Raw genomic sequence first — 115,343 nt, forward strand, 5'->3', positions numbered from 1 at the left:
AATTTCTATAGTGATAGGGTATCATTTGCTTAAAAATAATTATAGACGCCATTTTCTGAAGCGCTTACATAATACCTTATTTCTTAAAAATTATCAGATTACAGCTATCTCCTGTTATAGTTATAAAATAAGGTGTTTTATTAATTTTTTTTATTATTTTTATTTTGAAATCAAAATAAATTCTAAAGATATCAAGATTATAAGCAACGAGATTAGCATCTGAAAAATAAGCTTTTACTTTTCTATCATTAGCATAATAAGCATAAGGAATTCTTGATAAGCCAGCACCATAACCTTTATTACTAATCATATCTACAAAATTAGATAAAATAAGTATATCTCCAACATCTATATTTTCGGAGTCTAAAACTAGAGTTAAGTCACCAATTTTGTTTTTACTTATAATACTAATATCATTAATATCCACAAATTTTTTGAGTGATAAGTCATATATTTTCATAATAATTATATCTACATACCTATGTATGTTCCTCCAAAGACTTATTTATATATAATATATTTAATAAATATAATTTATGAATGAATTATAAAATCGCATTGAAAACTGTAAGTATATGTAATTATTGTAGCTTTTAGAGGAGGTAGACAAGATTAAGAGTTAAGTTTTAATTTTGTAACCCAAATAAAAAAATTAAATGATGTAAAAAATAGATAAAGTACTTATAAGGTAATTAAAGAGGAAAACAGAAGTTTGAATATAAAGAAAATTGTAGATAAGGTAAATTTTTCTAGGAAGTGAGAATAATATAAATCAAGGAATATTAGACGAGAGATTTAAAAATTAAATAATATATAAACGAATTCTTAAGATAGCTTGATTCAAGCTGAGAGAGGAGGCATAAAAGTGACAGTATTTATAAATGAAAAGGAATTAAGTGATAAATTAATTAAATATAGACGTGAATTACATGAAAATCCTGAATTATCTATGGAGGAGTATGGAACTACTAAACGTATTCGTCGGTGGCTAAAGGATGAAGATATAGAAATATTAGATTTGCCTTTAGCAACAGGAGTTGTTGCAGAAATAAAGGGGGATTATCCAGGCCCAATTATTGCTTTAAGAAGTGATATTGATGCACTGCCAATTTTAGAAACAACAGGTTTACAATTTTCATCTAAAAATTTGGGTGTAATGCATGCTTGTGGGCATGATTTCCATACCGCATCAATTTTAGGAGCAGCTATTATTATAAAAAATCGTAAAGCAGAATTACATGGAACTGTCAGAATTATATTTCAGCCGGCAGAAGAAAATGCAAAAGGTGCTAATATAATTATTAAATCAGGAGCACTTGATAATGTGGAAGCTATATTTGGAATGCATAACAAACCAGATCTTCCAGTAGGTACAATAGGAATAAGATCAGGTCCACTTATGGCAAGTGTAGATAGATTTGAGATAGATGTGATTGGAGTAGGTGGACACGCTGGAATACCTGAAAAAACTATTGACCCTATCATAGTAGCAAGTCAAATCGTTTCTGGATTACAAACAGTAGTAAACCGTAACTTAAGTCCGTTTAGTAATGTTGTTATCAGTATAACTCGTTTTCAAGCAGGTAATACTTGGAACGTAATACCGGAAAGAGCAGAGCTTGAAGGTACAGTAAGGACATTTCAAGATGATATTCGCCAAATTATTCCAAAATTAATGAAACGAAATGTAGAAGGAATAGCATCAGCCTTTGGAGCAAAGATAGATTTTAGATGGTATTCTTATTTACCTATTGTTAATAATTCAGAGAAGTTTATAAAAGTAGCTACTGAAGCAGCAACAGAATTAGGATATAATGCTGTATTAGCAAATCAAAGCACTGGAGGTGAGGATTTTGCATTATATCAAAATAAAGTTCCAGGATTTTTTGTTTGGATGGGAGTTGGAGGAGAGAAAGATTGGCATCATCCTTCTTATAATTTAAATGAGGATTCATTAATTATTGCTGCTAATTACTTTTCTAACTTAGCAATTAAGGTACTATTAGGCTATTTGTATTAAGTTATATTTAAAAAAGGCTTTTGAATTATATAATTTAAAAGTCTTTTTTATCTGCGTCAAAATATTAAAAGATATCTAAGGTGTTAAAAAAACGTTAAGAAAATTATGTCTAAATATAATGAAATAATAATACTAAAATATAATATTAAACCTAAAATTTATACGTTTAGAGTTATTATAGAGAAGAATTAAATCATTTTATGTATTAAATTAGGGGGAGTAGTATGGAATATATTTTAGGATTGATAATATTAATTATGATATTTCTAGGTTACAGGGTTATGAAAAAAATTGATGATTTCTTGGAATTACCAACTACTTTTCCAAAAGAAAAGAAATATGTGGATTATGGAGGAGTTATACTTGTTTATGGAAAATCAGATTTTGCAGATGGGATTTTAAATATTCTTGAAGAAAATGGTGAGCCATATGTGCACATTAATGATGTAGGCATAATAAATTTTGAAGAATCTTATATATGTTTTTTAGCAGTAGATAGTGATGATTATAAAAATCTCATAATGAGCAGAAATATAGAAATAGGGTCTAATATTAGTAATCAAGTGCTCTTATGTAATGATTTACTTTATCAAAATATATTTTATAGAAATAATGTACCATTTGTTTATGTTAACGATGGTCCAGAAAAAATGATTATGCTTGCTAAGCAAAGAATTAAGGTGACAAAAAATGATTAAAAAATGGATTAACAATTTAAGTTATACACGTATTATTGCATTCAGCTTTCTTTTAGTTATAGTAGTAGGAAGTATTTTTTTATGTTTTCCTTTTTCATCACGAAATAGAGAATGGACTCCATTTATAGATGCATTATTTACTGCAACAAGTGCAACAGGGGTTACTGGTCTTATTGTATATGATACATTTACTTATTGGTCTATATTTGGACAAATAGTTATACTACTTATGATACAAATTGGTGGTATTGGATTAATGACTATAATTAGTATGTTTGCTATTTTTGCTAAAAAGAAAATTGGACTTCATGAAAGAATGATATTAATGCAATCATCAGGAAATATGCGCATTAGTGGTATTGTAAAGCTAGTAAAATGCATTATTATGGGAACAGTTATCTTTGAAGGAGCTGGAGCAGTTATACTTGCAAGTAAGTTTATTCCTAAAATGGGGTTTTGGGAAGGACTTTACAATGGTATATTTCATTCTATATCTGCTTTTTGTAATGCGGGATTTGATCTTATGGGAAAATACGAAGAATTTTCTTCTTTTACAGGTTATGAAACAGACATGATTGTAAGCATTACAATAGTGATGTTAATTATAATAGGTGGAATTGGTTTTTTAGTATGGGATGATATACTAAAAAATAAACATTATTTTAGAGAGTATTCACTCCATTCTAAAATAGTAATTGTAACAACAGTAGTATTAATTACCCTAGGAACTGTAGGATATTATTTGTTTGAAGCAAGTACTAATTTAAGAGAATTAACAATACCTCAGAAGATTATTTCTTCATTATTTATGTCAGTTACAACAAGAACAGCTGGATTTAATTCAATGGATCTTACTACATTATCAGAATCAGGAAGTATTTTAACTATGATACTAATGTTTATTGGTGGAAGCCCTGGATCAACTGCTGGTGGTATAAAAACAACAACATTAGCAATAGTAATAATTGCAGCATTTTCAATGTCAAAAGGGAGAAATGATGTAACTGTATTCAAGAAGCAAGTTGAAGAAAGCCTTATAAAACAAGCTGCTGTCATAACATATGTTTATTTAGCAGGAGTATTAACTGCAACAATGATTATATGCTTTGTAGAAAAAATAAGTGCTTCTACTGTAATGTTTGAAGTAATATCTGCAGCAGCAACAGTAGGACTTTCAAAAGGAATAACACCGTCTCTCGGAGTTTTTTCAAAAATAATATTAATAGTGCTTATGTATGGTGGAAGAATAGGTGGGTTATCATTGTTATTAGTATTTGGAGAAAAAAAGAAGGAAGCTCCATTAAAAAGGCCGCTTGAAAAGGTAATGATAGGTTAATTATATATTTACATATAGATAATGAAATGGAGGATAAAATGAAATCAATACTTGTAATTGGAATGGGAATTTTAGGAAAACATCTTGCAAGTAAAATGCAGGAACTTGGAAATGATGTAATGATTGTTGATAAAAGTGATGAAGTAATTCAAGAATTATCACCAATATTTAAGGACTCCTTTGTTGGAGATTGTACAAAGGAAGGTGTATTGCGATCCTTAGGAGTTAATAATTTTGATTACTGCTTTGTAGCAATTGGTGAAGATTTTTATGCTTCTTTAGAAATTACATCAATATTAAAAGAACTTGGAGCAAAATTTGTTGTATCAAAAGCTAAGAGAGAGCGTCAAACTGAGTTTTTAAAAAAGGTAGGAGCTGATGAGGTTTTTTATCCTGAAAAGGAAATTGCAGAAAAACTTGCAGTAAGATATAATGCTACAAATATCTTTGACTATATAGAACTTACTTCTGAATACTGCATATTAGAAATACCAATAGCACCTAATTGGCTTGGAAAAACTATCGAAAATATTAATGTAAGAGCTACATATAAGGTTAACATTATTGCAATAAAGAATAAAAGTTCATTAAATCCAGCACCAGGTGGAAAATATGTGTTTAAAGAAGATGACCATATAGTAGTAATGGGGCTTTCTACTGATGTATTTAGACTTTCTTCGAAAACAGAATAAAGTAATAAAAGGTTGCTGCACAAATTAAAATATTCTAGATGATGAATAGAAGTATAATTGTGCAACAACCTTTTTATTTTTTATCTATGAATCTATAGCCTATTCCAATTTCAGTAAGTATAAAGCGCGGATGGGAAGTATCATTTTCAATTTTACGGCGTAAACTTGCCATGCAAACACGTATGCTCTTGGAATCACCACTTTCTGAATATCCCCATACTTCCTTCATAATCTGCCTGTGAGTAACAACCTTTCCACAATTAGAAACTAGTAAAAAAAGCAATTTGTATTCAAGTGGTGTAAGGTGAATTTCCTTTTGACCAAGAAATATTCGTCTTCTTTCGGTATCAACTGTAAGATCATCAAAATGGTAAATACTTTCTGGTTGAATAAAATTCTCTCTAACAATGAAACGTTCCATTACACGAACTCTAGCAAGAAGTTCACCCATAGAAAAAGGTTTTGTAACGTAATCATTAGCGCCAGCATCAAGGGCTGAAATTTTATCATTATCAAATTCTCTAGCAGAAACAACAAGTATAGGTATTTGGGAAACATTTCGTATTTCTTTAATAATCTCATTACCATCCATATCTGGAAGACCAAGGTCAAGCATTATGATATCTGGTGATTGTGTACAAAACGCAAGAATACCATCCTTTCCTGTAGGAGCAGATATTACTTGGTAACCTTTTGCCTTCAAAGCCATAGACATAAAATTAGTAATTTTGGAATCATCTTCTATAATTAAAATAGATTTAGTTTCAATCATATTATAATAAAACTCCTTTCGAAAACTTAAAAATTATTTCTATTCTTTTTCATAAGGTAAAGTAATCTTAAAAGTAGAACCACCATATTCATTATTTGATGCTAAGATAGAACCTTGGTGAGCTATTACGATTGCTTTACATATTGAAAGTCCAAGTCCCACTCCTCTTCCTTTATCAGCAACATGGGTTGGCATGGTTATAAAACCATTGAAAATATCATTAAGTATAGCAGGATCAATACCATAACCGTTATCTGATACTTGAAATACCATAAGTGAATTTTCAGGATAAGCACTAAGCATAATTTGTGAATTATCTCCAGAATGCTTAAAAGCATTATCAATTAGATTTATAATTACTTGCACAAAAAGTTTACCATCAACATTAACAAGAAAAATATCATCAGGTATAGAAATGGAAAGTCTCGTTAAGTCATAAAAGGATGGAAGACGAGAAACAGCCTGATTAATAAGATCATCAACGGATTCATAATTAGTGTTAATGGTAAATTTCCCATCAGTCATTCGTGTCATATCTAATATATTTTGAACAGTCATAATAAGCCATGAAGATTCTTCATTTATATCTGATGCAAGTTTTTGAATTTCTATATTAGTTAGTGAATTAATATGCTCCATAATAACGTTACTTGCTCCCATTATTCCTGTTAAGGGGGTGCGTATATCGTGAGAAATACTTCTTAAAAGAGTGCTTTTTAGATGCTCACTTTCCATATCAAGTTTAATTTTTTGGCGCTCAAGATAAATATACTCACGATCAAGAATAAGAGCCATTTGATAAACTATTGTATTTATTATTTTACTAGTATCTTCTGTAAAAGGCTCACAAGATCGAAATATAATAGTTCCAATCTGATTTGAAACTCCTTTTATAGGCATTTCATAATCAAAGGAATTGTTAAAATCAGATAGACTATTTGGTGTGTGAAAAAAGTCTTTACAACCTTCAAATTTATTGGAATCAAGTTTAATAACACAAGAAAGCCCAGTTTTTTCATAGATGCATTTTAGTGCATTATTAACAATATTTTCAGTACCTGCAAGATTTAAAAAACTTTCTGTGATTTCATACATAAACTGTGCAGTACGTTCATTCTGCTTTGCTATTTTAGTCTGGTGTTGAAATTTTGATGACATAATGCCGCATATAAGTGCAGCTATTAGAAAAAATATAATTAAAAGAATATCTTGTTTATTACTTATTGCAAGAGAATATAATGGCTCTGTGAAAAAAAAATTAAACAAATAAACACTAATTATTGCACTAAGGAATCCATAGATATATCCTCTTGTAGCAACAGTAGAAATAAGAACTCCTATTAAGAAAATCATAAGAAGATTCTCTTTATGTACTCCCCAATAGTTTAAAAGTAAAGAAGAAGAAGTTGCTATAGTACATATAATAAATACAATCATTATACAAAATATATGGTAATGAAGGTTTTTTATTTGTATAGCTCTATACATATGTCTGCCTCCTTTTCTAATAAAGAAAATTATAACATAAGAATTTTCATTTTTGATAAGAGAAGAATAACTTTAGCACAAATTTAACACCACTTATGATAAATTAAAAATTGTAACAACTTTTTATACATTAAAATATACACTATTATAACTCCTAAACAATATACTCGTAAATGATATGAAATAAAAATTAAAAATAAAGTATATTAAAAATTTAAAAAATATGTTGTATTTAAACGAAAAAAATGATATATTTTATAAAAATACTTTTAATTTAGTTCTGAGAGACTAAGAAGGGGGATAATCATATGAAAAAAGTATCAGAAAATGAAGTTTTAATGGTTGATGTCAACGAAAAAGTTCCAATGGGGAAGGCGATTCCATTAAGCATACAACATCTATTTGCAATGTTTGGAGCATCTATTTTAGTTCCTATCTTATTTAACATTGATCCAACAACTGTATTATTCTTTAATGGAATAGGCACATTGCTTTATGCCTTTATAACAAAAAGAGGGATACCAGCTTATTTAGGATCAAGTTTTGCTTTTCTAGCACCAACGTTTTTATTATTTAGTGAAGGTTATAATTTTCAAACTGTACAAAGTGGCTTTGTAGTTTCAGGTCTTGTTTTTTCAATAGTAGCAATTATTGTAGGTTATACAGGGACAGGTTGGATTAACAAATTATTTCCACCGGCAGCAATGGGGGCGATAGTTACTATAATAGGACTAGAGCTTGCTAGTACTGCAGCTGATATGGCAGGATTTCCAGTTGGAGGATCAAATTCACCAGAACTTAATACAACTTGGGTTATAGTTTCAATGATTACACTTATAACAGTTATATTAAGTAATGTATTATTAAGAGGATTTTTAAAAGTAATACCTATTTTAATAGGAGTTATTGTTGGTTATATAACAGCTTGCTTTATGGGGCTAGTAGATTTTAATGCTATAAATAATGCAACATTCTTTACAATACCACAAATAAAAATAGCTAAATTCGACATGACAGCTATACTAACTATACTTCCAGCTACATTTGTAGTAATAGCAGAACATATAGGACACTTAAAGGTTACTAGCAGCATAGTAGGTAAAGATTTATCAGAAAATCCAGGACTTCATAGATCATTATTAGGCGATGGATTATCAACTGTAATCTCAGGCATGTTTGGTTCAGTGCCAACTACCACTTATGGCGAAAATATAGGAGTTATGGCCTTAACAAAAGTATATAGTGTATATGTAATATGTGGTGCAGGAATAATTTCAATAATATTGGGATTTTCAGGTAAGCTTTCAGCTATAATAAGTACTATTCCAACTCCAGTAGTAGGTGGTGTAAGTTTATTATTATTTGGAACTATAGCAACATCCGGACTTAGAACCTTTATAGAAGAAAAAATAGATTTTTCAAAATCAAGAAATTTAATTCTTACATCAATCATATTTATGGTAGGATTAAGTGGTATAAAATTAACTATAGGAGTTGTAGAGTTAAAAGGAATGGGACTAGCGACTGTAGTAGGAATTGCTTTAAATTTAGCATTTATAATATTTGATAAATTAGGAATTATGAACGAAGAAGCATAATTAATAGTTATTTATAATAGTAAAAAGTTTATTCTAAAAATGAATATATAAAATTATATAAACTTTTATTATAGAAAAGCATGTTAATTTTTATTAATTAACATGCTTTTTAACGTTTTAGTTAGATTTGTTAGTGAATAGATGTAATTAGCCAAATTATGTAGTAAAATAAAACTAGTATTGGTAAAAATTTATTAAGAAATAGAAGGCGATAATATGAAAATTAAAGGTATTTTATTTACAATACTGTCAGCAATAATATTTGGTTTTACACCTGCTCTAGCAAACATAACATATAAATTAGGGAATAATTCTTTATCTATGACCTTTTTTAGAAATTTACTTGCTATTCCGATTTTATTTTTTATATTAAAACACAAAAAAATTTCTTTAAGAACTGAAAAGAAAGAAGTAAAGAATATATTTATTCTTAGTTTAATAGGCGTTGCTTTAACTACAGCCTTATTATATAGTTCTTACTCATATATTGGAGTAGGAGCAGCTACAACATTGCATTTTATGTATCCAATTTTTGTAGCAGTAACATGCAAATTATTTTTTAAAGAAAGTTTAGGTAAAAGTAAGGTTTTAGCTTTGATAATTTCATTACTTGGTGTATTACTTTTTATGGATATGAAAAATGGTAGTAATATATTAGGAGCATTAATGGCTTTAATATCAGGAATAACTTATGCTTTTTATATAGTATATCTTGAAAAGCAAGAGTTAGTAAAAATAAATCCCTATAAATTATCTTTTTATATAGTTTCTTTTACTTCCGTTGAAATGATAATAGGTAATATTTTGGGTAGATATATAAGATTTAATCTTTCTTTAAAAGTTTATGTTCTAATGATAATTATCTCATTATTAACATCAGTAGTAGCTATTATACTATTTCAGTTAGGTGTATCAATTATAGGGGCTACGTCTGCTGCAATATTCTCCTTATTTGAACCAATAACTAGTATAATTAGTGGATTATTATTATTTAATGAAACTCTAAGCATAAAAAAGGTTTTAGGATGTATAGTTATTTTTATAGCAGTTAGTTATTTGGCATTAGAATCAAAATTAAAAGATCAGAACAATAATGAAATAAATAGCGAATATTTAGACGTATAAAATATATCTTGTGTATTATATTTTTTCTTTAAAAAAGAGAGAAGGATATCATATGAGATAATAATGTATAAATTTATATTAAAACACTTAAAAGTGGAATATTAAGATCTATTAAATTTAATAGATGAGTGTACGAATAAAGAGAAAATAATTGAATATTAAACTATATAGATTTAATTTTTATAAAACTTATTGTTGACAATAAATAGAAATGATAATAAAATAACAATATAAAATTGAATAAATCTTCAGGGCAGGGTGAAATTCCCTACCGGCGGTAAAGCCCGCGAGCTATTTTAGCATGATTCGGTGAAACTCCGAGGCCGACAGTAAAGTCTGGATGGAAGAAGATAATGTATTTAAGTGATTTTTATTTATAATTACTTTTGTTTGTTATACTGTTATATTAGCTCTGAAATATTTTTATATTTCAGAGTTTTTTAATAATATTTTTTATGCAAAATAAAAAGTTTTTATTTATATTGATTATTTATGTTATTGTGTTTTAATGCTCTGGGGATAGATTTACTCAGAGCATTTTTGCTTTATAAATAAAGAGAAGGAGTTAAAAGATGGATGAAAAGTACATGCAATTAGCTATTGAATTAGCTAAGAAAGGAAAAGGTAAGGTTAACCCTAATCCATTAGTTGGAGCTGTTATTGTAAAAAATGGGAAAATAATAGGGCAAGGATATCATAGAAATTATGGTGGAAATCATGCTGAAATAGAAGCCATAAATAATTCAAGTGAAAGTGTTGAGGACTCAACTATATATGTAACATTAGAGCCTTGCTTTCATTATGGTAAAACGCCTCCTTGTGTAGATAAATTAATTTCTTCCAAAGTTTCTAGAGTTGTAATAGGAAGTTTAGATCCGAATCCATTAGTTTCTGGGCAAAGTATTAGAAAATTAAAACACGCTAAAATTGAAGTTAAGATTGGAGTACTAGAAAAAAAATGTTTAAAGCTAAATGAAGTTTTTATTAAATATATAAAAACTAAAAAACCTTATGTTGTTTTAAAATCTGCTATTTCTTTAGATGGAAAGATAGCAACTAGAACTGGAGAATCTAAATGGATAACTGGAGAATTATCAAGATTAAAAGTGCACGGACTAAGAAATGAGTTAAGTGGAATTATGGTTGGAATAAATACAGTACTTATGGATGATCCAACTTTAACTTGTAATATTAAAGGTCGAAGAAATCCTATAAGAATTATAGTTGATAGTAATCTTAAAATTCCAATAGATTCTAAAATATTAAAAACCTCAAGCAATTATAAAACAATAATAGCAACTACAGAAAAATCAGATATAAATAAAAGGAATATAATAATAAATCTTGGAGCTAAGGTGTTAATAACAAAATCATTAAATAATAAAGTAGATCTAAATGATTTAATGTTAAAACTAGGAGAAATTGAAATAGATAGCATTCTTTTAGAAGGCGGGGGAGAATTGAATTACTCTGCACTAAAAGCTGGAATAGTCGATAAAGTGATGATATTTGTTGCTCCTAAAATAATAGGTGGAATAGATTCTAAAACTTGTATTGAGGGAGAGGGAATAGACTTATTGAGTAAAGCTTATAAAGTTACTGATTTAAAAGCTAAACTTCTAGATGAAGATATATTACTAACTGGATATATAGGGGGGTGATAATTTGTTTACAGGGATAGTTGAAGAAATAGGTGTTATAAGAGAAATTAAAAAAGGACTTAAATATTGCCAAATAAAAGTACAGGCTAATAAGGCATTAGAAAATACAAATATAGGCGATAGCATTTCTGTAAATGGTGTTTGTTTAACAGTAACAAGTATAATGTCTACTGAGTTTACAGCTGATATTGTTTTAGAATCTTTAAAAAGAAGTAATTTAGGAAGTCTTAAAATAGGATCTAAAGTAAATTTAGAAAGAGCACTAAGTGCAAATGGTAGATTTGGAGGTCATATTGTAAGTGGGCATATTGATTGTATAGGAGAAATAACATCTATAGCTAAAGATGAAGTGGCTACACTCATAGCTGTTAAACCTTTATCTTCTGTTATTAAATATATAGTTGAAAAAGGTTCGGTCGCTATTGATGGAATAAGCCTAACAGTGGCATATGTAGACAATGAAAAGTTTTTACTTTCCATAATACCCCATACAATTAGTGAAACTACTTTAATGGAGAAAAAAGTTGGAAACTTTGTAAACATCGAATGTGACATTGTAGGTAAATATATAGAAAGCTTTATAAGCTTTAATGATAAAGAGATAAAAAAAGAATTTAAAATAAATGAAAATTTCTTGAAAGATAATGGATTCATGTAGGAGGATAATTTCAATGTATAAATTTAATTCAATAAAAGAAGCAATTAATGATATTAAAGAAGGTAAAATAATTATTGTAATTGATGATGAAGGAAGAGAAAATGAAGGCGATTTTTTAATGGCAGCAGAAAAGGTTACTGGTGAATCTATAAATTTTATGGCTACATATGGAAAAGGGTTAATATGTATGCCAATAAAAAGAGATATTGCGGATGAATTAAATATAGAAGGCATGGTTAGCGTAAATACAGATAATCATGAAACAGCCTTTACAGTTTCTGTAGATCATATAGATACTACTACTGGAATTTCTGCTCATGAAAGAGCATTAACAATAAAAAAGTTATTAGATGAAAATAGTATTGCTAATGATTTTAGAAGACCAGGACATATGTTTCCATTAATAGCTAAAGACAATGGTGTTTTAGAAAGACGTGGACATACTGAAGCGGCTGTCGATTTAGCAAGACTAGCTGGGTTAAAAGAGGCTGGTGTAATTTGTGAAATAATAAAAGATGATGGAACTATGGCTAGAACAAATGATTTAATTAAATTTGCAAAGGAACATAATTTGAAGCTTATAACAATTGACGATTTAGTTAAATATAGACAAAAAGAAGAACTACTAATTAAAACTGAAGCAGAAATTAAAATGCCAACTAAATATGGTAATTTTAAAATGTATGGATTTACTGAAAAAGTCTCTGGTAAAGAGCATGTGGCTTTAGTACTTGGAGATATTGAAAATGTTAACTCCATACTAGTTAGAGTACATTCCGAATGTTTAACCGGTGATATATTTGGATCAAAAAGATGTGATTGTGGTGAACAATTAGATTTCGCGTTAAAAAGTATAAAAGAAGAAGGTATTGGAATTTTATTATATATGAAACAAGAAGGAAGAGGTATTGGCTTAATAAATAAGCTTAAAGCATATAAGCTTCAAGAAGAAGGATATGATACTGTAGAGGCTAATTTAAAACTTGGGTTTCACCCAGATTTAAGAAGCTATGATATTGCAGCTTCTATATTAAAGTCTTTGAAAGTAAATAATATAAAGCTTATTACTAATAACCCTAAAAAAGTTGAAGGATTAGAAAGTTATGGAATAAAGGTATCAGAAATAGTTCCAGTAATAATAAGACCAAATGCTGAGAATAATTTTTACTTAAAAACTAAAAAAGAAAAAATGAATCATATTTTATAATAATAACTTTGGAGGTATAAAAAATGAAAGTATTTGAAGGAAACTTAGTTGGAAAAGATTTGAGTATTGGAATAGTAGCAGGAAGATTTAATGATTTTATTGTTTCTAAGTTAGTAGATGGAGCATTAGATGGATTAAAAAGACATGGTGTTAATGAAAATGATATTGAACTGTCTTTAGTGCCAGGTGCATTTGAAATCCCTTTAATAGCAAAGAAGATGGCAAATAGTAAAAAATATGATGCGATTATTTGTCTAGGAGCAGTTATAAAAGGATCAACACCGCACTTTGACTATGTATGTGCTGAAGTATCAAAAGGAGTTGCATCAGTTTCATTAGATAGTGAAATACCTGTTATATTTGGAGTTTTAACTACTGATTCTATTGAGCAAGCTATTGAAAGAGCAGGAACGAAAGCAGGAAATAAGGGGTATGATGCCGCTATGTCCGCAATTGAAATGGCAAATTTATTAAGATCAATATGAATTTAACCTATTGAAAGCTATCCTAAATAACATTAAAATTATAGTAAGTTTAGTTTGTTTTAAGGAGGACGTTTTGGATAAAAAATTAATAGAAAAGATAATTGGTAAAAAGAGTTATGTTAATTTAAACGATGAAATATATTCTTTAAGAGAAATAACAGGTATTATGAGACAAAACATTCAGAATAACATAACTTTTACAGATGATTTTATTACTAAAATTAATGTTAAAGCTTTAAAATCTAAAATAATAATAGATGAGATAGTTAATGGTATTGAAAATGATTCTTTTATTCCAGGATATGCTAATAGTAAAAGTTATTTATTGAATTACCTAAGAAATTTCAAGAGTAGTCTAGAAGGAATTATTAAGTTTACTAATCCTTTTAATTATGATGAATTACTCAAATATACAAATAGTCTTATAGACTTAATATTGCTATTTTGATAATATAAAAATACTTATAATTGAAAATATTATACCTTCTTTTCTTATTAGGCTATCTTATAAGAAAAGAAGGTATTTATTTAAATGATATCTTCAAGGTCTATTATTTCCTGATTTCCAGTATCCATATTTTTGATATTTATAGTCTTATTTATTTCTTCATCTTCACCTAGAAGAATAACATTTGGAATCCCCATTTTGTTAGCATAATTCAATTTTTTCTTTAATTTATCATCTTCAAAATATATTTCTACAGACTTTTTTAGTTGAGACAGTCTTGTATATACTTGGCTACAGTATTTCAACGTATCTCCAATTGGAATAATTAAATACTCAACCTTAGATGGAAGTTTATAATTTTCAATAAATCCTATCTCTTTTAAAACAAAAAATAATCTTGTTAAACCAATTGAAATACCAACTCCGGGCAATATATTAGTAGTGTAATTTTCTGATAAGTTATCATATCTGCCACCAGAGCAAATGGATCCATATTGTTCATTATTAGTTAGCAAAGTTTCAAATACTGTTCCTGTATAATAATCTAAGCCTCTTATGATTTTTAAATTTATTATATACTCACTATCATCTACTCCAAGTATTTCTAAAGTAGTAATAACTTCTTTAAGCTCATTCAAACCCATGATAAATTTTTCATCTTGTATACTTAATGAATTTAATTCTTCTAAAACTTTGTTCTTAGAGCCATTTATACTTATAACTTTGTTTATCATATTTGCTTGTTCTTCATTTACTAATTTATTTAGCTCCTCCTCAAAGGATAATTTCCCAATCTTATCATATTTATCTATTAATATCATAACATCAGTAGGATTTTCTATATTTAATGACTTTAATAAAGCAGATAATATTTTTCTATTACTTATTTGAAATTTATAATTTTTTAATCCTATCGATTGAAAGGCTTTTGATGCTAAATTAATAACTAATGCATCATTTTTTACGCTTAATTTATCTTTGCCTATAATATCAACATCACATTGATAAAATTCTCTATATCGACCCCTTTGATTTCGTTCTCCTCTATAAACCTTACCTATTTGATATCTTTTAAATGGAAATGTTAACTCATTAAAATATTGAGATGTATATCTAGCAAAAGGAACTGTTAAGTCAAATCTTAATGCTAAGTTATTAGATCCTTTTTGGAATGCATAAACTTGCTTTTCTGTCTCTCCAGCACTTTTAGCAAGTAAAACTTCAGCTTTTTCTATAATTGGAGTATCTATAGGTAAACATCCATTCTCTTCATATACTTTTGTAATTTTTTCTACCATATCATTGAATTTTCTTTGTTCTATAGGTAATAATTCCATAAATCCTGGTAAGATACTTGGTTTAATTTTATAGTTGTCCATTTTTAATTTCTCCTTTTATATTTTAAAAATAAGAATTCAAGATTATTATTAGTACATATTTAATCCTAAATCAAAAAGCCATGCAGGCAAATATCCCACATGACTTACAAAAATATGATTGCATTAGCATATCATAGCCTAGAGATACAAGCCCACTTAAAATAGACCTGCACTCTTTTTACAAGAACAAGTCTCTCTAGCAATGATGATGTATTAATTTATATAAATTCTTCAATGCCTTCATATTATTTCCTCCTAAATTTATTATACTAATTATAAACTATTTTGAATTTCCCTTCAACAAAATTTATTAATTAATAAAAGCTTGAAGGTATTAATAATGAGTATTAAAATTAATTTGTTATAAAAAATATAAATTACATATGATGTGAGGGTTAAAATGAAAATACGAAAGCCAGATTATTTTGATAAATTTGAATGTATAGCTGATAAATGTGAAGATACTTGTTGTGCAGGATGGGGAATAGTTATAGATGAGGAAAGTTATAAAAATTATTTATCTGTACAAGGTAAGTTTGGAGAAGAATTAAGAAGTAAAATAGTTAATGAAGATAATGAAAATATATTTGTTTTAAAAGGTGATAGATGTTCCTTTTTAAATGAAGACAATTTATGTGATATATATAGTAACCTAGGGGGGGATAGTCTTTGCTATACATGTAGACAATACCCTCGCTATTTAGAAGAATTCGGTAATCTTCGTGAAATGGGAATATCTTTGTCTTGCCCTGAAGCTGCAAGAATAATATTAAGATCATCAAAAAGAGTAATATTTGAATTAAGTGAAAATGATGAAGAAGTTAATAATTATAATGATATAAATCCAACTCTGTATATAAGTCTTATGCAATGCAGAAAAGTAGTGTTTGATATACTGCAAAATAGAAGTTTAGATTTAAATATTAGATGTTCTTTAGCCCTTATTTTTGCAAATGAAATTCAAGAAAAAATAGATTTAAATGATATAAAATCTATTAAAAATATAAAAGATAAGTATTTAGCTGAAGAATTTATTGAAAAAATTATTAAAAATCTTCAGAATTATAAAGGAAAAGAATATAAAAAATATAATAATATGAAAGAAATACTTAATGTATTTAAAGATTTAAAACATATAAAGCCTAATGATATTTTGGGAATAGAAGATGCACTAAGATATTTTTGGCAAAGTGATACTGATAAAGAGATTTACCTAAGTTTTCATGAAAAGTTTGATGAACATTACAAGGAGAAAAACTACCACTTTGAACAAATTTTAGTTTATTATATTTTTAGATATTTTATGAAATCTGTTTTTGATTATGATGTTTTAGCTAAAATAAAATTTGCAGTAATAAGTTATATTATGATAAAAGAATTAGCAGTAGTAAGATTTTTAGAAAATAGAGAATTTAAAGAAGAAGATATGGTAGATATAGCACATACTTATTCAAAGGACATAGAGCATTTAGAAGAAAATATAGAAAATTTGGAAATGGTATTTGAAACCAATAAGGTGTTTAATATCGAAAACTTACTAACTGTAATGTTAAACTTATAAAAAAACAGAAAAGTAAATTTGCAATTAATTATACTATTTTTAATAAATTTTATTCTTATACTAAATATATTGGTTGTAGTAGGTAAATTGTGGTATATTTATAGATAAATATATAAATAACTATTAAGTTACTTTTAGTTTTACATTTTACATTACTCTTGAGAGAATATAATAATAAAAAGGTATTATGGGGGATAAAATGATTAATAAGATGAATAAAGCTATTGATTTGTTTAAATCTAAAGCTATGATTAAATTTAAACAACGAGTATTCAATGGAGAAAAATATAATATAAAGTACGTATTAAATATTGCTTCTGGTTCAGATGATCTAATAATTATTTTTACAGCATGCACTAAAATAGGGCAGCCTGCAAGATACAACTATGTAAGAACTTTAGATAATTATAAATGCAATAAGCTTTTTATTTTAGATGATTTTGGATTTGATAATAGAGGTGCATATTATTTAGGTAAAAATAAAGATTTTGCTATTCAAAATGATGTTAATTTGTTAATAAATCAAGTAATCCAGAAATTAAATATAAAGAGAAGTATATTTATAGGCTCTAGTAAGGGGGGATATGCAGCAATGTATTTTGGTATAGGTATAAAAGATAGTATTATTATAAGTGGAGCTCCTCAGTATATGCTAGGTGATTATTTAAATTTACCAGGACACCAAAATATATTAAATTATATAATGGGAGATTCAGAAGAATCTTCAGTTGAATATTTGAATAGAGTTATGAAAATAAAAATAGATGAAAATAGAAATAATAATAACTCAGTATATCTTCATTATTCTATAAATGAAGAAACTTATGATAGTGACATAAAACATTTAGTTTATCAGTTAGATAACTTAGGAATTAATACAATTAAAGATATTAAGGAATATATGAATCATTCAGAGTTAACAAAATTCTTTCCGGCATTTATAAGAGAAACTTTGGATAAGCAATTATAATGAATATAGTAGAAAAAAGAAGTGTACTATACTGGTAATAAGAAAAATCCTTTATAATTTAAGTATTTATATAATTGCTAATTTATATTAATTGAATTAAGGAGAACTGTTATGGATTTAAAAGAAAAAATAATAGAAGTAAAGAGTTATTTAAGTCAGTATGAAAAATTAAATCAAGCACTTAGCTTAATCTATTGGGATATGAGAACTAATATGCCAAGTAAAGCAGGAGAATCAAGGTCAGAGGTTTTAGAGTATTTGTCTGGTGAAAGCTTTAAAATGATTACCAGCCCTAAGATTGGAGAATTTATAAAAGACTTATCACAGAATAAAAGTGAAATGAATCTTCAAGAAAGAAGAATGTTAGAGGAGCTTGAAAGAAATTATAATGAAACCAAAAAAATACCAAAGGATAGATATGTAGCCTTTGTTGGTGTTTGTAGCAATTCAGAATTAGCTTGGGAAAGAGCTAAAAAAGAAAATGATTTTGAAATATTTAAACCTCATTTAGAAAAAGTAGTTGAATTTCAAAAGGAATTTATTAATTATTGGGGATATAAAATAGATAAGTATGATACACTTTTAGATAAATATGAATTAGGACTTACCACTAACAAATTAGATAAGATATTTTCAGAGCTAAAAGATGGAATAATCGAAATTTTAAATAATTTAAAATCAAGCAAGAAAACTATAAAACGTGACTTTTTATTTGGAAATTTTGACACAAAAAAGCAGAAGGATTTATCTTTATTAATTTTGGAAAAAATAGGATTTGATTTGAGTGCTGGGAGATTAGATGAAAGCATCCATCCATTTACAACAAACTTTGGTAATAAGGATGTAAGATTAACTACTAATTATCATGAAGATGAGTTTACTTCAGCTTTGTTTAGTACTATTCATGAAGGTGGACATGGTATTTATGAACAAAATATAAGTGATAATTTAGAAAATACAGGTCTTCAAACAGGATCTTCTATGGCAATACATGAATCTCAGTCAAGATTTTATGAAAATATATTAGGCAGAAGTAAAGAGTTTTGTTCATATTTGCTACCTATAGCTAAAAAATATTTTGAAGATTTCAAAGCTGTTACTTTAGACGAATTCTATGAAGCGATGAACTATGTTGAGACTTCATTAATTAGGACAGAAGCAGATGAATTAACTTATGGACTTCATATTATAATAAGATATGAAATTGAAAAAGAATTAATTAATGGAAAAATAACAGTAGATGATCTTAAAGGTTTATGGAATAAAAAGTATAAAGAATATTTAGGTGTTGAGCCTAAGAATGATAGTGAAGGAGTACTTCAAGATACTCACTGGTCAGATGGATCCTTTGGATATTTTCCAAGTTATGCTTTGGGTAATTTATATGGAGCGCAAATTTTCCATAAACTTTTAGAGGAGAAACCAGAAGTAATGGATGAAGTGAAAAATGGAAATTTAACTGAAATAACTAACTGGTTGAAAGAAAAAGTACATGTACATGGTGCAGTATATACTCCAAATGAACTTATAGAGAATATAACAGGGGAAGATCTTAATCCAAAATATTTTATAGATTATTTGAAAAACAAATATTATAAAATATATAATATAAAATAGGATTTCATATTATAATAAATAAACTGATGGCTAAAGATAATAATACATCATTAGCCATTAGTTTATTTATACTATACAGTTTCTAGATATGTATTATTATTTTTTTCAATATCATAAACAAATAGTTTCCATTATCTCATTCTTGCATTTTAAAGTAACTTACCTAAAAATTTAAGAATTATTATTTAATTTATCTTGCTTTTTGAATACTTTCAATTAGGTTTCTATCAATAAATTTTAAAACCTCACCATTACTTACTTAAAAAAGTAAGTAAATATTATCTGAATTATTAAATTTTCTTAGCATTAATTCCTAGCTTCCATGAATGAAAATAACGTAAAATGTAATTGGATTATTATATTATCTCATAACTAGATATATAAGTTAAATAAAGTTTAAATTTATTTTCTGGGAAATAATGTAAAATCATTAGTTTATTTTCTTATATATAATTATACATAAATAAAAGAAAATTAAAATTAATATTCATGTAGGTTTTTATATGTTTTCAGTTTATAAAAAATACTTAGGTCTTAAATGTAGCAATTCTATTGAATGATTTATGAAAAGATTCTATTATACAGATAAAGGAGGGGATATTTTATGAAAGAAAAAAGTTTAAAAGCTCATGAAAATTGGAAAGGAAAAATAGAAGTTATAAGTAGATGTCCTGTAAATAACAATGAAGATTTGACAATAGCATACACTCCCGGGGTATCATATCCTTGTTTAGAAATTGAAAAGGATAAAGATGCTTCATATAAATATACAAGGAGATCTAATTTAGTTGGAGTAATTACTGATGGAAGCGCTGTATTAGGACTTGGAAATATTGGGCCACTAGCAGCAATGCCAGTTATGGAAGGAAAATGTGTATTATTTAAAGAATTTGCAGGTGTTGATGCATTTCCTATTTGTATAAGTGATAATGATGTTGATGTTTTGGTAAATACAATAAAACTTATAGAAGGAAGTTTTGGAGCGATAAATTTAGAGGATATAAGTGCACCTCGTTGTTTTGAAATTGAAGAAAGATTAAATGAAATTTGTGATATACCTGTTTTTCATGATGACCAGCATGGTACTGCCATTGCTGTATTAGCTGCACTTCTAAATGCTATGAAGGTAGTAAGAAAAGATTATAATATGAAGATTATAGTAAATGGAGCAGGAGCTGCAGGGATAGCTATAGCTAATTTAATATACGATGCAGGCTTTAAGAATATTGTAATTTGTGATAGATATGGTATAATCACAAGTAATAATGCAAGTAATAAATATCAAATGGAATGCGCTGTAAAATTTAACAGAAATAAGGATGGATCTCTTGAAGATGCATTAGTAGAAGCGGATGTATTTATAGGAGTTAGTGCTGGAAATATTTTAACAAAGGAAATAGTAATGTCAATGAATGCTGATTCTATAATATTTGCACTAGCAAATCCAATTCCAGAAATAATGCCTGAGGTAGCTAAGGAAGCAAATGTAAAGGTTATTGCTACAGGAAGAAGTGATTATCCTAATCAAATAAATAATCTGTTGGTATTTCCAGGAATAATAAAGGGAGCTTTAAAGGCACGTATTAATAAAATAACTACAAAGATGCAATTAGAAGTTGCTAAAGGAATTGCTAATTGTATAAAAGAAAATGAATTAAATAGTGAAAATATAATTCCAAGTGTATTTGATAAAAGAATCGTTGATTTAGTTTGTGATGTAATTTGTAGTTTTAAAGAATAGGAGTTATTATGGAGAATTTAGCTAAATTATTTAATAAATTAACTAATAGTGAACAAAAGGTATTTACATATATTTATGCTAATCAACAAAAAGTAATAAAAATGAAAATAAATGATTTAGCTAAAGAAACATTTACTTCGAAAACTGTAATTATTAATTTAGCACAAAAGCTAGGGTTTGAAGGCTTTTCAGATTTAAAATATTATTTAAAATCAAATAATAATGGTGAAGATGACATAAAGGTTTTAGAAGATTTGCAATATGGATTAAAACAAAATATTGAAAAAACTTTTGTGGTAATAGAAGCTGATTTGTATAAAAAGGTTTCTAGAGAAGTTATGGAAGCTAAAACTGTTTATGTTTTTGCAAGAGGTACAAGCAAAGCAGCCGGATATTATTTAAATCATCTTTTATTAACCTTAGGAATTAAGTGTATATTTGTTAAAGATTACAACCTATTAACTCTAGTTGGAAATACATTAGAAAGTGATGAATTAGTTATTTTAATTTCATTATCTGGAAATACAGAAAAGATACTGGAGGTAGCTAATATATCTAAAGTTAAAGGTTGCAAAACAATAGGGATTACTTCCTTTGGGAATAATGAATTATCTAAGATAAGTGATTATACTCTTCATTGTGTATCTAGTGATACAGAAACAAAATTTAATGATAGCATATCTAGAATTGGTATGTTTATAGTAATTGAAATGTTAGTAAATTCTATTAAAGAGTTTACTAATAGATAGCTCGCAAAATTGCGAGCTATTTTTTTAGAGAATTATAAGATTTGCTATTTAGATAATTTTTAAGACCTAGGTCATTTCTTATGACCTTAGACTTCACAAAAGAAAAGAGTATCACTTAGACTTATTGAAAGATTTGTTTATACCGATTACAATGAAAATGAAAAGAGCGCTCTTTAAAGAAAAGGTATTCATAAATATATAATTTAATAAATGGAGGAAGGCGAAATGTCAAAAGAATTTAGTCAAAAAATTCAACAGTTTGGTAGAACCTTATTACTACCAATTGCAGTTATGGCTCCAGTAGGAATGATATTAGGTATAACAGGAGCTCTTGTTCAGTCTTATATGATAGCAAGATTCCCATTCCTAGGTAATGAAGTTCTAAATACAATTTTAGTTAATATCAGAACTATAGCAGGTGCTGTCTTTGACAATATTCCACTAATGTTTGCAATGGGTGTTGCTTATGGAATGTCAAAAAAAGATAAGGGAATTTCAGTATTTGCATCAGTTATAGGATATATAATCTTAATAATATCTATGAATGTATGGTTAACTGTAACTGGAAAGTTAGCAGCTCCTGAAGTAATGAGTCAATTTGGACAAATAAAGGTATTAGGAATACAAACCATGAATGTAAACGCTTTGGGAGGTATAGTAACAGGTTTAATTGCAGCTTGGGCAACAGATAAATTTTATAAACTTGAATTACCAATTGCTTTTGCATTTTTCTCTGGTAAAAAATCAGTTCCAATAATAACAATGGGAATTATGACTGTAATCGGACTAACAATACCATTCATATGGGAGGCTTTAGTTGCTTTACTTACTAAATTGTCAGTAGTTTTTTTAAGCCCAGTAGGACCATTCTTTACAGCAGCAGGTGAAAGGCTATTTATTCCTTTTGGATTACATCATCTTTGGAATGCTCTATTTAGATTTACTGAAGCTGGTGGTTCATATGTTATAAATGGAGAAACTTTTGTAGGGGTTGTTCCAACCTTAAATGAAGTTTTATTTAATCAAGGACCAACTAGTGAATATTGGAGTATGATGCCATCATTAACAAGATTTATGGCTCAACAACAAATGTTATGTACTTTATTTGCTTTCCCTGCTATAGGACTTGCAATGTACAAAACAGCATATAAAGAAAATAAAAAGTTAGTTAAATCTTTAATGATTACTTGTATATTAACAGCACTTTTAGGTAATGTTACAGAACCACTAGAATTTTCATTTGTATTTATTGCACCATTATTATATGTAGCTTATGCATGTATAATAGGCGTTGGAGCAGTAGTATTATCATTAGCTAATGTAGCAATTGGATATATAAGAGGTACAATTTTCGATTTTGCAATATTTGGATTACTTTATGAAAATACTCATTGGATTAGCTTTATATTGATAGGATTAATTTTAGCAGTTGTAGTTTATTTTGTATTCAAATGGGCAATATTAAAATTTGATTTAAAAACCCCAGGAAGAGAAGATTCTCCATCAGCAGACAATACTCTTATAAAAGAAAAGAGATATGATGAAATAGCTAAGATAGTTATAAAAGCCTTAGGTGGAAAATCAAATATAAAAAATGTAGATAATTGCATAACTCGTTTGAGAATAGATTTAGGTGAAGTTAATATAGTAGATCAAAAACTTTTAGAGACATCAGGATGTACAGGAATATTCTTCCCAGCATCTAAACATATTCATATTGTTTATGGACCTTTAGTAGAGTTTGTTAGAAATGCAGTAGATGACGAATTAAACAATATGTAGTTATAAATTTACTAAAACATTAATATAAATTATAAATACAGCGGAGGGATAGATAATGAGAAGTAGTAATATAATCACAATAACTGGAGCAGGAAGTGCTAGAACTCCAGCCTTGGTAGGAAGCTTAGTAAAATTAAAGGATAGATTTCCATTAAAGAAAATCATCTTTTATGATATAGATAATGAAAGAACGTCTAAAATGGAAGACTATATTAGATTAGTATTAAAAGCTTATTGCAGTGAAACAGAAGTTATTTTCACAACTGATCCAGATGTAGCATATGAAAAAACAGATTTTGTATTTTGTCAAATGCGTGTTGGGAAAAACGAAATGAGAAGTTTTGATGAAAAAATTCCATTAAAATATGGACTAGTAGGACAAGAAACTTGTGGACCAGGAGGATTTGCTTATGGAATGAGATCTCTTGGCGCAATGGTAGAAATGGTTAACCAAGTTCGTAAACATTCAAAGGATACATGGATACTAAATTATACAAATCCTGCTGCAATAGTTGCATTAGGGCTTGATAAAGTATTTCCAGATGATAAAAGAATTTTAAATTTGTGTGATCAACCATATTCTCTTATGAGATCTTATTCAAAAATATTAGGAGTTGAGCAAAAAAATTTAAGAGCTACTTATTTTGGACTAAATCATTTTGGATGGTTTACAGAGCTTAAAGATACAGAGGGAAAAGACTATTTTGATGAATTAAGAACATATTTAAGGGATTATGATTTTAAGCCTTATAATGCAGAGCAGCGTTCTAAATCTTGGCTTGATACGTACTTAAGAGTAAATAAATATATGAACTTCTTTGATGAATATATTCCAACAACATATCTTCAATATTATTTCTTTGCAGAAGAAATAGTAGCTGAAAGTGATCCTAATTACACAAGAGCAGATGAAGCAAAGGATTCAAGAGAAAAAGAAGTTTGGGATATATGCTCTAAGGCCACTAATACTGATTCAATTGAAGATATAGAAATAATTACAAATAGTGTATTTGGAGACTTGATGGTTGAACTTGCTGAATCAATAGCTTATGATCTTCATAATGAGTTTATTCTTATGAGTAGAAATAATGATATTATAACTAACTTTAGTAAAGATGCTATTGTTGAAGTTTCAGGAACTGTTGGAAAAGATGGAGCTAATCCTTATAAATATGGAGAAATTAAACCATTTTATAAAGGTTTAATGGAAGCGCAACATGCGTATGAACTTCTTACAGTTGAAGCTTTCTTAGAAAAAAATTATACTAAAGCATTACAAGCATTAACTTTAAATAGAACTATTGTAAATCCAGAAAAGGCAAAAGCTGTATTAGATGATTTAATGGAAAAAAATAAAGATTACTGGTATTTAACTTAAAAATAATTAAAGTCCTCTAAAATTTTAGAGGACTTTAATTATTTTATTTTATTAATTGATTAAAAATCATAATTCTATGTCAATACTGATAATAAGTAAAGATGTAGGAGGGGTTAAGTATGAAGTCTAATAAAAAATTATTAACTATAATATTTATAGTAATAATATTTTTATTAAGTGCTAAAATAAGTGCTTATGCAAATACATCAAATAATTTTGAATCTATGGGATTAAATAGTGAAAATTTTATTGAGTATATAAATAATTTAAGTATTGATAAAGAAGATATTGAAAATATAATTGATAAGGGAAAAGATTTAGCAGAAGATGTTAAAGATAAAACTAGTATAAAAGAGTTTTCTTTGGCTGAAATTCTGGGGATATACAAAGATGCAACTTATATAGCAAATAACTTAAATTTAAATATAGATTTTAGTTTTAAAGACGGCAATTTTATTCTTAAAGAAAAAGAAAATAATGATACAATTTTTGAGGGTAATATAAATGAATTAGGAAAATACTTCGATTTTTATAAAAATAATTTAGATTTACTGGCTAAAGAAGTTTTGGGTAGTATTGATAATAAAGAGATTATAGAAAATATTGAAGAAGTTGCTGAAGATGAACTTGGAATTTTAAAAGAAACTTCAAATAATAATGAAATAATAAGTAATAAAATTATAGATAATAAAGATACTTTAAATGATACAAAAAATGAATCAGAAAATAATAGTTTAACTGCATCTAAAGAAAAGATTGTTTTAGAAAATAATAAAAGAAAATCAGAAATAATATTTTCTATATTTATTTTATCAGGAGCATTTTTCACAATTGCAATTTCCTATATTAAATTAAAAAAATAACTTAAAACTATATAAGGGGGCAAAGTTTTGCCTTCTTTTTTAATTTTCAAATAAACACACATAAAATTCAATTAACAATTAACAATTATTTATATGGATTATTAATTAAAACATATATATAATAAAATAAAGAATTTACTTATTTATAATATAGTAAACTAGAGGTGGTTAAATGGATAACTATAATTTTATAAATGATTTATTTGAAAAAATAAATGAAGAAAATAATAAGATAATTCCAGCTAATATAATGTTAATTGGTAAAACAGGAGTAGGAAAGAGTACTCTAATAAATAATATATTTAGAGAAAATTTAGCTAAAACAGGAGTAGGACGACCAGTTACTGAACATCTTAAAAAGATAACTAAAGAAGGAGTCCCTTTAAATTTATATGATAGCAGAGGCTTAGAATTAGATAAACAGATTCAAGATAAAGTAAGAAATGATATTGATAATGAAATAGATAGAATACATAGAAATAAGGATATTAACTCCGAAGATTTAATACATGTTGTTTGGTATTGTATTAATTCGGCCTCAAATAGAATAGAAAGTTTTGAAATTGAATGGATAAAAAACTTATCACAAAAGGTACCCGTTATTATTGTATTAACTCAAAGTTTTACTGATAGTTCTACAGAACTTGAAAAGTATATAGATAATATGAACTTAAATATTAGAGGAATTCAAAGAATTCTTGCAGAGCCAATAAAATTTGGAAACATAGAAATACCAAGATTTGGACTTAGTGAACTAGTAGAAAAAACTTATCAAATTTTACCACAAGGAATAAGAAGGGCTTTTAACAATGCCCAGAAGGTAGATTTAAAAAGAAAAGTAGATGCTGCTACCAAATGGGCTTTAGGGTATATTGGAACCTCCTTTGGGGTTGGTTTCTCGCCTATTCCTTTTTCAGATTCAGCAATTCTTATACCCGCTCAAGTAGGAATGCTTGCACATATTACAACTATTTTTGGTATTAAAGTAGATAAAGATTTATTAATAGCAATAGCTTCAGGTGTAGGAGGTATTGCAGGAGCAACTGTAGCAGGAAAAACAATAGTTAGTAATCTTTTGAAATTCATACCAGTTGCAGGTACTATTATTGGAGGTGCAATAAGTGGTACAACAGCTAGTGCATTAACAACGGCCTTAGCTTTTTCTTATATTGAGGTAATGAAGAGAGTAGCTTCTAATCAATATGAAGGTAAAACAACTGAAGGTGAAGAAATATCACAAATGATGTATGAAGAATTAAAAAAGCATTTTAATAAAAATTAATTAAAATGCTTTTTGACCTAAATAATATATTAATGCAAGAGCAATAGACATAAATAATAATACTGTAAGTTTTTTTAAATTTAATTCATGACTTACAATCATTAAGAATATTTCAAATATACAGACTAAGATAATTCCTATTAAGGATAATTCTAATGCTAAAATAAAAAATATGAAATAATAACCTATAAATTTAAAAAAAGAAGCAAAGACTAGTACAAAAATACTAATTAAAACAAGTATAACTAGTGGAGATAATTTATACTTTAGTGACTTTTTATTTTTAAAAGTCCAAAACTCATAGATTAAAAATAATATTAATAAAATAAATCTTAAAGTATTAGATAAGTTATACAATACTAGTTCCTCCAATAGATTTATAGAAATTTTACTATGAATATTATTATAGTTTATACAATAAAAAGCTTTTTAATATTCATATTAGCCCAAAATATTAAAAATAAGGCTATAGCTGTAAATATTATAGCATATCCATAATTTTGTATATTATTATTTAATAAGTTTTTAATAATAATTTTAATGATTGAAAATCCTAAAGAATTTTCAAAAATTATTTCTAATTCAATAGGGCTAAAACTAAATTTTTTTAAATATGAGATAATAATCTCTTTAAACTGGTTAACTTCTAATAATAAGTTTCTATTTATCTTATTAAGAAATTCATCATATAAAAATGGTATATACAATATATTTACAAGGTAAATATAAGTTATTTTTTTAGTTAAAATTAAGGTGATAATGTTCAAAATTAATAAAATATAAATTTTTTTCATAAAAATTCTCCATAAAGTTAGATATATTTTATTGGTAAATAATACATATTATATCATATCAATATTTAACTAGGTAGTATGAAATTTAATAAAATATAAATTTCAATTAATAAAAAATTGTATACAATTTTTAACTGTAAAGAGAAAAAAGGGGTGTACTCACCCCTGATAAATCTTATTTATTAGTTATTTTAAAGTAATTTCCTTCAATAATAAAGTCTGCTATTTTAAATGTATCTTTTAAATGCTTTTCTTCATTTGCATCTTTTGGAGTTCCAATAATATCTCCATTATTTAGTATTGTTGTATTTCTATTTGTATTAACTAATACTCTTCCCATAGATGTATTATCAAATTCATCTCTCTTAACACCTAAAAGATAAGATATTGTTGGTAAGAAATCCACTTGTCCCCCAGCATTAGATATAGTAGAAGCTTTTAAATCTTTATTATAAATTATATATGGTATTTTCTTGTGATTTTCTTGCCACCAATCTTCATTTAATGGTGCATCTTTAATTTCTTCTTCGTAAAATTTATGAACGCCACAATGATCACCATAAATCATTAATACAGTATTATCTAATTGACCATTTTTGTCTAGTTCTTCTATAAACAATCTTATTGCTTCATCTGTATATCTTACACTTTGAAAGTAAGCACCTAACATATTTTCATCTAATTCTTTAGGAATATCTAGTAATTTCTTTTCTTCAGGTATTTCAAAAGGTCCATGGCTTGTTAATGTTACTACAAAAGCATAAAAAGGATCTTGCTCTAATTTTAGTTTATCAGCTACTTGCTTTAAGTAAGATTCATCAGATAATCCAAGACCAATAATTTCATCTACATTAAATTTATTTATATCCCATAATTTATCAACTCCAAAGGATTTATGGGGTTCTGCCCAGTTCCAGCTTCCAGGTAGTTCCGCATGAGTTGAAATTGTAGTATATCCCTTATTCTTTAATATATTTTGCATACTATTATATGAAGTCCAAGGATATGCTGGAAATGTGCTAGTTTCTCTTATAGGAAAAATAGAAGTATTCACCATTAAATCTGCATCTGAACTAGTTCCTGAGTTATTTTGTTCATAAATATTATCAAAGTATAGACTATTTGAAAGTAATTTATTTAATGTAGGGGTTATTTCTTGTCCATAAATATTTTTATTTATTACAAAGTTTTCTAATGATTCAACTTGTATTGCAACCAAATTTTTGCCTTTAAGTATTCCAAAGTATTCGTTGTCTGAAATATCTTCTTTATTATTACTAATCCATTCTTTTACATCATTAATATCGGAATCTGATAGTTTTTCATTTCTTCCAGTAAAATAAACTAAATCAAATCCATGATAACCTAAAGGACTCATATCGCTAAATGTTTGGAAAGGTGCCCATGACAGTCTAAATAATGATTTTCCCTGAACGGTACCTTTTATATCTATTTTATAATGTGATATAAAAATAAAAGCTCCACTTAATAAAAATACTGTAACTGCCTTTATAATTCTTAAAGATAATTTAGAATTGTCTTTATAATTTATTAATTTACCAAATTTAAATAGTATAAAGAATATTATAAAATCTACAAAAAATAATAAATCTACGATTTTAAAGTTCAATAAACTCTTATTTGTTGGATTAAAAATTTCAGTATGAAGTAAATGTCGTATTGATAAAAATGTTCCATTATTTCTGTAATACCATATATCAGCAACAAATAAAATGGTAATAATTAAATCAATTATTAAAGCTGCTTTAATTTTTCCTTTATACTTAAATAAGTATAAAATACTTAATATTAAGGTAATTATAAGTAAATGTGCATAAAGAGCCGGAACTCCAAAATACATAGTTGAAAGACTTATTCTAGATGAATTAGTGCTTCTAAGCATTGATAATAATAGCATTGATTTTAATTGTATTATTACAACCATAAGTAAGAATAACCAATTATTTAATACTCTCTTTTTAAAAAATTCTTTCATATGCTAACCTCCGAAATATATAGTTCTCATTCAATTAATTTTATCTTAAATAAATAATTATGGCTATATAAATAAATGTTTGTAAAAGAAAAATAATATTTATATTTAATTTATGGAAATTTAGTATTTATATTATTAGATGAATAACTTTAAATATAAGTGGAATTTTAATATTATTAGTAAAAAATTATAATTTCCATTTAAACATTATAATACACTAAAAATCAGATACTACATTTAATAAAACTTTAGTGGAATTTGTAGAAAAATATGCTAGAATATACAATGGGCTTTATAAACAATATATTAATATATTTTATTTAGGAGGAGTTATTATGTCAGGAAAAAATAAACTTTCTCATGAAGCTTATGGTGGAGTAAACGGGGAAAAATATACACCTTACGTTTCTGTTAAAGATGCCTTACCAGAATTAACTATTATGTCTATATTAGTTGGATGTATATTTGCAGCTATATTTGCAGCAGCAAATGTATATTTAGCTTTAAAAGTAGGGATGACTATTGCAGCTATTATACCTACTTCAATTCTAGGAACGGCATTATTATATGCTTTAGGTAGAAAAAGCATTTTAGAATCAAACATGGTTGCAGGAATAGCAGGTATTGGGGAATCTTTAGCTGGTGGAATAGTTTTTACACTACCGGCTGTAGTAATATGGAATGAAAAACTTTCACTTTTGCAAATAGTTACTATTACAATATTAGGAGGAATATTAGGTGTTTTATTTGTTATTCCTCTAAGAAAATATTTAATGGTTGAAGAACACGGAAAATTATCATTCCCAGAAAGTATGGCCGCATCTGAGGTACTTGTAAATTCAAGTGCAGGTGGTAGTGGACTTAAAAGCGTTATGACAGGTTTAACTGGTGGTGGAATATTTAAGTTTTTATCAGGTGGTTTGTTATTATGGTCAGAAAGTCCTACTTGGATGATAAATTTATCTCAAAATGGCAAATCAATATTTCAAAGTATGTTTGGGGTTGATGCATTAGCGTCACTTTTAGGAGTTGGATTTATAGTTGGAATAGAAGCTGCGCTATATATGTTTGCAGGTGGAGCTATAGCATATTATGGGCTTATACCATTAATAAAATTTTTCGGAGAAGGAGCAGCTACTGCTGTTTTCCCAGCAACTATTCCAATAGCTGAAATGACTGCAAGCGCTATTAGAGGTGAATATATAAGATATATAGGAGCAGGGGCTGTTGCAGCGGGAGGATTTATAAGCCTTGGGAAATCAATTCCTGTAATAATTAGATCAATGAAGGCTGCTTTTTCAGGAATGAAATCAGCGGGTGAAGAAGTAAAGAGAACTGATAAGGATTTACCAATGACTTGGGTTATTGGAGGAGCTGTTTTAGTATTTTTATTAACTTGGTTACTACCAATTACTAAGATACATCCAGTTGGAGCCTTACTATCAGTATTATTTTCATTTTTATTTGCTGTAGTATCTGCTAGAATATGTGGACTTATAGGAGCATCCAATAATCCTGTATCTGGTATGACAATAGCTACCTTATTATTTATAACATCAATATTAAAAGCGGTAGGTGTAGTTGGTAATAAAGGAATGATAATGGCTTTACTTGCTGGTGCTATAGCTTGTGTTGCAACTGCTGTAGCTGGAGGAACTTCTCAAGCCCTAAAAACTACATTTATTTTGGGTGGAACTCCTAAAAATATTGAAATTGGACTAATACTTGGATTAATAGCTTCAGCAGTTGCTGGTGGAGCTGCTATGTTATTATTAATCAATATCTACGGGATAGGTGGAGAAACTGGTCTGGCTGCACCACAAGCAACTCTTATGTCAATGGTAGTTAAAGGTGTTATGGATGCTCAATTACCTTGGACATTAGTATTAGTAGGAGCTGCTTTAGGTATTGCCATTGAGTTATTAGGTTTACCTGTATTACCTGTTGCATTAGGAATATATTTACCAATAAACTTAAGTGTTGGTATTTTAGCTGGTGGTATAGTTAGAGTTGTAATAGATAAGAAATTTAAACATAATGATAATCTAAGAAAAGATAAAGTTGAAAAAGGTATATTAATTTCATCAGGGTTAGTTGCTGGAGATGCACTAGTTGGTATTTTAGTCGCTGGATTAACAGCAGGTGGTGTTGCAGAAGCTGTTGGTATAGGACCTAGATTATTACCTACTATAGCTGAAAGTAAAGAATTTGCTTTAGTTATGTTCTTAATATTAACTTATTTGTTATATAGATATATTCTAAGTGGCAAAAAAAAATGAAGCTAATTGAATGATGGTGAATTAACATGACTAAAAATAACAAACAAGAAAATTTTCTTCTATATATACCTGAAAAAAAGCATTCTACATTTGAAGAAAAGAGCAATAAGATTTATTTGGTTTTTCATCATGATAAATTAATAGAAAAACTTCTTCAAAAACTATTTAAAAAACCTGCTATTACAGATATAGAGCTAGATGAACTAGGTAGCGAAGTTTGGAGATTAATTGATGGTAAAAGAAATGTTCTTCAAATAATTGAAGAAATGAAGGAAAAGTTTGGAGAAAAGTGTGAACCGATTAATGAAAGATTAATCTTATTTATTAGATACTTAAATAGAAGAAATTGGATAAGATTTAAAGAAAATATTTAGTAAAAAGAGCTAGAAGAAAATTCTAGCTCTTTTTAAATTATTAATAATAACAATATAATAAAAAATAAATATACTATAGTATCAGTAATTAAATAGGAGTTTTATTATGGAAAATCCCTAAATTAACACCTTTAATGATATTTATATTTTGTTCCGCTATAAACGATAATTTAAACTATATTGATTATTTATATACTAGATATGGAAAAAAGTTAGATAACATAAATAACAACAAAAAGTTAATTAAAATAAATAAAAATATAAAAGAAGTTTTAAAAGATTTATTTAAATAAAATTTTAAAAGGTCTTAAGGATTATCTTACCTTAAGACCTTTTTTATAATTAGGTGCCTAATATACAAAATAAAATTTATCTAAAATAGCAATTTTGTTATATTTTTTGATGTTATAATACAAGAAATAGAGAAGGTTTTATTTTATAATGAACTTGTAGATATAAAAATACTATAGAAAAATATAACTATTAAGAATAGAGGGGATTTAATGTTTGGTAAATTATTAGGATATGAAGTAAATAATAAAGAAATCAAAATACAATATGAAAAAATTGAAGCTACTATAACAGTTATTAATGATGAAGTTATTAATTTTTTTGTTCCACTTCATAGAAAAGAAAGAAATTCAAAGGCAGTTGAAAATTTAAATTTAAGAAATTCTAATTTTTCAGTAGAAAAAAATGAAAACACTTTAAACATAGCAACAGAAAAGCTTAAGATTGTTATTAATGATGATTTTAAAATTGATATTTATGATAAAAATGAAAAGGTTTTATGTAGAGACTATAGAAGTATTAGACATCCTTTTAAAAGAAGAGGAAATGGTACTGAACTTGCAGCAGAAGAAGGACATGTTTTAAATGGTCATCAAAATTTTAAAGTTTATGTAGCAAAAACAATGGAAGATAATATGTATTTTTATGGACTAGGAGAAAGAACAGGTTCTTTAAATAAAAAAGGATATCATTATAGAAACTGGAATACAGATGATCCAAGTCCTCATGGTGAAACATTTGAACAATTATATAAATCAATACCATTTTTAATATCAATAAAAGATGAAGAGGCATTTGGAATATTTTTTGATAATCATTTTGAAAGTCATTTTGATATGGGAAAAGAAAATTCAGAATATTATTATTTTAGTGCTGTTGGAGGCAATTTAGATTATTACTTCATATATGGTCCAGAAGTAAAAGATGTAGTAAATGAATATACAAATCTTACTGGAAAAACACCTCTTCCTCAATTATGGACACTAGGATATCAACAATGCAGATGGTCTTATGCTCCAAAAGAAAGAGTTATGGAAATAGCAAAATCATTTAGAGAAAGAGGAATTCCTTGTGATACATTATATTTAGATATAGATTATATGGATGATTTTAGAGTGTTTACTTGGGATAATAAAAAGTTTGAAAATCCAAGGGAATTTACTGATGAACTTAAGAATATGGGATTTAAGCTTGTTACAATTATAGATCCTGGTGTTAAAATAGATAAAGAATATAGTATATACGCTGAAGGAATTAAAAATGACTACTTTGCAAAGGATAAAGATGGAATAGTATATAAAAATAGAGTTTGGCCAGGCGATTCAGTTTATCCAGATTTTATGAATCCTAAGGTAAGACAGTGGTGGGCAGAAAATCAAAAAATTATGATTGATTCAGGTGTCTCAGGAATATGGAATGATATGAATGAACCAGCAAGCTTTAATGGACCTTTGCCAGATGATGTTATGTTTAATGATAATGGGTTAGAGGTTACTCACAAAGAAATTCATAATATATATGGACATATGATGAGTAAAGCTACTTATGAAGGAATAAAAGAATATACTAATAAGAGACCTTTTGTAATTACAAGAGCATGTTATGCAGGTACTCAAAAATACTCAACTGTTTGGACTGGAGATAATCAAAGTACATGGGAACACTTAAGAATGTCAATTCCAATGCTTATGACTTTAGGTTTAAGTGGAGTTAGTTTTTGTGGAACAGATGTTGGAGGTTTTGGACACGATTGTACTGGTGAATTATTAAGCAGATGGGTACAAGTTGGAGCATTTACACCACTATTTAGAAATCACTCTGCAATGGGAACTAGGGATCAGGAACCTTGGACATTTGATAAGGAAACAGAAGAAATAAACAAAAAATATATTAAGTTACGTTATAAATTAATTCCATATTTATATGATTTAATGAAAGAGTGTGAAAATACTGGAGCACCAATTATCAGACCTCTTTTATTTAACTATCAAAATGACAAAAACACCTATGAAATAAATGATGAATTCCTTTGTGGAGATAGTATTTTAGTTTCACCTGTAGTTGAACAAGGTATGAAACAAAAGCTTGTATACTTACCAAAGGGAACTAAATGGATAGATTTTTGGACTGGTGAAAATCATAATGGAGGTCAATATATTATAAAAGAAGCTCCTTTAGATACTTGTCCTATATTTGTAAAAGAAGCATCAATTATTCCAATGAGCATAGAGCAAAATTACATTGGTGAAAAATCTAATGATGAATTGATTTTAAATATATATTTAAGTGAAAATGATAGTGAATTTAAATATGTACATTATAATGATGATGGAGAAAGCTTCAATTACAGAAATGGAATATATAATGAATATGAAATAACAATATCTAATAAAGAAAATATTGATATAAAATTCATAATAAATAAAAATGATTATATTAATAAATATTCTAAAGTTAAATTTATAATAAATAACTTAAAAACAAATAAAAATATAACCTTAAATGGTAAAAAAGTTAACTTAGAAAATAATGCTATAGAAATAAATCTTTAATATATAAATGCTAGTAGAACTAAAGATATCTACTAGCATTTATTATGATTTAAATAATTAATTATTTAATAAATTTTACTACCTCTTCAAAAGTTCTTCTTGTTTTAGGTGCAGGATTTTCATTTCTATATCCTAAAGCTAACATACATGATATATTAAAGTGATTTGTATCTAAAATATTTCTATCACTTAATAGCGTAGTAACAGCCTCTGCATTGTATCCACCTATAACACAAGAGTCGACTTTAAGTAATGCTGAGGTAGTTAACATTGTACCAAGTGCAATATATGTTTGTTCTCTTGAATAATGGTTTATTTCCTTTTCATTATTCTTAAATCTATTATCATTTACATCCTTTATCATCTTTAATAATAATTCGGAAACTTCTTTTGGTAAATGTTTATCTTCATTAAATAATTCATTTAAATATTCAGAATCTGCTTTTAAATCATTTGCATTTCTGTTTAGTAATATTACTAAATGGCTACAAGTTGGTATTTGTTTCTTTCCTCCAGGTGCAAAATTTGCTAGTTCATTTTTAAGTTCATCATTACTTATTACTAGGAACTCCCAAGGTTCTATTCCTATTGAGCTTGGAGATAATCTACCGCTTTCTAAAATTAATTTTAAATCTTCATCATTTATTTTTTTGTTTGAATCAAAAGATTTACAGGCATACCTATAATTTAAGGCCCTTAAAATTTCATCATTCTTCATATTAAAAACTCCCTTCGAAATTAAAACTATTCTATAGATATTATAATACAATAATTATAATATTTATCAAATCTAATATATGAAATTAATAAAAAACTTAAACATATTATTAGACTATATTTAATTGCTAAATGTTATTTATTAATTAAATTAAATATCTTATAAGTTTTTAACATAAAAATATAAATTATATTTTCATAAGTTATTGACATTAAAAATAAAAAGATATATTATATATTTAAATAGATTGAATACAATTCAATTTTAAACAATATATTTTAAGTGGAGGAATTAAGATGAATTTTTATGATTTTAATGCAAAAGATATTAATGGAAAAGAAATAAATATGAGTGATTATAAAGGAAAAGTTGTTTTAGTAGTTAATACTGCAAGTAAATGTGGATTTACACCTCAATATGCTGATTTAGAAATATTGCATAAGGAATATAAGGCTAGTGGTTTAGAAATATTAGGTTTTCCATGTAATCAATTCTTAGAACAAGAACCTGGTAGCAATACTGATGTTAAAACTTTTTGCGAATTAAATTATGGTGTAACATTTAAGTTGTTTGAAAAAATAAATGTAAAGGGAATTTCTGCACATCCTATATTTAAATTCTTATGCAGCCAAAAACCTTTTGAAGGATTTGATTTAAGTAAGCCAAATGGTAAATTACTAAATAGCATATTAAGTGAACAGTTTCCTGAGTCATTATTAGATGATTCTATAAAATGGAACTTTACAAAATTCTTAGTTGATAAAGAAGGTAATGTTGTTGGAAGATTTGAGTCAACTGTAGAACCTCTTGAAATGATAGATGATATAAAGAAATTACTATAATTAATTATTAGGAGGCTTTGTTATGAATTTTTATGATTATTCTGCAAAAAATATAGATGGAAAAGAAATAGGTATGGATGCTTTTAAAGATAAGGTAGTTATTGTTGTAAATACAGCAAGTAAATGTGGACTAACCCCTCAATTAAAAGAGTTAGAGGAACTTTATAAAGAATATAAGGATTCAGGTCTAGAAATTTTAGGATTTCCTTGTAACCAATTTTTAAGTCAAGATCCAGGAGAAAATAATGAAATAAAAAATTTCTGCCAACTTAACTATGGGGTAACCTTTAATATGTTTGAAAAAATAGATGTCAATGGAAATAAGGCTCATCCTATATATAAATACTTAAAGGAACAAGAAAAAGGAATTCTAACTAATGAAGTAAAATGGAATTTCACAAAATTTTTAATTGATAGAGATGGACATGTGGTAAAAAGATATTCTCCAACAACAACTCCTTTAAAACTTAAGGCTGATATTGAAAATCTTTTGAGTAAATAGACTACATCTATATATTAAAGGTTGACATAAAATACTCAACAAGGTAAGATAATTTTAAATATTAACTTTTATGTAGGTGAATTATATGACAAATTACAATCATCTAAAATTAGATAATCAAATATGTTTTTCTTTATATGCAGCATCAAGAGAAATAATAAAATTATATAAGCCATTACTAGATGAATTTAATCTTACGTACACACAATATATAGCAATGCTGGTATTGTGGGAAGAAAAAAAATCTACTGTAAAACATCTTGGTAATAGGCTACACTTAGACTCTGGAACCCTAACTCCGCTATTAAAAAAACTTGAAGGAATGGATCTTATAAAAAGATACAGAGACGAAAAAGATGATAGGGTAGTAATAGCTGAATTAACGGAAAAGGGTGAGGAACTTCAAAAAAAAGCTCAAGATGTTCCAAGCAAAATGATGTGTAATATGAATATTTCAATGGAAAAAGCTATTGAATTAAAAAGAAATTTAGATGAGTTATTAAAAACTTTGAAATAATGTAAAAAGAGTGTTTTATTAAACACTCTTTTTACATTTCTATATTAATAGTATAGTACTAATTAGAAATTTTACTTTACAAAATATTATATACAAATAATTATCAATTGAAAAATATAGTGTTGTAAAATATAAAAAAAACTATATAATAATCTTTAAATGGCATAATAGTCATTTATTAAAAAGTGGAGTGATTTTATATGGAAGAAAGATTACAAAAATATATGGCAAGATGTGGAATTGCATCTAGAAGAAAATGTGAACAAATAATATTAGAAGGTAAAGTTAAAGTAAATGATAAAATTGTAAATGAGTTAGGTGTTAAAATAAATCCTGAAAATGACGAAGTATTTTATAATGGAAAGAGGATTCTTCCGGAAGAAAATAAATTATATATAATGTTAAATAAACCAGAGGGTTACATAACTTCTGTAAAGGATGAGAAGGGCAGAAAAACCATATTAGATATAATAAAGGTTAATGAAAGAATATATCCCATTGGAAGACTTGATTATGATAGTTCAGGGTTACTTTTGTTAACTAATGATGGAGATATATATAATAAAATAATACATCCAAGAGTTGAAGTTGATAAAAAATATATAGCCTTATGTAAGGGAATATTTTCATCAGAGGAAATAAGAAAATTTGAAAGTGGAATAGATATTGGAGGATATATTACTTCTGACGCTAAGATAAAAGTTATAAGTAAAGAAAAAGATATTAAAACAAATAATAGTAATTCTTTAGTTGAAATTACCATACATGAAGGTAAAAATAGACAAATAAGGAGAATGTGTTCTGCTTTAGGTCATGATGTAATTACATTAAAAAGAATTGCTATAGGCAATATAAAACTTGGATACTTAAAAAGAGGCGAGTGGAGAAGTCTGACTGAAGAAGAGCTCAAGTATATAAATTCATTATAGAATAGAAGTTTAAGTCGAGGTGTAATTGTGTATAAGTATGTAGGAAATATAAGTGACTTATCTCATCATATAATAGAAAGTTTTATTACTAATAAAAGAATTGCTATAGATGCAACTCTAGGTAATGGTCATGATACTGACTTTTTATCTAATATATTTCAATATGTTTATTCTTTTGATATTCAAAAACAGGCATGTGATAAATATATTGAAAAAAATATTACTAATGTAGAAGTAATAAATGATTCTCACCATTTATTTCATAAATATATTCATGAAAATGTAGATTGTATAATTTATAATTTAGGGTTTCTACCTGGGGGCGATAAAAATATAACTACCATGCATGAAACCTCTTTAGAAAGTATAAAGAAGGGACTTTCTATTTTGAATAGTAGTGGGTTTATGATTATATGCATATATAGAGGTCATTATGAAGGCAAAATTGAAGAATCTTGCATTTTGGAGTATTTAAAAACTTTGCCTAAGAATAAGTTTGGAGTTATGATTCAATCGTATTTAAACCGAGAAAATATCTCGCCTATCATGGTTATTATTGAGAAAAAATGAAATTGACAACTTCATATATTTAGTCAAGTTTTTATAATGAAAATATAATAAAATGAAATGATTATTGATGAATCATTCAAAAAGTGTTAATATATAATTACTAAGTTGTTAAATTCAAGGAAAAGAAGGGATAAGGATGGATATTAACCTTAATGATAACTCAAAGGATTTAATGAGATTAATACAGGCTAGATTTTCAAGATTAAGTAAAGGTCAAAAATTGATTGCTGAATATATTTTAAAAAACTATGATAAAGCTGCTTTTATGACTGCAGCTAAATTAGGTATTTCTGTTGGAGTTTCAGAATCAACAGTTGTTAGATTTGCTAATGAATTAGGATTCTCTGGATATCCTAAGCTTCAAAAAGCTTTACAAGAATTAATAAAAAATAAACTTACAACAGTTCAACGTTTAGAATTATCTAATGATTACATAAGTGAGGGATATGCCCTTAAAGGTGTTCTTAAAGCAGATATAGAAAATATAAGATCAACCTTGGAGAAAATAAATTATAACACATTTGAAGATGTTATTAATAAAATATTTGAAGCTAAGAGGATATATATTATAGGCCTTAGAAGTTCAACTGCTTTAGCTGAATTTTTAGGATTTTATTTGAATATTATTTTACAAAACGTAAAGACTGTTGGATATGGAATATCTGATATTTTTGAACAAATGATAAATGTAGGAGAGGGAGATCTTGTAATAGGAATAGGATTTCCAAGATATGCTTCAAGAACAATTGATGCATTAGCTTTTGCTCAAGATAGGGGAGCTGAGGTAGTAGCAATTACTGATAGTTTATTATCTCCTTTAGCATCTAAAGCAGATTATTCATTGATAGCTCAAAGTAATATGGCATCTTTTGTGGATTCTCTTGTTGCACCTTTATCTGTTATTAATGCACTAATAATTGCTGTAGGTATGAGAGAAAAACAAAGTATAACAGATACATTTAACAACCTTGAGTCAATCTGGAAAGATTATAATGTATATTCTTATAATAATAGGAATGTAGGCGAAGATTAATAAATACAAAAAAGTGCTAAGTTATATTAATTAATATAACTTAGCACTTTTTATGTTTTTGTTATGTTGAATTAAAAGTTTTAAAATGATATATTTATTAGGATAATATATGCACAACAGGAGGATTACAATGAAAAAAGTAATAGTTATAGGAGCTGGTCCAGCAGGAATGATGGCAGCTATAACAGCATCTAAAAGTAATAATAATGTCATACTCTTAGAAGGAAATGAAAAATTAGGTAAAAAATTATTCATAACAGGAAAAGGCAGATGTAATGTTACAAATGCTAAGGACATATCCGAGTTTTTTGAATATATACCTGGAAATCCTCATTTTTTATATAGTGCATTATATACATATACTAATGAAGATGTAATAAATTTTTTTGAATCTCAAGGTATAAAATTAAAAACTGAACGTGGGGGGCGTATATTTCCATTATCAGATAAATCTTCTGATATAATTAAAGGATTATCAAGTGAATTAATAAAGAATAATGTTGATATAAAGCTAAACAGCAGGGTGACAAATATAAAATTTTTGAACAATAAAATTCAAGCTGTAGAAATAAATAATAATCATTTTATAAATGGTGATTACTTTATTATAGCTACAGGAGGGGTTTCCTACCCATTGACAGGTTCAAGAGGAGATGGTTTAAAATTTTCTGAAAAATTAGGTCATAATATAGTAGATTTAAAACCATCGTTAGTTCCTATAGAACTTAAAAATGAATGGATACGAGATTTAGCAGGATTAACATTAAAAAATATAGAAATATCTTTATTTAATAAAGCATCTAAAAAACCATTATATAAAGAACAAGGAGAGTTGTTATTTACTAGTTACGGTATATCGGGTCCTCTTGCTCTTAAGGCATCCAGATATATATTAAAGGATGATAATTATACTATATCATTGAATTTAAAGCCTGCTTTATCAATAGAAGATCTTGATTCAAGAATTCAAAAGGATTTTAAAAAATTTATTAATAAAGATTTTAGAAATTCGTTAGATGAATTACTTCCTAAAAAGCTTATACCAGTTATAATTAAACTTTCTAATATATCTGAAAATAAGAAGGTAAATGAAATAACAAAGGAAGAAAGAAAGACTTTAGTAAATTTAATAAGTGGGATTATTCTTAAAATAAAAGGTCTTAGACCTATAGAAGAAGCAATAGTAACTTCAGGAGGGGTAAATACATTAGAAATAGATCCCTCAACTATGAAGTCTAAATTAGTTAACAATTTATCTTTTGCTGGAGAAATTATAGATGTAGATGCTTTTACAGGTGGATACAATGTTCAAATTGCATTATCTACAGGATTTTTAGCTGGAAGTAACATATAAAATTACTTGTTAAACTCAAATAATAATAATATAATTTATATGAAATTGTTTTTCTAGAATGAAAGGTGGAATATTATTTTGAGAATATCAGTTGCTATAGATGGACCAGCTGGAGCTGGTAAAAGTACTATTGCTAAGTTAGTTGCCAAAGAATTTGATTTAATGTATATAAATACAGGAGCAATGTACAGGGCTGTCGCTTTAGTTGCAAGGGATAATAATATAGACGATACAAATATTGAAGGTTTATGTAGTTTAATAGACACTCTTGATATGAGATTTGAAAATGACGATTTAATATTAAATGATGTGAATATTCAAGAACAAATTACTATGCCAGAAATAAGTGCTATTGTATCTAAATATGCATCAATCCAAGAAGTAAGAACTAAACTTGTCAAATTACAAAGAGATATGTCAAGTAAATTTGATGTTATAATGGATGGGCGTGATATAGGTACAGTTGTGTTAAAAGATTCTAAATTCAAGTTTTTTTTAACAGCAACTCCAGAAGCTAGAGCTGAAAGAAGATATAAAGAATTAAATAACAGGGGATTAGATGTTAATTACTCAACGATATTAGAAGATATAATAAAAAGAGATTATACAGATAGTAATAGACAAATAGATCCATTAAGAAAAGCAGATGATGCCATTGAAATAGATACAACAGGCTTATCCATTTCAGAGGTAACAGAAAAAATATGCTTAAATATAAAAAGTAATATTTAATTATTGTATTAAAAATATAATATGTAATTTAAACTTAGGAGAGTTAATATGAATAAAGTTTTATTAGCTGAAAATGCAGGTTTTTGCTTTGGTGTTCAAAGAGCTGTAGAAGAAGCACTTAAAATAAAAAAACAATATAATAAAAAAATCTATACTTTAGGTCCATTAATACATAATAATGATGTTGTAAAGTATTTAGAAAAAAATGATATATATGCAATTAATCTTGATGAAATCAATCAATTAGAAAAAGATGATGTTATAGTAATAAGGTCTCATGGAGTTTCAAAAGAAGTATTAAATACTTTAGAAGAAAAAGGCCTTACAGTAGTAAATGCAACATGTCCGTATGTGACTAATATTCATAAGAAGGTTAATAAATATTCAGATTTAGGATATAATATTGTTATATTAGGGGATGACAAGCATCCAGAAGTTATAGGAATAAATGGATGGTGTAATAATAGTGCTATAATAACAACAGATGGTAATTTTGAAGAAAAGTTACCTAATAAAATATGTGTTGTATCTCAAACTACTGAAAAAGAAGAAACTTGGAAAAATACTTTAAGCAATTTATCTTCAAATTCAAAAGAACTTTTAGCATTTAATACTATTTGTTCTGCAACAGAAGTAAGACAAAAAAGTGCTAATGAATTATCAAAGACTGTCGATACTATGATTGTAGTTGGAGGAAAAAATAGTTCTAATACAACTAAGCTTTACCAAATTGCTAAATCAAATTGTCAGAATACAATTCATATAGAAAATGCTAAAGAAATTACTAAAGAATTTATAGAAGAAAATAAAGAAAAAGTTGTTGGGGTTACTGCTGGAGCATCTACTCCTGACTGGATAATAAAAGAAGTAATTGATATTATGGAGGGAAAGATTAATATGGAAGATCAATTAAAGCTGATGGAAGAAATGGATAGAAGATTTAGAATTGGAGATGAAATCAAAGGTGAAGTTTTATCTATTGGAAGAGAAGAAGTCGTTATATCTTTAGTTGGATATAAATCAGATGGAGTTATTCCGTTTAAGGAATTAACTACAGAAGAAAACTTAGCTTCATATCTTGATTCAATAAAAATAGGTGATGAAATAACAGCTAAAGTTATAAAGTTAAAAAATGAAGATGGAAACGTAGTTCTTTCAAGATTAGAATATGAAAAGAAAAAGACACTACAAGAACTTCAAGAGTTATTTGATAATAAAGAAACTTTTTCTGTTAAAATAAAAGAATCTAAGGAAAAAGGACTGGTAGCTAATTACAAAGGTATCAGAGTATTTATACCTGCTTCACAAGTAGATATAAGATTTGCAAATGATAGAAGTAATTTAGTAGGAAAAGAACTAGAAGTTAGATTAATAGATTTTTCAATTGAAGGAAATTTAAGAATAATTGCGTCTAGAAGAGTAATATTAGAAGAAGAGAAAAAGGTAATAGAAGATGCAGCTTGGGAAAATATAAGTGTTGGTGATGTAGTTAAGGCAGAAATAAAGAGATTTACTAACTTTGGTGCTTTTGCTGATGTAAATGGTGTTGATGGATTAATACATTTATCTCAAATTTCATGGAATCATGTAAAGTCAGCTGAAAGTGCATTAAAGAAAGGGCAAATAGTTGATGTTAAGGTAATTGAAGCTGATAGAGAAAATAATAGACTTTCTCTTAGTATGAAAGCATTAACTCCAGAACCATGGAGTAACATTGAAGAAAAATACCCAGAAGGTTCTGCTGTCTTAGGTAAGGTTGTAAGAATAAGCGATTTTGGTGCTTTTGTTGAACTAGAACCAGGCGTAGATGGATTAGTTCATATTTCTAAAATAGTTCACCAAAGAATAAATAATCCAGGTGAAGTTTTAAAAATTGGTGATGAAGTAAAAGCAATAATTCTTTCAGTAGATTCTGAAAATAAAAAAATTGCTCTTAGCATAAAAGATGCTGAATAAGTAATATATATATTAGGGCACACATATAAATTATATGTGTGTCCTTTTAATACGTATATCTCTTAATAAGGATATTTTACTAAAAAAAATATTAACTTTTCTCTTATGGTATTGTAGCAAAGTGTGTTATTAATTATGCTATTATATCTTGACCTAAATATTATTAAGGAAGTATACTAATTTATATAGAGAATAAAGGGGTTTATAAATAATGTTAGAAAAATTGACATTAAATAACATGGAGTCATTTAAAGAATTATATTCTAAAAGCTTAAAGAAGCTAAACTATGATAAGGATTTTTTTAAATGCTATGATAATCAAAACTTTTTAATTAAGTTTTTGTATAGAAAATTTATGAGAATAATAAAATTAGATAATACTTCTATAGGCTATATATGGTATGAAACACCAATGGATAACTTTATTAAGGTTTGGGCTTTATATATAGACAGTAAATATATAAACTTAATTAAAGAAAATATACTATCTTCTTTTAATAGTAATATTTTATCTTATGAAGCTGTTGATACTGTAGAGAATAATATTATTTTAGATAAGTTAGGTTTTAAAAAGCAAAGATATACTTTACTTATGAAAATGAATATAGAAAATTATAATAATAATGAAAGAATTTATGATATATATAATAAAATTATAAATAATTATTATTTTAAGAATCATTTTAATTCATCCACAGTATTTTCTACAAGAAAATTAATAATAGGTAAGGACGAAGAATTAAGATGTAATATTCAAAATGATATTTTTGGTGAATGGAATAGACGACCTCTTACTATAGATGATATATATAGTGACATGACTCAAGATTATTTTCTAAAAGATTTGTGTATATTTGGAATGATTAATAACTTGTATATTGGGTATGGTCAAATAATATTTAATAGAGATATGTACACAATAGTTAACTTCGGAATAATAGAGGATTTCCGAGGCATTGGACTAGGAAAATTACTCTTGAATGATATAATACTTTATGCTAAAAAATCGGGAATAAAAGAATTAGCCATTAGAGTTGATAGTAACAATACTGCTGCAATCAATTTATATAAATGGATTGGATTTAAAGAAAGTTATAAGATTGTTGTATGGGAAAGACCATAAAAAATGTATATATGTTTTCTTACTTTATAGATTAGATTTAATGGAAGTCATTCATAGAATATCCTTTTGAAAACTTAAGGAATGAAATTTAGATATGGGACTGCTTAAATGCAGTCCTTTTAAATACAAAAATAAATTAAAGGAATTTAGCAATTTTTGCTTTAAGTATTTTAAATTTGTTAGATATTTATTATAATGTTAATGGGGAAAATATATTTTTAAAATAGCAAGGAGAATACTTATGAAGGAAGAAGTTAGAGATTTGAAATATTATATAGAAACTTGGGGATGTCAGATGAACGAGGAAGACTCAGAAAAATTATCTGGTATGCTAAAAAGGGTTGGATATACTAAAACAGAAGTTTTGGAAGAAGCAGGAATAATTATATATAATACTTGTTGTGTAAGAGAAAATGCTGAAAATAAAGTTTTTGGTAACTTAGGTGAGTTAAAACATTTAAAAAAGAAAAATCCTGATTTAATAATTGCAGTATGTGGATGTATGATGCAACAAGAAGGTATGGCAGATAAAATTTTAAAGAAATTTCCACATGTTAACATAATATTTGGAACGCATAACGCGTATAAATTTCCAGAATACTTAAATATAGTTAGAACAGAAGGAGTTCAGGTTAAAGAAATATTTAATAAGGAAACAGATATTGTAGAAGGAGTACCGATAGATAGACAAAGTGATGTAAAAGCTTTTGTTACTATAATGTATGGATGTAATAATTTCTGTACATACTGTGTAGTTCCATATGTAAGAGGCAGAGAAAGAAGTAGAAAATCAGATGATATTATAAATGAAATAAAGGATTTAGTAGGAAAAGGCTATAAGGAAATAACGCTTTTAGGGCAAAATGTTAACTCTTATGGAAAAGAATTAGAGGAAAATATAGATTTTGCTAAGCTTCTAAGAAAAATAAATGAAGTTGATGGTATAGAAAGAGTAAGATTTATGACATCTCATCCAAAAGATTTAAATAAGGATGTTATTTTAGCAATAAAGGAATGTGATAAGTTATGTGAACAAATTCATCTTCCTGTTCAAAGTGGATCTGATAAAATACTTAAGAAGATGAACAGACATTATACTAAAAAATACTATTTAGAGTTAGTAGATATGATAAAGAAGGAAATTCCAGATGTATCATTAACAACAGATATTATAGTTGGTTTCCCAGGAGAAACTGAAGAAGATTTCTTAGAAACCTTAGATTTAGTGGAAAGAGTTGGATATGATTCTGCATTTACTTTCATATATTCAAGAAGAAACAATACGCCTGCTGATATGATGTTGAATCAAGTTCCTGATGCTGATAAACACCATAGATTTGATAGACTTATTAAAGCTGTAAATGATGGTGTTATAAGAAGTAATAAGGTATATGAAGGAAAAGTTGTAGAAGTATTAGTAGAAGGTCCGAGTAAGAATGATGAAACTAAATTAACTGGAAGAACAAGAAATGGAAAATTAGTTAATTTTGTTGGAGAGAATATAAAAGCTGGAGACTTAGTAAATGTTAAGATAGTAAGAGCTCAACCGTTTTCTCTTATTGGTGAAGTATAATAATTATATTTAGGTGCTATCATATGGTAGCTCCTTTTTTACTCTATAGGAAATTATATCCTAAAATCTTTAGATAAGTCATTTATGGGATATAAGTTGTTAAAGCTATTCCTATAGAGTAAAAAAATAGAATAAAGTGAACGGACGAGATTTTCTTCAGGCAAACTTTGGAAATGCACATGAACAAAAAAATCGACGGTTCGGTAAGCTCGCTTTGACGACTTTTTTATCTATATTGAAATAAATTAAATTTAATTTTCATATAATACCAAGAATAATCTTTTAGGAAGTGTATTTATATGAGGGTAAAAAAATCTTTTTTTAATTTAATATTTTGGATAGGACTAGCTATAATATTTAATATATACATATATCTCTCATTTGGACTAAAACCAGCTGTTGAATTTTTAGGTGGATATATAATTGAAATGTCTCTTAGCTTAGATAATTTATTTTTGTTCCTAATGGTATTTTCGACTTTTAAAATACCATTAGAGTTTCAACAACGAGTTTTAAAATATGGAATATTAGGAGCAATGGTATTAAGACTTATATTTATAATATTAGGTATAGAAATTATAAATAAATTCCATTTTATAATATATATATTTGGAATTATATTAATATTTAGTGGTGCTAAAATGATGTTTCATAGCGATAATAATATTGATTTTAGTAAAAATCCGATTATTAGAGTTTTCCAAAAGGTTATACCTATTCATGATAAATTAGAAGGGCATAAATTCTTTGTAAAAATAAATAAACGGCTTTATGCTACACCATTGTTTATAATTTTAATAATAATAGAAAGTTCAGACGTATTGTTTGCTTTAGATTCTATTCCTGCAATTTTTTCTATAACTCAAAATCCGCTTATAGTATATACTTCAAATATATTTGCTATTATTTGTTTAAGGAGTATGTATTATATACTTAATAGATTAAATGGAATGTTCAAATTTATGAAATATGGAGTAGCATTAATACTAATGTTTACAGGTTTAAAGCTCCTAATTTTATATTTTAATATTGAAATTTCTGTATCAATTTCAATATTATTAATACTAGTTATTTTACTGTTTAGTATTTTGTTTTCTCTTATTTTTTCAAATGATGAAGGAAACAAAAATTTAAGAATCAGATAATAATAAAAATAATTTACTTTTTATATAAAAAACCTATTGAAGTTTTGTTACTTTGTTATTATAATAATAAAAAATAGAATATTTAAAAGATAATGATAAGGAAGAGTATTTTAACTAAGCATTAAAGAGAGCTATATTTAGGTGGAAAATTAGTATGATATGTTAAATGAAGCAGCCTTTGAATCTCGTATTGAAAAATAAGAATGTAAATTCTTAATTAGATATTGACGTTTTCTCATGTTATAGAGAATTGAATATTGTATATATTCAAGCTGAGTGAGTAAATTAAATTTTACTTATTAGGGTGGTACCGCGAAACAGTGTCCTTCGTCCCTTTGTGTGGATGAAGGACTTATTTTTTTATATGGAGGTATTTAAAATGGATGAGATCTTAGAAGTATTAGAAAAAAACAGTAGGTACAGTGATGAAGAAATTGCATTAATGACAGGAAAAACAATAGAGGAAGTAAGAGAAGCCATAAGGGACTATGAAGAAAAAAGCATAATAGCAGGATATACGGCTCTTATCAATTGGGAAAATACAGGTAAGGAAACAGTTACAGCCTTAATAGAAGTTAAGATAACCCCTCAAAGAGGTGCTGGATTTGATAAAGTTGCAGAAAGAATATATAAATTTAAGCAAGTTAAAGCATGTTATTTAATGTCTTCAGGTGGATTTGATTTAACTGTAATTGTAGAAGGGAAAACAATGAAAGAGGTAGCTTTATTTGTGTCTGAAAAGCTTGCAGTTCAAGAATATGTAACAGGTACTGCTACACACTTTGTACTAAAGAAATATAAAGATCATGGAACTATATTTAAGGAAAGAAAAACTGAAGATAGGGAGGCTATTTTTATATGATTTTAGAAGATATGATATTAGACAATGTTAGGAATATGCCGCCATCAGGTATAAGAAAATATTTTGATTTAATCAATGAAATGGATGATGTTATATCCTTAGGTGTTGGAGAACCTGATTTTGTTACTCCATGGAATGTTATAGAAGCAGGTATTTATTCATTAGAAAAAGGACAAACTCATTACTCCTCTAATGCTGGTTTTATTGAATTAAGAGAAGAAATATCAAAATATTTAAATAGAAGGTTTAACCTAAACTATGATTCATCTAGCGAAATATTAGTAACTGTTGGTGGAAGTGAAGGAATAGATTTAGCATTAAGAGCCCTTGTAGGACCTGGAGATGAGGTTATAATTCCAGAGCCTAGTTTTGTTGCATATAAAGGATGTGCAACATTTTGTGGCGCTACACCTAAAATAATTAATTTAAGAGCTGAGGATGAGTTTAAATTAACAGCTAAACTTTTAGAAGAAGCTATAACCCCTAAAACAAAAGTTGTAATAATTCCATTTCCTAATAATCCAACTGGAGCTATTATGACAAAAGACGAGTTAAAAGATATAGTTGATGTGTTAAAAGATAGAGAAATAATAATTTTATCTGATGAAATTTATGCTGAATTATCTTATGATAAAGATCACTTTTCAATTGCTAGTTTTAGTGAAGTAAGAGATAAAACATTAGTTATAAATGGATTTTCTAAGGCTTATGCAATGACTGGTTGGAGATTAGGCTATGTTTGTGGAAATAAAATATTAATAGAGGCCTTAAAAAAGATACATCAGTATGCAATAATGTGTTCACCAACAACTGCTCAATATGCAGCTATAGAAGCGCTGAAAAATGGTGATGATAGTGTTAAAGAAATGTCTAGAGAATATAATAGAAGAAGACGTATCCTTGTTGAAGGGTTTAGAGAAATGGGATTAGATTGTTTTGAGCCAATGGGGGCATTATATGTCTTTCCTTGCATAAAATCAACAAGAATGAGTTCAGATGAATTTTGTGAGAAATTATTAATGGAAGAGAAGGTTCTAGCGGTTCCAGGTAATGCTTTTGGCGAATGTGGAGAAGGATATATAAGAGCATGTTACGCTTCTTCTACCGAAGATTTGATTGAAGCAGTAAAGAGAATAAAAAGATTTGTTAATAAACTTTCTTAGTTTATTTTACGATTATAATAGATATTCTAAACAAATAATATAAAATATATAGAAATAATGAAGTTTATTAAAAAAAATTTTAAAAAAATAGTTGCAAAATAAATAAAATAATAATATAATGGTAAAAAATAACTTGAACAACGGCGTTCAATAGAAAGCTTTCTATTGTTCGCCTTTTTTTATAAAAAATTTAAGGGGGAGTACTTTATGCCAAAATATTCAAGAGAAGATATTAAAAAATTAGTAGAAGAAAATGGGGTTAAATTTATTAGATTACAATTTACTGATATTTTTGGAGCATTAAAAAATGTTGCAATAACAGATAGACAATTAGAAAAAGCTTTAGATAATCAAATAATGTTTGACGGTTCATCTATATCTGGCTTTGTTAGAATAGAAGAATCAGATATGTATTTAAGACCAAACTTAGATAGCTTTGTAATTTTTCCATGGAGACCGCAACAAGGTAAAGTTGCACGTTTAATATGTGATGTATATAGACCTGATGGAACACCATTTGAAGGAGATCCAAGAAATGTTTTAAAAAATGTTTTGAAAGAAGCAGAGGCTTTAGGATATTCAATGAATGTTGGACCTGAATGTGAGTTTTTCTTATTAGATACGGATGAGTATGGAAATCCTAAACTAAAAACTCAAGATGATGCAGGATACTTTGATTTAAGTCCTTTAGATGCTGGAGAAAATGTTAGAAGAGATATTAGCTTAGTTTTAGAAGATATGGGCTTTGAAATAGAAGCTTCACATCATGAAGTTGCAGCTGGACAAAATGAAATAGATTTTAAGTATGAAAATGCTTTAACAACTGCCGACAATATAATGACATTTAAGTTGGTTGTTAAATCAATAGCTCAAAGACATGGGTTACATGCTACATTTATGCCTAAGCCTTTCTTTGGTATAAATGGTTCAGGAATGCATATAAATATGTCATTAAACAAAGATGGGAAAAATGCTTTTGTGGATGAAAATAATGAATTAGGATTAAGTAAAACAGCTTATAGTTTCATAGCTGGTTTAATTAAGAATATTAAGGGGATATCAGCAATAACTAATCCACTAGTTAATTCATATAAGAGACTAGTTCCAGGATATGAAGCTCCAGTTTATATAGCTTGGTCTGCAAAAAACAGAAGTCCTTTAATAAGGGTTCCTGCTTCAAGAGGAAATGGTACTAGAATTGAACTTAGATGTCCAGATCCAAGTGCAAATCCTTACTTAGTTCTAGCATGTCTTTTAGCCGCTGGACTTGATGGTATTAAGAATAACTTAGTTCCACCTGCAAGAATAGAAAAAAATATATTTAAAATGACAGCAGAAGAAAGGGAATTAGAAAGTATTGATAACTTACCAGGCAGCTTAGAAGAAGCTATTAAATATATGGAAGAGAGTGAATTAGTAAAGAAAACACTAGGTGAGCATACTTTCAACAATTATATAAAAGCAAAAAAAGTTGAATGGGATGATTATAGAAGTAAAGTTCATATGTGGGAGCTAGATAACTATTTAAAACAATATTAATTTTTACTTGTAAGGGAGCAATGTAAATGGCAATAGATGTTATAGTTGCACTAAATAATGAAGACATAGGACAAAAAATCAAAGCTGTTTTAATGGGAAGTGGCTATAATGTTTTAACTGTATGCACTTATGGAAATGAACTTATACGTGCTATAAGACAACTATCACCTTCTATAGTTATTAGTGGTTACAAATTTAAGGATATGAATTTAATAGATATATATAATAATATTGGAGAAATGTGTAGTTTTCTTGCAGTAGTAAATGAGCCATATAAGTCTTTTGTTCAAGAAGAAACAGATATATTTTGTATATCTAGTCCCATAAATAATTCTATATTAATAAATTCATTAGATATGATTTATCAAAGTGAGCGAAAAGTAAGAAAACTAAAAGAAAAGGTAGATGTACTAGAAACAAAAATTAAAGAAAGAAAAGTCATTGAAAAAGCAAAAGGTTTACTTATGCAACAAAAAGGATTAACTGAAAATGAAGCATTTCGATATATCCAAAAATGTAGCATGGATCTAGGCTTAAAAATGGTCGATTTTTCAAACAAAATTTTATCAGATAAATAACTAAGTTTTATACTAATCTATTTAATTAAATTAATAGGATTAGTATAAAACTCTATTTGTCTATAAGAAAATATTGAAAGGAGGATAAAAATGCATAAAGATATAGGACTATATAGAAGTTCATTTGAACATGATGCATGCGGAATAGGCGCAGTTGTAAATATTGACGGAAAAAAAACTCATAAGGCTGTAGAAGATGCGTTAAATATTTTAATTAATTTAGAACATAGGGGTGGAACAGGAGCAGATGGGAAGACTGGGGATGGATCAGGTATACTATTCCAAATACCTCACAGATTTTTTAAAGAAGAACTCCAGAGATTAGGTGTTATATTACCAAAAGAAGAAGAATATGCAGTCGGAATGTTCTTTTTACCAATAGATGAGTTTGATAGAGAAAATTGTATAAGAATTTTTGAAAAACTATGTGTAGAAGAAGGACTTAAGATTTTAGCTTGGAGAGGGGTTCCAATAAATCCAGCAGAATTAGGAAGTTTTGCTATTTCATCAATGCCATGTTTTAAGCAGGTTATAATTGAGAGGCCTTCTGAAATTAAAGACTTTAAAGAATTTGAAAGAAGATTATATATATTAAGAAGAAGATTCGAAAAAGAGCTAGTTACTGAGAATGCTTATATTTCATCACTTTCATGTAAAACAATTGTTTATAAAGGATTACTTCTATCAGGACAACTTAAAAACTTTTATAAAGATTTAACAAATGCAAAAGTAGAGTCTTCAATAGCAATGGTGCATTCAAGATATAGTACGAATACTGTTCCTAGTTGGAAAAGAGCTCATCCTAATAGATATATAATTCATAATGGTGAAATTAACACTCTTAGAGGTAACATAAATAGTTTATTTGCAAGAGAAGGTAATTTAAAATCAAAGGTATTTGGTGAAAATTTTAAAAAAGTATTACCTATAATAAATACTGAAGGATCAGACTCTGCAATATTAGATAATACACTAGAATTTTTAATTATGAATGGAAGAAATATTGAAGAAGCAATAATGATGCTTGTTCCTGAGCCATGGGATAAAAATAAATCTATATCTAATGCTGAAAGAGCATTTTTTGAATATAATGCAACTTTAATGGAACCATGGGATGGACCAGCAGCTATAGTATTTACTGATGGAGATGTGATGGGAGCAACCCTAGATAGAAATGGATTAAGACCTGCTAGATATTATGTAACTAAAGATAATAATTTAATATTATCATCTGAAGTTGGTGCTCTTGATATCAAAAATGAAGAAATAGTATCTAAAGGAAGATTAACTCCAGGAAAAATACTTTTAGTTGATACTAAAAACAAGAAATTTATAGATGATTCTGAATTAAAAGAAAAATATTACTCAAGATTACCTTATTTAAAATGGATAGAAAATAACATTTTAACCTTAGATAAAATAAAAACATCTTCAGATGATACTATAAACATCTCTGATAATGAAAGAAATATAATGATGAAAGCATTTGGTTATAGTTATGATGATTTGAAAAATACAATTCTTCCAATGAGTGAAACTGGACAAGAACCATTATCTTCAATGGGAGTTGATACACCACTTGCTGTTTTATCAGATACACCACAATTACTATTTAATTACTTTAAGCAATTATTTGCTCAGGTAACAAATCCGCCTATAGATGCAATAAGAGAGGAAATTATTACATCAACTACAGTTTATGTAGGATCACAAGGAAATATATTAGAGGATTCAGAAAATAACTGTAAGCAAATAAAGCTAGCTTCACCAATTCTATCAAATGAGGATTTATCAAAGATAAAGAATATAGATAGTGAAAACTTTAAAACTAAAACAATAAGTATTTTATATGGCAGAGAAAATGGAGAATATGATTTAGAAAAGGCTCTTAAAAACTTATCAATAGAAGTTGAAAAAGCATGTAATGAAGATTATAATATTTTAATTTTAACAGACAGAGGAGTAAATAATAAGTTAATACCTATACCTTCATTATTGGCTCTTTCTTCAGTTCATCATTATCTTATTAGAAGGGGACTTAGAAGCAAAATAGATATAATAATTGAAAGTGCTGAACCTAGAGAAGTTCATCATTTTGCAACACTTATATCCTTTGGAGCATCTGCTATAAATCCATACTTAGCTTATGAATGTATAAAGCAATTAAAAGAAGATAGCTTGTTAAATGAAGATTACGATGTAGCTATAAAAAAATATAATAAGTCTGTACTAAAGGGACTAGTAAAAATAATTTCAAAAATGGGTATATCAACGATTCAATCATATAGAGGAGCTCAAATACTTGAAGCTGTAGGTATAAATAATGAAGTTATTAATAAATACTTTACAAATACAGTTAGTAGAATAGGTGGTATTTCCTTAAAAGAAATACAAGAAGAGGTATTAATTAGACATAATAATGCATTTAAAAAGAGCAGTATAAACTTTGAATTCACTTTAGATTCAATAGGAAAAGATAAATTAAGATCTGGAAAAGAAGAACATTTGTATAATCCATTGACAATTCATAAATTACAAGAAGCTACGAAAACAGGGAGCTATAGCCTTTTTAAAGAATATTCAAATTTACTAAATAACGATGAAAGTTTTATAACTTTAAGAAGTTTAATGGATTTTAAATTCTTAAATAATCCAATACCATTAAATGAGGTTGAACCAGTTGAATCTATTGTAAAAAGATTTAAAACAGGAGCTATGTCATATGGTTCAATTTCTAAAGAAGCTCATGAAGCTTTAGCTATAGCTATGAACAGAATCGGTGGTAGATCTAACACTGGTGAAGGTGGAGAAGATAGCAATAGATTTGTGGCTGATGAAAATGGAGATTTAAGAAGATCCTCAATAAAACAAATTGCTTCTGGTAGATTCGGAGTTACATCTGAATATTTAGTTAATGCAGATGAACTACAAATAAAGATGGCTCAAGGGGCAAAACCAGGTGAAGGTGGACAATTACCAGGTAATAAAGTATATCCTTGGATAGCTAAAACAAGAGGTGCAACTACAGGAGTTGGACTTATATCTCCACCACCACATCATGATATATATTCAATAGAAGATTTAGCTCAACTTATATACGATTTAAAACAGGCTAATCATAAAGCTGATGTTTCAGTAAAGCTTGTTTCAGAAGCAGGAGTAGGAACAGTAGCAACTGGTGTCGCAAAGGCTGGAGCTTCTTTAATTTTAATTTCAGGACATGATGGTGGTACAGGAGCTTCTCCTAAGACGTCAATTCAGAATGCTGGATTACCATGGGAACTTGGACTTGCAGAAACTCATCAAACATTAATTTTAAATGGTTTAAGAGATAGAGTTAGATTAGAAACAGATGGTAAGCTTATGACAGGTAGAGATGTAGCAATAGCAGCACTACTTGGAGCTGAAGAATTTGGATTTGCAACAGCTCCTCTTATATCCTTAGGATGTGCTATGATGAGAGTTTGTAATTTAGATACTTGCCCTGTTGGAATAGCAACTCAAAATAAGGAACTAAGAAAAAGATTTAGTGGTAAACCTGAATATGTAATTAACTTTATGTATTTTATTGCAGAAGAATTAAGAGAATACATGGCTAAATTAGGATTTAGAACTGTTGAAGAAATGGTAGGACGTTTTGATAGATTAAAACAAAAAGAAAATATTAAAGGCTTTAAACGTAGCAAAATTAATTTATCATCAGTTTTTATTCAAGATAAAAGATTCTTTATAGCAAATAAGTTTAATAAAAATTATAGCTCACCAAGCATTAACACTCTAGATAAAGACTTATTAATTCCTATGGTTAATAAGAATTTTGATGGAAAAACGCCTATAAATATGGATATAGATATAATGAATACTGATAGAACACTTGGAACACTACTTGGTTCTGAAATAACTAGAAAATATGGATACAATACTTTAAATGATGATTCAATAATATTAAACTGTACTGGTGCTGGTGGACAAAGTATAGGAGCCTTCGTACCTAAAGGGGTTACAATAAAGGTTACTGGAGATTGTAATGATTATTTAGGTAAGGGATTATCTGGAGGTAAAATAATAGTTAAGAATCCTAAGGATTGTGACATAAAACCTGAAGAAAATATAATAATTGGTAACGTAGCATTATATGGTGCTACATCTGGAAAAGTCTTTATAAATGGTATTGCTGGAGAAAGATTCTGTGTTAGAAATTCTGGAGCAACAGCTGTTGTTGAAGGTGTTGGAGCACATGGTTGTGAATATATGACAGGTGGAGTTGTAGTTTTACTTGGTGAATGTGGAATAAACTTTGCAGCTGGTATGAGTGGTGGAATTGCTTATGTATACAATAAAAGAGAGCAATTTAACAATAATTTAAATAAAGAAATGGTTAAAATAGAGAATTTAGATTCTAATGATTTAGAAAATCTTAAAGCTTTAATAGAAGAACATGTTGAAACTACAGAATCTGACCTTGGAAGAATATTATTAGATAATTGGACTAATGAAAGTAAACATTTTGTTAAAGTAGTTCCAAATGATTATAAAAAAATAATTACTTTAATTGATAAAAAGAAGGCTGAAGGTTTAAACAATGAAGATGCTTTACTTGCAGCATTTTATGAAAGGAGTGCTATATAATGGGAAAACCAACTGGATTTTTAGAATTTGAAAGAAAAGTAGGAATAAATACTCCTACTAAAGAAAGAATAACTCATTATAAGGAGTTTCACAATTTACTTTCAGAAGATGAACAAGTAAAACAAGGTGCAAGATGTATGGATTGTGGTGTGCCATTTTGCCAATCAGGTATTCTTATAAATGGAATGGCATCAGGATGTCCATTAAATAATTTAATACCAGAGTTTAATGATTTAATATATAGAGAAAATTGGGACTTAGCCTTAAAAAGACTTTTAAAAACAAATCCTTTTCCAGAATTCACAGGTAGAGTCTGTCCAGCTCCTTGTGAATCAGCCTGTACAGTATCAATTAATTCTCCTGCTGTAAGCATAAAGGAAAATGAAAGATATATAATAGAGAAAGCTTTTAATGATAAAAAAATTGTAGCAACTCCCCCAAAATATAGAAATAACAAGAAGGTTGCAGTAATAGGTTCTGGACCAGCTGGACTTGCAAGCAGTTATCTTTTAAATAAGCTTGGATATTCTGTAGAGGTATATGAAAGAGAAGACAGAATTGGTGGACTTTTAATGTATGGAATTCCTAATATGAAGCTAGATAAAGATGTAGTAAACAGAAGAGTTAATTTAATGGAAGAAGAGGGAATTAAATTTTTCACTAAATCTGATATATGCAAAGATAATGAATTAAAGGAAAAAGTATTAGAAGATTATGAAGCTATTGTTTTAGCAACTGGAGCTACAAAACCTAGAGATCTAAATGTTAGAGGCAGAAATTTAAAGGGAATAGAATTTGCAGTAAACTATTTAAAAGAAAATACAAGACAATTATTAGATAATGGTAATAAAAGTAGTAACTTTATTTCATGTAAAGATAAAAATGTATTAATAATCGGTGGCGGAGATACTGGTACTGACTGTGTAGCAACATCTATTAGACAAGGGTGTAAATCTGTAATTCAATTAGAAATAACTAATCCTCTTCCAAAGGAAAGACTTTCTAATAATCCATGGCCACAATGGAGTAGAACATTAAAGGTAGATTATGGACAAGAAGAAGCAATAGAAGTATTAGGATATGAGCCTAGAAGATATTGTACTAGTGTAAAAGAATTTATTGGTGATGAAGAAGGTAATGTAAAGTCTGCTATTACTGTAAAAGTTGAATGGATTAAAGATGAAAATAGTAGAGTGTCATTTAGAGAAATACCTAATAGTGAAGAAATACTTGAAGTAGATGTAGTATTACTGGCAATGGGCTTTTTAGGAACTGAAGAATATATAAGTAATAGTTTTGGTGTAGATTTAGATAATAGAGGTAATATTAAAGCAGAATATAAAAATTTTATAACTAATAAAGAAAAAATATTTGTATGTGGTGATGCTAGGAGAGGGCAATCTTTAGTTGTATGGGCAATTAGAGAAGGATTAGAAGCTGCATTGTCTGTAGATAAGTATTTACAACTAAAAGACTAATTGTCTTTGCTTGCTTATTTTAGTATTTACAATTAATAATATTCATAATTTTAAAATTAGTTTATTATAGTAAAAATTTCTTTATTTAAAATTTAAAATTATTCACATACTAATAATGTGAATATCTAAAAAAGGAGGTACAAAAGATGATTAAAAAATTATCTACATTTTTTATTTTAGCAGCGACCCTAATAAACTTTTCGAAATTTAATATCGTACAAGCTGATGATGTAAAAAATAAAGGCAATGCTTTTAGAGTTTCAAATAATATAAGTATTGCCTTAAATAAAGACAAATTTGATGACTTTTGGACTCCAAAAAATGAAGGCTATCTAGATGCATCACAAAAAGAAAAACTAAATATTCTAAGAGAAAAAATTAATAATGGTGAGACATTAAATATTTCTGAAAAAAATGAACTAAAAAATATGAAAGCAGAAATAATAAAACTTAAATTAGGTGATGCAAAATTTCAAGAATTACAAAAGCTTATTGAAAAAAGAGAAGGTGCTACTGAACTTACATTACCAGAAAGACAAAGATTATATGAATTAAATAAAGAAGCTAGAGGATAAAATTTGATATTCACAATTTAAAGGAGAAAAGCATTAAATTTTTATTTAATGCTTTTTTCTTTCAAAACATTAGTATTTTATATAAAATAATGATAAAATTATAAATAACTTATACGTATAATATTAAATTTTTTATATTTAATATTTGTTTATTAGAAAGGAATTGGTAATATGGAAAGATATAAGGAAGAATTTATTGAATTTATGATTGAAAGTAATGTATTGAAATTTGGAGATTTTTTAACTAAAAGTGGTAGAAAAACTCCATTTTTTATAAATACAGGTAATTACACTACAGGAATACAATTAAAAAAATTAGGAGAATTTTATGCTAAGACTATATATGAACATTTTAAGGAAGATTTAGATGTATTATTTGGACCTGCATATAAAGGGATTCCGTTAACAGTAACCACAGCAATTTCTTTAAATGAATTATATAATATCAATGTAAATTATTGTTCAAACAGAAAAGAAATTAAAGATCATGGTGAAGGTGGAATACTTTTAGGAGGCTCTATTAAAGATGATACGAGGATTGTAATAGTTGAGGATGTTATGACTGCTGGTACATCTATACATGAAACGGTACCAATTTTAAAAGCACAAGGAAATGTAGATATACGAGGACTTATTATATCAGTAGATAGAATGGAAAAAGGGAAATCTGAAAAATCTGCTCAAGAAGAAATAAAAGAGATATTTGGTATAAGTACATATTCTATAGTTACAATGAAGGAAATTGTAACTTATTTATATAATAGAGAAATAAATGGCAAAGTATATATAGATGATAATATGAAGAAAACTATAGATGAATACTACACTAAATATGGAGTTACTTATAATCTATAAAAAATATATTTTATAGTTTTGATATTTTTATTGTTACTAAGATTATAAATGATTTTTTAGAATATAATTTAATATAAAATAAAGTTAAATTCCAGTTAATAGATATTTGATATTTGATATTTGATATTTGATATTTAAATCAGAATATTTATTAACTGGTTATTTATTTTTTTATAATGAGGTATTAGAAGAAAGAAATTTTAATGTTTCAAATATTAATGCTGCAATTTCTTTATTATCAAAACCGTAAAAATTATGCCCTCCAGAACTTAAGGTAAGTAACTTAGAACTTATTTTTAATTGTTGAAGTTTAGAGTATAAATCTAATGAATTTTTATAAGGCACTAATTCATCATTTTTACTATGTATTATTAAAGTACTTGGAGAGTTTTCATTTACATAATTAATAGGACTATAAGCTTCCTTAAAAAAGGGGGTTTCTTTTAACTTTTCAATACCTTCTTTATAAGTATCTTCTACTAATGAAAAATCTAAAGTAGATAACTCGGTTGGACCAAAAACATCAATAACATATTTAACATTTGAAGGATACTTTGCTAGATCTTCATCTCCTATAAAATCATCGTCTTCTGAATAAGCCGCAAGTAAAGATAAATGAGCTCCTGAAGATATTCCAAGCAATCCAATTTCATTAGTATTAAAATTATATTCTTCTTTATTTTTATAAACCCACCTTATTGCATCTTTTACATCACTTATTGGATTAGATATAGGAGTATCTTCTTTTAATAGTTGATAAGATAAACTTATTATAGTAAACCCCCTTTTATTGAATGCATTTACTATAGGGTCCAAGCCTATAGGTATTCCATTATCTCCATATATCCAACTTCCTCCATGGACATATATAATAACAGGTGAGGATTCATTTGTTTTAGTAGGTTTATATATGTCTAAAAATACTTCGTTAGAGGTACTTTCCTTATACTTCAAATTCATTACATCCATAGATGTAGATGCATAATAGTCTGTTAATTCACCTAGTGTAGCAATACTCTTATCTGAATTTTTTAATTCTTTAATAATATCATATGTCAATATAAGTGCACCTTTGAAGTGAAACACAATAATTATAATAGTTACAAAAGATGTTGCAAAAAGTGTTACTATGTATTTATAAATTTTCTTCAAAAGATCAACTCCTTAATTTTAAGCTATTAGTTATTATAGACAATAAAGTAAAATTATAAATTAAAACTTATTATAATTTTTAATTTTTATGAATATATTGTATTAAAACTATTAACTTTAAATTAAATGGGGAGGAGTTGCTTTAGATTAGCAACGAAATTTAATATATGGTAAATGATTTTGATAAAGAAAAAAATGTTTTAGACTTATATAATTTTAGCTATATATCTGAATTGATTTTGAAATATTCATATGAATATGAAAATTTAATAATTACTGAGCATAGTTATGAATGTTTATTGGATATATTTAACTATCTTTTATCTGATTTTTTGTTTAATAAAAAACAAATATTAGTTTTATCAAACACTTATATTAATGAAATTAAAGAAAGTGAAATTATAACATCTTTAGGAAGTAGAGTTATTCAATTTAAAGAAAATATTGATATTGATGCTTGTGTAAAAGAACAAATATTAAGTTTACCACAGTTGACAGGCAAAACACTTATAAGTAAAGTAAATTTACTATCAAGAAATATTGATAAAAATGTCAATCTTATAAGATCTATATTAAGCTTTTTTACTGATCAAAGTGAGAAATCACTATCTATATTAGACAAATATACTATAACTAATAAGTGTTTAAGCAAATATGACTATCTTTTTAAGTATTATAAGATTTTTAGAATAAAGAAGCCCCTTGAAAAATATAGCTATAGTGAAATTTATAGTACTGTAAATAAACTTATAAACTCTGATGTAATAAAAAGGTATATAAGATATAGAAGATTTACTAACAATAATATGATAAAAATTCTAAAAGATAAAATTAATTATAATGAATTAGATTTAATAATTAGTAAAATAGATGAGTTAGTAAAAGATGCTGAGTTTAAAATTTCTTTTATTGAATCTCAATATACTTCGGATTTTATAGAAACATTTTCTATTAATCCTGATATGAAGTATAACGATATAAATAATTTAGTTAATATAGTAAACTTTAAATATAATTATCATTTGCTTACTCAAAAAAAGAAAAATAAATTCTTTGGTTTATTTAAGAATAAAAAGAACCTAATAGATCAAGAAAACAACCTTACTAATTTTGTTAATTTTGAAAATCAAATAAAAAATGAATATTTAATTAATCTTGAGAATTTAAATTTTCATCTTAATAAATTAAAATTTTTAAAGGACATTTTAAAAAAGGAAGCTTATAATGAGTTATTTAATAAGCTTATTAAAGGTGAAGATTTAAAAGAGATTTTAGTTTTATATAAGAAAATAATTAATCTATGCTATGGAATTAAAGATATAAAAAAGGAAATTGAATCTTTAAATCCTATAGAAATTGAAATATTAAACTATTGTTATGATAATATAGAAGATAAAAATAATATTACTAATATTCTTATAAATATTCCTAAATTAAAATTATATTTAGAAATAGAAGATCAAGAATTAAAAAATACTGAGATTTTAAATAAATATGAAAATTTTGATGAAATAATAATTGAGATTTGTGGTGATGTAGTAAATAGAAGTAATTTACTATTACCTGCAATTAATTCTACGTGGGATAATATATTAAGAGAAAATTTAAAAATATCTAGTAATGATATTAATAAAGCAGATTTATCTGATGAAGAAATATTTAAAAGCTTATTTCCTTGTATAATATCTAATTTAGATACTAATACACTAACAAATTTAAACAATAAAAATCTTATATTTGATAAAATAATTATCATTGAAGATGTTAATAAAATTGATAATGAGAAACTAAATTATATTAATACTTTAAGTAATGATATAATAATCTTTTCTAAAAATTCTATTGATAGTAATATAAATTTTAAAGATTATAAAAATATTTTAGTATCTGAAACTAGAAAATTAATAATATCTAATAGTGAAAATAATATATTAACTGAAATACAAAAGTACCTAGAAAAGTTAGGCTATCTAATAGAAAGAAACTCATATGTAGATGAGTTTAATATAAATTTACTAATCAAAGATTCTAATTCTAATATAATTACAGCAGTAATTCTTGATGGAGAAATAATAGAAAAAGAAAATTACATTTTACTAAAAGATATATATTTATCTAAATCATTAAAAGATAAGAATATTAACTTATATAGAATTTGGACAAGAAATTGGTGGTTAAATAAAACAAAAGAATTATCTAAATTAGCTAATTACTTAAATGAAATATAAAATATATTGACTTTATGTAAGTTATAAAATATAATATTAAAGAAAATCAAATAAGACAGTTCGGAAACCTCCTGTCTATAAATAAAACTACGGTAATTAATTGCAATTTGTATTAAGTGTGATTTTATTTCTAGAGGGTTCATTTATATGAGCTCTCTATTTTATTTTTACATATATTATACTTGTAATTTTATTTCGTATTTTTATATTTTTGAGGTGTCTATTTAAGGCACCTTTTTATTTTGATAAAATTCTAAGTGAAATTTTGGAGGAGATTATATTGAAAGAAAACATAACAAAAAAATTAGTTAAAGCAGCATTAGTTGCTGCAATTTACGCAGCACTAACAATAGTATTAGCACCTATAAGCTATGGTCCGGTACAATTTAGATTATCAGAAGTTTTAGTATTGTTAGCATTTATAGATCCGTTTTACATAGTTGGATTAACTATAGGATGTCTATTAGCAAATATATTAGGTGGACTAGGTATTATGGATATTGTCTTCGGGACCTTAGCTACATTTTTAAGTGTATCTGCAATATCTCTTACAGCTAAGTATATAAAATCGAAAAAACTTAGTTTAATAATTGCTTCATTATGGCCAACTATTTTTAATGGTGTAATAATTGGATGGATGTTAAATTATGTCCTTGGTGTTCCACTAGTATTAACTATGCTTCAAGTAGGTATTGGAGAATTTGTAGTTGTTACAGTAGTAGGTGTACCAGTATTTAAATTAATACAAAATAAATATAAAGATAGACTTGCTTTGCAATAAAAGATAAGCTTAGATACTTTTTATAGTTGTCTAAGCTTACTTTTTTATTTAAAATATACTTAGACACTAATAGACAAATGATTTAAGGAGAAAAATATGAATTTAATTACATTAGAAAATATAACTAAGACTTATAGTGAAAAAGTTTTATTAAACAATATAACCTTAAACATAAATGATGGAGATAAAATTGGTTTAATAGGATTAAATGGAGCGGGAAAATCAACTTTACTTAAAATATTAACCGGAAGAGATGAATTCTTTGATGGAAAAATAATAAGAGGAAAAAATATAAGGGTAGAGTATTTAGCTCAAGATACAAAATATGATGATAATTCTACTATATTAGAACAAATATTTAAAGGAGATACTCCTGAAATGAAGCTTTTAATGGAGTATGAGGAATTACTAGAAAAGATTAATAATGATACATCCCTTAATGATAAGTTGATAGCAATTCAAAGTAAAATAGATACTATGAATTTATGGGATTTAGAAAGTGATGCAAAAACTATCTTAACTAAACTTGGAATAAATGATTTTAATAAAAAAATGTCAGAATTATCTGGTGGTCAAAGAAAAAGAGTATTTTTGGCATCTTCACTAATAACTCCTTGTGAATTACTAGTTTTAGATGAACCTACTAACCACCTCGATTCAGAATCAATAGAATGGCTGGAAGATTACTTAAATTCAAGAAAAGGTGCTTTAATTATGATTACTCATGATAGATATTTCTTAGATAGAGTAACAAATAAAATACTAGAACTTGATAGAGGAAATCTTTATTTATATGATGGTAATTATAGCGACTTTTTAGAGAAAAAAGTAGAAAGGCTACAAATAGAAGCATCAAAGGAAGAAAAAAGACAAAAACTTATTTTAAAAGAATTAAAATGGGTAAAAAGAGGTGCAAAGGCTAGGACTACTAAGCAAAAGGCTAGACTTCAGAGGTTTGATGAATTAGTAAATACTGAGTATTTTACAGTAAATACTGATATAGAAATGCCTTTTGTAGGAAGAAGATTAGGTAAAAAGATTATAGAAATAAATAATATTTCTAAAACTTTCGATAATAAAGTTTTAATTAAGAATTTTAATTATATTTTTTCTAAAAATGATAGAATAGGTGTAATAGGTAAAAATGGTGTTGGAAAAACAACATTAATAAATATGCTGATAGGTGCTATAGATCCGGATAAGGGTGATATAGAAATTGGAGATACAGTAAGTATAGGAGCTTTCTCACAAGATAATAATCATATGGACTTAAATCAAAGAGCTATAGATTATATAAAAGAAGGTGGAGAAAATATACCAACTGAGGATGGATATAATATAACTGCCTCTCAATTAGCTGAAAGATTTCTCTTCGATGGTACAATGCAATACACTCCAATAGAAAAACTATCAGGAGGGGAGCGAAGAAGATTACATTTACTTAGAATATTGATGGAATCACCAAATGTACTTATTCTAGATGAGCCTACAAATGATTTAGATATTGAAACCTTAAAGATATTAGAGGACTTTCTAGATGAATTCTTAGGCGTTGTAATTATAGTATCTCATGATAGATATTTCTTAGATAGATTATGTAATAGAATCTTTTCATATCAAGGTAATGGCGTAATAAAGCAATATGTAGGTAATTATAGTGATTACTTAATACATAAAGAGTATGAAATAAAACCTGAAAAATCTCAAAATGAAATAAAAGAAAAGAAGTCTTATCAAAAAGAAAATAAAAATACTTTATCTAAACCTAAATTTACTTTTAAAGAGCAAAAAGAATTTGAAGAAATTTATTCTACTATAGAATCTTTAGAAAATGAACTTACTAAAATAGAAGATAAAATGTCAAAAAACTCTTCAAATTATGGAGCTTTAAATGAGCTTATGAAAGAAAAGGAATCTGTAGAAGAAGATCTTTTATTTAAATATGAAAGATTAGAATATCTAGAAGATATTGCTAATAAAATTGAAGAATTCAAAAATAAATAATCAATTTTAAGTGCAACATAAGTTATGAACTAGATAATTTATATTACTAAGAAGAAATAATAAAATTAGTAGATGGATTGGTGCTAATAGTGATTATAACATTAGTTTCATATAAATGTTATAAAATATTTAAAAATACAACTTTATTGACAATAAGATAAATATTTGATAATCTTTTAAGGGTTGATTTATATTACAACAACATAGGAGGAAATCATGGAAGAAACGAAAGAAGTAAAGATTTTAGTTGCTGATCCTTCAGCTCTAGGATTATTTGGTTTAGCTGTTATAACATTAGTAGCATCATCTCAAAAATTAGGTCTTACAGAAGGGGTATCTCTTGTGTTACCTTGGGCTATTTTCTTAGGTGCTACAGCTCAATTATTTGCATGTATAAATGATTTTAAACATAATAATACATTTGGTGCAACTGCTTTTGGAGCATATGCTTTCTTTTGGTATGCTATGGGAATGACATGGCTTATACAAAATGGTGTATTGGGAGACAAGCTTGCAGCAGCTACTGATACAAAACAATTAGGGTTTGCTTTTTTAGCTTACTTAATATTTACATTGTTTATGACTATTGGTGCAATGGAAACTCACAAGGTATTATTTATAATTTTTGTTTTAATAGACTTTCTATTTATAGGATTAATGTTAAACTCATTTGGAATTATACCTCATTTTGCACATAGTTTAGCAGCGTACTCAGAACTTGGAATTGCAATTTTTTCATTTTATGGAAGTGGTGCAGCTGTTCTAAATAAGCACTTTGGTAAAGTATTTTTACCTATTGGCAAACCATTTAATATTTTTAAATAACTAATAATTATGATATTATAAATATAGTGTTATTGTATTAAACTACTTAACACTATATTTTTTTCATTTTAAGTTTTATTAATATTATGAATCAACTTGATTTAAGTTTAAATTTATACAATATAAGGAGAAAATATGAAAGTATCTATATTTTTAAAAGGAAAGAAAGAACCCGTTATATATGAAGGAGAAAGGATTGATATAGTAGATTTAAGCCTAAATAATATTGATTATACACAAATTAGATATTTTAAAAAGGGCAGCTCTAAATCAGAGCTAATAGTAAAGAACTTAATAAGTAAGATTATAGAAAGTGGGAAAGTGCATTAATAGCACTTTTTTATTATATTTTGTTCTAAAGGTTAAATGTTTACAATATTATATAATGAAAAGATACTAACAGCTTAATAATACATGTATCTTGAAAAGACACTTACAGCAATATTATAATTTCATTTATAATAATAAAAAACGTGTCTTGTAATACTTTTTAGGAGGATAAAATGTCAGGAATATTAAGTAAATTAAGAGAAGAATTATATAAAGTCTCGGAAATAGATATAGAGGAAAGTGAATCACTTAATGTAAATGAAGTTGAAAAATTTATAGATAATATAGTTTACTTTAGAAATGCTACAGAGGAGGAAATAATAGAAAATTTCAGAAGAATATTTTATTCTGGAACATCTTATAGCATAAAATTATTATTCTTTATTAGGGATAAGGTAAATGGACTAGGGGAGAGAAGGGTATTTAGGGTTCTTTTAAATTACTTAGGAAATGAGCATCCAAAGTATATAGAAAATAATTTAACATTAATTCCTAAGTATGGGAGATGGGATGATTTATATTCTTTATTTAATACAAAGGTTGAAGATGCTGTTATAGATTTGTTTAGAAATCAAATACAAATTGATATCAATTCTAATAAACCATCAACCTTAGGCAAATGGTTGAAATCAGAAAATACTTCCTCAAAGGAATCAAGAAGCTTTGGTAATAAGACCAGAAGATTACTTGGATATTCACCTAAAGAATACAGAAGGTTATTATCTAGCTTAAGAAGAAAAATTGATATAGTAGAAACGAATATAAGTAGGAGAGAGTATTCGAAAATAAACTATGAAAATCTTACAGAATTAAATATAAAGAAATATAAAAAAGCCTTTTTAAAGAATGATAAAGCTGATTATGAAAAATTCAAATTGGAAAATCCTAAAAAAGCTTTTATATTTAAATCTCTTGAGAATATAATTTCTATTATTAGAGAAACATTAAATAATCCTGGCATAAACAGTATAGAAGATATGTATCTTAAGAATTTAGAATATCTAATTGATAAGAATATAAAAGACTTAAATACTTTTGAAGATACTTTAATTATTAATGGAATTGAAGGAGAGTTAATTCAAAATAAAAATAGATATTTTGATATACTAATTTCGACAATCCTTTTATACAATAAATTAAATTTGAACAGCTTTAAAAACTACTATATGTCTTTTAAAAATAATCCTAAATTTAATAAATTAACTAGCACTGATTATATAGGTAGTATAAAGAGCATGTCAAAAAATAATATAAATTATAATATGGATTTAAATTCTGCTTTAGATTTATTACTATTTACTAGTATAAAAAAGAATTTAAAACCTGAAGCAATACCTAAATCAATAATGTTCATATACAACAAATCAGAAGATATAAGTTTTAATAATCTTAAATTCATTAGTGAGAAATGGATAAATTCAGGATTTGAAATGCCTAAAATAAAGCTTTGGAATTTAAAAGACTTATCATCAAAATTTTCAATATCCTACAAAGATAACGTAGTGATAATTAGTGGATATAATAAATATATTTGGAAATACATTCTTGAATCTAGAGAAATCAAGAATTCTAATATAATTATAGATAAATTTAATAATATTCAATATAATGATTTAATTATTTAGTCTTAAACAATGCAAATGCATTGTTTAAGACTAAATAGATTTACATAACTTTTAATATGTTATATAAGCTTTAATTTTAATAACTTTTAAAGTTGAATTATTAAAATGACAATTGATAACATGCCGTGAATAAAATTGTGAATATAATTATGCAAAATCCATGTATAGCAAAATAACTTATAAAAAAATATAAAGTTTAATAATAATTTATATAAATACAATTTAAAACATATATACTATTATATTTAAAATTAATGTAGTTATTTGAAATTTATAATTTCTATATAGAAATAAATCATATAATAGTATAAAAAACCATAAAATTTCATTAAAATTAGCTCAAAAAGCTCAAAAATAATTTCGCTAAATATACATTTATTGCATTTCGTCTTATTGCAAGTTATAAAATGCTATGATATAATAAAATCAAGGCTTTACAGAGATTTTGGAGGTTAAAAAATGTCTACATTGCGAACGAAAACATATAAATATAAAGATTTTACTTATACTGAGGATATAAAAAATCTTTTGAACGTAGAGTTATCAAATAAAGATAAGAAAAAACTTCATTCAGTTTATTCTAATTATTACGATTTAGGTGTGGAACGCGGCTACGAATATATAATTGAAGATCTATTTAAACTTACTGAAATACATAAATTATCAACTTCTCAGCTTTCGGAAATTTATGATACAGGAATTAGGAATGTTCAAATTTGGCTTAAAGAACTTGGAATAAATCGTAGTATAAAAAAAGCTAAAAAGATTAATAAAAAGAATTCTAAATTGAATTTAGAATTGAATTCTGTCGAAAATTTGAATTCAAACTCAACTTCAATACAAAGTAAGTACGGTATTGAGCAAGTTCAAATTAAAAATTTACCAGAATCCGTTATCGACTTTTTAAACTACTTAGAAACAATTAAAGGAAAATCTCTTAATACAATTAAAGGTTATGAAATAGATCTAACTTTATTCTTTAGATTTTTAAAAGTATATAAAGGACTAATCACTGATGATTCTTTGGAATTTTCTGAAATAAATATTAGAGATATAGATAATTCATTTATTAGAAAAATTAAATTAACTGACTTATATGCCTTTTTATCTTTTACGGAAAAACAAAGAGAAAACGGAAATTATGCAAGAGCTAGAAAAGTTGCCGCTCTTAAATCTTATTTTAAATTCCTTCAAGGAAAAGCAAAAATTATAGATGATAACCCTACTTTAGAACTAGAGTCACCCAAAATAAATAAAAGACATCCAGTTTATTTAACACTAGACGAAAGCATAAACTTATTAAGTTCATTAGATAAAGATAACAAAAATTTTTATAGAGATTATTGTATTTTAACTTTATTCTTAAATTGCGGAATGCGATTATCTGAACTATGTAGCATCAAACTAGATAAAATTAAAGGTGATACTTTAACTATAATTGGGAAAGGAAATAAAGAAAGAACTGTTTACTTAAATGAAGCTTGCTTAAAAGCAATAAATAATTACTTAGCTGTTCGAGATGCTTCTAAATGCACAGTTGAAGACAAGGAATACCTACTACTCTCCTCCCGATTTAAACCTATTAATAAAAGAACTGTTGAATTGTTAGTTAAAAAACATATTTTAAATTCAGGGTTAAGTAATGAAAAATATACACCTCATAAATTAAGACATACAGCTGCTACATTAATGTATAAGCATGGTAATGTTGATATACGAAGTTTACAAAGTATTTTAGGACATGAAAATATATCTACTACACAAATCTATACTCATATAGATGATGAGACTTTAAGAGATGCAGTAAAGTCAAATCCATTGTCAAAATTATAAAAAGGTTAAAAGCTTCCTCTTAACCTTTTTATAATTTATTAGTACTTCCCTTTTAGTTTTCTAACTCCTGGGAAAATTTCTTCTGTAGAATCTTCTAATGAATCTTCACCAAATATGTCTAGATCATCTATGTATTCAATATGATCAAAAGCATCAACATAATCACTTGACTCATTTTCTAAATCATACTCTCCTACTTCTTCAATTTTAACATCTGATAAATGCTCTTCTTTTAAAGATTCTAGCATTTTTTTATATTCATTTTCTAAGAATTCATTTTCTTCAACAGTTTTAGCAATATCTTCTATCTTTATTGCTCTTACATCTATCCCTTCTTCTTTTAAACAATCTCCACAATTGTCACAGATTCTATTAGGATATATATCGCAGTAATCTTCTTCTGAATATTTTTTTAAATCCATTACTTATCACCTACACCTATAAATTCAATTGAATATGATTATATCAAAGTTATTTAAAATAATCAAATTTAGTTATTTAAAGAACGTTAGTTTCGAGAACGTTAGTTTGATATTAATATTATCTTATGATATAATGTTAATAATAAAGCGAGGTGTAATTATGAACGAAATAAAAGATAAACAACTAGAAATTTATGAGTTCTTAAAAATATATACAGAAAACAAAGGTTACCCGCCTTCAGTAAGAGAAATCTGCGATGCTGTTAATTTAAGATCCACATCAACTGTTCATGGACATTTAAAGCGATTAGAAAAAAAAGGTTTTATAAAAAGGGATCCCACTAAACCTAGAGCATTAGAAATTATGGAAACTTCTAATTCAAAAAAAGAAATGCTGAATATTCCTTTAATAGGAAAGGTAACTGCCGGAACACCTATATTAGCTATAGAAAATATAGAAGATACCTTCCCTATTCCAATTGATTATATAAAACATAATGAAGAGTTATTTATGTTAAGGGTAACAGGAAATAGTATGATCAATGCAGGAATACATGATGGGGATTATGCTATTATAGAAAAATCTCAAACTGCTAAAAATGGAGATATAGTTGTAGCCTTAATAGAAAATGAAGCAACTATAAAAACATTTTATAAGGAAAAAGATCATATAAGACTTCAACCTGAAAATGATAGCTTATCGCCTATTATTGTTGAAGACTGCAGTATTTTAGGTAAATTAGTTGGTTTGTTTAGAGCATATTAGAAAATAAGAGTCATACAATATTGTATGACTCTTATTTTTTAGTGAGCATTTTAGGAGGTGCTAATTTGAAAATATCTATTTTAAAAAAAGATGATACTATAAGTAATTATTTACTAGATCAATACACGGAAGGATATATTATAAAAAAAGACTTTTTTAATATAATCTTATTTATTAAAGTTGTTGTGGCTTCTATATATGCTTTTGGGTTAGGATACAGTTTATTTTTTGTTGGAGATAATTTTATAAAGATAGGAATTAAATTTCTATTTCTATTAATAGGCTTATATATTTTTATAGAATTGCCATATGCATTATTTAAAGCATTATTATTACCAAAAGCCTTTAATAAAGATATTATTAAATTAGAATTATATCCTTTTAATATGAGTATATCAATATCATCCAAAAAACCTGTGCCAAAAGAAAGGATATTAATTTCTTTGATATTACCTTTCTTAGTTTTTGCATTAATTCCAACAATAGCAAGCTATACATTAGAATTTGATATTTTATTATATGCTATTGCTTCTAGTTCTGCAATAATATCTGTGCAAGATTTGATATTTTTTATATTACTAGTATTTGATAATTCTATAAAAGGAAGTTTGATAATGACTCCTTCTGAATATATCGATTCTAATATTAATTTAAATGAAATTAGTCTAGACTTAAATGAAGATAATAATAATGTTTATAAAGATGAATTTTGCTATCAGTTATTAGAGAATATAGAAAAAAATAAAATAAAAGAAAGTCTTAATAAAAAACAAGATGAAAAAGAATTTAAGGATGCAGAATATATTAAAGAGATGATTTTTAATATAGATGATGGTAATGAATAACAAAAACACTAGCTAGATAAATAGCTAGTGTTTTTGTTAAATATAAATCTATTTTAAATTATATTATTTAAAGAAATTAATATACCTATTTTAGCATGATCAAAAGTAAGACCACCTTGCAAATAAGCTATATACGGCTCTCTAATAGGTGCATCTGCTGATAATTCAATTGAAGAACCTTGAATAAATGCTCCTGCAGCCATTATAACCTCATCAGTATATCCTGGCATAGCCCAAGGTTCACATTCAACAAAAGAGTCTATAGGAGAGCCTTTTTGAATACCCTTACAAAATTGTATAAGCTTTTCTTTATCTCCAAACTTAATAGCTTGAATAATATCACTTCTCTTTTCATTGTACTTAGGCAAAATATCAAACCCAGCAAGTTCCATTATTCTTGAACAAAATACAGCACCTTTTACAGCTTCCATAGCTATATGTGGAGCCAAGAATAGGCCTTGATAAAATTGTCTCATAACTCCAAAGGTTGAGCCGCACTCTCCTCCTATTCCTGGTGTTGTTAATCTAAAACTAGCTTGCTCTACATATTCCTTTTTACCAGCTATATATCCACCAGTTGGTGCAATTCCTCCACCTATATTTTTTATAAGTGAGCCAGCAATTAAATCAGCTCCAACATCAGTAGGTTCTATAACATCAATAAACTCACCATAACAGTTATCAACAAAAACTACAACATCTTCTCTTATGCTTTTTACAAAATTAATAACTTCACCAAGTTCCTTAATTAAGAAGGAATTTCTCCATCCATAGCCAGTACTTCTTTGAATATGTACAAGTTTTATAGTTTTATCAGAAGTTAGTGTTTCCTTTATTTTATCTAAATCAAATTTGCCATCCTTTAAGTCAACTTGTTTATAGTTAACACCATATTCTCTAAGGGATCCTATATTTTCTTTACCACTTATACCTATTATATTATGCAATGTATCATAAGGAGCCCCTGAAATACATACCATTGTATCTCCTGTCCTTAAATTTCCCATTAATGCACATCCTATAGCATGTGTTCCATTAACAAAATGAGGTCTAACTAGCGCACTTTCAGTATTAAATACTCTAGCATAAACTTTATCTAATGAATCTCTTCCTATATCATCATATCCATATCCAGATGAGTTTGTAAAGTGAGATTCACTTATTCTTTCATCTTGAAAGGCCTTTAGTACCTTTAATTGGTTGTATTCCCTTATTTCATCATAAGATTCAAAAACTTCTTCCACATCTTTTAAAGCCATTTTATATAGCTCAAATGTTTTAGATTTAAAGTTAAATTTCTTCATCATTAATTCTTCTGTTTCTCTTAGCATACCGTTATTATTACATATTATTTGATAATATGTAATCTCTCCCTTCTAAGTAAATTAAATAAGCTATTATATCACATAAATAAAATATTATCATATTTTATTATAATTTCATAGTATATATGTTTAATAAAAGGTTAACCTTCAAATAAAGTAAAAATTATAATGCTAGATAAATATAGTCAGCACAAAATAAAAAGCAGGCAAATTGCCTACTCCTCATCATTATTAAATAAAATTGGTTTTGCTGGTGTTATAGTTGTTATTGCATGTTTATAAACTAACATTTGCTTATCATCACTATCAAGTACTACAGTAAAACTATCAAAACCTTTTACATATCCTTTTAGTTGAAATCCATTAGTTAAGTATATAATTACTGAAATCTTATTCTTTCGTGCTCCATTTAAAAATATATCTTGTAAGTTATTTGGTTGCTTATTCACCATATTCACCTCCGCATAATTCTTATACTACTATTATACAATTTATGGTAGAAAATCACCAACTATTCTTTTAAATATATCATCTTCACTAAGTATATCCTTATCTAAAAAAATAGCTCTAGGGTCTCTTCTAAACCAAGTTAATTGCCTTTTCGCATAATTTCTTGACCCTTGTTTAATCATATCAATTGCCTCATGTAAGGATATTTTGTTTTCTAAGTAATAAAAAATCTCTTTGTACCCTATTCCTTGCATTGACTGTACAGATGAATTATACCCCATTTCCTTTAAGTTTATACATTCTTCAAGTAAACCTTTATCCATCATTATATCAACTCTTAAATTTATCCTACTATAAAGTTTTTCTCTATTCATGTTAAGCACATAATAGCTCACATCATATTTCCCATTAAAAAACTCTTCACCTGCATTAAAAGAACTAAAAGGTTTATTTGTTAATTTATACACTTCTAGAGCTCTTATTACCCTTTTCCTGTTATTATAATGAATTTCTTTATAACTTATAGGATCTATTTCTTTAAGCATATTATGGATATATTCATTACCATGCTCTTCTGCAAGTTTTTCTAATTCATTTCTATATTCTAAATCATTTTCTGCTTCTGTAAAGTTCATATTACAAGTTAATGCATTTATATATAATCCTGTACCACCAGTTAATATTGGAATCTTTCCCCTATATAAAATATCATCTATACATTTTTGCGCCATTTCTTTATATTCAGCAACTGAAAATGGAGTGCTAGGAGTTATTACATCTATCATATGATGAGGAACTCCACACATTTCTTCTTTAGTAATTTTAGCAGAGCCTATATCCATGTATTTATATATTTGCATTGAATCTGTTGAAATTATCTCACCATTTAATTCTTTAGCTAGTTTTATAGATAAATCTGTTTTCCCAACAGCTGTTGGTCCTGCTATAACTAAAATTTTTTCTTTCATTGTTACTCCTTTTATACTATTCGTCTAAACTTTTTATCTAATTCATAGTTTGTAAATTTGATTATTACTGGCCTACCATGAGGACAATGGAATGGATCATCTATATACTTTAAATCATTTATAAGCTTTTCCATTTCAATTTGATTTAAAGAATCATTAGCTTTAACAGCAGCTTTACATGCAAGGGTTGCGATTCTATTATACTTTACTTCTGTTGTCTTTCCGCTACCTAATGACTTTATATTATCTAAGATATTAATAAATAAATTCTTAGGATCTAGTTTGCCTAAAAAATAAGGAACTTCCTTAATTGCTATAGTATTTCCACCAAAGTTTTCAATAGAAAATCCTGCTATAGTAAATACTTCTGAATTCTCCTCATAATAACAAAAATCATCTATAGTTAAGTCTATTAAAGTAGGTACTAGTAGTTGTTGTACTACTATATCCCCCTCTTCTATACCCTTTAAGTACTTTTCAAAAAGAATCTTTTCGTGAGCAGCATGTTGATCTATCATATATAGCACCTCATCATATTCAGCTAATATATAGGTCTTATTAAACTGTCCTATTATTCTTAAATTAGGGAACTTAGCATTTCTATTTTCTATATTATTTAAATTTTCTTTGTTACTTATTATATTTTCACTATTTGCTTGTTCTTTATTTATTTTATTTTTGGTGAGTTCTTTTTTATCTTCACAAATTACAGTATTTGAATTAGATTTTACAGATTTATAATCAATACCATTATTATTATTTATACTATTATTATTGTTATGTGCTTTAATATCTATTTTACCAAATTCTTTTAGGTTCTTAAGATTATTATAGAGCTCTTCTTCTCTTCTTAAATCCTCATAAGAAACTCCTGGTAAATTATTTATTTCATTTTCTTTAGCCTTATTACTATTATCATCATATTGCGATAAAGGCAAGTTATTTGAATAAGTATTATTTAAATTCATATTAAAAGATATTTCTTCAACTACTTCTGTTGGAATGTTATCTTTTTGATCTTTTTCTTCTTCTGGAATGTAGAAATCATTGAAGACTTCACTTTTAAATGCTTTATGAACTGCATCAAATACCTTTTTAAAGATTCCTCTATCTTCCTTAAACTTAATTTCAGCCTTAGTTGGATGTATATTAACATCTATAAACTCAGGATATACTTCAAGGAATAAAACAAAGAAAGGGAATTTATTTACTGTTGCAAAAGACTTAAAAGCATTTTCTATTGCTGCAACTATAGTTTTATTCTTAATATATCTACCATTAACAAAGATACTTTGATTATTTCTAGAACCTCTTGCTATTTCTTCTTTACCTATATATCCATATAAATGAATTGCATCTTCTACACTTTCAAAATATATTAGATTTTCACTTATAGATTTTCCATATACAGTTCTAATAACATCTTTAAGATTGCCTGTGCCATAAGTATGTAAAACCTTTTTAGCATTGTTATAGAATTTTATAGATACATCTGGATTAGATAAAGCTATCCTTGATACTATATCGCTTATTAATGCTCCTTCTCTAGAAGTAGATTTTAAAAACTTTCTTCTAGCAGGTACATTATAAAATAAATCTCTAACTTCTATTATAGTTCCTTTATTGGTTCCTGTTTCACTTGAAGAAAGTATTTCACCGCCTTCTATTGAAATCTCTGAACCAAAATCATCGTTATCTATTTTACTTCTTAATAATACTTTTGATATAGATGCTATAGAAGCTAAAGCTTCCCCTCTAAAGCCTAAGGTCATAATAGAATATATATCCTCTACATTTTGAATCTTAGAGGTTGCATGAGGCATAAAAGCTTTTTTAATATCATCTCTATGTATTCCATTACCATCATCTATAATTCTTATTAAAGAAATACCTCCTTCTTCTATTTCGATGGTGATATTTTTTGCTTCTGCATCTATTGAATTTTCTACTAATTCTTTTACAACTGAAGAAGGGCGTTCAACCACTTCACCAGCTGCTATTTTATTAGAAGTATGTTCATCTAATAGATTTATTCTTTTCATATAATCACCTCACTAATTTTCCCATTTTATAATTACTTTACCCTTTTTGCTTCAAGTGTTAACTTGTATAAGGTGTTCATTGCATCCATAGGGGTTAAAGACATAACGTCTATATCTGCAAGTGAATTAATTAAATTTTCTTTTTCTATCATTGTAAAATCTATCTGATAATCGTTTATTTCATCTTTAGAATTCTTTTTCTTTTTAGAATCCTTCTTCACAATAGTAGTATCTTCTAATATTGTATTATTTGTATATTTTTTTTCTATATCCACATCATTAGAACCTTCTTGAATGTTATCTATTGAATTATTATCTAAATATACTTTATCTTCTTTAATATTATCACCATTATTTACTTTAATTGTTTCAAGTTTATCAGTTGCAACTTCCTTTATTGAAGTAATATCTAATGAATTACTATTTGATGTACCTTCTAGCGAAGAAAGTATTTCTTTTGCTCTATCAATAACTTGTTTTGGTAATCCTGCAAGTTTTGCAACTTCTATACCATAAGATTGATCTGCTCCACCTTCTACAATCTTCCTTAAGAATATTATAGTGTCATTAACTTCACTTACTGCAACTGAATAGTTTTTAACCCCATCTATAACACCTTCAAGTTTAGTTAATTCATGATAATGGGTTGCAAAAAGTGTTTTGCACTTAAGTTTATTATTTTTAGATATATATTCTATTACAGACCAAGCTATACTAAGCCCATCATAGGTTGATGTTCCTCTTCCAACCTCATCTAGTAATACTAAGCTTTTAGATGTGGCATTTTTTAGAATATTTGATACTTCCCACATCTCAACCATGAAGGTAGATTTCCCCCCTGCTAAGTCATCAGAAGCACCTATTCTTGTAAATATCTTATCACATATAGAAATATTAGCGGATTTAGCTGGTACAAAAGATCCTATTTGAGCCATAAGGGTTATAAGTGCCACTTGCCTCATATATGTAGACTTTCCTGCCATATTAGGGCCAGTAATAAGTAAAAGTCTATTATCATTTGGATTTAATGTAGTATCATTAGAAACAAATTCACCTTTTCCAATAACTTTTTCTACAACAGGGTGTCTTCCTTCATTTATTTCTATAATTCCATCTTCATTTATTCTAGGTTTAACATAATCATTTTCTACTGCTATTAAAGCTAAAGTAGATAAAGCATCTAAGTTACCAATAATTCTAGCACTTTGTTTAAGTCTAGCAATTTCTTTTTCTATAGCTTCTCGTATTTCTATAAATAAGTTATATTCTAAGGATACTAACTTTTCCTCAGCACCTAAGATTTTATCTTCCATTTCCTTTAATTCCTGAGTTATAAATCTTTCAGCATTTGCTAGTGTTTGTTTTCTTATATATCTACCTTCAGGAATTGCATCATAATTAGCTCTTGATATTTCTATATAATATCCGAATACTTTATTATACCCAACCTTTAATGACCTAATTCCAGTAAATTCTCTTTCTCTATTTTCTAAAGCTGCAATCCATTCCTTACCATGAAGTTTAGCTGTTCTTAAATCATCTACTTCTGCATTATATCCATCTTTAATTATGTTACCTTCTTTTAAGGCAATAGATGGATCATTTAAAATTGAATTAGATAACAATTCTTTTATATCAGTAAGTTCATCTAAATCTTTATACCATTCCTTTAATATGTTTGAAGTAGAATCCGCTAAATGTTTTTTTATACCTGGTAACTTTTCTAATGAACATTTTAGTGAAATTAAGTCCTTAGCATTAGCATTCTTATTAGAAATTTTCCCTACAATTCTTTCTATATCATAAATTTCTTTAAGTAAACTTCTTAAATCTTCATTGAAGTAAGCATTATTATATAGCTCCTCTACACCTTCTAATCTCTTTTCAATTTCAGATTTTATTATAAGAGGCTCTTCAATCCATTTTCTTATTGATCTTCCTCCCATAGAAGTAGAAGTTTTGTCTAATACCCAAATTAAGCTTCCTTTTTTAGATTTCTCTTTTAAGCTTTCAGTAAGTTCTAAGTTTCTTCTTGAGTTACCATCTATAGTCATATAATTAATTATGTCATAATATTCTAAAAGATTTATATTAGTTAAAGTCATCTTCTGAGTATCATATATATATTTTAATAAAGCTTTAGATACAGTCTTAGATAAATCATTTAAGCTAGTTATACATACTTCAGAAAATTGTTTAATAAGTTCTTCATCTGTACAAATGCTCTTACTTAAATCTCTCTTAGTAATTAGCGCTGAAGTAATAGAAGTAATTTCTGATAATAATTCATCACTTATATTAATATCTACAATTATTTCTTTTGGAGATATCTTAGTTATTTCATCTAATAAACTTGCCTTTATTGCGGCAGTACTCGTTACTTTAAATTCGCCAGTAGATATATCAGAAGAGGCTAACCCGTAATAACCACCATTTTCAACTATACACATTAAATATGTATTCTTATATTCACTATCTTCGCTGTTTTCTATATATGTACCAGGAGTTATAACTTTAATAACATCCCTTTTTACTATACCTTTAGCAACTGAAACATCTTCAACTTGTTCTCCGATAGCTACTTTATATCCTTTATTAACAAGTCTTGCAATATAAGAAGGGGCTGCATGAAACGGAATCCCACACATTGGAGCTCTTTCCTCAAGACCACAATCTCTTCCTGTTAAAACAAGTTCTAATTCTCTAGAAGCTATTTTAGCATCATCAAAGAACATTTCATAAAAGTCACCTAATCTAAAAAATAATATACAATCTTTATAATTCTCTTTTATTTCAAAATATTGTCTCATCATTGGAGTTAACATATTTTTAATACCTCGCAAACATAAACTTAAAATCTTTATAAACAAAAGATTTTATTACTATTATACTATAAATTTGGAATAAGTAACAAGTGAGTAGTATGTATCAAGTAATAGCTAATAACCAGAATTCAATATTCGTGAACTAATAAAATTATCTACAACTAAAAGCAGCCTCCAATTTTATAATTGAAGACTGCTTTTTAATATTAATGTTTATAGTATGTATTATGACCATTGCTAATGACATAACCACCATTAGGAACCTGAAAACTAATTAAAATAATATTTAATAAATCAACACAAGATCCACCTGCATTCAATAAACATAATAAACAAATAAATCCATTTAATATTCCAAAAATACTTAATACCATTGAATCCCCAATATGTCTTATTTGATTTTAGCATATTTGGTACATATATAGCATGAATAAGTTCATGTATAAACAGAAAAATAATAATAGCTACTAAATATACAAATATATTTAAATTTAAAGTTAGCTCAAATTTTAATTCACTATTCCCTTTAATAATATCTTTAAAAGGTTGATATAAAAAGAAAATTAATATCAATTCAATCAAAAAAGAAATATTCTATTTAATAAGTCCATTATTACATACATATATAAATACCACAATTTCAAAGATAAAACTGTGGTATTTTAATCTTAAATTATTTCTTTCTAAAAGTCATTAAATATTCTGATTCCTTTGTATCCTCATTAATAAGTTCATCTAAAATCATAAAATCATTTTTATTATAGAAATTTATTGCCTTGTGATTTTTTTTAAATACATGCAAAGTTAAATAAGAATATTTATTTTTACAAAAATCTATTAGCTTTTTTCCTATTCCTTCTCTTTGGTAATTCTTTTTTACAAAAATTCCACCTATATAATTATTTTCAACTATACCTACAAAGCCTTTGATAATATTATTTTCCTCAAATATATAAACATCAGCTTCTTTAAGTAACTCCTTAACCAAATCATAATTTTGGATCCAATATTTTTTCTCTATAAAATCATGAGAATCTATATTTGTTTCTAACCAAATTTCCATTACTTCTTCTAAATTATTTATATTTAATTTTTTTATCATACTCTTTCTCCTTAAATTATATAATTTTAAAAGTAAGAGTTTAAAACACTCATTAAGTTCACCCTTTCTAACGAAATATCAATGTTAATTTAATATTATAATTATATAATATTAATTTCCAATTGAAAATAACCCAAGTATATCTTCTTCGCTTAGTGTATTTATGCTTGATATATCATTTTCATTGTTAAGTATCTTCTCAATTAGTTTTCTTTTTTCGTCTTGAAGATTTACTATTTTTTCTTCAATTGAATTTTTAGCTATAAGCTTAATCACTTCTACTATATTAGTTTGACCAAATCTATGAGCTCTATCTGTAGCTTGATCTTCAACAGCGGGATTCCACCAAGGATCAAAATGTATTACTATATCTGCTGATGTTAAATTAAGTCCAGTTCCTCCTGCTTTTAAGCTTATTAAAAATACAGAATTCTTTCCTTCATTAAATTCATTTACAAGTTCTAACCTTTTTTCAGAAGGTATAGATCCATCTAAATAACTATATAAAATATTTTCTGTTTTCAATTTATTTGTAATATTCTTTAAGACTGAAGTAAATTGTGAAAATACTAATATTTTATGGCCTTCTTCTATACCTTGTTGAAGAATTTCAATTAATGCTTCTACTTTGCCACTAGTTCCAATATAGTCATTTATTAACACTGAAGGATCAAGACATAATTGCCTAAGTTTAGTTATGTATGACAAAATTTCTATTTTACTTGTTTTTAAATCATCATCTTTAACTTTTTTTTCAATTAAGCTCTTAGCATGATCTGCATAAATAGAGTACACCTTTTCTTGCTCTTCAGACATTGAAACAACTAGTTTTTTTTCTATTTTAAGAGGTAATTCTTTTATTACATCCTTTTTATATCTTCTTAAAATAAAAGGTTTAATAAGTTTATTTAATTCTTCTAAAACTTCTTCTGATTCATTTAACTTCTTATGGTATCTTACACTAAACCTTTTTTCATCAAATAAATATCCAGGCATTATAAAATCAAAAATTGACCATAATTCCATTAGTGAGTTTTCTAAAGGTGTTCCTGTTAATGCAAATTTTCTATATGATTTTATTTTCTTTACAGCTAATGAATTTTGAGAAGTACTATTTTTTATATATTGTGCTTCATCTATAAAACAATAATCAAATTGAATCTTTTCGTACTCTTCTAAATCTCTTTTAACTAAATTATAAGTAGTAATTATAACATCGTATTTTTCAATAGTATTTATTATATTACATCTTTCATCTTTAGATCCATTTACAACAGCATACCTAATAGTTGGAGCAAATTTTTCTATCTCACTGCTCCAATTATAAATTAATGATGTTGGTGCGACAATTAATGTTTTTGATGGCAAACTTGATAATATAAAAGTTATTGCTTGAATTGTTTTCCCAAGTCCCATCTCATCACCTAAAATTCCACCAAAGCCCAGATAATCCATAGTTTTAAGCCAATTATAACCTTCTTTTTGATAAGGTCTAAGTTCAGCAGATAATTGCAGGGGCTCTTTAAATGTTAACTTATTTATATCTTTTATCTTCTTTTGAATCTGCGATAATTCTTTTTTCCCCTTTATATATCTAATATTATTATCTTTAATAAAACTATCTAGATATAATCCTTTATTTTTACTAAACAATATACTATCACCATCTATTTCATTTTCTAAGGATAGTACATCTAATAATTTTATAAAATTCTTTAATTCTATTTCTTCTAAATCTAAGAACTCGCCATTTTTAAGCTTGAAATATTTAAGATTGTTTCGAAGAGCTAATATTATATCTTTAACTTCAGTTTCTGGTATATCATCAATTTTAAATTTTAATTCAAAATAATCAAATTTACCGCTTTTAATTTGGCCTATAATATTTTTATTATTAATATTTTTTATTATTTTAAAGTTTTGTGAATAAAAAACTTCTCCTATATCTTGAAGTTTATCTATATCATATTTAAAAAATTTAAATAAGTAATCATCTCCAAGTAATAAATAAAGTTTATCTCCTGAAGCTTCAAATCCAAGAGATCTTAAAAATGATATTACTTCTCCTTCTTTATTTAGATCTCTATAAATAATTTTATTTGTGTACTCATGAAAAATATTAAATTCATGTTCTCCATATTTAACCTTTAAGGTTAATGTTATATCTTTATTTACTTTATCAAAATAGAATCTAAACTCAACATTTTCTTTTACAATTTTATTTTTTATAGATTTATTAATACTTATATAATCAGACAGCGTGTAGAGCTTAGGTAATAGTTTATATAAAATTCTTATTTCTTGATTCTTATCTATTGAAATGGATTTTGTATTATTAAATATATTTAAATATGAAGATATATCATAACAATACTCAAAACTTGGTAGATAAATACTGCTTGCATATAAAAATACTGTACCCTTTTTATCAATTTTCTCAGGAATTCCATCCTCTAAACTTAATATATATTCTTTCTCTAACCCCTTTAAAGAAATTTTAATATTAGGTTTATCAAAAATAATTTCAGTTTCTACTGGCTTATAGAAAAAGCCTTCATTTAAATAAACTCTATTTTTTGAAATTATATTAAAAAATTCTCTTATTAAGAAATCCGGAATTATCAACATTTTTCCATCTATATATTTATCTTGTCTTTTCATAAATCCAGATGAAGTTGATTCGATATCTTTTACCTTTTCAAGAAAATCTATTATTTTCTTTTCCTTTATACTTAACCTTTGATATCTTGGATCAAAGCTGAAGTCCTTACCATATTTAACTGGTATTTTATTGTAGTAGGAAGTTAAAAGCTGATTTATATCTTTAACAACATATAATTTGTTTGAAGATAATCCCTTCAAGCCTATTTTAAATTCCGCTGCTAATTTATTTTTTATACCTTGTTTATTTATATAAACTTCTATTTTTATTTCTTCTTTATTGTCTTCTTCTAGAAGTAAATCTAGTATATTATCTTTTTGATTTTTAAATATATTCTTACTTAAAATAGATTTATTAAATTTAGATTTAAGTTCTTCATTATCATCTAATTCATTTAAAAACTTGTAAAAACTTGCAAATAAATGCTTACAGCAATAATTATTTTTACGAAGTTCATTTCTTTCAAAATCATCACATGTACAAAAGGTAGATATTATATTTTTAGTATTTATATCTATTTCTAATTTATTGATATATTCACTAAAATAATTTTCAGATATTATTTTAGAATTTATATAAATTAACTCTTCATCATGCTTTATATCAAAATTTGAAATCAAATCATTTTCTAAAATTCTTTTACCACCTAAATCATTTTTACCAAAGGTATCTTTATTAAATTTTTCTAATAAAACTTGTTTAATCATAATTCTCACCTTAATTAATAATGGGTATAAACTGCTTAGCAATTTATACACTATCTTTAATTATAACAAAAAGAAGTGGCTTTTGCCACTTCTCCTTATGCCTCCATCCATAAATCTTTTAATTTATACTTATTCATCTCAAAATCATAGGAAGGGCTATATTTAATTCTTTTTCTTAAAATATATTCCTTAATTGGATTTTTAAAATCATTTTCAACTAGTATAGTTGTAGTAACTTTGTTTTCAGAATTCATAAAACATATAGGTAAATTACTTTGAAACATTAACATTTGAAGATGTTCTTTGTCTGAATCAATTGATTTATTATATATACGTCCATAGATAAACTTATCATTTCCTGCAAATTTAAAAAGCAATATAATCACGGGTTGTCCACCAACTGTAATTGTAGTTGCTTTCATTTCAAGGATTCCCTTATCTAAAATATAATTTAAATGTTCATTACTTTCTTTTAAGTAAAAACTTGAAGATATTTTATCTTCATCAAATTTTGTAATATAATTACCTATATATCCACAATCTAGCTGTAATAAATTTTCAGTGTACAAGGCCATTCCCCTCCTAAGAATACATATTATCATTAATTAATTATACTACTGTTATATCATAATATTAAAGGAGTATTTAATGGGAATAATGCCATTAATCCTTAAAGTCATATTAAGGTTTCTCGCCATAAAAAAATAATTTTAATATCATTATAGAAGAATAACTTAAATCAAAAAAATCATTATATTCATTTAATACTTTTGATAAAGAAGGGTTGTTTAATGCATTATTATCTATTTTATATCTAAAATTATCTTTTCCTAATATATCACTATGATTTATTACACCCTCAATATCTAAATTTACAAATCCTATTGTTTTGAGTAAAGTTATTAATGCTCTGCCTATTTTTCTATTCCCTTCAAGGTTAGATTGAATTTTAGATAAATTTTCGTTTAACATTTTTATTAAATCATTTTTAGGATTTGTTAGTCCCCATAAATCACTATCAACATCTATAATAATTACACGTCCTCCTGGTTTAAGTAGTCTAAAGATTTCTTTTAAGGCTGCTATTGGATTACTTAAATGTTGAAAGACAAATCTTGCAATAATATAATCAAAATAATCGTCTGGTAATGAAGCTTTGGTTATATCATCTTTTACAAAAGTTACCCTTTCTCCATAATCTTTATTAAGATTGTTATGTGCAAGCTTAAGTAGTTTTTCATCATTATCTAAAGAAATTATTTTAGCCTCACTAAAATTATCTAATAATATTTTAGTAAAAAATCCAGGTCCACTTCCAATTTCAAGAATTTCACTATCTTCTTTAATTCCAAATAATTTAAGCATTCGCACTTCTTTATAAGCTCCAAGATTAGCTTGCTTTTCTAGTCGCTCCATCTCTCTTTTAAAACCAATTTTTTCATAAATTTCATTATATGACATAAAAATTTCTCCTAAGATTTATATACATTATAGTATATACCTAGAATTTTATTTTGTTCTGTTTTAAAGAATAATAAAAATAAGGCAGGATTATATTTTATCCCACCTTATTTTTATTAATCAACTGATTTTAATGACTCAACCATTTGAACTTTTTTTAATTTATAATACATTACTATATTAACTAGTATTGAAAATATTAATGTTAATACTGCAGATATTATAAAACTTAATAAATTTATACTTCTACCAAACATCATAGCATCAATTTCTACTGTTGCCATTATAAACTTGTGAAGGAATATACCCAGAAATTCTCCAAAAAGTATTCCTATTAATGTTAATATTATATTTTCCCTATAAATATATGCAGAAACTTCATTATCATAAAATCCTAAAACTTTTATAGTTGCAATTTCTCTTATTCTTTCACTTATATTAACATTAGTTAAATTATATAAAACAACAAAAGCCAAAGCACCTGCTGATACTATAAGAACTAATACAACATAATTTAAGCTCTTAATTGTATTATCAAAGTTATTTTTTATATTAGTATTAAAAGAGACTCCTCTAACTATAGAATTTTCCATAATCATCTTAGAAAAGCTGTCTTCATCTTCTATATTTTTAGTGTTAGTTAATATTGAATTATATTTAATATCTACATCAAATATATTTTTGTAATAGCTTTGAGACATATATGCATAATTAAATGTATAATTTTCAGATATCCCCGATACCTTTAGTGAAATATCCTTATTATTAATTTTAATTTTTACTTCATCCCCAACTTTAACTTTAGCTTGTTTTGCTGCTTTTTCAGATAAAATTATTCCATCATTAGTTAATGTAATTTTCTCTTTAGAATTTCTGTTTTTTAAATTTATAAAATCATCTAATGTTCCTAATGACTCTGGAACTATAATATTCAAATCTTTTTCTCCAGATTTAGTACTTAATTTAGCATTTTCTAATAGTATCATAAGAGATTTGTCTACTTGAGGTAAACTATTAATGTAAGTATAAAAATCATCTTTCTCTAAAGTACTAGCATTTTTATCTATATTTATAGTTAAAGTATATTTAAATATATCACCAAATTGTTTATTAACTATTGTTTTTATAGAATCTTTTATTCCAAATCCAGTAACTATAAGTGCTGTACAGCCAGCAATACCAAAAACAGTCATAAAAAATCTCTTCTTATATCTAAATATATTTCTTATAGTTACCTTTCCTATAAAACTTAATTTTCTCCAAATAAAATCAATTCTTTCTAGTAATATTCTCTTTCCATTTTTAGGAGCCTTTGGTCTCATAAGCGTTGAAGGCGTTTCAAGTAATTCTTTGTAACAAGCAAGAAAAGATGAACTAGTTGTAACTAAAACTGATATTAATGTTATAGAAACAGAGATTAAAATATTAAATTCTAACTCTACTTTTGGTAAAGTGTACATAATTCCGTAGGCATCAAAAATTACTATTGGAAATACAGTAAGACCTATAGCTAAACCAAGAATACTTCCTAAAAGGCTTGCCGAAAATGCATAAATAATATATTTAGATACTATTTGATACTTTGAATATCCTAGTGCCTTTAATGTTCCTATATTGATTCTTTGCTCATCTACCATTCTTGTCATAGTGGTTAAACATACTAGCGCTGCAACTAAGAAAAAGAAAACAGGAAATATTCTGGCTAATTTATCTATACTATCAGAATTATTCTTGTAATCTACATAGGAATAGTTACTATTCCTATCTAAAATATACCAACTTGGTTCATCAATTATCTTCACGTCATTTTCAGCCTTTTCTATCTTTGCTTCTGCTGACGCTATTTCTCTTGCAAATTTATTTTTGCCTTCCTCATACTCTAATTTACCTTTTTCTAAATTTTTCTTACCATTTTCTATTTCTAATTTACTATTTTCAAATTGTTTAAGACTGTCTGATTTAGATTCTTCAAATTGTTGTTTTTTTTCTTTTAATTTTTTTTCTCCATTTATTAATTCTTCTTCTTTACTAATAATTTCATTTTGCGCTAATTTTAATTTTTCTTCTCCACTTTTAATTTCATTATTAATATATTCAATGCCATTAATTAGTTCATTTCTTCCCATTATTAGAGATTCTAATTGAATATTTAACCTAGTTTTTTCCGACTCTGGTAAGTTTGGTGTTTTCAAAGCAGTTTCTATTTCTAAAATTCTATTATCAAGATTTATTTTGGTGTTTTCTAAATTAGAAAGAGTACTTCTTGCAATATCAAGTTGTTCTTCGGCTTTTACTTTTTCTGTTTCAAAGGTCTTTTTGGCTGATTCTAGTGCAGCTTTACCTTCATCTATTTTATATTGGGCCAAGTAAAGTTCATTTTCTGCTTTAGAAATAGATTGATTAAACTCAGTTTCCTTTTTAATTAACTCACTTTCTCCATCTTTTAATTCTTTTTCTGATTTATCTAACTTAGCTTTAGCATCATCAAGTTCTTTTTGTCCTTTATTTTTTTCATCTTCTAATTTAAGTTTATTTTCACTTATCTTTTTATTAGCTTCATCTAAAATTTCACTATATCTTAAATCAGCTCTTTTATATCCAATATCCTCTAATGGGTTTTTTACTTTATCAATAACTTTAAAATATTCATCCGAATATGAATTTAATTTTTTTGCATCATCTAATGTTATATATACTTCTGTGTAGGCAGGAAGCTTAAAATTTTCTTGTGGAATAACAATAAAACTAGTAATCTTACCACTTCCTATATCTGAAGTTCCTTTTTCATAAGATAAATAATAAGGTGTTCTTACCTTACCAACTACCTCATATTCAATATTTTCTAATTTATCACTTAATGATTCATCTGATCCTGATGAAACAGTTATTTTGCTACCTACTGATAAATTTAATTTTTCTAGTTTTCCAGCTTCTACAACACATTCATTAGATTTTTTAGGAAGTCGTCCTTCAATTAACTTATACTTATTTACATTAACTTCTGATTCCAATGGTAATCCCATAACCTTTAGGACATTTTCAGAAGTATCTGTTTTTATTATTGCATCTAAGGAATAGGTTGGGAAGGTATCTAAAACCCCGTTAACTTTACTTATTTCCTCAATATCTTCGTTTGTAAATCCTAATGTAGAATATAATGTTAAATCCATAAAATTATAATCATCATAATATTTATCCGCTGTTTTCTTCATATCTATAGGAGCAATTTTTATTCCGGAAAAAAAAGCAACTCCTAAAGCTATAATTGCAAATATAGAAATGAATCTTCCCTTAGACTTTTTTATATCTCTAAATATATCTTTAATAAAAGCATTTTTAGGCATTACCATTCAATCCTTTCTACTGGAAGAGGATTTCTGTTTAATGTAATACTTTCAATAACTCCATTTTTAACTTTAATTACTTTATCACCCATTGGTGTTATTGCAAGATTATGTGTTATTATTACTACAGTCATATTATATTTTCTACATGTGTCTTGAAGTAATTTAAGTATTGCTTTTCCAGTAGTATAATCTAATGCACCAGTTGGTTCATCACATAAAAGTAATTTTGGATTTTTAGCTAATGCCCTCGCTATTGCGACACGTTGTTGTTCGCCTCCTGAAAGCTGTGCTGGAAAATTAAGTTTTCTTTCTTCTAAGCCTACTGCATTTAATATCTCAAATGAATCTAAAGGATCTTTAGAAATTTGCGTTGCTAATTCAACATTTTCTAGCGCAGTAAGATTTTGAACTAAATTATAAAATTGAAATACAAAACCAATATCATAACGCCTATATGTTATAAGTTCTTTATCTGAATAATTACTTACAAGATTTCCATCTACCATAATTTTACCGCTAGTTGATGTATCCATTCCTCCTAAAATATTTAAAATTGTACTTTTCCCAGCGCCACTAGCTCCAGCTACTATTACAAATTCCCCCTTATTAATTTCAAATGAAACTCCGCTTAAAGCATCTATAGTTACTTCCCCCATCTTATATGTCTTTTTAACATCTTTAAATTCTATAAAACTCCTCAAACTTATACCCCTTTTTATTATTTATTTATTCATCTATTTCTTTATATGGCGTTATAAATTTTATTCCCTTATTCTTTAATGAAACATTTAATTTGTTACTTGTTGTAATTTCTCCATCAAGGCATATTGTAAAGTTTTCTTTAGATTTTATCTTTATACTATTACATTTTTTATATATAATATAATCTTTCAATTCTTTACTTTCTAAGTGACTTCCTTCTTTATACAATTTCATTAAATTTACAAGTTTTAGTCGTGATATCTTTCTTACAATACATAAATCAATTAAGCCATCATCTATTTCTGCCAATGGTGCTCCTAAATAACCTCCACCATAGGATCTTCCATTTGCTATAACACACAATAAAAAATCTCCATTAATAATCTCACAGTCATCTATTTCTATTTCTAAATTAGTACACATTTTATTGATTAGTGAATAAAATACTGAAAGTGTATAGGCACCTTGTCCACTAATTAAAGGAATTTTTTTGAACTTAACCATATTTTCAGCAACTTTAGCATCAAATCCAATATTGCATAGATTAATAGAATATTGACCATTTACATTTAATAAATCTACTTCTTGTAATTTTGATTTTATTTGTTTATCTATATCATAAAATCCTATTTGTGACTGAAAGTTTCTTACAAAATCATTTCCTGTTCCATATGGAATAACTGAAACACTTGCATTTTCGTATCCTATAATTCCGTTAATAACTTCGTTTAAAGTTCCATCTCCTCCACATGCATAAAATCTTAAATTTCCTTCCTGACTTTCACATACATTTTTAGTATATATAGTTGCATCATTTTTATTTTTAGTTATGTAAATGCTATATTCTTCAGGTGAATTTTCAAATATTTTATTTATATCACTACTAATTTTTTCAGAAATATCAGTTTTCCCAGCTTTAGGATTTATCACAAAAAAATGTTTGTTTTTTGTCATTATTGTACCTCTCCAATTTTCTATTTAATAAGGTATATTGTTTTTTTATTTAATTTATATTTTTCATTTCTCTATAAAGTATTTAAATTAAGTATACTATATAACATTATATTAATCATTATTTTTTGTGAGTCAAAAAACTTTATTATAAAAAAATTAAAAAAAAGAAATTATAAAAAAGTTATTCTTAAAATAAACATTTCATAATTTCTTAGAAAATAAAAAATTAAAGTTAAATACTAACATTTTTGGGATTAATAGAACTTGTAAATTATGTTTTATTGTATTTATAAATAAGCATTTAATTTTGCATTTGATAACATAAGCTTAATTCTATTTTCCTGATTTATTTGAGATTGAGATGGATCATAGTCTATAACTACAATATTAGCCTCAGGGTTCTTATCAAGTATTTTTCTAATAGCACCTCTTCCTACTATATGGTTTGGTAAACATCCAAATGGCTCTGCACATATAATATTATTGGCTCCTGTATGTATAAGTTCTAACATATTAGCAACTAAAAGCCATCCTTCGCCCATTTTAACGCCATAACCAATATATCCATCTGCCATTTTTCTTATTTCTTCAAAATCTGTAGGTGCTTCAAATTTAGAATATTTTTTTATATTTCTATTTATTTTACGTTGAAGTTTTAAAATAAATTTATAAGCTATTTGCGCTAGGTTAGATTTTAAAAATCCTCTTTTATAAAGCTTATAATCCATTACTGAATTTAAGATACAGTAATTAACAAAATCCATAAGACCTGATTGTACAACTTCTGCATCTTCTTTTACCAAAAATTCTTCAAGATGATTATTTCCCATCCTTGAATACTTCATATATATTTCTCCAACTATTCCAACTTTAATTTTTGACTTATTATTTATTTCAATTGAATCAAAGGCTTGTATGATTAATTTTGATATTTTATTTATTTTAAAGTATTTAAATCCAGAAAGTTTTGTATTCAAAGTTTCAACTAATTTATCTAATATCTTATCAGTTTCTCCTTTATTAACTTCATATGGTTTAACTTTATTATATAGGCACATAATCAAATCACCATATATAATTCCATAAACAGCTTTTAAAATGATTATTGGAGTTAATTTTAATCCTGGATGTTTTTCTATTCCAGATAAACTTAATCCTATAGCAGGAACATAATCAAAATCACTATTTTCAAGAGCTTTTCTAATCAAGTGAATATAATTTGAGGCTCTACACCCACCTCCAGTTTGCGTCATAAGCAGTGCAGTTTTTTCTGTATCATATTTACCACTTTTTAAAGCAGATATAAATTGTCCTATAACTATCATTGCTGGATAACATATATCATTATTAGAATATTTAAGTCCTTCATCAATTATTTTTGAAACATCATCTTCTAAAAATTCGATATCAAACCCATAATCCTTTAAAATTTTATCTAGTATCTTAAAGTGAATTGGTAACATATTGGGAACTAGTATTTTATATGCTTTTTTCATATCTTTCGTAAAAACTTTATAATCATAATTCATATATTTATCACCTACTCTTAATTGCTTCAACCATACTTCTTATTCTTATTTTAGCTGCTCCTAAATTGCTTGTCTCATCTATTTTTAATTGTGTATACAGCTTACCCTTTGATTCTAAAATTCTCTTAGTTTCATCAGCAGTTATAGCATCCGTTCCACATCCAAAAGAAACTAATTGAACTAATTGCATGTCCTCATTTTTAGCAACAAAATTTGCTGCATTAAATAATCTTGCTTGATATGTCCATTGATTTAACATTTTTATTTCTGTATCTTTTTTATCTATTGATATTGAATCTTCTGTTAAAATAACTAGTCCTAATGAATTTATCATTCTGTCTATCCCATGATTTATTTCCTTATCAACATGATATGGTCTTCCTGCTAAAACAACAATTAATAAGTTATTTTCTCTAGCGTATTTAATTGCTTCTGTGCCTCTTTCTAATATATCTAATTTATAATTTTTATATTCCTCGATTGCTTTATAATAAGCTGTTTTCACTTTTTCTTTTGTTATATTATTATATCTATCTTTTAAGCTATTATATATATTTTTAATGGTACTTTTATCAGAATTTAAATCTAAGTATGGCATTATATAATCAATTTCTCTTATTCTAGAGATATTATTTTTTACAACCTCTGGATAGTAAGCCACAACAGGACAATTAAAACAATTATCTGATATTCCTTCATCAAAATTATATGTCATGCATGGATAAAAAATCTTTTGAACACCTTTATTTATAAGACTTTCAATATGTCCATGAACCAATTTAGCTGGATAGCAAACTGTATCAGAAGGAATAGTATGTTGTCCTGTTAAATAAAGTTTTTTTGAAGATTCCTCTGATAAAATAACTTTAATATCTAATTCATTAAAGAATTTAATAAAGAAAGGTAAATTTTCATACATATTAAGTACTAGTGGTATTCCTATAGTATCTTTACCTTTTTGGTTTTCAAAATAGTTTATAAGTTTTAAATTTTTGTATTCATACATGTTAGGAATATTATTTTCTTTATATTTACCTGTTGGCTTTGAGCATCTATTTCCTGATATATACTTTTTACCTCCTGTAAATGTATTTATAGTTAAATTACATTTATTCGTACATAAACCACATTTAGCACCTTTAGATTCATGCTTAAAGCCTACAATCTCATTTTCAGTTATTATTTTCGAATTTTCTAAGCTTTGATTTTTGGCATATAATGCTGCTCCATAAGCACCCATTAATCCTGATATATTAGAACGTATTACATTTTGTCCTAATTCAATCTCTAAGCTTCTTAATATAGCATCATTACATAGTGTTCCACCTTGAACTATAACGTTTTTTCCTATATTTTTAGTTCTTATAACTTTATAAAGTGCATTTTTTACAACACTTATTGATAACCCTGCCGAAACATCTTCAATAGTAGCTCCATCTCTTTGAGCTTGTTTTACTGAAGAATTCATAAATACAGTACATCTAGAACCTAGATCAGCTGGATGATTTGAAAATAATCCAAGTTTTGAAAAACTTTCTACATCATATCCCATAGCTTTAGCAAATGTTTCTATAAATGAACCACATCCTGAAGAACATGCCTCATTTAAAATTATACTTTTTATAGCTTTATTTTCTATTTCAAAGCATTTTATATCTTGTCCACCGATATCAAGAATAAAATCAACATTCTTATTAAATTTACTTGCTGCTATATAATGTGCTAATGTTTCAACAATACCAAAATCTATACCAAAGCCCTTTTTTATTAATTCTTCACCATACCCAGTTACTGAACTTCCTTTTATATTTATTTTATCACCAAAATGATTATAAATATATTCTAATTGTTCTTTTATTACTTTTACTGGATTACCTTCGTTGTGAGCATAGTATTTGTACAATATTTCATCATTATTATCTATAATAACTAGTTTGGTAGTAGTACTTCCAGCATCTATTCCTATATATACATCACCTGTAAAATTGGTAATTTCTTTTTCTACTACTTTTGCCTTATTATGTCTTTCTAAAAATTTATTATATTCTTCTCTGCTTATAAATAACGGAGCTATTTCTTTTTTTATTTCTAATTTAGTATTGTTTAAATTTGATAATACAGATTCTAACTCTTCATATGTATAAAGCTTAGTTTCATTTCCTGCAAATAATGATGCTCCTTTAGCTACAAAAACTTCTGCATCTTGAGGTATAATACAACTTTCATCACTTAGTTTTAATGTTTTAACAAATCTTTTTCTAAGACCCTTATAAAAGTATAATGGTCCACCTAAAAAAAGAATATTGCCTTCTATAGCTCTTCCTTGTGCTAAGCCTCCAATAGTTTGATTTACAACAGCTTCATAAATACTTGCTGCAATATCAGATTTACTTGCACCTTGATTTAATAATGGTTGTACATCTGATTTGGCAAAAACTCCACATCTTGAAGCTATTGGATATATATTTTTATGTTCTAAGCTAATTTTATCTAATTCCTCCACTGTTATTCCCATTAAACTAGCCATTTGATCTATAAATGCTCCAGTACCACCTGCACAACTAGAATTCATTCTCTCTTCTAATCCATTGGTAAGATAAATTATCTTAGCATCTTCTCCACCTAATTCAATAACTACATCTATATTATTAAATATTTTTTTTACCCCTATTGTAGTTGCAAAGACTTCTTGAACAAATGATATATTTGTATCCTTAGCAACTCCATATCCGGATGATCCTGTTATTGAAATCTTTATATTATTACCCAATAATATATTTTTTGCATTTCTAACTTCTTCTAATATTGTTTCTCTTACTTTAGTAAGATGTCTTTTATAGCTTTTATAAATTACATTATCATTTTCATCCAATATAACTAATTTCACTGTAGTTGAACCGGCATCTATCCCTAGTCTATATATCACTTAAATTCCCTCCATCTCAATATACTAATAAAATAGGCCCTATAAATACTATACTACTTATAGGGCAATAAAATTATACTATTTTGCAACTATCTCTTATAATTAATTTTACAGGTAAGACAACCTTCTTACTTATTTCTCTTTCTTCTTTTATTCTTTCCATAAGAACTTCAAAAGCAGTTTCCCCCATAAAATCAGTAAAAACTTTTACTGTAGTTAATGAAGGAGATAAATATTGAGCTGTAGCTATATCATCAAAGCCTACTATACTAATATCTTCTGGTATAGTGTAGCCATTTTCTTGAATCGCCTTATAAGCACCTATAGCCATTGGATCACTAGCTATAAAAAAAGCTGATGGAATATTTTTAAGTTTTAATGCTTTATTCATAAGATTATATCCATCCTCAGGAGTGAAATCTCCTTTAAATATCCATTCTTCTTTTAAATTATTAATTTCTAACATAAAATCCTTATAAGTTGCTTCTCTATAATTAATAAGCTCTGTACTATCAATATTATTGTGTGGAATAACTTTTGCACCTATATAACCTATATCATTATGACCTAACCTATATAAATATTCTAATGCTTTTCGCGCTCCATATTTTAAATCAACAACAATTGAATCAAATTCCCACTCTTCAGGAGAAGAATCTATAAATACAATATTTTTAGATAAATCCTTAAGTTTATCAATTTCATTATTTTGAAATATTCCTATAGCAATTATTCCATCAAGACCTTTGTAGCTAGCTATGTCATCATTTAATATCTTAGTAAAATATAAAGATTTAAAATCTACATTTTCTTTAATACACTTTTTTTCTATAGCCATCCTAATTGATAAAAAATATGGATCATTTAACTCTTTAACTTCTGTAAATGAACAAATTATACCTATAGTAAAGTTTTTAAGTTTACTTTTTCTTTCTTTTATAGTAACGTAGTTCATTTCTTCAGCTATACTTAAAACTCTTTTCCTTGTATCTTCTGAAACATTTAAAGTTTTATCTAAGTTTAATATACGTGAAACTGTTGAAATAGAAACTCCTGCTGAAGTTGCTATATCCTTTATTGTAGCCATTTCTTATCACCCCGCTTACTAAAAAAATATTGTAGCAGCTTAAATAGTAATTAAAGATGAGGTATTTATAAATACCTCATCTTATTAATTAATTGTTAGTTTTAAGCTACTAATATATCTTTGCATAGCTTCTTTTCCTTCTTCATTCCATTTAAATACTCCGCAATGCTCTAATACTTTAGTAAATACTTCTCCAACTTCATTTTCTATAATTAAATCAATATTTTCTTTAGATATTGCTGGATTATTTTTCTTAATTTCTTCATACCAACTATAATGAATCTTCATATCGTCATCATTATATATTTCATCATTTTTACCAACTAGGTAAGCTTTTATAACCTCTAATTCATCCTTCAATCTAGCTGGAAGAACGGCAAGGCCTAAAACTTCAATTAAACCTATATTTTCTTTTTTAATATTATGAAGTTCTTTATGAGGATGGAAAATTCCATCTGGATATTCCTCACTAATTCTATTATTCCTAAGAACTAAATCTAAAATATAAAGTTCACCAGATTTTCTGGCTATTGGTGTTATTGTATTATGTGGAATTTCATTGGTGTGAGAATATACATCAACAATAGGATCACTATAGTTTCTCCAATGAGATAGAACCTTGTCAGCTAATTCACTTAATTCCAATCTATTCCTACCTTTTAATCTTAATACAGTTAATGGCCATTTTACAATAGATAATTCAATATTTTTGTAATTATTAACTATAAATTTATAAATATCTTCTGCTTTATCCATTGCAAACTCATAATTTCCACCTTGATAATGATCATGTGTAAGAATAGAACCACCAACAATAGGTAAATCTGCATTAGAACCTATAAAATAATGTGGAAACTTTTCTATAAACTCTAATAGTCTATCGAAAGTGTTTTTTGTTATTTTCATTGGTACATGTTCTCCTGCAAAAACAATACAATGTTCATTATAATATGCATAAGGTGAATATTGTAAATACCAGCTTTCTTTATTTAATTCCATAGGTATTACTCTTATATTTTGTCTTGCTGGATGATTTACTCTACCTCTATATCCTTCATTTTCTTTACATAATAAGCATTTAGGATATTTAGATGGAGGTAAATTTTTTGCTGCTGCAATTGCCTTAGGATCCTTTTCAGGTTTTGATAAATTTATAGTTATATCTAAATCTCCATATTCAGTATTTGATTTCCATACTAAATTTTGTGCTATTCTATCAGTTCTTACATAATCACATGATTTACTTATATTATATAAATATAATGTAGCACTTTCCTTTGAGATTGAATATCTCTTATAAAACTCACCTATAACCTCTGAAGGTCTTGGCATTAAAACTCCCATAATCTTAGTATCTAATAAATCTCTATATATAGGGGAATTAGATTCTAATATTCCATTGTTAAATGCATAATCTAATATATTATTTAGTATATCAGTTGGAGTATTTAAATTTTCATCCTCTATTTCAAAATCTTCATATTCATCAAGGTTTAAAACATCTAATAAACTATTTCTTACAAAGATTTCATCATATTTAGTAAAAAGTTCATGCTTTAATCCATATTGAATAAGTCTTTTGATTTCCCTATAAATATTCATCTCTTCACCTACTTATTAAAACCTTTTGGATTATTTTCATGCCAATTCCAAGCTGAAGCAATTATACCTTCAACATTAGTAAACTCTGGCTTCCATTTTAAAATATTTCTTGCTTTTTCAGCTGAAGCTATAAGTCTAGCTGGATCTCCTGCTCTTCTTTCACAAATTTTAGCTGGGATCTCATGTCCAGTAACTTTTCTAGCTGCGTCTATCATTTCTTTAACAGAAAATCCATTTCCATTACCTAAATTAAATATATCACTTGAATTTCCATCTCTAAGATATCCTACTGCAAGAATATGAGCATTTGCTAAATCAATTACATGAATATAATCTCTAATACAAGTACCATCTTCTGTATCATAATCTTCTCCAAAGATAGATATAAATTCTCTCTTACCTAGAGGAACTTGCAATATTAAAGGAATTAAGTGAGTTTCAGGACTATGATCTTCTCCAATACTTCCACTTACATGAGCTCCAGCAACATTAAAATATCTAAGAGATACATATTTAACACCATGTGCTATATCTGCCCATTTCATCATTTTTTCCATTGCAAGCTTTGTTTCTCCATATGCATTAGTTGGTTCAGTTTTATCTGTTTCAACTATAGGCATTTTAGTAGCTTCACCATAAGTTGCTGCTGTAGAAGAAAATACAATTTTCTTAACATTGTTTGCAATCATAACTTTTAATAAAACCTCTGTTCCATGAACATTATTGTTATAGTACTTTAGGGGATTTGTCATACTTTCTCCAACTAAAGAATTTGCTGCAAAATGAATTACTTCTGTTATATCATTTTCTTTAAACACCTTATCAAGTTCTTCTTCATTTCTTATATCTACCTTATAAAACTTAGCTTTAGGATTCACTGCTTCAATATGTCCTGTTTCTAGATTATCCACAACTATTACTTCTTCACCTTTATCAATTAACTGATAAACAGTATGGCTCCCAATATATCCTGCTCCACCACAAACTAATATCATTTTTTATACCTCCTAAATTTCTCTAGTTCCATCGCCTATATTAGCTATATAGAAACTAGCTTCATATCCTATTTTTTCTTTATATCCTTGCCCTACTTTTTCTATGAAATCTTCTACGCTATCTTTGTTTATTAATGCAACTGTACATCCACCAAATCCTGCACCAGTCATTCTAGCACCTATTGTAGCCTCATGATTCCATGCAAGTTCAACTAATGTATCTAATTCTATTCCTGTAACTTCATAATCATCTCTTAAAGAAATATGAGATTCATTCATAAGCTTACCAAAAGTAATTAAATCATTTTTCTCTAGCGCTTCTTTAGCCATTAATGTTCTTTGATTTTCATACACTGCATGCTTAGCTCTCTTGATTCGTATTTCACTATCTATTAAATCTTTATTATTTTCAAACTCTTCTATAGATAATTCACCTAATGAATTGATGCTTAATTTTGTTTTTAGTTCTTCTAAAGCCTTTTCACATTCACTTCTACGCTCATTATATTTAGAATCTGCTAATCCTCTTCGTTTATTTGTATTTGCAATAACTAAAATTTCATTTTTTAATTCTACAGGGCAATAATTATATTTTAATGTGTTACAATCTAAAAGTATAGCATTATTTCCCTTTCCCATTCCAATTGCAAATTGATCCATTATACCACAGTTAACGCCAACGAATTTGTTTTCTGCTTCTTGAGAAAATTTTACTAAATCAACTCTATCTATATTTAATTCAAATAGTTTGTCCATCATTACTGCCATTAAAAGTTCTAATGATGCTGAAGAAGAAAGACCTGCCCCATTTGGAATATTCCCATAAATAGCTACATCAAATCCTTTATTTATATCATATCCATGTTTTTTCATTACATCGATTACACCCTTAGGATAATTAACCCAATCATGAGATTTTTCATACTTAATATCATCTAAATTAAATTCAATTACTCCTAAATCTTCAAAGTTACTTGAATACATTCTTACAATTTTATCATCTCTTAAGCTTATAACTCCATAAGTTCCAAAACTTAATGCACAAGGAAATACATTTCCTCCATTATAATCAGTATGCTCACCGATTAAATTTACTCTACCAGGTGAAAAAAACGTTCTACAATTTTCCTTTTCTCCAAACACTCTTTTAAAAGTATCATTAATTTCCTTTCTCATAACAACTCTCCCAATCATTATAAATTTGTTTTATTTACAACTTAATACTATCATATCAGGAAAAATTTTTCAATATTATTTTTACTTAATTTTACTAAAAATTTTACTAAAAATTTTACCGATTTATTTTAATGAATTTACTATTTTATAATCTCATTAATTAACTTGTTTTCGAGATAGATAATTACTTAAATAAAAAAACTATTATAAAAACTCAATTAGAGTTTTTATAATAGTTTAATAAATTGTATTTCATATCAATTAATTTATAATTATCATCTGTATTTACAACTTACCTGTACCCTGTTACCTGTTACATATATCCTATTCCTTATTCTCTGTACTATCACTTAACTGTGAACTGTGTCATGTGCACTACAAACTGTCTAAGATGCTTCATTATTTTCAAATTGACTGTTATATAAACTTGCATAGAATCCTTGTTTTTCAAGTAATTCTGTGTGAGTTCCTTGTTCTACAATATCTCCATCTTTCATTACTAATATTAAATCAGCATCTCTTATTGTAGATAATCTATGAGCAATTATAAAACTTGTTCTATCTTTCATTAAATTATCCATAGCTTTTTGTATAAGTATTTCTGTTCTAGTGTCTACTGAACTTGTAGCTTCATCTAATATTAATATCTTTGGATCTGCTAAAATTGCACGAGCAATTGTTAATAATTGTTTTTGTCCTTGAGATACATTGCTTGCATCTTCATTTAATTCCATATTATATCCGTCTGGCAATGTCTTTACAAAGTGATGAACATGAGCTGCTTTTGATGCTCTTATTACTTCTTCATCAGTAGAATCTAAATTACCATATCGAATATTTTCCATTATACTACCATTAAATAACCAGGTATCTTGTAGAACCATTCCAAAAACTTTTCTTAAATCGCTTCTTTTAAAATCCTTTATATTATGATTATCTAGTAAAATGTCACCACTATTTAATTCATAAAATCTCATTAGTAATTTTACTATAGTAGTTTTTCCTGCTCCAGTAGGACCTACAATAGCCACTCTTTGGCCAGGCTTAATTTTACTTGAAAAATCATTTATTATTATTTTGTCCTCATTATATCCAAAGTGAACATTTTTAAATGTTACTTCACCATTAATATCTTCAATGCTAACTGGATCTTTAATATCCTCTATTTCTTCTTCTTCTTCTAAGAATTCAAAAACTCTTTCAGATGCAGCTGCAGTTGATTGAAGTATATTAGCAATTTGTGCTGTTTGAGCTATTGGTTGAGTGAAAGATCTTACATATTGAACAAAAGAAAGAATATCTCCAACTTCAATAGATTTTTTAATAGCAAGATATCCACCTAATATAGTTACCATAACATAACCAAGATTACCGATGAATGTCATTATAGGCATCATCATTCCTGATAAAAATTGAGATTTCCATGCTGAATTATATAATGTATCATTTAACTTATCAAATTCTTCTACAGCTTCTTTTTCTCCATTAAAAGCTTTCATTATAGTATGACCGCTATATATTTCTTCTACGTGTCCATTTACATGACCTAAAAATGTTTGTTGTTCTTTAAAATATTTTTGAGACTTTTTAACTACTAAAGCTATTAATATTCCTGATAAAGGTAACATTAATAATGATGCAAGAGTCATAGTAAAGCTTATTGATAACATCATTATAAGAACACCTATTAGTGTTGTTACTGACGTTAAAATTTGTGATAAACTTTGATTTAGTGTATTACTTACAGTATCAATATCATTAGTTACTCTTGATAAAACTTCCCCATGAGTCATTTTATCAAAATATTTAAGAGGCATCCTATTTATCTTTTCAGATATTTCTTTTCTAAGATTGTAAGAAACCTTTTGAGCAACCCCAGACATTATAAAGCCTTGAATAAATGAAAATAATGAACTTATTACGTATAAAACTATTAGTAATACAATTATATTTCCAATATAAGTAAAATCTATTGAAGCTCCAGCTTCTCCTGAAACCTTACTTACTAAACCTTCAAATAATTTTGTTGTAGCTTTTCCTAGTATTTTAGGTCCTATGATAGAAAAAGCTGCACTACCTATAGCAAAAATCAACACTATTATTATTGATAATCTATATGGTTTTAAATAATTTAGTAATTTCTTTGTAGTCCCTTTAAAATCCTTAGCCTTTGCACCACCCCCGTGCATTCCACCCATAGGACCACCGAAACCACCATGTCTTTTATTTCCTACATTGTTATTACTCATGACATAAGTTCCTCCTTTGAAAGTTGTGATAAGGCTATTTGTTTATAAACTTCACAGTTTTCTAAAAGCTCTTTATGAGTTCCTATTCCTACAATATTTCCTTCATCTAGTACTATAATTTGATTGGCATCTTTAATTGTACTAATTCTTTGTGCAACTATTATCATAGTTGCATCCTTTATATTTTCTTTAAGAGATCTTCTAAGGGCTGAATCTGTTTTAAAATCCAAAGCTGAAAAACTATCATCAAATATATATATTTGTGGTTTTTTAACTAAAGCTCTTGCTATAGATAATCTTTGTTTTTGACCTCCTGAAACATTGGTTCCACCTTGGGATATTTCAGTTTCATATTTTTCTGGTTTATTATTTATAAATTCTAAGGCTTGTGCAATTTCAGCAGATTTCTCTAGGTCCTCATTAGTTGCATCTTTAGATCCATACTTTAAGTTACTTTCTATAGTACCTGAGAAAAGAATTCCTTTTTGAGGTATATATCCTATTTTATTTCTTAATGCTTTTTGTTCAACATCTCTTATATCTATTCCATCTACAGTAATTTTCCCCTCTGATACATCATAAAATCTAGGAATTAAATTTATCAACGTAGATTTACCACTACCAGTACTTCCTATGATAGCTGTAGTTTCACCAGGCTTTGCAGTGAAAGAAATATTATTTAACACATAATCTTCAGCACCTGGATATTTGAAACTTACATTTTTGTATTCCACGCATCCCTTTTCTGATTTATTAAAATCTTTAGTTTCCTTTTTATCTTTAATACTTAAATCAGTATATAAAACTTCACTAATACGTTGAGCTGACACAGAAGCTCTAGGTAACATAATTGATATCATAGAAATCATTAGGAATGACATAATTATTTGCATTGCATATTGCATAAATGCCATCATATCACCAACCTGCATTGTACCTAAATCAACTTGGTGAGCTCCTACCCATACAATTAGTAGCGTTAATCCATTCATTATAAGCATCATTGCTGGCATCATTGCAACCATTATTCTACTTACGAATAAATTTGTATTGGTCAGATTTTTATTAGCTTCATCAAACTTCATTTCTTCATGTTTTTGAGTACTAAATGCTCTAATAACGAGCATACCTGTTAAACTTTCTCTTGTAACTAAATTTAATTTATCAACAAGTTTTTGGATTGCTTTAAATTTAGGCATAGCAAATCCGAATAAAACACCAACAAGTACTGAAATTGAAACAACGCCAACGGCTATTGTCCAAGTCATATTCGTATCTGTTCTTAATACCTTTAAAACACCACCAACACCTAATATAGGTGCATAAAATACTATTCTAAACAACATAACCATAAGCATTTGAATTTGTTGTATATCATTTGTGCTACGAGTAATAAGTGATGCTGTTGAAAATTTATCAAATTCTGAATTAGAGAAGCTTGTAACTTTTTTAAATACATCTCCTCTTAAAGATTTACCTAATCCAGCTGCAATTCTTGCTGAAATAAGCCCAACAATAACTGAAGCAACCATGCTAAGTAATGCTATTCCAAGCATCTTTAATCCTGAAATAATAATAGCATTTGTTTGTAGTTTATCTGTATTTATTCCTATTTCAGAATATTCATTCTTTACATAAGAAACTGCTGCTTGTTCTACCATACTATCTGGCATTTCACTAAATTTTTCATTTATTGCATCTACAATATTGTTTAATTGCTCTTTTGGGATATTCTTTAAAATCATAAATGGATCTGTATTAGCTGGTAATTGCATATTACTTTGCATATTACCTAACATGCTAGCATCAAATTCCCCTTTTTCTATTCCATAAACAACAAGCTCAGGTTTAGCTAAAATACTATTTAATTTAGATATCTTATCTTCATCTTTTGTATTAAGCTCATATAAAGCTTCTTTATCCAATATAGGATATTTCTTTATATATTCATCAAATTCCTCATTTGAAAGTTCACTTCTATCTATTAATGAATAATTCTCTTCTATAAAATTCAAATCATCTTCTCCAATAAAAATAGAAAGCTTTTCTAATTGAGTTTTTCGTATTACATCTGGTGTTGCATTTTCTATTCCACCTTGCTGAATTCCTACATTAACTATATTGGACATATAATCTGGTAGTGATAATTCGCTAATAGCTTGTATAAATAACAATGCTATTACAGCAATAATAGAACCAATAAATGGTTTTAAGTATTTTGCTAATTTAGTCATTTATTTTTCTCCTTTCAAGTTGTGTTTTGTATAAGTTATTATAGACATGTATTAATTATATTTTTATAACTATTATATGTCAATAACATTTATAGTTGTATAACAAAAAAAAATAGTTTATAATAAATTTGTAAGAAATAATTAGGAGGGATTTTATGAACAATAATTCTATGCTAGAAATATCTGACAACTTATTTAATTTAATGATACAATTTCATAATAAACTAATGAACCCAAATGAAATGACTAAAAGAGTATCAATTCCTCCATCTCATATGAAAGTTATTTTTTATCTTTCAAGGAAAAAGTTTATGTCTGTTTCTGATGTGGCTAAGTGTTTAGATATTTCTAAGCCTAATATGACTCCTATTATAGACAAGTTAATAAGCGAAGGATATGTTTATAGATATACTAATCCAGATGATAGAAGAAAGTTAAATATAGAATTAACTGAAAAGGCTTACGAATTTTTAAAAGAACGTGAAAACGCAATGAAAAGTATATTGTTAGAAAAGATTTCAAGCTTAGATGATGAAAATTTAAATAAATTGAATTCTTTAGTAAAAGATTTAAATGAAATAATAGTTAGTTTAAAATAGAAAGAACAATGTTAAATAGTATTATAAATATAACTATTTAACATTGTTCTTTTTTAAAAACTTACAAAGCTTCTATTGACATTACATCGTATCCAGCTTCATCAATTGCAGAAATTAATATAGTATCATCAATATCAGTATCAACTAAAGCAGCTTTTTCATTTAGATTTACTTCTAAAACTTTAACATTACTTAATTCTTCTAACGCCTCTTTTACATGAGCAACGCAATGTCCACAACTCATTCCTTCAATATTAATTTTTTTCTTCATAATAAATTCCTCCATATAAATTTTAATTTTATCTTGTTATTACCTTATCCAAAACCTTCATTATCTCATTGATTTTTTCATCGCCGTTACCATTTATAAAAGCATCCTTTACGCAATGAGATAAATGATTTTCTAAAATTATTAAATTAGCCTTTTTTAGCAACGATTGTGCTGCAAATATTTGATTAGAAATATCAATACAATACCTATCTTCTTCAATCATCTTAATAATTCCTTCTATTTGGCCTTTAGCTGTTTTTAATGACTGTAATGATTTTCTTTTTTCATCATTCATTTAATTTCATACCTCCCCCACCCTCTAGGGGTGTATTATAATTAAATTATAATATTTAAAAGATATTTGTCAACATTTGATTATACTAAATTTATATTAATAGTATTTATTTATAAATATATTCTATACAAAAAATTAAAAATCCTAAACTTTCTAAGTCTAGGATTTACGTTATAATCAAAAAAATCTAAATCTTCTATCTATTAACTTATAATCTAAATCTGGAATACTTCTTCCAAGTTCTTTAAATTTATTTTCAAGAAACTTTTTATTATGCTCAACCTTTGTCTTGTTACCACCATATAATAATGTTAATTCATTATAGTAATAAGCAGCTTCATAATCACCTAAAATTGAATAGCAAACGCATAGTTGAATGCTTGGTATCCATGTATAATAATCTCTATTATCTATCCCAAGGTTATCTTTTTCATGAATACATCCCATAGCAACCTTATACCAAAATATTGCTTGCTTTATTTGATTCTTGCTCATGAATATTTCTGCTAACCTACAACAAATATCTGCTCTTGGTACATCGAATTCAAAGGATTTTAAAATGATTTCTATTTTCTTCTCTGGCTTATTAGTAAAAGAATAACATTGGATCAAGTTTGCAATAGCAACTTTTTTGTCTTCTATCCACCCTAAATTACTTTCTAAAAATTTCTCATATTTTGTTATGGCTTCTTCATAGTATCCATTGTAATACAATTCATTTGAATAATAAAATAAGTCTCTAGTAGTAAATTCTACCCCAGAGGCCTCCATTTTTTTAAATATTTGTAAATTCCTGTTCCCGCTAGATTTTACTTTACCATGGTTTACGCAGACATTGCTATGAAAACTAACTCCTCCAACATCTAAATACTCATGAACTCTGCCAATCCATTTAAATCCATTTATTCTTTTAACTAATCTATTTCTTCTTAAAGAGTAAGTAGTTTGTCCATTTTCATCTCTAGTCAAAGAATATTCCATAGTTACCGTATCTACACTTCTATCTAATTGATCCTTTAAATCTTTAAAGTTATTAATATTTTCATCGTCTAAATAATCATCTCCATCTAACCAAAATATATATTCTTTAGTAGCTTTACTAAAAGAGAAATTTCTAGCAGCTGCGAAATCATCTATCCATTTGAAGTCATATATTTTAGAATTAAATTTTTTTGCTATCTCTTTTGTTTTATCAGTTGAGCCAGTGTCTACTATAATTATTTCGTCTACAATATCTTTTATAGAGGATAAACATCTTTCTAATGTTTTCTCTTCATCTTTAACTATCATACACAGGCTTATAGTAATTCTATTATTCAAAATAATCCTCCTTTATCTTATTAATAGATACTACATACTATGTTTTATTGAATAAATTTGTTGTAAGTTTATCAAAATATATTTAAAGATAAATTTTTGTCGTTTTATATATAAAATTTGACTTTACTCATTTCAACTATTTAAAATTAAAAATTAAATGTTATAATTATTTAGACATCAATAGATGCGGGTGGGTGAGGGATAAAGAAAAGAGGTTTTTACAGAAAGGATGGACAAATTATTTAAACTAAAAGAACATAAAACTAATTTTAAAACTGAGCTAATAGCTGGTTTAACTTCTTTTTTTGCTGCAGTATATATTATTGTAGTTAATGCTAGTATTTTAAGTGATGGAGGTATAGCACAAGAGCCGCTAATTATTGCAACCGTACTTGCTTCATTTACAGGTTGCTTATTAGTTTCTTTGATGAGTAATACTCCACTTGTAATAATGCCAGGAATGGGAATTAATGCCCTATTTACTTATACAATAGTATTAAGTATGGGATTATCCTTTAATCAGGCACTAACAAGTGTTGTTATGGCTGGTATATTATTTTTAATTGTATCTATTACACCTTTATCTAAAATTCTAGATACATCTATACCTAATTCTTTAAAGGAATCAATAACTATAGGAATTGGATTATTTATTACATTCTTAGGTTTTCAAAAGGGTGGATTAATTATTCCTGATCCTTCTACAATGGTTAAAATAGGGTCACTTTCAGATCCAAAAGTAGTATTCTTTATAGCTATGTTTTTATTAACTGTTATACTATTTGCTAAAAATATTCCAGGAGGATTTTTAATAAGTATAGTTGTAGGAACAATTGCTGCTATATCATTAGGCTTTGTTAATGTATCTGAACTAACTTTTTCGCTTCCTAATTTTAGTGAATACAAAAGTATTTTTCTTAACTTAGACTTAAGTGCATTTTTTACTATTCCATTTTGGATTTCTACTTTTTCATTAACTTTAGTTTTAGTATTTGAAAATATAGGGTTATTACATGGACAGATTAACGGGTTGCTTAAAACTCCTGAAAAGCAAAATAAAGCTTTGAATGCAATAGCTTTATCTACTATAGCTTGTGGTTTATTCGGAACTAGCCCATCTGTTTCTACAGTTGAGGGAACAGCAGGTATAGCTGCTGGTGGAAAAACAGGCTTAACATCTCTTATATCAGGATTGTTACTTTTAATTTCATTATTATTTATTCCATTTATAAACTTAATTCCAAATGAAGTAATTGCACCTATTTTAATAATAATAGGGAGTTTAATGATTAAGGGAATAGTTCATATTGATTTTAATGATATTTCAGAAGCAATACCAGCTTTTTTAATTATTGTCCTAATTCCACTAACTTTTAGTATTGTAGATGGAATAGCCTTTGGCTTCATTTCTTATACAATAATGAAACTTATAACAAAGAAAAAAGATCAACTTTCTATAGTTATGTATATAATTTCTATTATATTTATAATATATTTCATACTTCATAGTATTTAAAAAGAGCTGCCTTATGGCAGCTTTTTTTAACTTTGCTTTTATAATAATATATCTAAAGTTTGTTTCTTAAACTGTTTAAAAAATCTTCTAATATTAATGCTGTTATTCCCCAAATAACATAATCTTTGTAAGTATAAAATAAAGATTTATATATTCCTTCTTTAAACTTGTAATTTTCACCTCCATTTATTAAATGAAATGGGAAACCTTCTGTTCTATTGACTAATACCTTATTATTTTCGATATGTGGTTGAATATTTAATAAATACTCTAATGGAACTGTAAATATATGGTCAACCTCATCTTTATTTATTTTTATATTATCAAAATTTTTAATATAGCCTAAAAAAGGATGGATTAATAAATTATAATGAGTTACTAATATATCAAGTGGACATATTATTTCAAAATCTTCTGATTGTAATCCTAACTCTTCACAAATTTCTCTAGAAACTGCTTCCTTTTGACTTTCATTAAAATCTATTTTACCTCCTGGAAATGAAATATCTCCAGGTTGGCTTCTCATATGCTTTGCTCTAACTTCAAAAACTATATTTATTCTGCTGTCTATTTCCACAATTAAAATAGCTACAGATGCTCTTTTCATATCTCTCCATCCATTTATATATGCTTTATTTTCTTTAAAGCTTTCAATAATATTATCTATAACTTTTATATTCATTTTTTACTCCCTTTAGTCTTTATAATATATATTTAAATTAATATCTTACGCAGTTAGAATAGTAGTATCTATTTTTTTATTATTAATCCTTATACTATAATATTATATAGATTGTAGATTATTTATAATATTATTTTACTATTTACATATAAATTTATTAAAATTATTTATTAAATTTAATGAAAACATTTAGCTGAATTGCTTATTTTTTCCTTATATTGTATAATATTGCTATAAAATATAAGGATGTGATTTTATGAAAGTATCTAATTGCTATGAAGCTGCATTAAGGATGTTTGAAGTTTCTGAAGAATTAAGACAATTATTAGATGAAAATCAAAATGCAAAAAATGATAGAGAGAAAGAAATATTATCTAGTAAAATAGATAGAGCAGAAATGGAATTTTTAACATTAAAACATTCCTTAGATAAAATCCCATATGAAGAAAAGAAACTTTCCATTTTTAATTTGTAATAATAAATTTATAAAAGCCTCCATAATAACATGGAAGCTTTTTTATTTAATTAATATTATCCCTTTATTATTTTATCAATAATTTGAACTCTTTCATCACCTAAGTAAGGATAAAGTTTTAATGATATTTTATTATCTTTATAAACTCTATCTTCATTTGCGTCAACTATCTTTTTTACTTTACTTTCTAAATTTTCATAACTTAGTAAATCTTCTAAATAATTGTCAACCAAGTCTTTTAAGCAAGTTGCTAATTCTTTTGGATTTCTATATACAGCTCTCATGTTCATCTCCTTAATATCTTCTAAAGTTTTCATATTCATTATAAATACTAAATAACTTTTTTTCTAGTACTATTTTTAAAATTTCTTATATTTTATGCACCTTGATTTAAAAAACTATATTGTGCCTTATATAACTCATAATAAGCTCCCTTTAATTCTATTAATTCATCATGAGATCCACTTTCTCTTATTTCACCATTTTCCACAACAATAATTCTATCACAATCTCTTATGGTTGATAATCTATGAGCTATTACAAAAGAAGTTCTATTATTAAGTAATTTTTCTATTCCCTTTTGAACTATAATTTCAGTTTGAGTATCTATATTTGAAGTTGCTTCATCTAATATAAGTATCTTCGGATTTGCTAGCAGTGCTCTTGCAAATGAAATTAGCTGTCTTTGTCCTAAGGATAGTCTTGATCCTCTTTCATTTACTTCAGTATCATATCCTTTTTCAAGTGACATAATAAAATCATGAGCATTAACGGCTTTTGCTGCTTCGATTACTTCTTCATCGCTAGCATCTAATTTTCCATATTTTATATTTTCTTTTATAGTTGTAGAAAATAAAAATGTATCTTGAAGCATGATTCCCATTTGACTTCTTAAGGAACCTAAATTATAATTTTCTATATTTTTTCCATCTATTAATATTGATCCTTCATTAGGCTTATAAAACCTGCTTATTAATGATACTATAGTTGTTTTTCCTGCTCCTGTTTCACCAACTAAAGCAATTCTCTCTCCGTTTCTAACCTTAAATGACACATTTTTAAGTACTAAGTTATTGCCATATCCAAATGAAACATTATCGAATTCTACATCTCCATTAATTTCGCCTATATTTGGTTTGTCTAAATCATCTTTTATAAATGGTTCAATATCTAATATTTCAAAAATTCTATCACCTGCAGACAGATTAGTAATTAAAGTATTATAGAAATTAGATAAATTCATTATAGGTCGCCAGAACATTCCTATATACATAGAAAATGCAATTAATGTACCAACTTCTATTGTACCTAATTTTATTAAGTTATATCCTACAAAAAATACAACTATAGTACCTACTCCCCATGAGAGTTCAACTAATGGCCACATACAATCATTTATTCTTACAGCCTTTAAAAAGCTTTCTAAATGATCCCAAACTAAGTCTTTAAATTTTGAATAGGTAGAGTTTTCTTTTGCATAAGATTGAACAACTTTTATTCCTGAAATATCTTCATGTGTAAAACCATTTAATATTGATCTTTTACTTCTATATTCTGACCATCTTTTCCTTGAATTTATTTCTATAAAAAGCATGCCTATTCCTAATATTGGTAATAATAATATACATGCAAATGCTAATTTCAAGTCCAAAATTAACATGAATACAATTACTGATAGTAAATTTACTAATTCAGGTATTACTGATTGGATACTTTGGTCAAATAAATTTTTCAGTGAATTTACGTCTCCCATGACCCTAGCTAGAATTTTTCCTACTGGTCTACTATCAAAAAAATCAAATGGTAACTTTTGTATATGAGTATATAGTTCCATTCTTATATTAATTAATATATTATTTGTTATATAGCTTACAACTTTCCACTTAATCTTTGAAAAAATTAATGTAAATATATTAATAACAATTAAAAATACTCCAATTATAACTAGCCCTTTTACATCTTTATTTTTTATATTTTCATCTATGGCTATTTTCATTAAATATGGATTTAAATTATTTGAAACTGTAACCAATCCCATCAATATTATGGAGATTGTAGTTTCCTTTTTGTATTCTTTTAAGTATGAAAATAACCTAAAAATAACTTCTTTTTTACTTTTAATCATTTCATTTTCTTTAGGCATTTTAAACAACCTCCAAGTTATCAAAATCTTTAAATTGCTCTTTATAAACACCATAATAATGACCTTTTTTGCTTAATAAATCCTCATGAGTACCTTTTTCCACTATACATCCATCTTTCATGAATATTATTAAATCTGCATTTTTCACAGCTGATATTCTATGAGCAACTAATAAAGTTGTTTTATTTTTCTTAATATAATTAAGATTTTTTAATAATTCATGCTCAGTATCCATATCCAATGCTGAAGTTGAATCATCTAATATTAATATAGGAGCTCGTCTAATTATAGCTCTTGCTATTGAAAGCCTTTGTTTTTGGCCTCCTGAAAGCCCAACTCCTCTTTCACCTACTTCAGTATGGAAATTACTTTCTAAATTTTCTATAAAACTTAAAGCACAAGCCTTATTTGCACCATCTTTAATTTCTTCATTAGATGCATTAACATTTCCAAACCTTAAATTATTTTCTATAGTGTCTGAAAATAAAAAAGTATCTTGCTGAACTACAGCCATATTATTTCTAAGAGCATTTAAATTTAAATCTTTTACATTTACACCATCAACCTCAATACATCCATCAGTTGCATCATAATATCTTCCGATTAGAGATAATAAAGTTGATTTCCCTGATCCAGTAGCTCCCATAATAGCTACAGTACTTCCTGCTTTAATATTTAAGTTTATGTCTTTTAATACTAATTCATCATTATATTTAAAACTTACATTCTTAAACTCAATATCACCTTTTACGTCCTTAACTTTCAAGCCTTCATTAGGATTTATCTTAGTATATCTATCTAATATATTAAATATTTTGAAGGCAGATGCTTTATTTTTAGAAAGTATATCCATAAGCCACCCTATCATTCTCATAGGCCATATTATATTCCAAATGTACCCTGAAAAGGCGATAAGCGTTCCTAGAGACATTTCATCTATTAATACAAAATACCCCCCAAGTATTATCATGATTACTAAAGATATATTAGTTAAGAATTCTATAAATGGAAAGCTTTTAGATATAGTCTTTGCTTGCTTCATGTTAAGATCATAATAGTCTTTATTTAGATTTCTAAATCTTTTTATTTCATGTTTTTCTCTACTAAAAGCTTTAACTAGTCTAACTCCAGCTATATTTTCTTGAGCTCTTGTGTTTATTTCTGCTGTTTTGTCACTTATTTCTTCATAACCATCATTTAAGTTTTTTTCAAGCTTATATGCTATTACTCCTATAGGAGCTAAAATTACAAGGCAAATTAATGTAAGCTTCCAATTTAAATAAAATAATATAATAGTACTAAATGTAAAATATAATATATTTTCAACAAATAATCTAAGTCCAAAACCTATAGTTTGCCATATATTTTCAATATCTTCACCTATTCTAGACATCAATTCTCCTGTATTTGTGTTATCAAAATACTCAAATTCAAAACTTTGAATATGTGAAAATAGTTCTGTTCTCAAATCAAAATGAACTTTTGCTCCGATATAGTCATATAAATATTCTTTCAAATAGCCTAATATTGCTTTTATTAACGTTAAAGCTAGAAATATAAATAAAATCGGCAATATAATTGAGTATTTTCCTTCTATTATACCGCTATCAACTATTTCCTTTTGCAACATAGGTGTTATTTGGTCTATTGATATAATTAATATCATAGACATTGTACCAATTATTAATGATTTTTTTTCTTTTAATAAATATTTTAATATTCTTTTCATACCATCCCTCCTTATTAAAAATATTTATTCTTCATAAGTATCTAATTCCTTTATTTCATAAACATTAATTCTTCCATCACTAGAAATCCATGAAATTGCTTCCTCCATAGAGTTATTTTTTATATTGGCTGGAATAATTAAGTATTCTCCTTTTCTTAATAATTTTGATACTTCCTCATAGTTATTATTCCTATTACCTTTTATATATTTATTTATATCTAAAATTTCTGATATATTAAGTTTATGAATTCTTATATCCTCAGCTTCTGATTCAGTTGTCATTATATATACTGAATCTCCTTGCCTATTTATTATTTTTACCAAAGCACCTTTTTGAGTTAAGTCACTTTCAACCTTTGATATTATATCTTTAGTATCTATATTTTTTTCCTTTGAAGAAGCCTTAAATATTATAGTGTCGTCGCTATTTTCTATTTCTCGCTGTTTTTCTTCTGATTTAAACCGATTCTCATCATTACTTATTTTATTGGTACAAGAATAAAATGTTGAAATAATTAAGAATAGTAAAATAATAATTTTCTTCATATCTTTTCTCCTAAGCTATATTAATATAATTAGTATTCCTAAAGTTTAATAAAGTATAGGGAATTTATATTAAAAGGTTGGATTAAAATATAAAAATTAATATTATTTTTTATACTCCATGCAGTTTTATGACATGAAAGGATA

General features: G+C 26.7%; 93 protein-coding genes, 1 riboswitch and 1 other annotated feature. Of the genes, 55 read left to right on the plus strand and 38 right to left on the minus strand.

The genetic code is table 11. The annotated features are described in order from the left end of the window. Nucleotides 1-76 precede the first annotated feature (76 nt). Nucleotides 77-460, minus strand: a complete 384-nt coding sequence (locus ABDZ60_RS12175) for a hypothetical protein (RefSeq protein ID WP_343778396.1) — start codon at nucleotides 458-460, stop codon at nucleotides 77-79. 405 nt (nucleotides 461-865) lie between these two features. Here ABDZ60_RS12175 and ABDZ60_RS12180 point away from each other — a divergent pair, with 405 nt between their 5' ends. The 4 genes from ABDZ60_RS12180 (at nucleotide 866) to ABDZ60_RS12195 (ending at nucleotide 4,746) form a co-directional block, all read left to right on the plus strand. Then, nucleotides 866-2,020, plus strand: a complete 1,155-nt coding sequence (locus tag ABDZ60_RS12180; protein WP_343778398.1) for a M20 peptidase aminoacylase family protein — start codon at nucleotides 866-868, stop codon at nucleotides 2,018-2,020. Nucleotides 2,021-2,244: 224 nt separating this feature from the next. After that, a complete protein-coding gene (locus tag ABDZ60_RS12185; protein WP_016207634.1) occupies nucleotides 2,245-2,718 on the plus strand; it encodes a hypothetical protein in 474 nt (157 codons plus the stop codon). After that, nucleotides 2,711-4,054, plus strand: a complete 1,344-nt coding sequence (locus tag ABDZ60_RS12190) for a TrkH family potassium uptake protein (RefSeq protein WP_343778400.1) — start codon at nucleotides 2,711-2,713, stop codon at nucleotides 4,052-4,054. Before ABDZ60_RS12185 ends, ABDZ60_RS12190 begins: the two co-directional genes overlap by 8 nt. A 38-nt stretch (nucleotides 4,055-4,092) precedes the next feature. After that, nucleotides 4,093-4,746, plus strand: a complete 654-nt coding sequence (locus ABDZ60_RS12195; RefSeq protein WP_047001403.1) for a potassium channel family protein — start codon at nucleotides 4,093-4,095, stop codon at nucleotides 4,744-4,746. A 73-nt stretch (nucleotides 4,747-4,819) separates the two neighbouring features. Here ABDZ60_RS12195 and ABDZ60_RS12200 read toward each other — a convergent pair whose 3' ends face one another. Further along, a complete protein-coding gene (locus ABDZ60_RS12200) occupies nucleotides 4,820-5,518 on the minus strand; it encodes a response regulator (protein WP_047001402.1) in 699 nt (232 codons plus the stop codon). 39 nt (nucleotides 5,519-5,557) lie between these two features. After that, entirely contained in the window at nucleotides 5,558-7,006 is a 1,449-nt protein-coding gene (locus ABDZ60_RS12205) for a sensor histidine kinase (protein WP_343778403.1), read from the minus strand. Between the two features lie 308 nt (nucleotides 7,007-7,314). Between ABDZ60_RS12205 and uraA the strand changes: the two genes are divergently transcribed. From uraA to ABDZ60_RS12240, 7 genes are all read left to right on the plus strand, one after another. Next, nucleotides 7,315-8,604 (plus strand): uracil permease, encoded by a 1,290-nt coding sequence (gene uraA / locus ABDZ60_RS12210; protein ID WP_016207639.1) that lies wholly within the window; start codon nucleotides 7,315-7,317, stop codon nucleotides 8,602-8,604. A gap of 216 nt (nucleotides 8,605-8,820) precedes the next feature. Further along, nucleotides 8,821-9,729: a DMT family transporter gene (locus tag ABDZ60_RS12215; RefSeq protein WP_016207640.1), complete on the plus strand. Its 909-nt coding sequence runs from the start codon at nucleotides 8,821-8,823 to the stop codon at nucleotides 9,727-9,729. A gap of 240 nt (nucleotides 9,730-9,969) precedes the next feature. Beyond that, nucleotides 9,970-10,085, plus strand: a riboswitch (FMN riboswitch). Between the two features lie 216 nt (nucleotides 10,086-10,301). Further along, nucleotides 10,302-11,390: a bifunctional diaminohydroxyphosphoribosylaminopyrimidine deaminase/5-amino-6-(5-phosphoribosylamino)uracil reductase RibD gene (gene ribD, locus ABDZ60_RS12220; protein ID WP_343778406.1), complete on the plus strand. Its 1,089-nt coding sequence runs from the start codon at nucleotides 10,302-10,304 to the stop codon at nucleotides 11,388-11,390. A 4-nt stretch (nucleotides 11,391-11,394) separates the two neighbouring features. After that, nucleotides 11,395-12,048 (plus strand): riboflavin synthase, encoded by a 654-nt coding sequence (ribE, locus tag ABDZ60_RS12225; protein ID WP_343778408.1) that lies wholly within the window; start codon nucleotides 11,395-11,397, stop codon nucleotides 12,046-12,048. Between the two features lie 13 nt (nucleotides 12,049-12,061). Further along, a complete protein-coding gene (locus ABDZ60_RS12230; protein WP_343778409.1) occupies nucleotides 12,062-13,255 on the plus strand; it encodes a bifunctional 3,4-dihydroxy-2-butanone-4-phosphate synthase/GTP cyclohydrolase II in 1,194 nt (397 codons plus the stop codon). A gap of 23 nt (nucleotides 13,256-13,278) precedes the next feature. Then, nucleotides 13,279-13,740, plus strand: a complete 462-nt coding sequence (gene ribH / locus ABDZ60_RS12235) for a 6,7-dimethyl-8-ribityllumazine synthase (protein WP_047001399.1) — start codon at nucleotides 13,279-13,281, stop codon at nucleotides 13,738-13,740. A 73-nt stretch (nucleotides 13,741-13,813) separates the two neighbouring features. Next, nucleotides 13,814-14,188, plus strand: coding sequence for a hypothetical protein (locus ABDZ60_RS12240; protein WP_343778411.1), 375 nt, complete (start codon nucleotides 13,814-13,816; stop codon nucleotides 14,186-14,188). 80 nt (nucleotides 14,189-14,268) lie between these two features. Here the strand turns inward: ABDZ60_RS12240 and hisS are convergent, their stop codons facing one another. After that, on the minus strand, nucleotides 14,269-15,567 hold the full coding sequence (hisS, locus tag ABDZ60_RS12245; protein ID WP_343778413.1) for a histidine--tRNA ligase: 1,299 nt from the start codon (nucleotides 15,565-15,567) through the stop codon (nucleotides 14,269-14,271). A gap of 400 nt (nucleotides 15,568-15,967) precedes the next feature. Between hisS and fliB the strand changes: the two genes are divergently transcribed. The 9 genes from fliB to ABDZ60_RS12290 all read left to right on the plus strand — a co-directional run bounded on the left by fliB (nucleotide 15,968) and on the right by ABDZ60_RS12290 (nucleotide 27,510). Beyond that, entirely contained in the window at nucleotides 15,968-17,128 is a 1,161-nt protein-coding gene (fliB, locus tag ABDZ60_RS12250; protein ID WP_343778415.1) for a flagellin lysine-N-methylase, read from the plus strand. 199 nt (nucleotides 17,129-17,327) lie between these two features. Continuing rightward, nucleotides 17,328-18,098, plus strand: coding sequence for a hypothetical protein (locus tag ABDZ60_RS12255; protein WP_343778417.1), 771 nt, complete (start codon nucleotides 17,328-17,330; stop codon nucleotides 18,096-18,098). Nucleotides 18,099-18,209: 111 nt separating this feature from the next. Next, nucleotides 18,210-19,715: a carboxypeptidase M32 gene (locus tag ABDZ60_RS12260; protein WP_016207648.1), complete on the plus strand. Its 1,506-nt coding sequence runs from the start codon at nucleotides 18,210-18,212 to the stop codon at nucleotides 19,713-19,715. A 604-nt stretch (nucleotides 19,716-20,319) separates the two neighbouring features. After that, a complete protein-coding gene (locus ABDZ60_RS12265) occupies nucleotides 20,320-21,456 on the plus strand; it encodes an NAD(P)-dependent malic enzyme (RefSeq protein WP_016207649.1) in 1,137 nt (378 codons plus the stop codon). An 8-nt stretch (nucleotides 21,457-21,464) separates the two neighbouring features. Further along, complete coding sequence (locus ABDZ60_RS12270; protein WP_016207650.1) at nucleotides 21,465-22,205, plus strand: MurR/RpiR family transcriptional regulator; 741 nt, start codon at nucleotides 21,465-21,467, stop codon at nucleotides 22,203-22,205. 225 nt (nucleotides 22,206-22,430) lie between these two features. Then, entirely contained in the window at nucleotides 22,431-23,987 is a 1,557-nt protein-coding gene (locus tag ABDZ60_RS12275; protein WP_016207651.1) for a PTS transporter subunit EIIC, read from the plus strand. Nucleotides 23,988-24,042: 55 nt separating this feature from the next. After that, nucleotides 24,043-25,365 (plus strand): family 4 glycosyl hydrolase, encoded by a 1,323-nt coding sequence (locus tag ABDZ60_RS12280; protein WP_172655019.1) that lies wholly within the window; start codon nucleotides 24,043-24,045, stop codon nucleotides 25,363-25,365. Nucleotides 25,366-25,484: 119 nt separating this feature from the next. Continuing rightward, a complete protein-coding gene (locus tag ABDZ60_RS12285) occupies nucleotides 25,485-26,228 on the plus strand; it encodes a hypothetical protein (protein ID WP_047001393.1) in 744 nt (247 codons plus the stop codon). A gap of 172 nt (nucleotides 26,229-26,400) precedes the next feature. Further along, nucleotides 26,401-27,510, plus strand: a complete 1,110-nt coding sequence (locus ABDZ60_RS12290; protein ID WP_343778423.1) for a YcjF family protein — start codon at nucleotides 26,401-26,403, stop codon at nucleotides 27,508-27,510. Here the strand turns inward: ABDZ60_RS12290 and ABDZ60_RS12295 are convergent, their stop codons facing one another. Together ABDZ60_RS12295 and ABDZ60_RS12300 are read right to left on the minus strand one after the other, a co-directional pair. Further along, nucleotides 27,511-27,867, minus strand: a complete 357-nt coding sequence (locus tag ABDZ60_RS12295) for a hypothetical protein (RefSeq protein ID WP_047001391.1) — start codon at nucleotides 27,865-27,867, stop codon at nucleotides 27,511-27,513. A 612-nt stretch (nucleotides 27,868-28,479) separates the two neighbouring features. Then, the gene (locus tag ABDZ60_RS12300) at nucleotides 28,480-30,300 is read right to left on the minus strand and encodes an LTA synthase family protein (RefSeq protein WP_343778425.1); all 1,821 of its coding nucleotides are present in this window, start codon (nucleotides 30,298-30,300) and stop codon (nucleotides 28,480-28,482) included. Nucleotides 30,301-30,635: 335 nt separating this feature from the next. Between ABDZ60_RS12300 and ABDZ60_RS12305 the strand changes: the two genes are divergently transcribed. The 3 genes from ABDZ60_RS12305 (at nucleotide 30,636) to ABDZ60_RS12315 (ending at nucleotide 35,796) form a co-directional block, all read left to right on the plus strand. Next, complete coding sequence (locus ABDZ60_RS12305) at nucleotides 30,636-32,579, plus strand: OPT family oligopeptide transporter (protein WP_343778427.1); 1,944 nt, start codon at nucleotides 30,636-30,638, stop codon at nucleotides 32,577-32,579. Between the two features lie 26 nt (nucleotides 32,580-32,605). Next, nucleotides 32,606-32,953, plus strand: coding sequence for a PqqD family protein (locus ABDZ60_RS12310; RefSeq protein ID WP_016207659.1), 348 nt, complete (start codon nucleotides 32,606-32,608; stop codon nucleotides 32,951-32,953). A 503-nt stretch (nucleotides 32,954-33,456) separates the two neighbouring features. After that, nucleotides 33,457-35,796 carry a glycoside hydrolase family 31 protein gene (locus tag ABDZ60_RS12315; RefSeq protein ID WP_047001387.1) on the plus strand — a complete coding sequence of 780 codons (2,340 nt, stop codon included), beginning with the start codon at nucleotides 33,457-33,459 and terminating at the stop codon, nucleotides 35,794-35,796. 61 nt (nucleotides 35,797-35,857) lie between these two features. Here ABDZ60_RS12315 and ABDZ60_RS12320 read toward each other — a convergent pair whose 3' ends face one another. After that, nucleotides 35,858-36,514, minus strand: a complete 657-nt coding sequence (locus ABDZ60_RS12320) for an NAD(P)H-dependent oxidoreductase (protein ID WP_343778430.1) — start codon at nucleotides 36,512-36,514, stop codon at nucleotides 35,858-35,860. A gap of 296 nt (nucleotides 36,515-36,810) precedes the next feature. Here ABDZ60_RS12320 and ABDZ60_RS12325 point away from each other — a divergent pair, with 296 nt between their 5' ends. The 20 genes from ABDZ60_RS12325 to pyrE all read left to right on the plus strand — a co-directional run bounded on the left by ABDZ60_RS12325 (nucleotide 36,811) and on the right by pyrE (nucleotide 60,469). Beyond that, the gene (locus ABDZ60_RS12325) at nucleotides 36,811-37,356 is read left to right on the plus strand and encodes a glutathione peroxidase (protein ID WP_047001385.1); all 546 of its coding nucleotides are present in this window, start codon (nucleotides 36,811-36,813) and stop codon (nucleotides 37,354-37,356) included. A 22-nt stretch (nucleotides 37,357-37,378) separates the two neighbouring features. After that, nucleotides 37,379-37,858, plus strand: a complete 480-nt coding sequence (locus ABDZ60_RS12330; RefSeq protein ID WP_047001384.1) for a glutathione peroxidase — start codon at nucleotides 37,379-37,381, stop codon at nucleotides 37,856-37,858. A gap of 85 nt (nucleotides 37,859-37,943) precedes the next feature. Further along, entirely contained in the window at nucleotides 37,944-38,375 is a 432-nt protein-coding gene (locus ABDZ60_RS12335) for a MarR family winged helix-turn-helix transcriptional regulator (RefSeq protein ID WP_047001383.1), read from the plus strand. A gap of 200 nt (nucleotides 38,376-38,575) precedes the next feature. Beyond that, nucleotides 38,576-39,304, plus strand: coding sequence for a pseudouridine synthase (locus ABDZ60_RS12340; RefSeq protein ID WP_047001382.1), 729 nt, complete (start codon nucleotides 38,576-38,578; stop codon nucleotides 39,302-39,304). Nucleotides 39,305-39,331: 27 nt separating this feature from the next. Next, nucleotides 39,332-39,874, plus strand: coding sequence for a tRNA 5-(aminomethyl)-2-thiouridylate-methyltransferase MnmM (mnmM, locus tag ABDZ60_RS12345; RefSeq protein WP_047001381.1), 543 nt, complete (start codon nucleotides 39,332-39,334; stop codon nucleotides 39,872-39,874). A gap of 136 nt (nucleotides 39,875-40,010) precedes the next feature. Next, complete coding sequence (locus ABDZ60_RS12350) at nucleotides 40,011-40,907, plus strand: MurR/RpiR family transcriptional regulator (protein WP_016207668.1); 897 nt, start codon at nucleotides 40,011-40,013, stop codon at nucleotides 40,905-40,907. Nucleotides 40,908-41,037: 130 nt separating this feature from the next. Further along, a complete protein-coding gene (locus ABDZ60_RS12355) occupies nucleotides 41,038-42,261 on the plus strand; it encodes a BaiN/RdsA family NAD(P)/FAD-dependent oxidoreductase (RefSeq protein ID WP_343778434.1) in 1,224 nt (407 codons plus the stop codon). Between the two features lie 78 nt (nucleotides 42,262-42,339). Then, on the plus strand, nucleotides 42,340-42,993 hold the full coding sequence (gene cmk, locus ABDZ60_RS12360; protein WP_016207670.1) for a (d)CMP kinase: 654 nt from the start codon (nucleotides 42,340-42,342) through the stop codon (nucleotides 42,991-42,993). Between the two features lie 48 nt (nucleotides 42,994-43,041). Then, entirely contained in the window at nucleotides 43,042-44,949 is a 1,908-nt protein-coding gene (locus tag ABDZ60_RS12365; protein WP_016207671.1) for a bifunctional 4-hydroxy-3-methylbut-2-enyl diphosphate reductase/30S ribosomal protein S1, read from the plus strand. Between the two features lie 211 nt (nucleotides 44,950-45,160). Then, complete coding sequence (locus tag ABDZ60_RS12370; protein ID WP_343778436.1) at nucleotides 45,161-46,072, plus strand: GNAT family N-acetyltransferase; 912 nt, start codon at nucleotides 45,161-45,163, stop codon at nucleotides 46,070-46,072. A gap of 241 nt (nucleotides 46,073-46,313) precedes the next feature. After that, nucleotides 46,314-47,645: a tRNA (N6-isopentenyl adenosine(37)-C2)-methylthiotransferase MiaB gene (miaB, locus tag ABDZ60_RS12375; RefSeq protein WP_343778438.1), complete on the plus strand. Its 1,332-nt coding sequence runs from the start codon at nucleotides 46,314-46,316 to the stop codon at nucleotides 47,643-47,645. A gap of 299 nt (nucleotides 47,646-47,944) precedes the next feature. After that, complete coding sequence (locus ABDZ60_RS12380; protein WP_052953956.1) at nucleotides 47,945-48,790, plus strand: TerC/Alx family metal homeostasis membrane protein; 846 nt, start codon at nucleotides 47,945-47,947, stop codon at nucleotides 48,788-48,790. Between the two features lie 83 nt (nucleotides 48,791-48,873). Continuing rightward, nucleotides 48,874-49,128: a binding site (T-box leader), on the plus strand. Nucleotides 49,129-49,169: 41 nt separating this feature from the next. Further along, nucleotides 49,170-49,652, plus strand: a complete 483-nt coding sequence (locus ABDZ60_RS12385) for an Lrp/AsnC family transcriptional regulator (protein WP_016208495.1) — start codon at nucleotides 49,170-49,172, stop codon at nucleotides 49,650-49,652. After that, on the plus strand, nucleotides 49,649-50,815 hold the full coding sequence (locus ABDZ60_RS12390) for an aminotransferase class I/II-fold pyridoxal phosphate-dependent enzyme (protein ID WP_016208494.1): 1,167 nt from the start codon (nucleotides 49,649-49,651) through the stop codon (nucleotides 50,813-50,815). The genes ABDZ60_RS12385 and ABDZ60_RS12390 overlap by 4 nt, the downstream gene beginning before the upstream one ends. Before the next feature lie 207 nt (nucleotides 50,816-51,022). After that, nucleotides 51,023-52,354 carry a type I glutamate--ammonia ligase gene (gene glnA / locus ABDZ60_RS12395; RefSeq protein WP_343778442.1) on the plus strand — a complete coding sequence of 444 codons (1,332 nt, stop codon included), beginning with the start codon at nucleotides 51,023-51,025 and terminating at the stop codon, nucleotides 52,352-52,354. A 26-nt stretch (nucleotides 52,355-52,380) separates the two neighbouring features. Continuing rightward, nucleotides 52,381-52,932 carry an ANTAR domain-containing response regulator gene (locus ABDZ60_RS12400; protein WP_016208492.1) on the plus strand — a complete coding sequence of 184 codons (552 nt, stop codon included), beginning with the start codon at nucleotides 52,381-52,383 and terminating at the stop codon, nucleotides 52,930-52,932. 90 nt (nucleotides 52,933-53,022) lie between these two features. After that, nucleotides 53,023-57,561 (plus strand): glutamate synthase large subunit, encoded by a 4,539-nt coding sequence (gene gltB, locus ABDZ60_RS12405; protein ID WP_343778445.1) that lies wholly within the window; start codon nucleotides 53,023-53,025, stop codon nucleotides 57,559-57,561. Then, on the plus strand, nucleotides 57,561-59,039 hold the full coding sequence (locus ABDZ60_RS12410) for a glutamate synthase subunit beta (protein ID WP_047001372.1): 1,479 nt from the start codon (nucleotides 57,561-57,563) through the stop codon (nucleotides 59,037-59,039). Before gltB ends, ABDZ60_RS12410 begins: the two co-directional genes overlap by 1 nt. A 146-nt stretch (nucleotides 59,040-59,185) precedes the next feature. Further along, entirely contained in the window at nucleotides 59,186-59,614 is a 429-nt protein-coding gene (locus tag ABDZ60_RS12415; RefSeq protein WP_047001371.1) for a hypothetical protein, read from the plus strand. Nucleotides 59,615-59,785: 171 nt separating this feature from the next. After that, nucleotides 59,786-60,469, plus strand: a complete 684-nt coding sequence (pyrE, locus tag ABDZ60_RS12420) for an orotate phosphoribosyltransferase (protein WP_343778448.1) — start codon at nucleotides 59,786-59,788, stop codon at nucleotides 60,467-60,469. Nucleotides 60,470-60,640: 171 nt separating this feature from the next. On the opposite strand, the gene ABDZ60_RS12425 is transcribed toward pyrE, so the two are convergent. Continuing rightward, on the minus strand, nucleotides 60,641-61,621 hold the full coding sequence (locus tag ABDZ60_RS12425; RefSeq protein WP_343778451.1) for a prolyl oligopeptidase family serine peptidase: 981 nt from the start codon (nucleotides 61,619-61,621) through the stop codon (nucleotides 60,641-60,643). Nucleotides 61,622-61,788: 167 nt separating this feature from the next. On the opposite strand from ABDZ60_RS12425, the gene ABDZ60_RS12430 reads away from it, so the two are divergent. The 7 genes from ABDZ60_RS12430 (at nucleotide 61,789) to ABDZ60_RS12460 (ending at nucleotide 71,247) form a co-directional block, all read left to right on the plus strand. Further along, nucleotides 61,789-63,849 (plus strand): hypothetical protein, encoded by a 2,061-nt coding sequence (locus ABDZ60_RS12430; protein WP_343778454.1) that lies wholly within the window; start codon nucleotides 61,789-61,791, stop codon nucleotides 63,847-63,849. 280 nt (nucleotides 63,850-64,129) lie between these two features. Next, nucleotides 64,130-64,630 carry a QueT transporter family protein gene (locus ABDZ60_RS12435; RefSeq protein ID WP_047001368.1) on the plus strand — a complete coding sequence of 167 codons (501 nt, stop codon included), beginning with the start codon at nucleotides 64,130-64,132 and terminating at the stop codon, nucleotides 64,628-64,630. Between the two features lie 96 nt (nucleotides 64,631-64,726). Next, nucleotides 64,727-66,634 (plus strand): ABC-F family ATP-binding cassette domain-containing protein, encoded by a 1,908-nt coding sequence (locus ABDZ60_RS12440; RefSeq protein WP_016208481.1) that lies wholly within the window; start codon nucleotides 64,727-64,729, stop codon nucleotides 66,632-66,634. Between the two features lie 216 nt (nucleotides 66,635-66,850). Continuing rightward, the gene (locus ABDZ60_RS12445) at nucleotides 66,851-67,459 is read left to right on the plus strand and encodes an acetate uptake transporter (RefSeq protein ID WP_047001367.1); all 609 of its coding nucleotides are present in this window, start codon (nucleotides 66,851-66,853) and stop codon (nucleotides 67,457-67,459) included. A 135-nt stretch (nucleotides 67,460-67,594) separates the two neighbouring features. Then, nucleotides 67,595-67,789, plus strand: coding sequence for a hypothetical protein (locus ABDZ60_RS12450; protein WP_016208479.1), 195 nt, complete (start codon nucleotides 67,595-67,597; stop codon nucleotides 67,787-67,789). 173 nt (nucleotides 67,790-67,962) lie between these two features. After that, entirely contained in the window at nucleotides 67,963-69,414 is a 1,452-nt protein-coding gene (locus ABDZ60_RS12455; protein WP_343778458.1) for a DUF2828 family protein, read from the plus strand. 837 nt (nucleotides 69,415-70,251) lie between these two features. Then, nucleotides 70,252-71,247, plus strand: a complete 996-nt coding sequence (locus ABDZ60_RS12460) for a tyrosine recombinase XerC (protein WP_047001518.1) — start codon at nucleotides 70,252-70,254, stop codon at nucleotides 71,245-71,247. Between the two features lie 38 nt (nucleotides 71,248-71,285). Here the strand turns inward: ABDZ60_RS12460 and ABDZ60_RS12465 are convergent, their stop codons facing one another. Then, the gene (locus ABDZ60_RS12465; RefSeq protein WP_343778460.1) at nucleotides 71,286-71,669 is read right to left on the minus strand and encodes a hypothetical protein; all 384 of its coding nucleotides are present in this window, start codon (nucleotides 71,667-71,669) and stop codon (nucleotides 71,286-71,288) included. Between the two features lie 160 nt (nucleotides 71,670-71,829). Here ABDZ60_RS12465 and lexA point away from each other — a divergent pair, with 160 nt between their 5' ends. Continuing rightward, nucleotides 71,830-72,435: a transcriptional repressor LexA gene (gene lexA / locus ABDZ60_RS12470; protein WP_016208476.1), complete on the plus strand. Its 606-nt coding sequence runs from the start codon at nucleotides 71,830-71,832 to the stop codon at nucleotides 72,433-72,435. A gap of 65 nt (nucleotides 72,436-72,500) precedes the next feature. Next, entirely contained in the window at nucleotides 72,501-73,280 is a 780-nt protein-coding gene (locus ABDZ60_RS12475) for a metalloprotease family protein (RefSeq protein WP_343778463.1), read from the plus strand. Nucleotides 73,281-73,333: 53 nt separating this feature from the next. Here ABDZ60_RS12475 and ABDZ60_RS12480 read toward each other — a convergent pair whose 3' ends face one another. The 21 genes from ABDZ60_RS12480 to ABDZ60_RS12580 form a co-directional block, all read right to left on the minus strand. Next, nucleotides 73,334-74,611, minus strand: coding sequence for a methionine gamma-lyase family protein (locus ABDZ60_RS12480; RefSeq protein ID WP_343778465.1), 1,278 nt, complete (start codon nucleotides 74,609-74,611; stop codon nucleotides 73,334-73,336). Nucleotides 74,612-74,820: 209 nt separating this feature from the next. Then, nucleotides 74,821-75,057, minus strand: a complete 237-nt coding sequence (gene hfq / locus ABDZ60_RS12485) for an RNA chaperone Hfq (protein WP_040436980.1) — start codon at nucleotides 75,055-75,057, stop codon at nucleotides 74,821-74,823. A 39-nt stretch (nucleotides 75,058-75,096) separates the two neighbouring features. Next, nucleotides 75,097-76,023, minus strand: a complete 927-nt coding sequence (gene miaA / locus ABDZ60_RS12490; RefSeq protein WP_343778468.1) for a tRNA (adenosine(37)-N6)-dimethylallyltransferase MiaA — start codon at nucleotides 76,021-76,023, stop codon at nucleotides 75,097-75,099. A gap of 11 nt (nucleotides 76,024-76,034) precedes the next feature. Then, nucleotides 76,035-78,065, minus strand: coding sequence for a DNA mismatch repair endonuclease MutL (mutL, locus tag ABDZ60_RS12495; RefSeq protein WP_343778470.1), 2,031 nt, complete (start codon nucleotides 78,063-78,065; stop codon nucleotides 76,035-76,037). A gap of 32 nt (nucleotides 78,066-78,097) precedes the next feature. Continuing rightward, nucleotides 78,098-80,890, minus strand: a complete 2,793-nt coding sequence (gene mutS / locus ABDZ60_RS12500) for a DNA mismatch repair protein MutS (RefSeq protein WP_343778472.1) — start codon at nucleotides 80,888-80,890, stop codon at nucleotides 78,098-78,100. 206 nt (nucleotides 80,891-81,096) lie between these two features. Next, on the minus strand, nucleotides 81,097-81,264 hold the full coding sequence (locus ABDZ60_RS12505; protein WP_157453675.1) for a hypothetical protein: 168 nt from the start codon (nucleotides 81,262-81,264) through the stop codon (nucleotides 81,097-81,099). A gap of 299 nt (nucleotides 81,265-81,563) precedes the next feature. After that, nucleotides 81,564-81,992, minus strand: a complete 429-nt coding sequence (locus ABDZ60_RS12510) for an N-acetyltransferase (RefSeq protein ID WP_343778474.1) — start codon at nucleotides 81,990-81,992, stop codon at nucleotides 81,564-81,566. Between the two features lie 111 nt (nucleotides 81,993-82,103). Then, nucleotides 82,104-85,361, minus strand: a complete 3,258-nt coding sequence (locus ABDZ60_RS12515; RefSeq protein WP_343778476.1) for a DEAD/DEAH box helicase — start codon at nucleotides 85,359-85,361, stop codon at nucleotides 82,104-82,106. Between the two features lie 95 nt (nucleotides 85,362-85,456). Continuing rightward, on the minus strand, nucleotides 85,457-85,930 hold the full coding sequence (locus ABDZ60_RS12520; RefSeq protein ID WP_016208468.1) for a hypothetical protein: 474 nt from the start codon (nucleotides 85,928-85,930) through the stop codon (nucleotides 85,457-85,459). 112 nt (nucleotides 85,931-86,042) lie between these two features. Next, nucleotides 86,043-86,822, minus strand: a complete 780-nt coding sequence (locus tag ABDZ60_RS12525; RefSeq protein WP_343778479.1) for a class I SAM-dependent methyltransferase — start codon at nucleotides 86,820-86,822, stop codon at nucleotides 86,043-86,045. 116 nt (nucleotides 86,823-86,938) lie between these two features. Beyond that, complete coding sequence (locus tag ABDZ60_RS12530) at nucleotides 86,939-90,166, minus strand: FtsX-like permease family protein (protein ID WP_343778481.1); 3,228 nt, start codon at nucleotides 90,164-90,166, stop codon at nucleotides 86,939-86,941. After that, on the minus strand, nucleotides 90,166-90,870 hold the full coding sequence (locus tag ABDZ60_RS12535) for an ABC transporter ATP-binding protein (protein WP_343778483.1): 705 nt from the start codon (nucleotides 90,868-90,870) through the stop codon (nucleotides 90,166-90,168). The genes ABDZ60_RS12530 and ABDZ60_RS12535 overlap by 1 nt, the downstream gene beginning before the upstream one ends. Nucleotides 90,871-90,895: 25 nt before the next feature. Continuing rightward, complete coding sequence (locus tag ABDZ60_RS12540) at nucleotides 90,896-91,825, minus strand: diacylglycerol/lipid kinase family protein (protein WP_016209103.1); 930 nt, start codon at nucleotides 91,823-91,825, stop codon at nucleotides 90,896-90,898. 287 nt (nucleotides 91,826-92,112) lie between these two features. Then, complete coding sequence (locus tag ABDZ60_RS12545; RefSeq protein ID WP_343778485.1) at nucleotides 92,113-93,354, minus strand: 2-hydroxyglutaryl-CoA dehydratase; 1,242 nt, start codon at nucleotides 93,352-93,354, stop codon at nucleotides 92,113-92,115. 7 nt (nucleotides 93,355-93,361) lie between these two features. After that, entirely contained in the window at nucleotides 93,362-96,280 is a 2,919-nt protein-coding gene (locus ABDZ60_RS12550; protein WP_343778487.1) for an acyl-CoA dehydratase activase, read from the minus strand. A gap of 73 nt (nucleotides 96,281-96,353) precedes the next feature. Then, the gene (locus tag ABDZ60_RS12555) at nucleotides 96,354-97,367 is read right to left on the minus strand and encodes a LacI family DNA-binding transcriptional regulator (RefSeq protein ID WP_016209105.1); all 1,014 of its coding nucleotides are present in this window, start codon (nucleotides 97,365-97,367) and stop codon (nucleotides 96,354-96,356) included. An 84-nt stretch (nucleotides 97,368-97,451) separates the two neighbouring features. Continuing rightward, on the minus strand, nucleotides 97,452-98,969 hold the full coding sequence (gene galT / locus ABDZ60_RS12560; RefSeq protein WP_016209106.1) for a UDP-glucose--hexose-1-phosphate uridylyltransferase: 1,518 nt from the start codon (nucleotides 98,967-98,969) through the stop codon (nucleotides 97,452-97,454). An 8-nt stretch (nucleotides 98,970-98,977) separates the two neighbouring features. After that, nucleotides 98,978-99,964, minus strand: a complete 987-nt coding sequence (gene galE / locus ABDZ60_RS12565; RefSeq protein ID WP_016209107.1) for a UDP-glucose 4-epimerase GalE — start codon at nucleotides 99,962-99,964, stop codon at nucleotides 98,978-98,980. A 12-nt stretch (nucleotides 99,965-99,976) separates the two neighbouring features. Next, nucleotides 99,977-101,140, minus strand: coding sequence for a galactokinase (locus ABDZ60_RS12570; RefSeq protein ID WP_343778490.1), 1,164 nt, complete (start codon nucleotides 101,138-101,140; stop codon nucleotides 99,977-99,979). A gap of 386 nt (nucleotides 101,141-101,526) precedes the next feature. Next, nucleotides 101,527-103,389: an ABC transporter ATP-binding protein gene (locus tag ABDZ60_RS12575; protein WP_016209109.1), complete on the minus strand. Its 1,863-nt coding sequence runs from the start codon at nucleotides 103,387-103,389 to the stop codon at nucleotides 101,527-101,529. Continuing rightward, entirely contained in the window at nucleotides 103,386-105,623 is a 2,238-nt protein-coding gene (locus ABDZ60_RS12580; protein ID WP_047001352.1) for an ABC transporter ATP-binding protein, read from the minus strand. Before ABDZ60_RS12580 ends, ABDZ60_RS12575 begins: the two co-directional genes overlap by 4 nt. A 155-nt stretch (nucleotides 105,624-105,778) precedes the next feature. On the opposite strand from ABDZ60_RS12580, the gene ABDZ60_RS12585 reads away from it, so the two are divergent. After that, on the plus strand, nucleotides 105,779-106,222 hold the full coding sequence (locus ABDZ60_RS12585) for a MarR family winged helix-turn-helix transcriptional regulator (RefSeq protein ID WP_016209111.1): 444 nt from the start codon (nucleotides 105,779-105,781) through the stop codon (nucleotides 106,220-106,222). A 61-nt stretch (nucleotides 106,223-106,283) separates the two neighbouring features. Here ABDZ60_RS12585 and ABDZ60_RS12590 read toward each other — a convergent pair whose 3' ends face one another. The 3 genes from ABDZ60_RS12590 to ABDZ60_RS12600 form a co-directional block, all read right to left on the minus strand. Next, nucleotides 106,284-106,493, minus strand: a complete 210-nt coding sequence (locus ABDZ60_RS12590) for a heavy-metal-associated domain-containing protein (protein WP_016209156.1) — start codon at nucleotides 106,491-106,493, stop codon at nucleotides 106,284-106,286. Nucleotides 106,494-106,521: 28 nt separating this feature from the next. Continuing rightward, nucleotides 106,522-106,788: a metal-sensing transcriptional repressor gene (locus ABDZ60_RS12595; RefSeq protein WP_016209155.1), complete on the minus strand. Its 267-nt coding sequence runs from the start codon at nucleotides 106,786-106,788 to the stop codon at nucleotides 106,522-106,524. Between the two features lie 177 nt (nucleotides 106,789-106,965). After that, nucleotides 106,966-108,108, minus strand: a complete 1,143-nt coding sequence (locus ABDZ60_RS12600) for a tetratricopeptide repeat-containing glycosyltransferase family 2 protein (RefSeq protein WP_343778493.1) — start codon at nucleotides 108,106-108,108, stop codon at nucleotides 106,966-106,968. Between the two features lie 229 nt (nucleotides 108,109-108,337). Here ABDZ60_RS12600 and ABDZ60_RS12605 point away from each other — a divergent pair, with 229 nt between their 5' ends. Continuing rightward, nucleotides 108,338-109,624, plus strand: coding sequence for an NCS2 family permease (locus tag ABDZ60_RS12605; RefSeq protein WP_343778495.1), 1,287 nt, complete (start codon nucleotides 108,338-108,340; stop codon nucleotides 109,622-109,624). A gap of 52 nt (nucleotides 109,625-109,676) precedes the next feature. Here ABDZ60_RS12605 and ABDZ60_RS12610 read toward each other — a convergent pair whose 3' ends face one another. Next, nucleotides 109,677-110,306 (minus strand): NUDIX hydrolase, encoded by a 630-nt coding sequence (locus ABDZ60_RS12610; protein ID WP_343778497.1) that lies wholly within the window; start codon nucleotides 110,304-110,306, stop codon nucleotides 109,677-109,679. A 256-nt stretch (nucleotides 110,307-110,562) separates the two neighbouring features. Between ABDZ60_RS12610 and ABDZ60_RS12615 the strand changes: the two genes are divergently transcribed. Then, nucleotides 110,563-110,781 carry a hypothetical protein gene (locus ABDZ60_RS12615; RefSeq protein WP_016209151.1) on the plus strand — a complete coding sequence of 73 codons (219 nt, stop codon included), beginning with the start codon at nucleotides 110,563-110,565 and terminating at the stop codon, nucleotides 110,779-110,781. Nucleotides 110,782-110,837: 56 nt separating this feature from the next. Here ABDZ60_RS12615 and ABDZ60_RS12620 read toward each other — a convergent pair whose 3' ends face one another. The 4 genes from ABDZ60_RS12620 to ABDZ60_RS12635 form a co-directional block, all read right to left on the minus strand. After that, nucleotides 110,838-111,065 carry a TIGR04540 family protein gene (locus tag ABDZ60_RS12620; RefSeq protein WP_016209150.1) on the minus strand — a complete coding sequence of 76 codons (228 nt, stop codon included), beginning with the start codon at nucleotides 111,063-111,065 and terminating at the stop codon, nucleotides 110,838-110,840. A gap of 92 nt (nucleotides 111,066-111,157) precedes the next feature. Beyond that, nucleotides 111,158-112,924, minus strand: a complete 1,767-nt coding sequence (locus ABDZ60_RS12625) for an ABC transporter ATP-binding protein (protein WP_343778500.1) — start codon at nucleotides 112,922-112,924, stop codon at nucleotides 111,158-111,160. A 1-nt stretch (nucleotide 112,925) separates the two neighbouring features. Beyond that, nucleotides 112,926-114,653, minus strand: coding sequence for an ABC transporter ATP-binding protein (locus ABDZ60_RS12630; RefSeq protein WP_047001349.1), 1,728 nt, complete (start codon nucleotides 114,651-114,653; stop codon nucleotides 112,926-112,928). Nucleotides 114,654-114,677: 24 nt separating this feature from the next. Then, nucleotides 114,678-115,199: a hypothetical protein gene (locus ABDZ60_RS12635; protein ID WP_343778502.1), complete on the minus strand. Its 522-nt coding sequence runs from the start codon at nucleotides 115,197-115,199 to the stop codon at nucleotides 114,678-114,680. Between the last annotated feature and the right edge of the window lie 144 nt (nucleotides 115,200-115,343).

This window comes from Clostridium sartagoforme, assembly GCF_039521405.1.
Lineage (GTDB): Bacteria > Bacillota > Clostridia > Clostridiales > Clostridiaceae > Clostridium > Clostridium sartagoforme.

What these genes read in the sequence shown, in the direction of transcription:
- ABDZ60_RS12505 (WP_157453675.1), bottom strand. Translation starts at nt 81,264, where the DNA reads ATGGTATTAAGTATTTTTGGAATATTAAATGGATTTATTTGTTTATTA.
- ABDZ60_RS12445 (WP_047001367.1), top strand. Translation starts at nt 66,851, where the DNA reads ATGGAAGAAACGAAAGAAGTAAAGATTTTAGTTGCTGATCCTTCAGCT.
- miaB (WP_343778438.1), top strand. Translation starts at nt 46,314, where the DNA reads ATGAAGGAAGAAGTTAGAGATTTGAAATATTATATAGAAACTTGGGGA.
- ABDZ60_RS12515 (WP_343778476.1), bottom strand. Translation starts at nt 85,361, where the DNA reads ATGATTAAACAAGTTTTATTAGAAAAATTTAATAAAGATACCTTTGGT.
- ribD (WP_343778406.1), top strand. Translation starts at nt 10,302, where the DNA reads ATGGATGAAAAGTACATGCAATTAGCTATTGAATTAGCTAAGAAAGGA.
- ABDZ60_RS12525 (WP_343778479.1), bottom strand. Translation starts at nt 86,822, where the DNA reads ATGTCATATAATGAAATTTATGAAAAAATTGGTTTTAAAAGAGAGATG.
- ABDZ60_RS12350 (WP_016207668.1), top strand. Translation starts at nt 40,011, where the DNA reads ATGGATATTAACCTTAATGATAACTCAAAGGATTTAATGAGATTAATA.
- ABDZ60_RS12465 (WP_343778460.1), bottom strand. Translation starts at nt 71,669, where the DNA reads ATGGATTTAAAAAAATATTCAGAAGAAGATTACTGCGATATATATCCT.
- ABDZ60_RS12545 (WP_343778485.1), bottom strand. Translation starts at nt 93,354, where the DNA reads ATGAATTATGATTATAAAGTTTTTACGAAAGATATGAAAAAAGCATAT.
- ABDZ60_RS12510 (WP_343778474.1), bottom strand. Translation starts at nt 81,992, where the DNA reads ATGATAAAAAAATTAAATATAAATAATTTAGAAGAAGTAATGGAAATT.
- glnA (WP_343778442.1), top strand. Translation starts at nt 51,023, where the DNA reads ATGCCAAAATATTCAAGAGAAGATATTAAAAAATTAGTAGAAGAAAAT.
- ABDZ60_RS12290 (WP_343778423.1), top strand. Translation starts at nt 26,401, where the DNA reads ATGGATAACTATAATTTTATAAATGATTTATTTGAAAAAATAAATGAA.
- ABDZ60_RS12200 (WP_047001402.1), bottom strand. Translation starts at nt 5,518, where the DNA reads ATGATTGAAACTAAATCTATTTTAATTATAGAAGATGATTCCAAAATT.
- ABDZ60_RS12625 (WP_343778500.1), bottom strand. Translation starts at nt 112,924, where the DNA reads ATGCCTAAAGAAAATGAAATGATTAAAAGTAAAAAAGAAGTTATTTTT.
- ABDZ60_RS12175 (WP_343778396.1), bottom strand. Translation starts at nt 460, where the DNA reads ATGAAAATATATGACTTATCACTCAAAAAATTTGTGGATATTAATGAT.
- ABDZ60_RS12185 (WP_016207634.1), top strand. Translation starts at nt 2,245, where the DNA reads ATGGAATATATTTTAGGATTGATAATATTAATTATGATATTTCTAGGT.
- galE (WP_016209107.1), bottom strand. Translation starts at nt 99,964, where the DNA reads ATGATATTAGTTTGTGGTGGAGCAGGATATATTGGGAGCCATACTGTT.
- ABDZ60_RS12580 (WP_047001352.1), bottom strand. Translation starts at nt 105,623, where the DNA reads ATGACTAAATTAGCAAAATACTTAAAACCATTTATTGGTTCTATTATT.
- ABDZ60_RS12340 (WP_047001382.1), top strand. Translation starts at nt 38,576, where the DNA reads ATGGAAGAAAGATTACAAAAATATATGGCAAGATGTGGAATTGCATCT.
- ABDZ60_RS12440 (WP_016208481.1), top strand. Translation starts at nt 64,727, where the DNA reads ATGAATTTAATTACATTAGAAAATATAACTAAGACTTATAGTGAAAAA.
- ABDZ60_RS12620 (WP_016209150.1), bottom strand. Translation starts at nt 111,065, where the DNA reads ATGAGAGCTGTATATAGAAATCCAAAAGAATTAGCAACTTGCTTAAAA.
- ABDZ60_RS12430 (WP_343778454.1), top strand. Translation starts at nt 61,789, where the DNA reads ATGGTAAATGATTTTGATAAAGAAAAAAATGTTTTAGACTTATATAAT.
- ABDZ60_RS12205 (WP_343778403.1), bottom strand. Translation starts at nt 7,006, where the DNA reads ATGTATAGAGCTATACAAATAAAAAACCTTCATTACCATATATTTTGT.
- ABDZ60_RS12370 (WP_343778436.1), top strand. Translation starts at nt 45,161, where the DNA reads ATGTTAGAAAAATTGACATTAAATAACATGGAGTCATTTAAAGAATTA.
- ABDZ60_RS12335 (WP_047001383.1), top strand. Translation starts at nt 37,944, where the DNA reads ATGACAAATTACAATCATCTAAAATTAGATAATCAAATATGTTTTTCT.
- ABDZ60_RS12275 (WP_016207651.1), top strand. Translation starts at nt 22,431, where the DNA reads ATGTCAAAAGAATTTAGTCAAAAAATTCAACAGTTTGGTAGAACCTTA.
- ABDZ60_RS12610 (WP_343778497.1), bottom strand. Translation starts at nt 110,306, where the DNA reads ATGAATATAAAAGTTATAGATAATATTATTGAAAGCTTTAAAGAAAAT.
- lexA (WP_016208476.1), top strand. Translation starts at nt 71,830, where the DNA reads ATGAACGAAATAAAAGATAAACAACTAGAAATTTATGAGTTCTTAAAA.
- fliB (WP_343778415.1), top strand. Translation starts at nt 15,968, where the DNA reads ATGAAAATACGAAAGCCAGATTATTTTGATAAATTTGAATGTATAGCT.
- ABDZ60_RS12380 (WP_052953956.1), top strand. Translation starts at nt 47,945, where the DNA reads ATGAGGGTAAAAAAATCTTTTTTTAATTTAATATTTTGGATAGGACTA.
- ABDZ60_RS12585 (WP_016209111.1), top strand. Translation starts at nt 105,779, where the DNA reads ATGAACAATAATTCTATGCTAGAAATATCTGACAACTTATTTAATTTA.
- ABDZ60_RS12530 (WP_343778481.1), bottom strand. Translation starts at nt 90,166, where the DNA reads ATGCCTAAAAATGCTTTTATTAAAGATATATTTAGAGATATAAAAAAG.
- pyrE (WP_343778448.1), top strand. Translation starts at nt 59,786, where the DNA reads ATGGAAAGATATAAGGAAGAATTTATTGAATTTATGATTGAAAGTAAT.
- hisS (WP_343778413.1), bottom strand. Translation starts at nt 15,567, where the DNA reads ATGGACAACTATAAAATTAAACCAAGTATCTTACCAGGATTTATGGAA.
- ABDZ60_RS12330 (WP_047001384.1), top strand. Translation starts at nt 37,379, where the DNA reads ATGAATTTTTATGATTATTCTGCAAAAAATATAGATGGAAAAGAAATA.
- ABDZ60_RS12325 (WP_047001385.1), top strand. Translation starts at nt 36,811, where the DNA reads ATGAATTTTTATGATTTTAATGCAAAAGATATTAATGGAAAAGAAATA.
- mutL (WP_343778470.1), bottom strand. Translation starts at nt 78,065, where the DNA reads ATGAAAAGAATAAATCTATTAGATGAACATACTTCTAATAAAATAGCA.
- ABDZ60_RS12410 (WP_047001372.1), top strand. Translation starts at nt 57,561, where the DNA reads ATGGGAAAACCAACTGGATTTTTAGAATTTGAAAGAAAAGTAGGAATA.
- ABDZ60_RS12270 (WP_016207650.1), top strand. Translation starts at nt 21,465, where the DNA reads ATGGAGAATTTAGCTAAATTATTTAATAAATTAACTAATAGTGAACAA.
- ABDZ60_RS12280 (WP_172655019.1), top strand. Translation starts at nt 24,043, where the DNA reads ATGAGAAGTAGTAATATAATCACAATAACTGGAGCAGGAAGTGCTAGA.
- ABDZ60_RS12255 (WP_343778417.1), top strand. Translation starts at nt 17,328, where the DNA reads ATGATTAATAAGATGAATAAAGCTATTGATTTGTTTAAATCTAAAGCT.
- ABDZ60_RS12365 (WP_016207671.1), top strand. Translation starts at nt 43,042, where the DNA reads ATGAATAAAGTTTTATTAGCTGAAAATGCAGGTTTTTGCTTTGGTGTT.
- ABDZ60_RS12555 (WP_016209105.1), bottom strand. Translation starts at nt 97,367, where the DNA reads ATGGCTACAATAAAGGATATAGCAACTTCAGCAGGAGTTTCTATTTCA.
- ABDZ60_RS12590 (WP_016209156.1), bottom strand. Translation starts at nt 106,493, where the DNA reads ATGAAGAAAAAAATTAATATTGAAGGAATGAGTTGTGGACATTGCGTT.
- gltB (WP_343778445.1), top strand. Translation starts at nt 53,023, where the DNA reads ATGCATAAAGATATAGGACTATATAGAAGTTCATTTGAACATGATGCA.
- ABDZ60_RS12315 (WP_047001387.1), top strand. Translation starts at nt 33,457, where the DNA reads ATGTTTGGTAAATTATTAGGATATGAAGTAAATAATAAAGAAATCAAA.
- ABDZ60_RS12400 (WP_016208492.1), top strand. Translation starts at nt 52,381, where the DNA reads ATGGCAATAGATGTTATAGTTGCACTAAATAATGAAGACATAGGACAA.
- ABDZ60_RS12385 (WP_016208495.1), top strand. Translation starts at nt 49,170, where the DNA reads ATGGATGAGATCTTAGAAGTATTAGAAAAAAACAGTAGGTACAGTGAT.
- ABDZ60_RS12575 (WP_016209109.1), bottom strand. Translation starts at nt 103,389, where the DNA reads ATGAGTAATAACAATGTAGGAAATAAAAGACATGGTGGTTTCGGTGGT.
- ABDZ60_RS12215 (WP_016207640.1), top strand. Translation starts at nt 8,821, where the DNA reads ATGAAAATTAAAGGTATTTTATTTACAATACTGTCAGCAATAATATTT.
- ABDZ60_RS12390 (WP_016208494.1), top strand. Translation starts at nt 49,649, where the DNA reads ATGATTTTAGAAGATATGATATTAGACAATGTTAGGAATATGCCGCCA.
- ABDZ60_RS12480 (WP_343778465.1), bottom strand. Translation starts at nt 74,611, where the DNA reads ATGCTAAGAGAAACAGAAGAATTAATGATGAAGAAATTTAACTTTAAA.
- ABDZ60_RS12415 (WP_047001371.1), top strand. Translation starts at nt 59,186, where the DNA reads ATGATTAAAAAATTATCTACATTTTTTATTTTAGCAGCGACCCTAATA.
- ABDZ60_RS12320 (WP_343778430.1), bottom strand. Translation starts at nt 36,514, where the DNA reads ATGAAGAATGATGAAATTTTAAGGGCCTTAAATTATAGGTATGCCTGT.
- ABDZ60_RS12595 (WP_016209155.1), bottom strand. Translation starts at nt 106,788, where the DNA reads ATGAATGATGAAAAAAGAAAATCATTACAGTCATTAAAAACAGCTAAA.
- ABDZ60_RS12260 (WP_016207648.1), top strand. Translation starts at nt 18,210, where the DNA reads ATGGATTTAAAAGAAAAAATAATAGAAGTAAAGAGTTATTTAAGTCAG.
- ABDZ60_RS12265 (WP_016207649.1), top strand. Translation starts at nt 20,320, where the DNA reads ATGAAAGAAAAAAGTTTAAAAGCTCATGAAAATTGGAAAGGAAAAATA.
- uraA (WP_016207639.1), top strand. Translation starts at nt 7,315, where the DNA reads ATGAAAAAAGTATCAGAAAATGAAGTTTTAATGGTTGATGTCAACGAA.
- ABDZ60_RS12300 (WP_343778425.1), bottom strand. Translation starts at nt 30,300, where the DNA reads ATGAAAGAATTTTTTAAAAAGAGAGTATTAAATAATTGGTTATTCTTA.
- ABDZ60_RS12285 (WP_047001393.1), top strand. Translation starts at nt 25,485, where the DNA reads ATGAAGTCTAATAAAAAATTATTAACTATAATATTTATAGTAATAATA.
- ABDZ60_RS12190 (WP_343778400.1), top strand. Translation starts at nt 2,711, where the DNA reads ATGATTAAAAAATGGATTAACAATTTAAGTTATACACGTATTATTGCA.
- ABDZ60_RS12305 (WP_343778427.1), top strand. Translation starts at nt 30,636, where the DNA reads ATGTCAGGAAAAAATAAACTTTCTCATGAAGCTTATGGTGGAGTAAAC.
- ABDZ60_RS12635 (WP_343778502.1), bottom strand. Translation starts at nt 115,199, where the DNA reads ATGAAGAAAATTATTATTTTACTATTCTTAATTATTTCAACATTTTAT.
- ABDZ60_RS12450 (WP_016208479.1), top strand. Translation starts at nt 67,595, where the DNA reads ATGAAAGTATCTATATTTTTAAAAGGAAAGAAAGAACCCGTTATATAT.
- ABDZ60_RS12455 (WP_343778458.1), top strand. Translation starts at nt 67,963, where the DNA reads ATGTCAGGAATATTAAGTAAATTAAGAGAAGAATTATATAAAGTCTCG.
- ABDZ60_RS12630 (WP_047001349.1), bottom strand. Translation starts at nt 114,653, where the DNA reads ATGAAAAGAATATTAAAATATTTATTAAAAGAAAAAAAATCATTAATA.
- ABDZ60_RS12615 (WP_016209151.1), top strand. Translation starts at nt 110,563, where the DNA reads ATGAAAGTATCTAATTGCTATGAAGCTGCATTAAGGATGTTTGAAGTT.
- galT (WP_016209106.1), bottom strand. Translation starts at nt 98,969, where the DNA reads ATGAATATTTATAGGGAAATCAAAAGACTTATTCAATATGGATTAAAG.
- ABDZ60_RS12605 (WP_343778495.1), top strand. Translation starts at nt 108,338, where the DNA reads ATGGACAAATTATTTAAACTAAAAGAACATAAAACTAATTTTAAAACT.
- ABDZ60_RS12195 (WP_047001403.1), top strand. Translation starts at nt 4,093, where the DNA reads ATGAAATCAATACTTGTAATTGGAATGGGAATTTTAGGAAAACATCTT.
- miaA (WP_343778468.1), bottom strand. Translation starts at nt 76,023, where the DNA reads ATGAAAGAAAAAATTTTAGTTATAGCAGGACCAACAGCTGTTGGGAAA.
- hfq (WP_040436980.1), bottom strand. Translation starts at nt 75,057, where the DNA reads ATGGTGAATAAGCAACCAAATAACTTACAAGATATATTTTTAAATGGA.
- mutS (WP_343778472.1), bottom strand. Translation starts at nt 80,890, where the DNA reads ATGTTAACTCCAATGATGAGACAATATTTTGAAATAAAAGAGAATTAT.
- ABDZ60_RS12355 (WP_343778434.1), top strand. Translation starts at nt 41,038, where the DNA reads ATGAAAAAAGTAATAGTTATAGGAGCTGGTCCAGCAGGAATGATGGCA.
- ABDZ60_RS12570 (WP_343778490.1), bottom strand. Translation starts at nt 101,140, where the DNA reads ATGAGAAAGGAAATTAATGATACTTTTAAAAGAGTGTTTGGAGAAAAG.
- ribH (WP_047001399.1), top strand. Translation starts at nt 13,279, where the DNA reads ATGAAAGTATTTGAAGGAAACTTAGTTGGAAAAGATTTGAGTATTGGA.
- ABDZ60_RS12540 (WP_016209103.1), bottom strand. Translation starts at nt 91,825, where the DNA reads ATGACAAAAAACAAACATTTTTTTGTGATAAATCCTAAAGCTGGGAAA.
- ABDZ60_RS12230 (WP_343778409.1), top strand. Translation starts at nt 12,062, where the DNA reads ATGTATAAATTTAATTCAATAAAAGAAGCAATTAATGATATTAAAGAA.
- ABDZ60_RS12310 (WP_016207659.1), top strand. Translation starts at nt 32,606, where the DNA reads ATGACTAAAAATAACAAACAAGAAAATTTTCTTCTATATATACCTGAA.